Genomic DNA, 113,915 nt, shown 5'->3' with positions numbered 1-113,915 from the left:
CGCCTACCCGGCGGCCTGGGCGGCGCTCGCGGAGGAGTACTTCGCCCAGGGCCACGCCGTCACCTCCTACGCCTTCGCCCGCACCGGCTACCACCGCGGGCTCGATCATCTGCGCCGCAGCGGGTGGAAGGGGCATGGGCCGATCCCGTGGGAGCACGAGCCCAATCGCGGGTTCCTGCGCTGCCTGTACGCGCTGAGCCGGGCCGCCCAGGCGATCGGCGAGAAGGACGAGGCCGAACGGTGCCTGCAGTTCCTCAAGGACAGCAGCGAGAGCGGCTATGACGCGCTGACCAAGGGGTAGCTCTTGGGACGATAAGCCCCACTCGGGTAGTCTCTCCACGCAAGAGCCCCTGTCGCGCTTGCGCCAGGGGTTTCGTTTTGTGTTCGGGAGACTTCACCATGCCGGCTGCCGTTCTCGTGGGTGCCCAATGGGGCGATGAGGGCAAGGGCAAGGCCACCGACCTGCTCGGTGGCGACGTCGACTACGTCGTCCGTTATCAGGGTGGCAACAACGCGGGCCACACCGTGGTCATCGGCGACCAGAAATACGCGCTGCACCTGCTGCCCACGGGCATCCTGTCGCCACACGTGGTGCCGGTGATCGGCAACGGTGTCGTGATCGACCCAGGGGTGCTGCTGGGCGAGATCGACGGCCTGGCCAAGCGGGGCATCTCCGCCGAGCGGCTGCTCATCTCGGCCAACGCGCACCTGATCATGCCTCACCACAAGGCGCTCGACAAGGTGACCGAGCGTTACCTTGGCAAGGCCAAGATCGGTACGACCGGCCGCGGCATCGGCCCGGCCTACGGCGACAAGATCTACCGGGTCGGGGTGCGGGTGCAGGACCTGCTCGACCCCGGCATCCTGGCCAAGAAGATCGAGGTGGCGCTGGGCGAGAAGAACCAGGTGCTCACCAAGGTCTACAACCGGCGCGGCATCGAGGCCGACGCGGTCGTCGAGGAGTATCTCGGCTACGCCGAGCGGCTCAAGCCGCACATCGCCGACACCTCCCTGGTGCTGAGCAAGGCGCTGGACGAGGACAAGTTCGTGCTGCTGGAGGGCGGTCAGGGCACGCTCCTCGACATCGACCACGGCACCTACCCGTTCGTCACCTCCTCCTCGCCCACCTCGGGCGGCGCCTGCGCCGGCGCCGGCATCCCGCCGAACCGGCTCACGAAGGTGATCGGCATCCTCAAGGCCTACACGACCCGTGTCGGCTCCGGTCCGTTCCCGACGGAGCTGGAGGACGAGATGGGCGAGTGGCTGCGCCGCACGGGCGGCGAGTACGGCGTCACGACCGGCCGGAACCGGCGCTGCGGCTGGTTCGACGCGGTGATCGCCCGCTACGCCACCCGGATCAACGGCGTCACGGACTTCTTCCTCACCAAGCTGGACGTGCTCTCCGGCCTGGAGCGGATCCCGGTGTGCGTGGCGTACGACGTCGACGGGACGCGGCACGACGAGATCCCGATGACGCAGACGGAGTTCCACCACGCCAAGCCGATCTACGAGGAGTTGCCCGGCTGGCAGGAGGACATCACGGGCGCGAAAACGTTCGAAGACCTGCCGCCGAACGCCCAGGCGTACGTGCGCGCGCTGGAGGAGATGAGCGGCGCGCCCATCTCCGCGATCGGCGTGGGCCCCGGCCGCGACCAGACCCTGGTGATCCGTTCCCTGGTCTGACCAGCGGTCAGCCGGTGAAGACCGCCGCCGTCATGGGCGAGCGGAGCCGCCAGCCGAGGCTCTCGTAGAGCTTCCTGCCCTCCGGGGTGGCCACCAGGACACCTGTGGTGGCGCCCCGGGAGACGGCGGTGGCGGCGAGCGTCTTCATGACGACGACGCCCAGGCCGCGGCGGCGGTGGTTCTCGGCGGTCTCGACCCGGTCCACCACGGCGGCCCAGCCGGCCGTGGCCAGTTGGCCGCGGGCCGCTATCTCGCCCGCGTCGGTCAGCAGGCGGGCGACGGTGACGCCGGCCCGGGTGGTCACGGCCAGCGTGTAGCCGGGCGGCGCCGCCGCGTGCTCGCGGGCGAGCGTGCCGGTCATCAGATACTCGGGCGGGTCGATGGCCCAGCCCGGCGGCAGCCAGGGGGCGATCAGCTCGGCCGGGGCGCAGAGCTTCAGCCAGGTGCCCGGCACCGTGATCGCGGACGTCAGCCGCTGGATGAGGGCGGGCGTCGGGTGGGGGACGACGTGGCGGGCGACGTGGCCGGGCAGGCCGGTGTCCACCCGCAGCCCCCAGGGCTCGGTCACGGGCGGCGAGGTGCCGCGCGAGACCGTCCACCCGTCCACCCAGGCCCGTACGGTGTCGAGCCGGGTGGATTCGAGAGCCTTGGTCATAGTTGCTCAGCTTATTGCAATATTGTTGTATTTTTTGCCAAAAAACTGGGTGCACAGTGGGGTAACGCCTGCTTAACCTCCTCCCATAGACATCCGTCGCGTCACCCGGTCCGAGGCCGTCGAGGAGGCCGGTCACCTCTTCGACGCGGCTCCCCAGAGGTTCGCGGACGAGGGCTGCCATCTCCTCGTCGCCTACGTGGACGGGTTCCCCGCGGGGATGGTGACCGGGGTGGAGATGACGCACCCCGGCAAGGGCACCGAGATGTTCCTGTACGAGCTCTCCGTGGACGACCGCTTCCGCGGCCGCGGCATCGGCCGGTCACTGGTCACCGCGCTCGCCCGGCTGGCCCGCGAGCGGGGCTGCCAGGGGCTGTGGACGGCCACCGGCGAGGACGACAGACCGGCCGATGACGGGGACCAGGCCGTCCACTCCTGGGAATTCGGCCGGCCGTAGCTCCGGTCGGGCGTGGCACTGCCTGAACACGGCCCGCGCCAGATAGGGTCCCGGTGTGCGCGTTGAGATACATGGTCATCGGGGGGCGAGGGGCCTCTGGCCCGAGAACACGCTGCCCGGAATGAGCCGGACGATGGAGCTCGGGGTGCACGCTCTGGAGCTCGACGTCGCGCTCACCGCCGATCGCCGGCTCGTGCTGACGCACGACCTGACGGTCTCCGCCGTCACGAGCGCCGACACGCGACCGGTCACGCCGGACGACCCGGCTTTCCCGTACGTCGGGAAACCGATCAACTCGCTCACCCTCGCGCAGCTCCGCACGCTCGACGTGGGGGTGCGCTTCCCGCGCCATCCGCAGGACCCGTTCGCGCTGACCCAGGTGGCGATGCCCGAGACCCGCATGCCCACGCTCGGGGCCGTGCTCGGGCTGGTCAACGCCTACCAGGCGGCGGGCGTACGGCTGCACATCGAGCTGAAGTCCGACCCGACGCGGCCCGCGCTGTCGGCCGCCCCCGAGGAGTTCGCCGAGCTGGTGCTCGACGAGCTCGACCGGCACGGCAGGCTGCACAACGCGGCGATCCTGAGCTTCGACTGGCGGATCATCTCGCGGGTGGCCGAGCTGGCGCCCGACGTCCGGCGCTTCGCGCTGGTCGAGCTCGACACCCTCGGCTGGAACGGCCCGCTCGGCGACGACGTCCCCGCCGCCGCCCGCGCCGCCGGCGCCACCACGCTCTCGCCCGAGCACGTGATGGTCGACGAGCGGCTCATGGCCCAGGCCGCCGCGGCGGGGCTGGACGTCGCCGTCTGGACCGTCAACGACACCGCGCTCGGCGCCCGCATGCTCGACCTCGGCGTCTCCGGGATCGTCACCGACTATCCCGACCGGATGCGCGAGCTGTGGCGGGAGCGCGGGCTCGAGCTGCCCGAGCCGGTCGGGCCGCTCAAGCCGGTCGGCGTCTGACTAGAGCCAGCCGTTGCGGCGGAAGCCGCGGTGCAGCAGCACGCACACCGTGACCATCACGGCCAGCACCGCGGGATAGCCCCACACCTGGCGGGTCTCGGGCATGAAGTCGAAGTTCATGCCGTAGATCCCGGCGATCATCGTCGGCACCGCCAGGATGGCCACCCAGGACGAGATCTTGCGCATGTCCTCGTTGGCCAGCGCGTTCGAGCGGGCCAGCGCGGCCTGCAGGATCGAGCTGCACAGCTCGTTGGACGACTCCACCTGCTCGCACACCCGTGCCAGGTGGTCGCCGACGTCGCGGAAGTATTCGCGCATGTCGGAGGGGATCACCCGGCGCTGCGGCAGCGCGGCCAGCGGCGCCTGCAGCGGGGTGACCGCCCGCTTCAGGTCGAGCATCTCGCGCTTGAGCTGGTAGATCCGGTTGATGTCGCGGGAGCTGACGTCGGCGAACACCGTGGCCTCGACGTCCTCCAGCTCCAGCTGCATGAGGTCGGCGACCTGGAGGTAGCGGTCGACGACGTGGTCGGCGATCGCGTGCAGCACCCCGGCGGGGCCGCGGGCCAGCAGGTCGGGACCGTCCTCGATGCGCTCGCGCACCTCCGTCAGCGGGCAGTGCTCGCCGTGGCGCACGGTGACCACGAAGTCGGGGCCCAGGAAGATCATGATCTCGCCGGTGGCGATGATCTCACCGGCGGGCTCGGCGCTGTCGAGGTACGCGATCGTCTTCAGCACCATGAACATCGAGTCGCCGTAGCGCTCGACCTTGGGGCGCTGGTGCGCCTTGACGGCGTCCTCGACGGCGAGCGGATGCAGCCCGAAGACCTCGGCCAGCCACTCGACCTCCGGCGCCGCCGGCTCGTGCAGGCCCACCCAGACGAACGCCTTGGCGCCCTCGGTGATCCTGTTGTGCCGGCGGACCAGCTCCAATGACTCGACGATGCCCGCGGCCCGGGTCTTCTCGCCCTCGATGTACGCGGCGTACTCCACGATGGAGTCGACAGGTGGCACGCACGCCTCGGTCACGGTCTGGAGGCGCTGACGCGGCTGGTGCCGCTGAACGGGGTGACGGTTGATGCGACGGAAAAGCGTGGACGAGCGCATGGCAGTCCCTTTCCGCCCGACCTGGCACGCTCCACGCGCGTGATGCGACATCACCTCTTAAAAACGGGAATGCGTGGAGGCACGATCAGGCTGCCGGATTGGAGTGGTCGGGGGTATTCGAGATGTACGTGAACGAGCACGTACTGCTGGGATCACCAGGATTCATCCCGGACCACCTCCAATCACACGAGAAGCCATAAAGCCGCCCCAATTTACCACGGGGCGGGGAACGCACCTGACTGTACTAGCCTGACGGCCGCCGGATCCGGTAGAAGCTGCCGAAGAAGCCGGGACCCTTCTGGCATGTCCCGGCAGCTTGCTTCTGCCCCCGCCGCAGTCTTCCAATCCAGCCCCCGCGGGGCTGAGGGGGGCGCGGGGCGCCGGGGCTGCGAGAATGGGCGGGTGCGCGTACTCGTTATTGGTTCCGGAGGGCGGGAGCACGCCCTCTGCCGTTCGCTCAGGCTGGATCCGCAGGTCACCGAGGTGCACTGCGCGCCCGGCAACCCGGGCATCGGGCAGGTCGCCGAGCTGCACGCCGTCGATCCCGTCGACCCGGAGGCGGTCGCCGGGCTGGCGAAGCGGCTGGGCGTGGATCTGGTGGTCGTGGGCCCGGAGGCGCCGCTGGTCGCCGGGGTCGCCGACGCCGTGCGGGAGGCCGGCATCGCCTGCTTCGGCCCGTCCAGGCAGGCGGCGATGATCGAGGGCTCCAAGGCCTTCGCCAAGGAGGTCATGCTGGCCGCCGGGGTGCCGACGGCCGAGGCGCGGGTGTGCGACAGCCCCGACGAGGCCGCGGCGGCGTGCGCCGAGTTCGGCGCCCCGTACGTGGTCAAGGACGACGGCCTGGCCGCCGGCAAGGGGGTCGTGGTCACCGGCGACCTGGAGGAGGCGCTGCGCCACGGGCGGGCGTGCGGGCGGGTGGTGATCGAGGAGTTCCTCGACGGGCCCGAGGTGTCGCTCTTCGCGCTCTGCGACGGGAGCACGGCGGTGCCGTTCCAGCCGGCTCAGGACTTCAAGCGCGCCTACGACGGCGACGCGGGCCCCAACACGGGCGGCATGGGCGCCTACACGCCGCTGCCGTGGCTTCCCGAAGGGCTGACCGAGCAGGTGATGCGCGAGGTCGTGCACCCGACGATCGCGGAGCTGGGCCGGCGCGGGCTGCCCTACCAGGGGGTGCTCTACGTGGGGCTGGCGCTGACCGCCAAGGGCCCGAAGGTGGTGGAGTTCAACGCCCGGTTCGGCGACCCGGAGACGCAGGTCCTGCTCGACCGGCTGGAGACGCCGCTGGGCGGGCTGCTGATGGCGTGCGCGACCGGCGAGCTGGGGCTCGACCCGGTGTTCAGGCCGGGCGCGGCGGTGACCGTGGTGCTCGCGGCCGAGGGCTATCCGGCCGCCCCGGTCAAGGGCGACGCGATCACCGGGCTGGAGCCGACGGACGACGCGTACGTGATCCACGCCGGCACGGCGCTGAAGGACGGCGAGCTGGTCTCGGCGGGCGGCCGGGTGCTCAACGTCGTCGGCACGGGCCCCGACCAGGAGACCGCCCGCCGCAACGCCTACGAGCTGGTCGAGCGGATCCGCATGCGCGGCGCCCACTACCGGACGGACATCGCCGGATGAGACACCTCCACTCCGGCAAGGTCCGCGACCTCTACGAGACCGGCGAGGGGACGCTGCTGATGGTGGCCTCCGACCGGATCTCGGCCTTCGACCATGTGCTGGAGTCCGAGATCCCCGGCAAGGGCGCCATCCTCACCCAGCTGTCGCTGTGGTGGTTCGACCAGTTGCGTGACGTGGTGCCCAACCATGTGGTGTCCGCGGGGCCCGACACGCGCAGCGTGCTGGTGAAGCCGCTCAAGATGGTGCAGATCGAGTGCGTGGCCAGGGGCTACCTGACGGGTGGCGGGTTGGGCGAATACCGCGCCACCGGCGCGGTGTCGGGCATCCCGCTGCCGCCGGGCCTCGAAGACGGGTCGCGGCTGCCCGAGCCGATCTTCACGCCGTCCACGAAGGCGCCCGCGGGTCAGCACGACGAGCCGATCCCGTACGAGCGGGTGGTCGCGGAGGTGGGCGAGGAGACCGCGGCGGAGCTGCGCCGCATCACGCTCGCGGTCTACGCGCGGGGGGCGGAGATCGCCCGCGAGCGCGGCATCATCGTCGCCGACACCAAGATCGAGCTGGGCTACGACGCCGACGGCGTGCTGACGCTGGGCGACGAGGTGCTGACGCCCGACTCGTCGCGGTTCTGGCCGGCCGACCAGTGGAAGCCGGGCCGGTCGCAACCGTCCTATGACAAGCAATATGTCCGTGATTGGCTTACTTCGCCGGAATCGGGATGGGACAAAGATTCCGGAACTCCACCACCGCGGCTGCCCGATGTCGTGGTCGAACGCACCCGCGATCGATACCGAGAAGCGTATGAGCGCATCACCGGGGTTGCCTTTACAGGATGATTCGGCCGGGTCAAGTGGTGTTACCGGCTACTGTTGGCCGGGCCTAGCCTCACGCTGAACTCTCAAGGAGCCGCCCGAATGGTCCGTTACCGCGTGCGCGGTGGCAACCCCCTGCGTGGAACCGCTTTCATCCAGGGCGCCAAGAACGCCGTGCTGCCGATGATCGGTGCGGCTCTGCTCACGGCCGAAGGCCGCACCGTCCTGCGCAACGTACCGATCATCGAGGACGTGCGCCGCGCCGTCGAGCTGGCCGAGGCCGTGGGCGCGTACGTCGAGCTGCACGAGTCCGAGCGCACGCTCGTCATCGACGCCTCCCGGCTGACCAGCCCGGTGCTGCCCGCCGAGATCGCCCGCCGGTTCCGCGGCTCGGTGCTCTTCACCCCCGCCCTGCTCCACCGGCTGGGCGAGGCGATCGTGGAAGGCGTCGGCGGCTGCAACCTCGGCAGCCGCAACCTCGACTTCCATTACCTGGGCTACAAGCGCCTGGGCGCGGTGGTCGACGAGGGCGAGACGGTGATCCACGTCAAGGCGTCCGGGCTGACCGGCGCCACGCTCTACCTCGACACCCCCTCCCACACCGGCACCGAGAACCTCATCATGGCCGCCGCCCTGGCCAAGGGCACCACGGTCATCGAGAACGCGGCGCTGGAGCCCGAGGTCCTCGACGTGATCGACATGCTCACCAAGATGGGCGCGCGGATCAGCGGCGGCGGCACCGGCTTCATCACCGTCGAGGGCGTCGAGGAGCTGCACGCCGTCGAGCACACGGTGATGCCCGACCGGCTCGACGCGGGCGTGTTCGCCATGGCCGCGGCCATCACGCAGGGCGAGGTGAGCCTCGTCGGCACCGGCCTCGACCTGGGGGTGGTGCGCTACAAGCTGGAGCAGATGGGCGTCGACTTCGCCCGCCAGGGCGCGGTGCTGCAGGTGCGGTGCGACGGGCCGCTGCGGCCGATCAACATCATCACCGACACCTATCCCGGCTTCGCCACCGATCTCCAGTCGCCGATGATGACGGTGGCCGCGCTGGCCGGCGGCACCAGCTACATCCACGAGCGCATCTTCGACGGCCGCTTCGCGCTGGCGGGCGAGCTCAACAAGATGGGCGCCAACGTGGAGGTCGACGGCAGCCGGGCGATCGTGCGCGGCGCGACCCCGCTCACCGGAGCCGGCGTAACCGCTCACGATCTGCGTTCGGGTATAGCGCTGGTGCTCGCCGGACTGGCCGCCAATGGCGAGACCGTCATCGACTCCGGATACCTCATCGATCGCGGTCACGCACATCTCGCGCCCCGAATGCGAGCTCTCGGCGCGGACATTACACGAGAGATTTCTGAGCGTTGATAACGGCTGGAAAAACCCCGTTGAGCTGCTGATACATCTTCTCGGGCGGTCAACCAGAACGTCTTTCCGGAAAAGTCGGGCGTGACATTACGGCCCCCGCGAGCGATCGTTCCAAAAGAGAGCACTGCAACGGATCGCAGGATGGGACGAACATTGGTCGAGAGGGCGGAAGAAACTTCCCGAGTGTCACGCCCGGGCGCTATGACACCGGATCTCACCATTGGCGTGGTCGGACCTCATGACCTGGTGGAGCGGGTCATGTTGATGGGTCACGCCGCAGCGCCGCTTCCCTGCCGCCTGGTGGCCGCCGCCTATCGCGACGAGCAGGAAGCGCCCGACAAGGTGACACGGCTCGGTCCCGGCGTCGACGCCTGTCTGTTCGCCAGCCCGGTGCCCTACGACCTGGCAAGGCGTTCCGGCGTGCTGACGATGCCCGCCACGTACGTGCAGGTCGGCGGGGCGGCGTTGATCGCGGCACTGGCGAAGGCGGCACTGGACACGCGGGTGGACCCGCAGCGGGTGAGCGTCGACGTGGTCAGCCGGGCCGATGTCGAGGAGGCGTACACCGACCTCGGCATCCCGGCGGCGGACGTGCACAGCCGCGACGAGCCGGGCGCCACCGGCACGATCGCCGCCTTCCACGAGCGGCTGTCCCGCCAGGGCACGACCACGGGGGCGCTGACGTGCCTACCCGCCGTGGCCGAACGCCTGCAGGCGGCGGGGGTGCCGGTCATCAGGATCAGGCCGACGTCGGCGGCCATCCGCACGGCGCTGCACACCGCGGCGCTGCTCGGCGCGCACCACCGGCTGGAGGAGTCACAGCTCACGGTCGTGCTGGTGGAGGTGCCGACGCTGCGCGAGCCGGTGCGCCGGGCGGCGCCCCGCCACTGGCGCGACGAGCTGCGGCTGTCGCTGCACCGGCTGCTGGTCCAGGAGGCCAACCGGATCAACGCCACCGTCTGGCCGATCGACGACCACAGCTATCTGGTGACCGCCACCAGAGGATCGGTCGCGACGGCCACCGACGGGTTCAGGGTGCTGCCGTTCGCCGCCAGGATCCGCGACGAGCTGGGGCTGGCGGTCGAGGTGGGTGTGGGCATGGGTCGCACCACCCACGACGCCGAGTCGCACGCACGGGCCGCGCTGGCGCGCACGCAGGCGGGCAAGCAGGCGCAGGGGTTCGCGGTCGACCGGGAGGGCCGGGCGCTCATCCCGGCCCCGCGGATGCCGCCGACCGGCGCGGCCGCGCTCAAGCCCAAGGGCGTGGAGGTGCTGTCGCGGCTGGCCGCCAAGCTGGAGGGCGGCGACACCGTGGTGGACGCGGAGGGCGCGGGCAAGATGCTGGGGGTGACGCCGCGTACGGCGCGGCGGCTGCTGCGCACGCTGGTTGACGAGGGACTCGCGTGGCCGTTGCCGCCCAACCGCACGCCGCAGCCGGGCCGGCCGCGCCAGCTCTACCGCCTCATCGTGGAGAAGCTGGGGCCCCGCTGACGTCCATGGGCCGGGCCCGCCGCCCTTCCTTCCCCCCTCCGGCGGCGGACCGGTTCATGGACTGTCTACTTCTGGTTGATTCGCGGTTGGGGCGTGGAGAGACGGGTATGAATTTCGTCGCCCCCGATCGATGGGATTCGGACGGGGGCGCCAACCGTTCTGGGGGCGCCCCGCCGACCATCACCCGTCCGGGCCGAAGCCCGGGGGTTCCCACATCTCAACGTCTGATACCCGCATGCGCTCTGTCGGCGGCGAGGACTATCGTCATGAGTCATGACAGCTGACACACCTGACCGGCGGGTCTCGCTCGCCGTGTGGACGGCGCTGGGCATCGTCTACGTGGTCTGGGGTTCCACCTACCTCGGCATCGCCATCGTCATCGAGACGATGCCGCCCATGTTCAGCGGCGCCATCCGCTTCCTCTCCGCGGCGCTGCTGCTGGGCGCGTTCCTGGCGATCAGGAAGGGCCCCGCCGTCTTCCGGATGACGCGCCGCCAGTTCGGCAGCGCGGCGCTGGTCGGGCTCCTGCTGCTGACGGGCGGCAACGGCATGGTGGCCGTCGCCGAGCAGCACATCTCCAGCGGCCTCGCCGCGCTGCTCGTGGCGTCCGTGCCGCTCTGGCTGGTCGTGTTCAGGATCGCGGTACGCGACAGGCCGATGGTGCTCACGCTGGCCGGGGTGCTGGTCGGGTTCGCCGGGGTGGCGGCCGTGTCGCTCAGCGGCGGCGGGGCGAGCGGCAGCGCCACCGGGATCGCGGTCATCCTGCTCGCCTCCGCGTCCTGGTCCGTCGGCTCGTTCCTGTCGGGACGGATCGCGATGCCGGCCAACACGTTCGCGGCCAGCACCGTCGAGATGGTCGCCGGAGGCCTCGGCATGGTCGCCGTCGGCGCCGTGGCGGGCGAGCGGCTCGACCCCGCGCTCGTCTCCGGCCGCTCCTGGGCCGCGCTCGCGTATCTGATCGTGATCGGCTCGCTGGTCGGGTTCACCGCCTACACGTGGCTGCTGGGCAACGCGCCGATCTCGCTGGTGTCGACGTACGCGTACGTGAACCCGATCGTGGCCGTGATCCTCGGCGTGCTGGTGCTGCAGGAGCAGGTGACCGTGCAGATCCTGCTGGGCGGGCTGGTGATCCTGGTGGGCGTCGCCCTGGTCGTGTCGACGGAGCGGCGACGCCCCAAGAAGGCCCCCGAGCCGGCCGCGGCGGTGTCTACGCCTTCATGAAGGCGGCGGCGGCGGTCAGGAAGGCGTCGTTGGCCTCCGGGTCGCCGATGGAGACCCGGGCGCCCTCCCCCGCGAACGGCCGCACCGCGACGCCCTCGGCGGCGCAGGCCGCGGCGAAGTCCATGGTGCGCTCGCCCAGCCGCAGCCAGACGAAGTTGGCCTCCGTCGGCGGCACCTCCCAGCCCTGGGCGATGAGCGCCTCGCGGACCCGGGTGCGCTCCTTGACCACCCGCTCCACCCGCTCGAGCAGCTCGTCCTCCGCCGCCAGCGACGCGATGGCCGCCACCTGGGCGAGCTGGTTGACCGCGAACGGGATGATCGTCTTGCGTACGGCGGCCGCGACCGGCTCCTGCCCGACCACGTAGCCGACGCGCAGCCCCGCGAGCCCGTACGCCTTGGAGAACGTGCGCAGCACGCAGACGTTCGGCCGGTCGCGGTAGAGAGTGAGGCCGTCGGGCACCGACTCGTCGCGGACGTACTCACGGTAGGCCTCGTCGAGCACCACCAGCACCTGCTCCGGCACCCGGTCCAGGAACGCCACCAGCTCACGCTCGCGGATCGAGGTGCCGGTCGGGTTGTTGGGGTTGCACACGAACACCATGCGCGTCCGGTCGTTGATCGCCTCGGCCATGGCGTCCAGGTCGTGGTCCTCCCCGGCCAGCGGCACCCGTACGGACGTCACCCCGGCCAGGTCGGCGAGGAGCGGATAGGCCTCGAACGACCGCCACGCGTAGACCACCTCGGCGCCCGGGTCGCCGACGCTCTCGAACAACTGCTGCGCCACCGTCACGGACCCCGCGCCCAGCGCGATGTGCTCCGCCGGCACCCCGAACCGCTCCGCGATCGCCTCGGTCAGCTTGACCGCCCCCGGATCGGGATAGCGGTGGATCAGCCGCGCCCCCTCGGCGATGGCCTCCACGACGGACGGCAACGGCTCGTAGGGCGACTCGTTGGACGACAGCTTGTAGGACCGGCCGTCGGGCGTCATGACGGCCTTGCCCGGCTTGTAGGCCGGCATGGTGTCGAGGATCGGGCGGAAACGAGGCATGTCCATACGATAGGCCAGCCCCCGCCAGGGCATCACCGGCCCTGGTCATTCCTTGAGCGAGCGGAGCATCGGGGGGTGCAGGAGCTCGGCGGGGCCGCGGCGGTAGAGCTTGGCGGGGCGGCCGCCGTCGCGGGTCGTGGTGGCGCCCGTCTCCACGAGGAAGCCCTCCGCCTTGGTGACCTTGCGGTGGAAGTTGCGCGGGTCGAGCGTGCGGCCCCAGACGATCTCGTACACCCTCCGCAGGTCGGCCACCGTGAACTCCGGCGGGCAGAAGGCGGCGCCCAGCGAGGTGTATTCGAGCTTGGCCCTGGCCCGCTCGACCCCGTCGAGCATGATGCGGCGGTGGTCGAAGGCCATGACGGCGAGGGATTCGACGGGCTGCCAGCTCATGTGGGCCTTCTCCGAGGCCGGCAGGTCGGGGGCGATGCCGAGGTAGGCGACGCTGAGCACGCGCTGGCGGGGGTCGCGGTCGGGGTAGCCGTAGGTCTGGAGCTGCTCCAGGTGGACGGGGGCGCCGGGGAGGCCGGCGCGCTCCGACAGGATGCGCTGGGCGGCCGCGGGAAGGTCCTCGTCGAGCTGGATGAACCCGCCGGAGAGCGACCAGCGGCGCAGGAAGGGCGGGTTGTCGCGACGCCAGGTGAGCGCGCTGAGCGCGTGGTTACGGACCGTGAGCACGACCAGGTCGACGCTGACCGGAATGCGCGGGACCATGCAGGCACGTTACACGCTGCCGCACGACCTGGTGACCGTCAGGTGTCGATGCGGACGTGCAAGGGCTCGCTGGTCGACTGCCCGGAAGGGATCTTGACCTTGATGCGGACCCACTCCCCGGACGGCACCCGGCTCCAGTCGAAGGGCACCCAGGCCGTCTGCATGTGCTCGGGCAGCTCGTCCAGAGGGTCCTCGTCCAGCCAGCCCACCTCGGAGACGACCAGGTCGGCCGTGCCGCCCGACCACTCGACGGTGACGGTGCCGTCCTTCAGGTTGTAGCCGCGCACCTCCACCCCGTCCTCGGGGGCGCGGGCGCGGCGGATGGCGTCGACCGCGATCGGCCGCTGCCAGTCGCGCATGATCTCCGACTCCACCGACGGCGACCCGCAGGTCATGAAGTCGCTCCACATGTACGAGACGATCTTCTGGACGTAGCGGCCCGCCATGGCCACGGCCTGGTCGAGTCGCTTCTTGTCGGTCTTGCCGCGGGTGCCGTGGGCCGCGCAGGGCTCGTCGCCCGACGGCTCGAAGGCTTCGACGTTGGCCCAGAGCTGCACGTCGTGGCCGCCCTCGATCATCTCCTCGCGGGCCGCCGCCATCTCGCGGTAGTAGTCGCGGGTGGAGCCGTGGTAGGCGGTCTTGTAGGTGGTCTCGCCGACGACGGGGCGCAGCCGCTCGTCCACCTCGTCGCCGCGCTCGTCGGGCCAGTAGAGGCCGACCTTGCCGGTGCCGCGGCTGTCCTGCGGGGCGATGATGCCGACGCCGGTCCGCGCCAGCGCCTTGAAGCCCTCGGCGACCTGCGCGGGGGTCTGGCCGAAGGCGACGCGCTTGCGGGCGTCGAGATAGGGGCTGATCAGGATGGGCTTGCCCGGCAGCTCCTGGCGGACGATGCGGTGCTGGTCGGCGTACACCTCAAGGGTGGGGTTGTCGGCCAGCGTGTCGGCCATCTGCACCTCGAACGGCTGATAGACGCCGCCGAGCGACTGCCGCTCGGCGAAGCGCGCGCCGTAGTCCTGGAGGATGCGGCGGGTGACCGTGGTGAGGGTGCCGATGTGCTTGCGGTTGGCCCTGATCGGGCTGGCGGGGTCGCGCGGCGCCAGCGGCAGCGCGGGGAAGACCTGCACGCCGAACTGGTCGCCGAGGTCGAGCAGCTTGGTCAGGCTGTCTTCCGGCGAGCCGGCGATGAGGATCAGATCGTACGTGGAGCCCTTGGAGAAGTCGCAGGTCGGGTCGTCGGAGCCGTCCGGCGGGGCGATGAGGCGGAAGTAGGTGCGCTTGCCGCCGTCGATCGAGCGTTCCATGGGCTGACACCTGAACAGGCCGTCGCCGAACGACTCGTCAGTGCGGTAGACGTACACGCGCCCGATGCGGTTGTCGGGGTGCGCCTCCTTGAGGTCCCGCTCGGCGGACTCGTAGCAGCTGACCCCGTCCTCCTCGCACGCCTTGTAGAGGGAGTCGACCTCGCCGTCGCGGGTCTTGACGCGCCCCTTGCGGTCGACGGTGCGGAACTGCAGGCCGTAGCCGATCCTGATGACCGTGTCGCCGCCGACGCGGTGGATCTCCTGGAGCTGGCTGCGCCAGGTGCACGGGTTGGACGTGGGGGTGATCCAGTAGCCGGTGACGGCGTAGGGCGCCTTCTCCTGGGTCTCGAACGTTCCACAGGGGTCGGTGAACTCGCTGACCATCGGCGTCGGCTGGACGCGCGTCGGCGAGGCCTCGGCCTGCGGGGTGGCGGACTGGAGGGGTTCGTCGTCGCCGACGGGCAGGACGACGACCACCGCCGCGATCGCGGCCAGGATCGCTGCCCCCAGGAGGACGAAGAGCCAGCGCACGTTGGGAACCCTACCGCCGCTTCACCCCGGCCCAAGCTTCGAGCTGGGCGACGAATCGCTTGGCCGAGTTGGGCCAGTGGTGGTTGGCGCGGGCGGCGGCGTAGCCGCGCGCGCCCTGGGCACGGCGCTCGCGCACGTCGTCCCTGAGGGTTAGCACGGCCTGGGCCACCGCCTTCGGGTCCTCCCAGGGCACCACGACGCCGCTCTCGTAGCGGTCGACCAGCTCGACGGCGCGGGGTGAGGGGGTGGTGATGACGGGGATGCCGTGCGCCATGTACTCGATGATCTTGGTGGGCATGGAGTGGCGGTAGTTCGGCTCGTCGTGCAGCAGCGACAGACCGGCCAGCGCGCCGTCGAGCCGCTTGAGCGCCTCGTCGTTCGGCATGAAGTCGCGCCACTCCAGCACGCCGTCGTGCACGGCCTTGTTGAGCACCAGGCGGCTCTGCGGGTCGGCGTAGCCGATCAGCTCGACGGCCACCCGGTACGGCTGGAGCAGCCGGGCCACCTCGATCGCCTCGAACACGCCGCGGGCCCTGGACAGCCAGCCCAGGTAGACGATCCGGTCGTCGCCCGGCGGGGTGACCGAGTCGGGCACCCAGGTCTCGTTGGGCACGATCAGGTGGGCGTGCTTGAACCGGCCCGCGTACGCGGTCTCGGCCAGCAGCAGGTGCAGGTTGCGCTCGGCGATGCTCTCCAGCATCCGGGCGAGGAACCGTACGGGCGGGCGCAGCAGCGACGGCAGCCACGGCTTGAGCGAGAGCGTGGCCGGGGTGTCCTCGTGCACGTCCCACACGACCGGCGGGCGGTTGCGCATCCCCCAGACGGCGAACAGCAGCTCGGGGTCGTGGATGAGGGCCAGGTCGACCTTGTCGCGCATGCGCTTGAACAGCCTGCGCGCGGCCCACATGGCGGAGATCCGCTTACGCTGCACCGCTCTGGGCAGATCGACGCCGGTCACCCAGGGACGGGGGACGACTCCGTGGGCGGTGTAGGAGGCGGCGTACGTGACCTCATGACCGGCATCCACCAGGGCGCGGATCTGCCGGTGCAGGATCCTCGCGTCCTCGGGGTTATGCACCACCGTCATGACGAGCACGTGCACGCGCGTTGCCTCCGGTCGCTACAGCCGCTCGACGCGTTCACCCTCGGTGAGCACACCGCGGGTGTCGAGCACGAGCCTGGCCTTCGCCTCGACCATCCCCAGGTCGAACGCGGCGTGCTGTTGCAGCAGCACCGTCACGTCGGCATCGGCGACGGCCTCGGCCAGATCTTCCTCACGCCGCACGGGCGTGCCGTCCACTGACCACTCCTTGACGTGCGGGTCGGCGAACGTGAGATCGGCGCCCAGCTCCAGCAGCGCACGCGCCACGGGCAGGGCCGGAGTCTCGCGTTCGTCGGCGATGTCCGGCTTGTAGGTGACGCCGAGCATAACGACTCTGGCGCCGTTCACCGCCTTTTTGTGTCTGTTGAGCAGACGTTGCACACGGGCCACCACGTAGGACGGCATCCGCTCGTTGATCTCCTGGGCCAGTTCGACGAACCTGAACGGGTAGCCGAGCTTGCGGACCGTGTAGGAGAGGTACGAGGGATCGACCGGTATGCAGTGGCCGCCGACGCCGGGGCCGGGCAGGAACTTGTGGAACCCGAACGGCTTGGTGGCGGCCGCCTCGATGGCCTCCCAGAGGTCCACGCCGAGCTCGTCGCAGAAGATCGCCATCTCGTTGACGAGAGCGATGTTGACGTGCCGGTAGGTGTTCTCCAGCAGCTTGGCCATCTCCGCCTCGCGGGTGCTGCTGACCGGCACGACCTGCTCGACGAAGCGTCCGTAGAAGGCGGTGGCCCGGTCGCGGCAGGCGGGCGTGTAGCCGCCGACGACCTTGGGGGTGTTGCGCAGGCCGTACTTGGGGTTGCCCGGGTCGATGCGCTCCGGCGAGAAGGCCAGGTGGAAGTCGACGCCGGCGGTCAGCCCCGAGGACTCGAGCAGCGGGCGGACCAGCTCGTCGGTGGTGCCCGGCCAGGTCGTCGACTCGAGCACGACGAGCGTGTCCTTGCCCATGTTGCGTGCCACGGTCTTGCTGGCGCCCTCGACCGCGGACAGGTCGGGCCTGTGGTCCTCGTCCAGCGGCGTGGGCACGCAGATGACGATCGTGCTGCACTCGGCCAGGACCGTCTCGTCCAGCGTGGCGGTGAACCCGTTGGCCAGCATGTGGTCGAGATCGGCGTCGGTCAGGTCATCGATGTAGGACTGCCCGGCCTTCAGAGCGTCGACCTTGCGGGGGTCGACGTCGAGGCCGACGACCTTCAGCCCGGCGGCCACCGCCTCTTTGGCGAGGGGCATGCCGACGTAGCCGAGGCCGATGACAGCCAAGTCGATTTCTGTCACAGCTGTGCCTTAGAGAGCCGGATACAACACTTCATGGTCGCAAAGGTTATCTCAAGTCCACCTAGCTCACGCCTAATGCGACGGAACCGATCAGAACAGACAGCCCAAGAGAAGGTCATCTTTCCGCAAGGCTCCTGTACAGGGCTTGATAAGTCTCGGCAACGCGGCTCCACGTGCGCTTCGCGGCCACTTCCGCACGGCCCGCCTCGCCCATCTCGGCCCGCTTGGCGGGATCGTCGGCGAGCGCGCCCAGCGCCTTGGCGAACTCGCCCGGGTCGCCGGCGGGCACGAGCATGCCCGCGCCGTCGCTGCCGACCAGCTCCGACAGAGCCGGCAGGTCGCTCAGCACGACCGGCTTGCCCAGCGCCATCGCCTCGACCGGCTTGAGCGGCGTGACGAGCCTGGTCACCCGCAGGTCCTCGCGCGGGCAGACGAAGATGTCGATGGCGTCCTGCGCCTGCAGGGCCTCCTCCGGCCCCACCCGGCCGGGCAGGATCGCGTCCGACAGCCCCAGCTCGGTCACGAGCTCCAGCAGGTTCTCGCGCTCGGCGCCGTCGCCGACGATGAGCACCCGCACCGGGTTGCCCTGGTCACGCAGGAGCGCCGCGGCCCGCAGCAGGGTGGCGAAGCCCTCGTACGCCACGATGCTGGAGACCGAGCCGACCACGATCTCGCGATCCTCGATGCCCATCTCGCGGCGGAACGAGGCCCCGTCGTACTGGGCGGTGAGCAGCGAGTCGTCGACCGCGTTGGGCGCCAGGTGGATCCTCTCGCGGGGGACGCCGCGCTCGACGATCTCCGTGGCCATGGTCTCGGCCAGCGTGACGACCGCGTCGGCCTCCCGCATCAGGAACGCCTCGCGCTCGCGCTGGAGCACGTGGCGCTGGCTGCCCACCCGTTTGGGGTCGCGCGAGGCCCAGGTCTCCTCCAGGAACCCGCGTACCTCGTACACGAACGGGGTGCCCGTGCGGTCGCGCACGGCGTGCGCGACCGAGCCGTTGCGGTGGTCGGTGGCGGCGTGCAGCACCTGCGGGCGGAGCTGGGTGACGAGCTTGGTGACCGCGTCGGCGCCCTTGATCATGCGGCCGCGCATCTCGAACGGCACCTCGCCGCGCCCGTCGGGCAGCATCCGGTAGTAGGGGACGCCGTCCAGCTCCTCGTACGGCGCCGCGTCCGCGTGGCCCTGGAGCATGGGGAAGCCCCAGCTGGTGACCACGTGCGGGTCGAGCCCCGCGGCCTTCTGGGAGGTGACGATGCGGTGGGTCCTGACCGTGTAGCCGGCCTGGGTGTACGGGAGCGAGTTCGTGATCAGGTGGACCACGCGCCCGGCGACCCGCTCCAGGATGGCCACCTTGGGGCCCGGCGGGATCGGGTCGGGGCTGATCGCCTCCAGCTCGCCGCGGTAGTAGGCGGCCCTGCGCTTGACGAACGGGTATTTGGTGAAGGGTTCGAGCACCTCGGCGGCCATGCTGACGCGCCCGGAGTCCCAGTGTTCCTTGGCTTCGTCCCACGGCGCCCTGATCATGCGCATGCCCAGCTTGCGGACGACGCGGCGGGCGCGGCGCGCGGCGGGCCAGGCCACCTTGCCGATGACGGGCCGCAGGCGCGGCGGCATCGCGTCGGCGGCCGCCTGGGCGGCCCGGACGGGGTCGGCCCTGACCTTGGTCACGACCACGCGGGAGACGATGATCGGATGCTGGATGAAGCCCTTCAGAAGCCCACCGACGCCGGCACGGGCGGACTTCGCGGACACCCCAGCGGAAGTTTTCGAGGAGTCTTGAGGACTGGCGTCGGATGCCACGCGGTGACCGTACCATAGGCAGCGTTTTTTCCCTTCCGCTATGAAAGGCGAGGTCATGGGGGACAACGTCCTGGTGCTGCACGTTCTGGGAGCCCGGCCCAACTTCGTGAAGGCGGCCCCGGTGGTGCGCGCGCTCGGCGAACTCGGCGTGCGGCAGGGCATCATCCACACCGGCCAGCACTACGACGCGCTGATGTCGGACGTGTTCTTCGCGGACCTCGGCCTGCCCGACCCGGTGGCGAACCTGGGGGTGGGCTCCGGCAGCCACGCCAGGCAGACGGCGGCCCTGCTCGTCGGCCTGGAGGACACCTTCCAGGAGCACGACCCGGACCTGGTGGTCGTCTACGGCGACGTGAACTCGACGCTGGCCGCGATCCTCGTCTGCGCCAAGCTCGGCATCAAGACCGCGCACGTCGAGGCCGGGCTGCGCTCGTTCGACCGGTCCATGCCGGAGGAGGTCAACCGGGTCGTCACCGACTCGCTGTCCGACCTGCTCTTCGCCACCTCGCCCGACGCGCTCTCCCACCTGGCGGCCGAGGGCGTGCCCGCCTCCAAGGTGCACCTGGTGGGCAACCCGATGATCGACAGCCTGTTCTCCGCGCTGCCGTCGCTCGACCCGGCCCCGGTGGTGGAGCGGCTGGGCCTGCCTGAGCGGTACGCGGTCGCGACGCTGCACCGCCCGGCCAACGTGGACACCCCGGAGGCGGCGCGCGAGCTGGTCTCGGCGGTGCTCGACGTGGCCCGCCAGATCCCGCTCGTGGTGCCGATCCACCCGCGTGGCCGCACCCGCCTGGCCGAGGCCGGGCTGGTCGACGGCCCTTCGGTGCGCGTGGTCGACCCGCTGGGCTATGTGGACTTCCTCTCACTCGTCCGGGGCGCCGCGCTGGTCGTCACCGACTCCGGGGGCGTGCAGGAGGAGACCACCATGCTGGGCGTGCCCTGCCTGACCGTGCGGCCCAACACCGAGCGCCCGGTCACGATCACCCACGGCACGAACCGGCTGGTCACGCCCGCCCTGCTGCCCGCGGCGGCGGAGAAGGCGCTGGCCGACGGGGCGGTCACGCCCTCCGGTGAGCTGCCCCCGCTGTGGGACGGCGCCGCCGGGCCGCGCATCGCCCGGGTGATCTCCGCGTGGCTGAAGGGGGACAACCTCTCCCCCGCCGCTCAGGGGGCGCGTTCCGAGTAACCCCACTTTTCGTACGGATCTCGCCGTACTATGACATACCCCGCACCAGCGTTAGGCGATGCCCCATGGCCGAAACCCCTGAAGAGCCCACGTTCCAGCGCCTCGGACCGGTGAACTGGCTGCCCGAGGAGCGCAAGGTCGTCGAGCGCCACGAGGCGGAGATCAGGGAGCTGCGCCGCCGGCTGGAGATCGCGGAGGCCAAGGCCGCCTACGCCGCCTGGAAGCTGGAGGCCACCCAGGCCAAGCGGACCTTCAAGCTGGGCGAGGCCATCGGGTCCAGGAGCCCCGGCAAGATGCTGGAGGCCGTCAGGTCCAGGGACCGCGCGCCGAAGGCGCCGATGCCGGTCAACGAGGCCATCGAGCTCGCGAACCACAGGGCGCCCGAGGTCAAGGTGCCGGCGGTCAAGTGGCCGGCGGGGCCGGTGAACCGTCCCGACCTGAAGGTGGCGGTCATCCTGGACGACTTCTCCAGGATGGCCTTCCGCTACGAGTGGGACCAGATCGAGTTCGGGCTCAAGGACTGGCCGGAGATCTTCGCGGAGAAGCGGCCCGACCTGCTGTTCTGCGAGTCGGCCTGGCACGGCAACCAGGGCCGCTGGCGCTACCAGATGACCGGCACCAACGCGCCCAAGGAGCCGCTGCGCGACCTGGTCTCCTGGTGCAGGGCGGCGGGCATCCCGACGGTCTTCTGGAACAAGGAGGACCCGCCGAACTTCGACTTCTTCATCGACACGGCCAAGCTGTTCGACTACGTGTTCACCTGCGACGGTGACATGTTGCCGAAATATCGCGAAATTCTGGGCCACGACCGGGTGGACGTGCTCCAGTTCGCCGCCCAGCCGCGCGTGCACAACCCGGTCCAGCAGCGGGAGGGCCGGCTGCACGACGTGGTCTTCGCCGGCATGTACTTCCGCGACAAGCACCCCGAGCGCCGCGAGCAGATGGAGACCGTGCTGGACCCGGTGCGCGAGCTGGGCCTGCACATCTTCGCCCGCAACGGCGAGGTGGACGAGAAGTACGCCTGGCCGGAGAAGTACCGCCCGCACATCGTGGGCGAGCTGCCGTACGACCAGATGCTCGCCGCGTACCGGATGTACAAGGTCTTCCTGAACGTCAACTCGGTGCTCGACTCGCCGACCATGTGCGCCCGCCGCGTGTTCGAGCTGTCGGCCTGCGCCACCCCGGTGGTGTCGGGCTGGTCGCGGGCCGTCGAGGAGACGTTCGGTGACCTGATCCCGATCGCCCGCGAGCCGATCGAGTCGTACAACCAGGTGCTGCACCTCATCAACAGCCCCGAGCTGCGCGCCCGGCAGGGGCATCTGGCGATGCGCGAGGTGTTCGACAAGCACCTGTTCACCCACCGCGTGGACCAGATACTCCAGTTGCTCGGCCGCCCGGCGACGCCGCGGTCACGGTCGATCTCGGTGGTGCTGCCGACCAACCGCGCCGCCCAGATCGAGCACGCGATCTCGTCGGTGGCCAAGCAGATCCACCGGCCGGTGCAGTTGATCATGGTGCTGCACGGCCTGGACATCGACCCGGTCGTGGTGGCCGACAAGGCTCGCATGGCGGGCATCACGGACGTGACCGTGCTCCCGGCCGACCCAGGGCTGTCGCTGGGCGCCTGCATGAACCTGGGCATCGACGCCGCCGAGGGCGAGCTGATCGCCAAGATGGACGACGACAACCTCTACGGCGAGCACTACCTGTCGGACCTGCAGCGCGCCTTCGACTACACCGAGGCGGAGCTGGTCGGCAAGGGCGCCCACTACTCCTTCTTCGAGGGCTCCAACACCACCATGCTGCGCCTGCCGGGCCTGGAGCACCGCTACTCGTTCCTGGTGCAGGGCGGGACGTTCCTCGGCAAGGCGGACATGTTCCGCACCTACCGCTTCCCCGACCTGACCCGGGGCGAGGACACCCACCTGGTCCGCCGCCTCAAGGAGGACGGGGTCAAGATCTACTCGGCGGACCGGTTCAACTTCGTCTACTGGCGCAGCGCCGACTCGGCGATGCACACCTGGCAGGCCGACCACATCAAGCTGACCAGGAACGCCCAGTTCTCCTTCGTCGGCCGTCCCGACGACCACGTGCTGATCTGACGGCGTGTTGCGGGCGCCGTGCCGTGCACCCGGCGGGGAGCCGTGCCTATGGTGGCGCGATGAGGGACGATTGCGGCCTGGTGACGATCAGCGGTCACGAGGCGTTCGACAAGACGGTCGACGACGTGTGCGCGGCGGTGACCGCGGCCGGCTACCACGTGTTCGCGCGGGTGGACCACACGGAGAACGCGGTGCGGGCCGGCAGGGAGCTGCCTCCGACCACGCTGGTGCTCTTCGGCGAGCCCATCGTCGGCACCGACCTGATCGCGGAACGCCGCACCGCGGCCATCGACCTGCCGTCCAAGATCCTCGTGTGGCAGGACGGGGACGCCGTGCGGCTGACGTACAACACCGCCGACTGGCTGGTGCGCCGCCACGGCGTCGAGCGGGAGGGCGCCGCCGCCGCGCGGACCCTGGAGGAGGCGACCGAGCAGATCTGCCGGCGGACGGCGGCCTCCGCGCGCGCGTAGGCGGCGGCTGGGTCTCCGCGGCTCAGACGGCGGCCCGCGAGAGGTTCTGGTCGGCGAGCTTGCCGAGCTCCATCAGGCCGGCTCGTTTCACCTCGCGGCCGACGACCATGAGGCTCATGACGAGGGTGCCGCGCCTGATCGTGACCGTGCCGATCTGGGCCTGCCGGTCGCCGCCCGACGCGGTGGTGAGGTAGGCGCGCGACTCGTCGCCCTGCTTCGGCATCTTCAGGTCGCGGGTGCGGTAGACCACGTCGATGCCGCGCACGTGGGCGTGGTACGCGCCGCACTCGCTGGGCAGCGGACCGGGGAACACCCCGGCGGGCAGCGAGACCACGGCCTGGGTGATCGACCCCTTCGGCGAGGCGAACCCGACGACGGCGGCCGGGGCCTTGGCGACCTCCGGCTGGGCCACGTCGAGCAGGGCCGCGCCCGCGCACTCGGGGTGGTCCAGCTTGGCCTGGCGGACCGACTCCAGGCCCTGTCTGGTGGACCGGAGCGTGCTGTAGGTGCCGACCTCCGGGCCGTACGCGACCTGCATGCCCTTGGGCGCCGGCAGCAGCGCGGCGCGGAGCTTGGCCGCCTCGGCGGGCTTCGGGGCGGACGCGGGCGGCGGGGTGGACGCGGCGGGCGCCGCGGCCTTCTCCGAAGAGCAGCCCGCTATGACCGTCATGCTTAGAAATGCGGCGGAAAATGCCTTAAGCATGAGTTCTCCATTTCACTTCAACGGCATCGGGTAGACGTTAAAGGAAACGCGCGCCGCGCGAACCAGCAACGGCGCTATCCACCGGATTCGACGCATTCGACAAGACCGCCCAACCCACCTTCTAGCAGCGACTACGGCCCGCGATCGGCGAATCGGACGGCATTTACCCAACGGCATTCACCGTCACAAGTAGCGCAAAGACTCAGCCACCCGCAGCGCGGCGCCATTGGCCTTTTCCGACGAGTCCCGATGATCGGCCCCATGGGGGACATCGGCCGTTCGGCGGCGGGACGCGAACTGGGCATGGGGCGCGCCATCTCGCGCCGCGACTTCTTCGACGGGGTGGCCGTGACGGCGGGCGCCGCGGCCCTGGGCGGCTCGGGAGGAGCCGGAACGGCCTATGCCGCCTCGTCGGCCCCGGCGGCGCCGGCGTTCCGCGGCAACACCTCCCAGGCGCTCGGCGTGCTCCACGCGCTGCGCGACGGCCGGTTCTGGCAGCAGGCGGACCCGCCCGTGCCGACGGGGGAAGCCTACGACCTGGTGGTGGTGGGGGCCGGGCTGAGCGGGGTGAGCGCCGCCCACGAGTGGCTGCGCCGCCATCCCGGGGCGCGCGTGCTGATCCTGGACAACCACGACACGATCGGCGGCCACGCCCAGCGTCCCGGCTCGGGTTCGGTGGCGGCGCCCGTGACCTGGACGCCGGAGTTCCGCGAGCTGCTCGACCGGCTGGGCGTCGTGGCCGCACCGTGCCAGGAGTGCGGCGCCGACGACAGCGTGATGTGCGACCGCGAGACGTTCCCCGTCGAGACGCTGGTGTCCACCGGCGCGAGCGCCGCGGGGTGGATCGGCCGGCTGCCCGTCGCCGACGCCGCCAGGCAGGACCTGATCCGCCTGCACACCGACCCGCCCGACCCGTTCCCCGGGCTCGGGCCGGAGGCCAAGCAGGAGCGCCTGGCCGACCTCACCTACTCCCGCTACCTGCTGGACTCCTTGCGGGTGCACCCGGACGCCGAGCGGTTCCACCGGACCCTGCCCAGCGCCTCCTGGGGGTACGACACGCGTGTCCTGGGCGCGGTGGACGCCTGGGGGCTCGGCTACCCGGGGTTCGGCGGGCTCGGGCTGGACGAGGGCAAGCCGTCGCGGTTCAGCGCGCCCACGATCGCCAAGGAGTGGGGAGTGACCGGCCGGGTGGCGCATCTGCCCGGCGGGGTGCACGGGCTCGTCCGGGCGATGCTGGACGCGATGGGCGGCAGGGCCAGGTTCCGGCTGTCGAGCCCCGTCGTGTCCGTGCGCAACGACGGCCCGCCCGAGACCGCGACCACCGCCACCGTCGGCTACTTCGACGGCCACGAGGTCAGGTCCGTCGGCGCCGGGGCGGTGATCCTCGCCTGCTGGCACTCCGTCGTCCCGTACCTCGTCCCCGACCTGCCGGGCGCGCAGCGCACGGCGCTCCGCACGGCGGTGAAGACGCCGCTGGTGGAGGCCGTGGTGCGGCTGCGCAGCGCGGACGCCTGGCGGCGGCTGGGCGTCTCACGCACCCGCTGGACCGGCGCGTACTGGTGCATGAGCGAGCTGACCCACCACTCCGGCGACGGCGTCACGGCGCGGCTGGTGGCCGCGCCCTCCCGTTCGGAGCTGGGGCCCGCCGAGGGGGCGGCCGCCGGGCGGCAGGCGCTGCTGCGCACCCCGTACGCGATGCTGGAGTTCGGGGCGCGCGACCAGCTCGCGCGGCTGCTCGGCGCCGGCGGGTTCGATCCGGGCAGGGACGTCGAGGCGGTGGCGGTCTACCGGTGGGGTCATGGGTACTCGCCCGAATACTGCCGTCCGTGGCACGGGTTCCATCCCGACGGGCCGTCGCCGGCCGAGGCGGCGCGCAGGCGGTTCGGCCGGATCGGGCTGGCCGGATCGGACGCGGCTCCCTCTGCCAGGGCGGACGCCGCCGTCACCGCCGCCCATCGGGCCGTCGGGGAGCTCTCAGGGTGAGACGGAGAGGTAATACCCTCGTGTCCTACTCGGTACCTTCCTGGGGTCCGCTTCGGTAATCGCAGAAAACATCCCTGTTCCTCCCACTGCGGCGGATGCTTAATCGGTGCTAGTCTCCTGTGCGATCTTCCGGAGGTGTATTTACACAGAGGTTGTGGAAATGCCCTCGACTCCGAGGTTGGGACATGGGCTCGCAAAACCGGTCAATTCGGTTCAAGATCTTTATATTGCTGCTGTTACCCCTCCTGTCCTTGAGCGCGCTCTGGGGCTTCGTGCTCAACCTCACTGTGAGCGACGGATGGTCGTTGCTGCGCGGCGACTCCCTTCACCAGACGGTCGGCGTCACCTCCACTGAGCTGGGCGTCGAGCTCCAGGCCGAGCGGGAGCGCTCACTTCTCAAGCTCACGGACGGTGAGCCCAGCGCCGAGCTCGGCGAGCAGCGCGCCCGCACCGACACCGCGGTCGACGCCTTCCGCGAAGCCGTCATACGGGCCGAGGACGACCTCGCCGACGACATGCGCGCGCCGCTCAACACCGTGCAGGCCGAGCTGTCGCGGCTGCACGCCATCCGCTCGGGCATCGACGGCGGCTTCAGCACCAGGATGCTCGGACTCAACGAGTACAACCGGCTGCTCGACGCCATGTTCCGGTTCTACGACCACCTCGCCCCCGCCCCCGAGCTGACCATCTACCAGCAGGTCACCGCGCTGCAGACGATGAGCAACGCGCACGAGTTCCTGCTCAGGGAGCACGCCCTCGTCCGGGCCGCCCAGCTCGACGGCCGGCTGATCGAGCCCGAGGCGGCCGCCTTCACCGAGTACGCCTCCTCCAGGAAGTTCCTGCACGCGCGCGGCCTCGCGGGTCTCGACGTCGAGCTGCGCCAGCCGTACGAGGAGCTCTTCAAGAGCCAGACGTTCCTGACCTTCGCCACCATGGAGGCCCGGGTCATCAGGTCCGGCGCGCCGCCGCCCGACGGCGGGAGCTGGAACGACAACACCGGCAAGGTGATCAACGAGCTGGAGAGGATCAACGGCCTGGCGGCCGAGGAGCTGGGCGGCAGGGCCGCCGGCGCGGTCACCGCCACCAGGGTCCAGATCGGCGTCGCGGGCGGCGTCGGCCTGGTCGCCGTGCTGGCCTCGATCATCATCTCGGTGCGTTTCGGCCGCCGGCTCGGCGCCGAGCTGGCCGGGCTGCGCTCGGCCGCCGTCGAGCTGTCCGAGCAGCGCCTGCCCGACCTGGTCAGGCGGCTCAGCAGGGGCGAGGAGGTCGACGTCGCCCAGGCGGCCAGACCGATCCAGGTCAGCGGCTCGGCCGAGATCAGCGACGTGGCCGGCGCGTTCGGCGCGGTGCAGGCCACCGCGGTGCGCGCCGCCGTCGGCCAGGCCGCGCTGCGCCGCGGGCTCGGCCAGGTCTTCCTCAACCTGGCCCGGCGCAAGCAGGGCCTGCTGCACCGCCAGCTTTCGGTGCTCGACGGCATGCAGCGGCGCACCCACGACCCGGACCAGCTGGAAGAGCTCTTCCGGCTGGACCACCTGACCACCCGCATGCGGCGGCACGCGGAGAGCCTGATCATCCTCTCGGGCTCCGCCCCCGGACGGGCCTGGCGCAAGCCGGTGCCGGTGATCGACGTCGTCCGGGCGGCCATCGCCGAGGTGGAGGACTACACCCGGGTCGACGTGGCCGGCATGCACGGCAGCGCGGTGGACGGCTCGGCCGCGGCCGACCTCACCCACCTGATCGCCGAGCTGGTGGAGAACGCCACGATCTACTCACCGCCCGACACCACGGTCCACGTCCGCGGCGACCGGGTCAGCAACGGCTACTCGGTCGAGGTGGAGGACCGCGGGCTCGGGCTGCAGCCGGAGGAGTACGACGCCTACAACCGCGTCCTGACGGAACCTCCGGAGTTCGACCTGGCCGACAGCGACAGGCTCGGCCTGTTCGTGGTCGCCAAGCTGGCCCAGCGGCACGCCATCAAGGTGCTGCTGAGGCGATCACCGTTCGGCGGCACCACCGCCATCGTGTTCGTGCCGGACAGGCTCGTCACCGACCAGCAGGAGCTGCCCCCCGCCAAGAACGACGGGCTGCCCTCGCTGCCGGGCCGGACCAGGAAGAAGGCCCTGGCGGTGGTCAGCGGCACGCACGCGGGCTTGCCAAGGCGGGTCCGGCAGGCCACATTGTCATCCCGGCTCAAGGACGGCCAGCCGCCCGAGCCGGAGCCCGAGCGGAAGAACGAACGCTCTCCCGACGAGGTACGCGACCTGTTCTCCGCGTTCCAGCGGGGAACCCAGCGCGCCCGAGAAGAAGCTGATGAGGAGGGGGAGGCATGAGTGTGCCGACGACCAACACCGGTGAGCTGAACTGGCTCCTTGACGACCTGACGACCAGGGTGGGCGCGGTCAGGCAAGCGGTCATCCTGTCGACCGACGGCCTGGCCGTCGGTTACTCCAAGGGTCTGACCCGCGAGGACGCCGAGCATCTGTCCGCCGTGGCCGCCGGTTTCCAGAGCCTGGCCCGGGGCACCGGCCGCCATTTCGGCGGCGGTGACGTACGCCAGACCATCGTGGAGATGGAGTCCGCGTTCCTGTTCGTGACGGCGGCGGGCCAGGGCACGTGCCTCGCGGTGCTCGCCGACGCCAACGTCGACGTGGGCCACATCGCCTACGAGATGGCGATGCTGGTCAAGCGGGTGGGCCAGCACATCACGACCAACCCGCGAGCCATGCCATGAGCGATACCCCGCAGTGGTTGGACGAGGACGCGGGGCCGATCGTGCGGCCCTACGCCCTCATCCGAGGTCGTACGAGGTCGTCGGGGGACAATCTCGACCTCGTCGCGACCGTCCGCGCCGTGGGGGAAGCTCCGGGCAGCCTCTCCCCCGAGCAGTCGCTCATTCTCCGGGCGGCTCGCAACCCGATCTCGGTGGCCGACGTGGCCGTCGAGCTCGATCTGCCTGTCGGCGTCGTCCGGGTGCTGCTGGGCGACCTGCGTGACCAAGGCCTCATCTCGGTGTCGGCCCCCTCAGCGGCGGGATCGCGCCCGAGTGAGGGCATTCTCAAGGAAGTGATCAATGGACTCCGTGCTCTCTGAGGACCCCGTCGCGCTCAAGATCCTCATTGCCGGGGGCTTCGGCGTGGGCAAGACCACCCTGGTGGGGTCGATCAGCGAGATCAGGCCGCTGCGCACGGAAGAGGTGCTGTCCGACCGCGGGGTCGGCGTCGACGACCTCGACGGCGTCGAGGCCAAGACCACCACGACCGTGGCGATGGACTTCGGCCGCATCACGATCCGCGAGGGCCTGGTCGTCTACCTGTTCGGCACCCCCGGCCAGGAGCGGTTCTGGTTCATGTGGGACGAGCTGTCCTACGGCGCGCTGGGCGCGGTCGTGATCGCCGACACCCGGCGGCTGACCGACTGCTTCCCGTCCGTCGACTACTTCGAGCAGCGCGGCACGCCGTTCGTGGTGGCCGTCAACTGCTTCGACGACGCCGAGCAGCACAGCGTGGAGGACGTGCGCATCGCGCTCGACCTGGACCCGGACGTCCCCGTGATGCTGTGCGACGTGCGGCGGCGCAACTCGGCCAAGGAAGTCATGATCACCCTTGTCGAGCACTCGCTGCGCACGCTGACCACGACCGGTTAGAGCGCGCGCAGCCCGTTGATCACTTCACGCAGGAGGCTCTCCGTAGGCGTCGCGGCCTTCGACCGCGGCGCCTTCACCACGACCAGGCCGTAGTCGATCAGGTCGCCGATCAGCACCCTGACCACCGCCACCGGCAGGTCGAGCTCCCCCGCGATCTCGGCGACCGGCCTGGCGTGCTGGACCACGCAGTTCAGCAGCCGCCGGTGCTGGGCGCCCAGCTCCGCGTTCGCCGGAGCCGGCTGCCCGGTGAGCGACACGGTGGCCAGCATGTCGAGCACGGTGGACAGCGCCTTGGCCGCGGGCCTGGTGCGTCCGCGGGTCACCGCGTACGGGCGCACGACCGGCCCGGCCTCCTCGTCGACCCACTCACGCTCGCGACTCACGATGGCGTCCCCCCGTCCTGGTCACTGTCCTGACGTCCGCGCTGCCAGCCCGACTGGAGAGACGAGAGCAGGGCCCTGGTCTCCTCGGGCGAGCGCTCCTGCGCCGGCTCCCGCGGCTCCTCCGCGACCGGCGCGCTCTGCTGCTTGAGCCGCTCCGGCAGGTTGGCCTGGCGGACCCGGCGGGGCAGCCCTGATCCCCCCGACGACTCGGCGTTGCGCTTGGCGGTACGGACCCGGCGCGGCAGCTCGCTCGGCCCCGGGCCCGCGGGAGGCCGGTTGTCCTGCGGAGCGCTCTGCGTCTCCGTGCCCTCCCTGCTCTCCCTGCCCTCTCTGCTCTCCCTGCCTACCACCGACACCGTGACGGACTCCAGCTCGGGCGGCTCCGGCGTCCGGATCGACGGCATCTGCTGGACCAGTTGCACGGGCACCAGCACGATCGCCGTGGTCCCCCCGTACGGCGAGGGCTTGAGCGTGACGCTCACCCCGTGCCGGGCCGCCAGCATGCCGACCACCGCGAAGCCGAGCTGCTCGGTCCGCGCCGGGTCGAACTCGGGCGGGCTGGCCAGCCGCCGGTTGACGGCCTCCCTGGCCTCGTCCGTCATGCCCAGCCCGCGGTCCTCGACCTCGACCGCGAAGCCCTTGCCGACCAGCTCGCCGCGGACCGACACCTCACTGCCTGGCGCGGAGAAGGTGGCCGCGTTCTCGATCAGCTCGGCGAACAGGTGCATGAGGTCGGCCACCGCCTCACCCGGGATGCCGCACTCCGGCATCGGGTAGACGCGCACCCGGGTGTACTCCTCGACCTGGCCCGCGGCCCCGTTCAGCATGTCCTCGACGCCGATGACGCCGCGCCAGCGCCGGCCGGCCGCGCCGCCGGACAGCAGCACCAGGCCCTCGGCGTGCCGGCGCATGCGGGTCGTCAGGTGGTCGAGCTTGAACAGGCTCTCCAGCGCCTCCGGCTCCTCGGTCTGGCGCTGCATCTCGTCCAGCAGCTTGAGCTGGCGCTGGACCAGCGACTGGCTGCGCCTGGCCAGGTTGCGCAGCGCCTCGGCCACGCCCTCGCGCAGCCGGGCCTGCTCCAGCGCGGCGTCGACCGCGGTGTGCCGGACGCTGTCGAACGAGGCCGCCAGGTCGGTCACCTCGCTGGTGGCGCCCGCCTCCACCTCGATCGGCGGCACCTCGGCGGCCTGGTCCACCGGCTCGCCGCGGCGCAGCTTGGCGACCACGCCGGGCAGGCGCACCTCGGCCAGCTCCTGCGCGGAGCCGCGCAGCGCCGCCAGCTCGCGGGAGAGCCGCCGGCCGACCCGTACGGAGACGACGACGGAGAAGACGACCGCGATGAGCCCGAGCGCGCCCGCGACGGCGGCGCGCACGATGATGACCATGCCGGCGGGCTCCATCCGGGCCAGCAGGATGTCACCGGCCGTGTAGAGGCCCTGGGTGTACTCCTCCAGCACCGGCTCGACCTGGCCCCGCCACACCTGCAGGTCCACCGGCTGGCCGGAGACGTACGAGTGCAGCAGCCGCTCCATGGAGCCGTAGTTCCCGGTGGCGGCCATCCTCTCCAGCGGGGCCCGCATCTCCGGGTCCAGGTTGGCCATGACCTTGGGAAAGAGGTACGTGCGCGCGCCGTCGATGCCGGCCAGCAGGTGGATCTCGGCCATCGTCCACCCGTCGCCGCCGGGGACGGCGTTGCCCGCGACGATCAGGGCGTGCTCGCGGCTGAGGAGCTCGCGCACCTGCGCGGCCATGATCAGGGCCTGCGACTGCCGGGACAGCTCGACGTCGGTGCTGACGGTGAAGGCCGCGTACAGGCGGTCGATGGCGTCCGGGATGGTGGCGTACTCGGTGATCAGGGCGTGCGGGGTCAGCGTCCGGCTGTCGACCTTGCTCCTGATCTCCGTCAGCCGGTCGACGGCCTTGAAGACGTCGGCGAGCTGCGTCTTCATGTCGTCGTCGAGCGCCGCCTGGGTGTCCTCGGACAGCGCGCCGTCGGTCAGGTTCTTCCTGACCCGGTCCACCGTGGCACGGGCGTCGGCCAGCTTCTTGGCGTTGACGGGGGCGCCGGACAGCAGCTCGGCGGAGGCCAGGCGCTCGGCCTGGAGGTTGACCACGAGGAAGTCGGCGTGATCGATGATCCCGGTCCAGAAGGTCTCGACCTTGAGGAGGTTCAGCGCCTCCCTCGACGTCGTGCTCGCGGCGAATCCCCAGAGCGCGACCAGGGAGACCAGCGGGATGACGAGCAGCGTCGAGATCTTGAATCGGATGGATCTGCCCGATGCCATGACACCTGCTCCCGGTTAGAAGATCGCGGGAGAGAATAGCACTCATCGAGGCCGAGATAAGATCAACTAGCGATAAATCTGTGATATGTCGTGATTTTGACTGTGGTACTGACCCAGACCACGCGCACCAACCATGCTGCCAGCACGGCCAGCAACGCCACCTCCGCGCCCAGCAGCGCCCGTTCCACCAATCCGATCATGACCCGCTCCCCGGGCAGCGCCACGTACGTGATCGCCAGCACCCCGAGCCCGCCCGCCAGGGCCAGCCACTCGACGACCCTGGCCACCGGCCGCCACACGGGGTCGCGGGCCAGCCTGGGCACCAGCAGCGCCCCCGCCGCCGGCAGGCTGACGAACGCCGCGATCGACACGTACTGGTGAACCTGCGCGGCGAACGTCGGGTCGGCGCCGAACGGTGTGGTCGGGACGGCCGCCGCCACCAGCAGCGCGCCCGACCACACCAGGAGCAGCCTCTCCGGCATCCCCCTCACCGGAGCCCCCACAGACCGCAACCCCGCCAGCAGCGCCAGCGAGCCCAGGGCCACCACCGCCATCGCGACCTCCGTGACGCCCCCGCGGTCGGCCACGGCGTACTCGCTCACGGTCACGTGCAGCGGGTTCAGATCGGAGTCGAGTTGCGCGAACCCGATCCCGGCCACGCCGGACACGATCGCGGCGAGCGCGACGAGCGGGTAGGCCCGGGAACCGGCGGGGAGTCCGCCCGCCGGCCGCCCCGCCACGCCCCCGCGCGCCCGGGGCCCCTCCACGTCGGCATCGGCCTCGGTGGCGGGCAGTTCCTCGGTGACTCCGGTCATGGCAGAGAGTCTTCCGGGAGGACGGCGCCGCGACATCCGGCGTCGTCCCTTACCTCACCCTGACCGATCCCTGAGTTGCCGGGCCGCGCTGTCGAGGAGCATGTCCAGGGCCGCCGGGTAGCCGCTGTCGTTCATCCTGGCCACCAGGAGGGGCGCCGTGGCGGCGATGTGGGGGTGGGTCTCGGCCGGGAGGCGGGCGTAGGTCTCGCGCCAGACCTCCTGGTCGGCCTGCCGTGCCGCCTCGGGCAGCGCCAGGGAGGCGGCGTCGAGCACGGCGAAGGCCAGGCTCTGGTCGATGAAGGCGTGATAGACCCGCACCGCGTCGGGGTCGGGGAAGCCCTCGGTGCGCAGGATGCCGAGGATCGTCTCGTCCACCGCCACCTCGTGCGGGCGGCCCGCCACCCGGCTCGCGGTGAGCACGGCCGCCTGCGGGTGCGACAGGTAGGCCCGGTAGATGCTCAGCCCCAGCGCCCGCAGGTCGGCCCGCCAGTCGCCGGTGGCGCGCCAGCTCTCCAGCGCCGCGGCGAACAGCGCGTCGGCGATGGCCAGGGTCAGGTCGTCCATGCCGCGGAAGTAGCGGTAGATCGTGCTGGCGTCGGCGCCCAGCGCCAGCCCCAGCCGCCTGGCCGTCAGGCCCGCCGCGCCGTGCTCCTTGAGCATGCGCAGGGCGGTGGCGATGATCAGCTCGTGGCTGAGCACCCGGCCCTGCCGGGTGGGCCGGCGCCGCCGTCGTGCCGCCTCGGGCACTACGCGCTTCGGCATACCTCTCCTTATGCCAACACCATTGACGTTGATGAGCGTACTCGTCTTTGCTTGAAGGGCACCCCCCGCAACCAGGAGAGATCATGCGTATTCTTCTTGTGGGCGCCGGCGGTGTGGGCACCGCCATCACCCGCATCGCCACCCGCCGCGAGTTCTTCGACCATATGGTGGTCGCCGACTACGACATTTCCCGGGCTCAGGCGGCCGTCGCCGCGCTCGGCCCCGGCGAGACCCGCTTCACCGCGGCCGCGGTCGACGCCTCCGATACCTCGGCGGTCGCCGGCCTGCTTCTCGGCCACCGGTGCGACGTCCTGCTCAACGCCACCGACCCCCGCTTCGTGATGCCGCTGTTCGAGGCGGCGCTCGCGGGCGGGGCGCACTATCTCGACATGGCGATGTCCATGTCCAGGCCGCACCCCGAGCACCCGTACGAGCAGGTCGGGGTGAAGCTCGGCGACGAGCAGTTCGCCCGCGACGGCGACTGGCGGCGGGCCGGCCGGCTGGCGCTCGTCGGCATGGGCGTCGAGCCGGGGCTGTCCGACGTGTTCGCCCGCTACGCCGCCGACGAGCTGTTCGACGAGATCGAGGAGATCGGCGTACGCGACGGCGGCAACCTCACCGTCGACGGCTACGAGTTCGCCCCGTCGTTCTCCATCTGGACCACGATCGAGGAGTGTCTCAACCCGCCGCTCGTCTACGAGCGCGACCGGGGGTGGTTCACCACCGAGCCGTTCAGCGAGCCGGAGGTGTTCGACTTCCCCGAGGGCATCGGCCCGATCGAGTGCGTGAACGTCGAGCACGAGGAGGTGCTGCTGGTGCCCCGCTGGGTGGACGCCGGGCGGGTCACCTTCAAGTACGGGCTCGGCGAGGACTTCATCTCCAGGCTCAAGACCCTGCACGAGCTGGGCCTGGACGGCACCCGGCCGGTCACCGTGCGGACCGACCGCGGCCCTGCCCGGGTCTCGCCGCGCGACGTGGTGGCCGCCGTGCTGCCCGACCCGGCCGAGCTGGGCGACCGCATGCACGGCAAGACCTGCGCCGGCACCTGGGTGAAGGGCGTCAAGGACGGCCGGCCGCGCGAGGTGTACCTCTACCACGTGGTGGACAACCAGTGGTCGATGCGCGAGTACGGCTCTCAGGCCGTGGTCTGGCAGACCGCCGTCAACCCGGTCGCCGCGCTGGAACTGGTCGCCGGCGGCACGTGGCGGGGCGAGGGCGTGCTCGGCCCCGAGGCGTTCCCGCCGCGCCCGTTCCTGGACCTGCTGGAGGAGTACGGGTCGCCGTGGGGCCTGCGCGAGCAGGAACCCGCCGGGGTGGGGTCAGAGGCCTGACGGGTCGCGGCCCACGCTGATCTCCTCGGCGATGCGCCGGATGTCGGCGCCGGTGAAGCCGGGGGCCTGGGGCAACTGCCGCAACAGCGCGTCGATCACCACGGGCACCGGCTGGCCGGCGAACCGGCCCGCGATGCCGTGAACCGTGCGGAACAGCGCCTCTTCGTCGTGCATCCCCGTCTCCTCATACGACTACCCGGGACACGGTACGACGGGGCGCCGACAGTTTCCGGCTATCGCTTCAGCGTGTCCCGTACCGTGGCGCAGATCTCATGCAGGCTGCCGGCCTGCTCGGGCGTGAGCACGTCGAACAGGACGCGGCGCACCTCCTCGACGTGACCGGGCGCGGCGGACTCCAGCGCCGCGAAGCCCGTGTCGGTGAGCACGGCGATGTTGCCGCGCCGGTCCTCGGGGCAGCGGTCGCGGCGGACCCAGCCGCGCTCCTCCAGCCGGGCCACCGCGTGCGAGAGCCGGCTCTGCGAGCTCTGCGCCTTCGCGGCCAGCTCGCTCATCCGCAGCGCGCGCCCCGGCGCCTCCGACAGCGCCACCAGGATCATGTAGTACGCGTGCGGCATCCCGGCGTCGCGCTGCAACTGCCTGTCGAGCGCCTCATGCACGAGCTGGGTCGCCGCCATGAAGCTCCGCCAGGTGCGCTGCTCTTCGTCGTCCAGCCATCGGGTCACATCTGACAATTTACTTGAACTCTCATATACTTGGGGACGAATCCGGCCAAAGGAGATCATCATGCCCGTCCAGCGGCTCAATCATGCGGTCCTCTACGTTCGGGACGTCGAGCGCAGCGTCGCCTTCTACCGCGAGGCCCTCGGCTTCGAGCCGGTCATGGAGATGCCCGGCGCCGCGTTCCTCCAGGCGGCCGGCTCGTCCAACGACCACGACCTGGGACTGTTCCAGATCGGCGCGCAGGCCGGGCCGTCGCCCGCCGGGCGCACCGCCGTCGGGCTCTACCACCTGGCGTGGGAGGTGGACACGCTCGACGAGCTGGAGCGCGTCGCCGCCAAGCTGAGCGAGCTCGGCGCGCTGGTGGGCGCCTCCGACCACGCCACCACCAAGGCCCTCTACGCGCACGACCCCGACGGGCTGGAGTTCGAGGTGTCCTGGCTGGTGCCGGCCGACATGATCGACGACGAGCTGCTCGCCGCCAGGACCCGCGTCCTGCCGCTCGACCTGGCCGCCGCCAAGGAGCGGTTCGGCGCGCGCACGCGCGGCGGCGTCGGAGTGTCGATCCCGGTCTGACGTGATCGGGCGGGTACGGGTTACCGTGGTGTTAATCCGATTCCCCTCCTGGAGAACGTCATGCCGAGGGATCCAGACCACGTGCTCGACGCCATCGACGGCGTCGTCGACGAGTGGGAGACGCTGAGCGCCGACGCCATGCGCTGGGCGCCGCCCGAGGACAAGAGCGACGACCTGCTGCGCGAGGTGAGCGAGATCTTCGGGCCGCTGGCCAACGCGCTCACCCAGGCGTTCCGCCCGCTGGGCGACGCGGTGAACCGCGTCCTGGACGACCTGCTCCCCGACGACGAGGGGCCCGCCTACGACCAGGACGACGACGAGCGCTAGCCCGTCCGGCGCCGGCGGGTCCGGCGCGGGTAGGCCTTGGCGGTCTCGGCCAGTCTCGCGGCGTGCTCGGCCTGCTTGCGCCAGTGGCCGTAGGCGTCGCCGCGCTGGGCCAGCCGATCGAGCTCACGCACCGTGGCCAGGGGGATGAACGCGGGCTCTGCGTCGCGCCACGGAGTGCCCGGCAGCGGCATGAAGGTGTGGGTGTGGATGCGCGCCCCCAGGTCGGCCAGATCGGCGGCCAGCCTGAGCGAGGCCTCCTGGTCGTCCTCCTGCTCGCCCGGCATGCCGAAGATGAAGTCGACGTTCGGCCGGAAGCCGTGCTCCACCGCGATCCGCACCGCGTCGCGTACGGGTGAGGTGTCGTGGCCGCGCCCCGAGGCCGCGAGCACGCGGTCGGAGCCCGACTGAGCGCCGATGATCAGATTGTCGTTGGCCACGTAGCGCTTGAGCAGCCGCATGGCCTCGGGCGTCACGTGCTCGGGCCGCACCTCGGAGGGGAAGCTGCCGAAGAACACCCGGCCGTGCGACGGCAGCTCCTCCTTGACCCCGGCCAGCAGCTCCTCCACGGCGTCCAGGTCGGGGCCCGGCCCCGGCGACCCGTACGAGAGCGAGGTCGGCGTGATGAACCGGACGTCGCGCAGCCCGTGTCCGGCCATCTCCCGCACGTGCTCGCGCACGCTCGCCACCGACCGGTGGCGGAACTGGCCGCCGAACATGAAGGGCGTCTGGCAGAAGCGACAGGTGTAACGGCACCCTCTGGTGATCTCGATCGGCCCGAACCGCCCGCGCCGGGCCGGGAAGGACGGGAACGCGTCCAGCGGGAGCTGCGGCGCCGGGCGGGTGCGCAGCGCGACCCCGTCGGCGTCCCTGAGCGCGAGCCCGGGGACGCCCGTGAGCGGGTCGCCGCCGCGCAACGCCTCGACGAGCGCCACGATCGTCGACTCGCCCTCGCCGACGCCGGCCAGGTCCCACCCGGCGTCGATGACCTGCTGCGGCTCGGCGGTGGCGTGCACGCCGCCCGCGATGTGCAGGACGCCGTCCCGGTCTTCCAGCGCCCGCACGGCGGCCAGCTCGGCGGCCATCGCGTCGGCGTCGGGCGAGTAGAACGACCACAGGACCAGCACCCGGTCGGCCCGGCTGGCGGCGATGTGCGCCGCCGTCTCCTCCACGGTGGTGCCGAGGCGCAGCCCGTGCTCGACCCCCGCGGTCTCCAGCGCGGCGAGCAGGGCGTGCACGCCGTAGGTCACGGCCTTGCGATATCGGACCACCACGTCAACAGCGAGCGCCACGCCGTGCAGCGTAGCCGACGACCACCCGGATGTGCGGCGCGCGCCGTTCACCCGGGATCATCGCGGGGTCCTTACCGACAGCCACCCAGGTGTGCGACGCGCCCGTTCACCCGGGATCATCGCGGGGTCTTTACCGACGGCCACCCGGGTGTGCGACGCGCCCGTTCACCCGGGATCATCGCGGGGTCTTTACCGACAGCCACCCGGTGTGTGGCGCGCCGTTCACCGGCCCTTATCGGGCGAACCGCTCGACCGCCGCCTTCAGGGCGTCGCGCATGCCCGGCTGACCGCCGCTGTGGCCCGCCTCCTCGACGATCACCAGCTCGCAGCCCGGCCACGCTCTCGACAGCTCCCACGCCGTCCGCAGCGGGCTGCTCAGGTCGATCCGGCCGTGTACCAGGACTCCGGGCACGTCGCCCAGCTTCTCCACCCCGGCCAGGATCTCGCCGTCCTCCAGCCAGGCGTGGTTGCTCCAGTAGCGGGTGACCAGCCGCGCGAACCGCATCCGGAACCGGGGGTCGGCGTAGCGCGGGTCGGGCTCCTGGTCGGCGCGCACCCGTACGTGGGAGTCCTCCCAGTCGCACCAGTCGCGGGCCGCCTTCTCCCGGACGGCCGGGTCGGGGTCGGCGAGCAGCCGGGCGTAGGCGTCGACGAGCCGCCCGCCACCCGGGGCGCCGTCGCGGAACCGCTCCCACTCCCGGGGGAAGTAGTGGCCGACGCCCTCGGTGATCCACTCAACCTCCCACCGGGTGGTGGTGGCGACGCCGGACATGACGATCTCGCTGACCCTGTCGGGGTGGCGGATCGCGTAGGCCAGGCCGAGAGTCGTCCCCCACGAGCCGCCGAACAGCATCCACCGGTCGATGCCCAGGTGCTCGCGGAGCAGCTCCATGTCGGCGATCAGGTGGTGGGTGGTGTTCACGGACAGGTCCGTGTCGTGGTCGGCCGCGTCAGGCGTGCTCCTTCCACAGCCGCGCTGGTCGAACAGCACGACCCGGTACTTCTCCAGGTCGAAGAACCGCAGCCAGCCGGGACCCGCCCCGGAGCCCGGACCGCCATGGACCACCACGGCCGGTTTCCCACCGGGCGCGCCGTGGACCTCCCAATGCACGTGGTTGCCGTCGCCCACGTCAAGCATGCCGCTCTCATTGATCATGACCCCATCCTCACCCCTTCTGAACGGAGACCGCCTCACACGCGGGGTCCAGGGGCGAACAGTCCGCTCCCTGCTCGACGGGAACGGCCTCACACACGGGGTCCGGGGGCTGGGGTCGATATCGCGCCGTCCCCTTCCTGTTCGACGGAGGCCGCCTCACACCAGGTCCAGGGGCTAACCGTCCGCTCCCGGCTTTGACGGAAACCGCCTCACACACGGGGTCCGGGGGCGGGAGCCCCTGGCAAGGGGGTGTGGGGGAGCTTGGCTCCCCCACAGAGCGCGGCCCGAGTCGGGGTCGCGCGCAGCGCGCTGCCTTGCGAGGACCTTGCTGTCGGCGCCGGCATGGAAAACCGCCTGATCTTGTCGGTGGCGGCTGCCATAGTGAGGGAGTGTTCCACACCTCCTCCCTAGTCCCCTGCCATGTCCGTCACCTGCCCGGCGGCGCCATCGAGCTGATGCCGATCGTGCTGCCGATGACCCTCACGGCCGCCCAGCGCCGCAGCCTGGCCGCCGTCCTCCTGGAGGGTCTCGACGACGACACCGCCCCCGCCGCCGCGGACCTCTGCCTGGCCTAGCCCAGCCTGGCCCGGTAGACCTGCCGCGCGCGGTCGTAGAGCGCCACGTGGTCGTCGTACTGGTCCTTGGTCGCGAAGACGCCCGACTCCCGCAGCACCTCCTCCAGCCGGTCCAGCCAGTCCAGGCACCACCGCACGTCCTCGGGCCGCGCCACACGCGTGCCCGCCACGTTCAGGTAGACCGGGCTCGTGTGCGCGTACGCGCCGCTTCCGTGGAAGCTTCGCGGGTGCGGCCCTCCGGTGGCGACCGCGACCACGTACGTGGGCTCGCCCGCGGTCAGCGTGGCCGTGAGGCGGCCGGGCGGCCCCTGGGCCACCACCCCGTCGGCGGTGCGGATCTCCAGGGTCTCGACCTCGGGCCCGACCGAGGTGACGGTGATCTCGACGTGCTCCCCGGGCGCCAGGTCCAGCGTGTCGCCGGGGCCGTGGCCGTTCACGGTGAGGTCGAGCCACGGGCCGGTGGTGGCGAACGTGCGGCCCATGAGGATCGCCTCGGCGAACGACTCGGCGGTGAGCGGGCCGTCCACCCGCGCGTACACCCGTTCCCACCCGGGCGGGCCCGACGAGGTGCCGCGGTGGCAGAACGACAGCACCGCGTCGGTGCCGGCGGTCACCGTCAGCCGGTTGCCGGCCCCGATCAGGCGCCGGTAGACGGCGGCCGTGGCGCTGATCGACGAATGGTTGAGCACGTCCAGCGTGTCGATCAGGCCGAGCGCCGCGTCGGCGACGATCTCCCTGGCCGAGCAGTTGCGCCCGCGCCGCACCGCCGCCTCCGGCGGGTCGGTGTCGGAGACCGGCAAGTGGAACGGGTGCCCGTAGCCGAGCACCGCGCCCATCTCGTGCAACTCCTCGCAGGCGACCGCGTTCGGGGGCCAGTCGGCTTCGCCGGAGAAGCCCGTGTGGAAGCGCTCGGGCAGCCCGCGCAGCCCGAAGGCGCCGACGTGGCCGACCAGGTCGTTGCGGTACTCCACGCCGATCCTGGCCAGGTGGCGCCCGTCGGACCACGGCAAATCGCGGCCCAGCCAGTGTTCGAGCGCCTCCCGGTCGTAGACCCGCGCGCTCGCCACGTTCCCGGCCACCAGGTTGAGCACGTGCAGGTCCTCGCCGTGCTGGGCGGCCGCGGCCAGCTCGGGTGCGGCCGGTTGCTCGCCCATCCAGTTGAGGTGGACGTGCATGTCGCCGCCGTACCAGCCGTGCGCCGCCGCGTCGTACAACCGCTCGGGGGTCAGCTCGACCAGCGTCTCCCCGCCCGCGGCCGGGGTCAGCGCGACCTCGGACTCGGCGTACTCCATGCCCCTGGTGACCGTCACCGTGATCGGCTCGGCGGGCACGGCCACCACCAGGTCGTCGCCGTGGAAGTACGCTCTGCCGTGCCCGTCGACCTTGGGCGGGGCGCCTTCGGGATACCAGCCCTGCCCGCCGGCCGACGTCACACTCCATCGGCACGGGAACCCGGCGCGCAGCCGCACCGCCGCCGCCTCCGCTCGCCTGGTCAGCGGCGCCAGATCGACCGGCGCCCCGTCGGCGACGACCTCCCGCCGCACGCCGACGATCTTCGCTCCGCGTGGCTGAATCTCGTACGCGTCGCCGTCCACGAGCACCGTGACCGGCTCGTCCCGGCTCGAGTCCAGCAGCAACCACGTACGGCCTGGCTCGTCACCGAGCACCACCCGCGCGCGGGCCTCCAGCGTGACCGCGCCGGGCCGCAGCCGCAGCGCGGGCAGTGAGGTGAGCGCTTCGCCGCCGAGCGCGTCGCGGACCACCCGGTCGACGTCCACCTCGCCCATCCGGTCGTCGATCTCGTCCTCGGACGCCCCGGGCAGGCGCTCGGCGAGCTGCCGCATCCCGGTGGCCCAGTAGTCGTGGCTCCGGTCGAGGAAGACGGTGGCCCATGCCTGGACCACGTACGACAGCGGCTCCTCGCCCCAGCACACGCCGTGCCGATCGCGGAGGTCCCGGTAATCGGTCAGCGCGCGGGCGACAGTCTCGGGAAGCAGCGGATCGTCACACATCGGACACTCCTCGAAGTCACCGACATCGTGTCACGAAACGCTGGACCCGTCAGGTACTTACCACCCACCGCCCGACTGCACGGCCGAGACGACCACGGCGAGCCCACTCATCCCGACCATCCCGATGATGACCATAAGGGCGACGATGCGACGGTTCACATGGCGGATGCTACCCGGCGTCCGGGGAGAAGACGGCCAGGCCAGGAGGAGGTGCGCCGGAAATAATGGGACCCGGGCACCGGTTACCTTTTGGTACCCGCTAAGGAAAGGTACGTCCCATGCCCCTGCCTCTCTCCATTCTCGATCTCGCGTACATCGGCAAGGGAGAGACCGCCGCCGACAGTTTCGCCGCCAGCGTGGAGCTGGCGCGGCGTGCCGAGCAGTGGGGATACCGGCGCATCTGGTATGCCGAGCACCACAACATGCCCTCGATCGCGTCCTCGGCCACCAGCGTGCTGATCGCGCACGTGGCCGCGCGGACGAGCACCATCCGTCTCGGCGCCGGCGGCGTCATGCTGCCCAACCACTCCCCGCTGACCATCGCCGAGCAGTACGGCACGCTCGCCACGCTGCACCCCGGCCGGATCGACCTGGGCCTCGGGCGGGCGCCCGGCAGCGACCAGAAGACCATGCGGGCGCTGCGCCGCACGCCCTCCTCGGCGGACAGCTTCCCGCAGGACGTGCTGGAGCTGCAGGGCTACCTGACCGGCGACTCCCGCATCCCGGGCGTGGACGCGACACCGGGCAAGGGCACCGACGTGCCGCTGTACATCCTCGGGTCCTCGCTGTTCGGCGCGCAGCTCGCGGCCATGCTCGGGCTGCCGTACGCGTTCGCCTCGCACTTCGCGCCCGCCGCGCTGGAGGAGGCGGTCGCGCTCTACCGGCGCGAGTTCAAGCCGTCCGCGCAGCTCGCCGAGCCGTACGTGATCGCCGGCGTGAACGTGATCACCGCCGACACCAGGGAGAAGGCGGAGGAGCAGTTCCTGGCCGCCAAGCGCAACCGGGTGAGTCTCCTGCTGGGCCGCGAGCGCGAGTTCACCGCCGAAGAGGCGGACATGATTTTGGAGTCGCCCGCCGGGCAGCAGATCCTCCAGATGACCAAGTACTCGGCCGTCGGCACGCCCGGCGAGGTCAAGGAGTATCTGGGCCGGTTCGCCGAGCATGTCGGGGCCGACGAGCTCATCACGGTGTCGGCGGCCCCCGACCGGGAGGCCTGGCTACGCTCCTTCGAGCTTCTCGCCGAGGTCCAGGGCCTCGTCCCCGCCTGACGGCTCCAGGATCACCAGCGGGATGTCCCGGTCCGTTCTGGACTGGTACGTGTCGTACGTCGGGAACACGGTGGCCATGCCCGGCCACAGCTCCTTCTTCTCCTGCTCGGTGGCGGTGCGGGCGCGGGCGGCGAACCTGTCGGCCCGCACCTGCACGGTGACGTCCGGATCAGCGATCAGGTTGAGATACCAGGCGGGATGCTGCGCGGAGCCGCCGTTGGAGGCGACGAGCAGGTAGCGGTCGCCGTCCTGCCCGTAGATCAGCGCCGTGCGGCGCAGTTGCCCCGACTTCCTGCCCCGGGTCGTGAGCAGCAGCGTGGGCAGCCCCTGGAACAGGTGCCCGCTCTCTCCGTCCGTCTCCACGTAGCGGCGGATGTGCTCGGCCACCCAGCCCGTCGGGCTGTCGATTACCTCGTCCATGCGATCAAGTGTGGGACTTCGACCGGGGTTGAGGTCAAGTCGCCCACCCCATGACATTCGTCAGGTCTGCGCCCGGAGTCCCCCGGTTAGGGTGATCGACATGAAGGGCCGGCTCTGGACCTCCGTCTACCTCGCCGTCCTGGTATGGCCTCTCCCCGGCTTCCTGTCCCGCTCGCCGTCCGCCGCCGAGGTGGCGCTCGTGGCAGCGGGGCTGGTCTGCTTCGCCGCGCTCTACCTCCGGGTCGTGTGGACGGCCCTGGACCGTCCGCACGGGAACGCGACCCCGTACGCGCTCGTCCTCCTGTACGCGGCCGCAGCCGGACTGGCGCCGGCGCTGGGCGAGCTGTGGGTGTTCGCCGCCTCCTTCTTCCTGATCACGGCGCTGGCCGCGGCCCTGCCCGAGCGGGCCATGCCGGCCGGGGCCGCGCTGACCGTCGGAGGCGTCGCGCTGGCGCTGCCGCTGCTGGGCGCGTCGCTCGCGGACAGCTGGTGGATCCCGCTGCAGGCGGCGGTGTTCGCCGGGGCGATGCGCGCCTTCCTCGCGCTGAGCGCCGCGAACCGTGCCCTGTCCCGGGCGAACGCCGAGGTGGAGCGGCTGGCCGTGGACAACGAGCGGCTGCGCTTCGCCCGCGACATGCACGACATCCTCGGCCACAGCCTGGCGGTGATGACCTTGAAGAGCCAGCTCGCGGGCAGACTGCTGACGGCCGACCCCGCGCGGGCGGCGGCGGAGATCGGCGACGTCGAGGAGCTGTCCCGGCAGGCGCTTTCTGACGTGCGCGACGCGATCGCCGGCTACCGGGAGCTGTCGCTGCCGGACGAACTCGACGGGGCCCGGCGGGCGCTCGCCGCCGCCGGCGTGCCCGTGGAGGTGTCCGCCGAGCCGGTCCCCGCGGAGGTGGAGCCGGTGCTGGCGTGGGTGGTGCGGGAGGGCGCGACGAACGTGGTCCGGCACAGCCGCGCCCGCCGGTGCCGCATCGGGCTGGGGACCGCCGGCGGCGAGGCGTACGTCGAGGTCACCGACGACGGCCGCGGCTCCGCCCCCGGCGACGGCGGCACCGGGCTGCGCGGGCTAGCCGAACGGGTCGAGCTCGCGGGCGGCACCCTGCACGGCGGACCGGCCGAGCACGGCGGCTTCCGCCTGCACGCCCGTGTCCCTCTGCCGGCCCGCCCGCACCGGGAAGACGCCGTTCCCCGGGCCCGGCCGCCTGCGAAAGGAAGCCCGTGATCCGCGTCCTGCTCGCCGACGACCAGCATCTCGTACGGGAGGCGCTCGCGGCATTGCTCGGCCTGGAGCCCGGCATCGAGGTCGCCGGCCAGGTGGGCCGCGGGGACGAGGTGGCGACGGCGGTCGCCGCGACGCGGCCCGACGTCGTCCTGCTCGACATCGAGATGCCGGGCGGCGACGGCCTCACCGTCGCGGCCGGGCTCACCGGCGTACGGGTGATCATCCTGACGACGTTCGGCCGGCCCGGTTACCTGCGGCGCGCCATGGACGCCGGCGTCGCCGGTTACGTGGTCAAGGACGCCAGGGCCGGGGAGCTGGCCGACGCGATCCGCCGGGTGCACGCCGGTGAGCGGGTGTTCGACAGGAAGCTGGCCGCCGCCAGCCTCTCCGAAGGCGCCAACCCCCTCACCGGCCGCGAACGCGACGTGCTGCGCGCCGCCACCGAGGGCGGGACGATCGCCGACATCGCCCACCGTCTGTACCTGTCGGACGGCACCGTACGCAACTACCTGTCGTCGGCCATCGGCAAGCTCGGCGCCCGCAACCGGGCCGAGGCGGCACGCGCCGCGGAGGCCAAGGGCTGGCTCTGACGAACGTCACTACCGGCCGCCCGCCGCTCTCGCGACGCTGGTGACATGTGGAAACGCGTCGCGCCCGCGCTCGGGCTCTTCTTCCTGTCGCCGCTCATCGGCGAGTTCCTGCTGGGCAACCTGCCCGTCACCATGCTGGTCGCGCTGATCACCCTGGCCCCGCTGTACGGGGGCGGCGCGCTGCTCGTCCGCGAGCTGGCCAGGCGCCGGGGCGTGGGGTGGCCGGGCATCGTGCTGCTCGCCGTCGCGTACGGCCTGATCGAGGAAGGGCTGGTCACCCGATCCCTGTTCAACCCCGGCTTCGCGGGGATGGACCTGCGGTCGTACGCCTGGATCCCCGGCGTGGAGGTGAGCGCCTGGTGGACGGTGTTCGTGCTGGGCGTCCACGTGGTGGGCAGCATCTGCGTGCCGATCGCCGTCATGGAGTCGCTGGTGCCCGCCCGCGCCTCGGAGCCGTGGCTGCGCCGGCCGGGCCTGGTGGTGGCGGGGGTGCTGCTCGTGCTGGGGGCGGCGGCCTCGGCGGTGTTCGCGACGGATCCGTACGATCCCGGGTTCGGGCGGCTCGCGGGCGTGGCCCTGCTGGCGGGCCTGCTGGTGTTCCTCGCCCTGCGCCGCCGCTCCCCCGCCGCGCCGGGCACCATCCGGTCCGGACGGGGGCCCGGAGGCTGGGCGGTGCTCGCGTTCTCGCTGGCGGCCGGCGCCGCGTTCTGGCTGCCGGTGATGAACGTGGACGCGCTCGGCGCCTGGCTGGTCACGGCCATCCACCTGGCTCTGTACACCACCGTCTGCGTGCTGGTCGTGCGCTGGTCCGGGCAGCCGGGGTGGGGTGTGTGGCAGCGGTTCGGGCTGGCGGCGGGCGGCGTGCTCACCTACGCCTGGCACGGGTTCCCGCAGCCTCCGGCCGTCCCCACCGATCCGATGGCCGACCTCATCGGGAACCTCGTCTTCGCGGTCGCGGCGGTCGCCCTGCTCGTCACAGCCGCCACGAGAATCCGCTCCCACGCCGCGGGCCGCTACGTCGAGTGGGTGGCGTAGTAGCGGCGGGACTTGTCGCGGCTGCCGCACGTCGTCATGCTGCACCAGCGGCGGCGCCGGTTCCTGCTCGTGTCCAGGAACAGCCACACGCATGACGGGCAGGCGCCGAGCCGGTCCAACGGCCCGTGGGTGAGCAGCTCGACCGCCGATTCGGCGACCTCCCACAGCAGCACGCGCACCGTACGGGGATCCTCCCACCGCAGCCGGTAGGTGTCGCCGTCCTCGTCGAGCCGGGCGTGGCCGGATCCCTCGGCGTAGGCGGCCATCAGCGCGGCGAGGTCCTCCCGGGGCGGCTGCCCGCCGTGGGCGAGCGCCCAGAACACCCGGAAGACGGCCTCCCGCAGCTCCCGCGCCTCGGGCAGAGCCTCCGCCAGCCCGGCCGGATCCTCGACGGCCAGGCCGACGGCGCCTGCCCAGGTCAGGGCCTCCTCGGGCGTCGCCAGCCAGTCCCGCTCGGCGACGGGGCGGGCGTTGACGGTGTTGGCGAAGTCCAGACAGAGCGCGTTCCCGACCAGTTCCACTGCGGTCATGCCTCCAGTATCTCACCAATCAATCCCGATTGACAGGTGAGACCAAGCAGTCTTACCGTTCAACCTACTTTGAAAGGTGAGACCTATGCGCATCCTTCCCGCGTCACTCGGCCGGTCGTTCAACGGCCTGTGGTTCGGCACCGGCGCCGCGAACCTCGGTGACGGCATGGCCCTGTTCGCGCTGCCCCTGCTGGCCCTCGCCGTCGGCGCCTCGCCCGGCGGGGTGGCGGCCGTGACGACCGCGCTCACCCTGGCCTGGCCGCTGTTCGGGCTGCACGCGGGCTGGATCGTCGACCGCGTCGACCGGCGCGCCCTCCTCACCGGGGTCAACCTGGCCCGCGCCGCCCTCCTGGCCGGCCTGACCGCCGCCCACCTCGCGGGAGTCCTCTCACTCCCGCTGATCATCGCCGCGGCCGTCCTGCTCGGCGTCGCGGAAACCCTCGTCGACACGGCGCTGACCTCGACCATCCCGCGAGTCGTGCCCCCCACCGCGCGCGGTCGCGCCAACGCCCGCGTCGAAGCCACCATCAACGTCACGAACCAGCTCGCCGGCCCGCCCCTCGCCGGCCTCCTGGCCGCGACCACCCTCGCCCTGGCCACCGGCGCCAGCGCCGTCCTCTACGTCCTGGCAGTCGCTGGCATCCTCGTCATGACGCTCTCCCCCGTACCGGCCGGCGCCGGCACGCCCCACCCCGACCGGCCCGGTGACGGCCTGGTCGCGGGCCTGCGCTACCTGTGGCGCCAGCCCGTGGTGCGCACCCTCACCCTCTACACCGCCGTGATGAACGTCGTCTGGGCCGCCGCCACCGCCCTGCTCGTCGTGTACGCGGTCGCCCCCGGCCCGCTCGGGCTCACCACCACCCAGTACGGGCTCCTGCTCACCGCCATGGCGGTCGGCGGCCTGGTCGCGTCGGCCGTGGTGGAGCCGCTGCGCCGCCGCTTCGGCGTGACCACCCTGCTCATCGCCGACGCCGCCGGCACCGTGCTCCTGGTCCTGCCCGTCGCCGTGGACGCCCCCGCCTGGGCGGTCGCCGCCGGCGCGGTGGTGGCGGGCGCCGGGTCGAGCATCTGGCGCATCCTCGTGGCCACCATCCGCCAGAACCTCTCCCCGCCCGAGCTGCTGGGCCGGGTGTACGCGGCCTCACGCGTCCTCAGCTGGGGCGTCCTTCCCCCGGGCGCGGCCCTGGCCGGAGTGATAGCGGAGCTGTGGGGGGTGCGCGCGGCGTTCGTCCTCGCCACGGTGCTCGCCCTGGTGGTGATGGCGGCCTTCATCCGCTACGCACTCCGCACCGACCTGTCGGCGGCCGTCGAAGCCCCGGACGAAACCGTCGCGGCTCACTGATGACTGCCGAACACGGGTGCGGCTCGTTAGGCGGCGCCCGGGGTGAGTCACCATATAGTCGGACGCCGATCGAGCGTGATGGGGTCGTATGGAGATCGAGGGGTCGTTCTGGCGGGCGATCGCGGTCTACCGCGTCGCCTCCCTGGTCTACGCCGCGCTGCTGCTGGCGACCGCCGGCGGCTACCAGCGTCCGCTCGCGGGCTGGCTCGTCCTCGGTGTGATGGCGGTCTGGACGGTGGTCACCACCGTCGCGTACTCGACCATGAGAAGCCGCAGGCTCCTCACGGTGGACGTCCTCGTCACCCTCGGCTGTCTGCTGGCCTCGCCCTACGTCCAGGGATCCCAGGCCGGGCAGGCGGGTCTGATGCCGGTCACGGCGACCTGGGTCGGCGCGCCCGTGCTCGCCTGGGCCGTCTACGGCGGGCGGCGGGCGGGCGCGGTCGCGGCCGTCGTCCTGTCGCTGGCCGACCTGTGGCTGCGCGGGCTGCACGAGTTCAACCTCTCCGTCCCGGTCAACGGAGCCGTCCTGCTCATCCTCGCCGGGGCCGTCGTCGGGCACGTGGCGCGGCTGACCAAGCAGGCGGAAGAGCGTCTCCAGCAGGCCGCCGAGCTGGAGGCGGCCAACCGGGAACGCGAGCGGCTGGCCCGCGGGATCCACGACTCGGTCCTCCAGGTCCTGGCGCTGATGCAGCGCCGCGGGCAGGAGATCGGCGGGGAGGCCGCCGAGCTGGGACGGCTCGCCGGAGAGCAGGAAGCGGCGGTACGGGAGCTGATCCGCAGCGGCCCGGCCCCGGCGGCACAGGACAGCGCGGGCCTCGTCGACGTGGGCGCCCGCTTACGCCGGTTCACCACACCGGCGGTCACCGTCTCGGCGCCGGCCACCCCCGTGCCGCTCCCCGCCCGTCAGGCCGACGAGGTGGTCGCCGCCGTCGGCGCGGCGCTCGACAACGTCAGGCGGCACTGCGGCGAGCACGCCAGGGCCTGGGTCTTCGCCGAGCACGACGGCGACACGGTGACCATCACCGTGCGCGACGAGGGCCCCGGCATCCCCGCCGGACGACTGGAGGAGGCCGAGACGGAGGGCAGGCTCGGCATCGCGCAGTCCATCAAGGGCCGGATCGCCGGCGTCGGCGGCACCGTCGGCTTCACGTCCGTGCCCGGTCAGGGGACCGAGGTCGAATTCGTCATCCCCGTCCACACGTGAACCCGGGTCTACAGTTACGGCATGACCAGCGCACTGCGGGTGATGGTGGTGGACGACCATCCGATGTGGCGGGACGCGGTCGCCCGCGACCTGGAGCACGCCGGATACCAGGTGGTGGCGACCACCGGCGAGGGCCACCAGGCGCTCCGCGTCGCCGGCGCCGTACGCCCCGAGGTGGTCGTCCTCGACCTGAGGCTGCCCGACCTGCCCGGCGCGGAAGTGGCCAGAGGGCTGGCCGCGTCCGAGCATCCGCCCCGCGTCCTGATGCTGTCGGCGAGCGGCGAGCACGAGGACGTGCTCGAAGCCGTCAAGGCCGGCGCCTCCGGCTACCTGGTCAAGTCGGCGAGCCGGGAGGAGTTCCTCGACGCCGTCAAGCGCACGGCCGAAGGGGAGCCGGTCTTCACCCCCGGCCTGGCCGGCCTGGTGCTCGGCGAGTATCGCCGCCTCGCCACCCAGCGACCTTCCGACGACGGCCCCCGCCTCACCGACCGCGAGACCGAGGTGCTCCGCCTGGTCGCCAAGGGCCTGTCGTACAGGCAGATAGCCGAACGGCTCGTCCTCAGCCACCGGACCGTGCAGAACCACGTGCAGAACACCTTGAACAAGCTCCAGCTCCACAACCGCGTCGAACTCGTCCGATACGCGATCGAACGCGGACTCGACGAGGCGTAGACCGGCTCAGAGATTGTCGACCTTGAACGGGTCGTGCTCGGAGAGCAGCTTGTCCAGGCGCGCCTGGTCGACCCGGCTGGCCGTGTTCGCCGCCTCCTGCCGATCGCGCACGCACTTGGCCAGGCCGAACGCCGACGTCACCGTGTAGAGCACGGCGACCGCCAAGAACGCGCGGACCCAGGGGTTGACCGGCAGGAAGACGATGCCGATCCCCACGCTGCCGAGTGCGACCGCGAAGGAGATGACGCATTGCGCGTAGTAAGCGGCGGTCATGGTGGGCTGGACTGGTTTGGTCATGCCACCCAGCGTCCGGCACGGACCGGGCGCCCGCCTGAGTACGCGTACCCAATCCGCCCTGAGTAGCAGGCACTGCCGTGACGATGACGGCCCCGTTACGATCGCCTTGGAAGCATTGCCGTAGCGAGGACATATGCCGGTGAGACGATGGACCGCCCTGGCGACCGCCGTACTGATCGCGTCCGTACCGTTCGCCACAAGTCCCGCCGCCGCCCAGGCGGGCGCGCCGGATCCGGCGCGCGCTCTCAAGCGGCAGCTCGTGAACAAGCAGGGCGTCCGGATCTCCGAGACCAGCCGCTACTTCTTCGGCGGGAAGTCGACGGTCTCCGGGAACGGGACCCGGATCAAGGGCCGCCTCCGGCTCGCCCCGTCGGGCCCGGCGGCCGCGGACTACACCTGGTGGGACCTGCCCTCGGCGAAGACGAAGAAGAAACCGGAGCTCCACCGCGTGATCCGCGTCGGTGCGGACGTGTACGTCGACGCCGGCCAGTATCCCGGGCCGACCCCGGAGGGCAAGGAGTGGATCCGATACCCCTCGAAGCACAGGGGGAGCATGGGCCGGGACATGGATCGGGACGTGAGCCTACAGCCGATCAGCGTGTACGACCCGTCCACGCTGAAGGCCGTGCTGAAGCGCTCGGCGAGCAAGCCCGTCTCCGGCGGATTCCTCTACTGGGGCGCCATGAGCTACAAGGACCTGCGCACGATCTCCAAGGGCGCCGCCATCAGCTGGACCTCCGGGCGGCCGATCAGCGGGAAGAACAAGGGGAAGATCGCCTGGCGCCTCTGGACCGGCCGTGACGGCCTCCTCAAGCGCCTGACCACCACCGACACCGCAGGGTCGGGGAAGAAGCCGCCGGTCAAGCGGACCGACACGCGCTACACCGGCTGGGGGTCCCGCGTCGTCGTCACCGCCCCGCCCGCCGATGAGGTCATCGACGAGCGTGACCTGCTGGAGTACGTCCGCGAGCAGAACGCGCACATCCCGGAGGACGAGAAGAACTCCTGAAGCGGGCGTGTCACCTGAGCGGGATGGACCGGCCCAGCTCGTCGGCCGGGCGCGAGCCGGAGATGCGCCGTTGCTCCTCGGCGATGGCCACGTCGTTGATGCTGGCCTCCCGCCGCCGCATCAGCCCTTCCGCGTCGAACTCCCAGAGTTCGTTACCGTAGCTGCGCCACCACTGTCCGTCGGCGTCGTGCCATTCGTACTGGAACCGGACAGCGATCCGATCGTCGGTGAAGGCCCAGAGCTCCTTGCGGAGCACGTAGTCGAGCTCCTTCTCCCACTTACGGGTCAGGAAGGCGATGATCTCGTCCCGGCCGGTGACGAACTCGTCGCGGTTGCGCCAGACCGAGTCGGGAGTGTAGGCGAGGGCCACGCGGCGCGGGTCGCGGGTGTTCCAGGCGTTCTCGGCCGCCTGGACCTTGGCCCGGGCGGTCTCGGCCGTGAAAGGCGGGACGGGTGGCGGGGTCATGCGTACTCCTTGGTGATCAGTGTGCGGTGGCGGAAGAAGCCTCTTTGCTTCCTTCCGGGTTGAAGCGGGAGTATTCGCCGAAAGCCCAGCGCTGCCCCATACCGCCGGAAATCTGGACCACCCGCTCGACGGAGAAGTCGACGAGCCGCTTGGCGCCGGGGACCGTCGCGGCCCTGTCAGGGTCCCAGTCGACGCGGGCGCGGCCGGTCAGGTGCAGCGTGTCCCCGTTCTCCCAGTCGAGGAACAGCAGCCCGCAGCGGGGTTCGAGTTCGAGGTTGCCCAACGTCATGTACATGGCGTTGCCCGTGTAGTCGGGCCAGGTCAGCCGCCGGTCGCCGGTCACGGTGACGAAGCCGGGGTTGCCGCCCCGATGCGACGCGTCCGCGCCCTGGCCGGGCGCGTAGGTGCCGATGAAGAACGTGTCGGCGCCGGCGATCCACCGCTGCTGCCCGGCGGTCAGCTCGCCGCCGGCGACCGCGTCCCCTCGTACCGTCTCGTTGGCGTACGTACGAGTCTGGATGTATTTGGGGCAGTTGGAATACACCTGTGCTGTACGCACCAGCAGCCGGTCGCCATCTCTGCCGGCTCGCCCGTTGACGCGCATCCGTTTGCGGCTGCCGGGCTCGATCATGAGCATGCCGATGTCCCGCTCGGCGTCGAACAGGCCCGCGAGCGGATCCCCGGCAGCGGGGAGCCGCCCGACGACGAGCGTGCGGTCGTCGGGCGCGGCGATGAACCCGGGCGGACCGGTGATCACGCCGGTCCAGGCCGCGCCGGCGTCGTCGGCGGCCGCGACCACCACCAGCCGCTGCCGGCCGGCGAAGTCCGCGGCCACCGGCGGGACGGTCGCGCCGACGCGGGCCGACCCCCATCTGTCGCGGGTCAGACCGGCGCGGCGCTGCACCGTGTGTTCACCTTGGTGGAGCATGGTCAGTTCCTTCCGCGCGGTATCAGAAGAAACCGCAGGTCGGCGCGCCCTGCGTCGGCGCGGGCGCGGTGTCGGCGCCGGTCGGCGCGTAGATCTCCAGGCGGATGCCGTCCGGGTCGGTGAAGAACACGCCGCCGGAGGAGGCGCCCTCCCCGTGCGGCACCACGCCGTCGTAGACGAGCGGCACGCCGAGGTCGCGCAAGGTGGCCTCGGCACGGCGCACCGCCTCGATGTCGGGCACCTGGAACGCCAGATGGTGCAGTCCGGGCCGGTCGGCGGCGAAGCCGCCGTCGCTCTGCTGCCACAGCGTCACCATCAGCCCGCCGTCCCGGCCGAGGAACGCGAACCTGCGATCCCCCTCGGCCTGCTCGCCGAGGACGTCGAAGCCGAAGACCTGGCGGTAGAAGGCGATGGAACGGGTTAGATCAGTCACGTTCAGGCCGACGTGCCCGGTCTTCAGGACCGGAGCGTTCATGCTGGACCTCCCTTGCAGGCGACCGATCTAACGGCCGCATCAGTCATCATCCATTAGAATGGTTGCGGAGGTTTCTTACGGTGTCAAGCGGAAGGAAGCATTAGAAAGTGGACGTGGCACAGCTCCCCGGCGGCGGTGCTCCCCTTCTCGGCGAGCCACCTCCGCTCGAACTCGCCAACACCGCCTACGCGGTCCGCGGCCGCCTCCAGGACGGCCTGCTGACCGTCGAGCACCTGACCGCGTGGCTGCGCGACCTGCGCCCGCGCCTCGCCGTCCCCGTCACGGACGCCGACCTCCAGGACGTGGGCGAAGGCGACCTCCAGCTCGCCAGGGAGCTCCGGGACGTCATCCGGGCCCTGGCGGCCGCCGCCGTAGCGGACCACGACCCCGATCCGGACACCGTCACGACCCTCAACCGTCATGCCGGCCTGGCCCCGCGATGGCGGGAGCTGCGCACCGCCCCCGAGCCGCACACGACGGTCCGCAGCACCGGCCGCCCGGTCACGGCGGCCCTCGCCGCCCTGGCCGAGGAGGCCGTCGTCCTCTTCGCCGGGCCGGCCCGGCACGAGGTGCACGCCTGCCACGGCCCCGGCTGCGTGCTCTACTTCCTCCGCGACACCCCCCGGCGCGAATGGTGCTCGGCCGGCTGCGGCAACCGGGCCCGAGCCGCCCGCCACTACGCCAAGAAGAAGACCGCCGAGTAGTACCGGTGTCACCCTGCGGCCAGGCGTTGCCGTTCCTCCCTGACGATCTGCTCGGCCAGCGTCTCCTCCGAGATGTCGATGGCGTCCGGCGTCGACTCGGCGAGATGGCTGCGCCTGGCGTAGGCGTCGAACAGCGTGGCCTTGGCGTTCATGATCTGCAGCAGCCGCTCGTCCATGCTGTCGGGCGTGAGAAGGCGGTGCACCTGCACGCGCCGCACCTGGCCCATGCGGTACGCGCGGGCCACGGCCTGGCTCTCCATGGTCGGCTTGACCTGGGGCTCGCAGATGATCACGACGGAGGCCGCCTGGAGGTTGAGCCCCACCCCGCCCGTCTGGATCTGCGCGAGCAGCACCGCGTGACCCCGGGCCGCGGTGAAGGCGTCGATCACCCCCTGGCGGCGCTCCGGTGCCAGCTCGCCGCTGAGCGGCCCGTGGACCGGAGAGCCGAGGGCCTGGCCGACGGCGGCGAGCACGTCGCGGAAGTAGGAGAACACCACGACCTTGAGCTCCGCCTCGGCCGCCTCGTCGACCAGTTCGCGCAGCCGTTCCAGCTTGGCGGACTTCTCCGGCACCGCGTAGGCCGCGCGGCGCATCGTCATGAACCTGCCCGACGCCACCGCGTCCCGGTAGGCCTCGGCGTCGGCCGTACTGAACTCCTCCCACTCGTCCATGTGCACCAGATCGGGCAGCTCCGTGACCACGTCCTGCTGGTTGCGGCGCAGATAGACGGGCGCGACGGCGCGGCGGAACGCCTGCGCGCTGTCATTCACCCCGACCGTGCCGGACAACCCCGGCTGGAGGTAGTCCACGAGCGAGCGGAACTCCTCGATCCGGTTCTCCATCGGCGTGCCGGTCATGAACAGGACCCTGCCGACCCGGTCGCACCACCCGGCCACGGCCTTGGAGCGGCGGGCCTGCCGATTCTTCACGTAGTGCGCCTCGTCGACGACGAGCACCCCCACCCGCGGCTCGATCTCCAGCGTGTGCAGCCCGGCGTACGTCGTGACCGCGACCCCGCCGCGTTCGAGCCACGCGGCGTGAGCCAGGCGGCGATCGTCGCCATGGAGCCGATAGGTCTTGAGCGAACTGCGGGTCTCGATCTCGCGCAGCCAGTTGACCAGCACGCTCGCCGGGCAGACCACCAGGGAATGCGTCGTGCCCCGCGCGTGCAGGTGCGCCATGACGGCGATCGCCTGGATCGTCTTGCCCAGCCCCATGTCGTCACCGAGGATCACCCGGCGCTGGGCGAGCGCGAACCGGGCGCCGAACGCCTGATAGCCGCGGAGCGAGACCCGCCGCAGGGTGTCGTCGAGCTCCTGCTCCCTGACCCGCTCGGCCAGATCGCCGGGCAGGAAGCCCTCGGCGGCGGTCCGGTCCGACGGCGCCAGGGCGGAGAGCTCCGCCAGCAGGTTGTAGTAGTCGGCCGCGTGGATCTCGAAGTCGATCCACGCCAGGGCCCCGTCCGGCGGCGGGCGCAGCAGGTCAGTGGTCGCCTGGGCGATGAGCAGCCTGGTCTCGGTCTCGCTGGCCAGCAGGGCGGCGATCCGCTCCACGGCCCGCTCGGCGCGGGCGCGGCGGCGGCTTCCCGACAGCAGCCTGCGCAGCCAGTTGCCGATGGGGCGAGCCTGGGGAATCAGCTCTCTCAGCCTTCCCCCGACCGCCTCGGCCGTACGACGGGCGCGGGGCAACTCGGGACCGACGGCGACCAGCCGGTGCAGCGCCAGGAGCAGCCGGGTGGTCTCGGCGTCCCGGTCGTCGACGTCGATGTGGACGGTGCGGGACCGCCTCGTGGCGAGCGCGATGCCCTCGGCCGCCTTCTGCGCCTGCTTGCGGGTCTGCGGCCCGACTCCCGGCAGCTTCTGCAGCTCGTACGGCATCGCTCGCAGAACGCTCCGTACGGTGGTGTAGCCGGCTTCCTCCAGCGCCCCGATCCGCAGCCGACCGCTGGTGACGTCCTTCAGCCGGGACACCGGCATGGCGTCGAGTTCCGCCTCGGCCTGCCGGTCGCGGAGCGGTCCGAGAGCGTCGCGGACCTCGGCGACCGCTCGTTCGTGCTCGACCACCAGGTCTCGCGCGTCGCCCAGCAGCCGCCGCGCGCGCCGTAACAGGTCTCGAACATCCCCGGCAGAGGGTGGTTCCATAGGTCAGAACGTATCTTCCCCAGTCCGAGATCGTGTCCCGCTGCTTGGGCGGGTGCCGACCGGGTAGTTTGACCAGGTTTCGACGCATCTGACCGAAGGGATGCCATCATCGGCAGCGACGCTTTCTCTCCGTGGGAGGACCGGCCGAGGCCGGCGCGCCGCCGCGTCACAGAAGCGGCGATCCTGAGCACTCGTGACCACACCCGGGCCGACGTCGCCCAGTGGACCTGCCCGCACGACCGGCACGCCGGGCACGGCTGCGTCACCTGCTACCACGCCTCGGCCGACGCCGACCCGGCCCTGCCGCTGTGGGAGGTCGCGGCCTGGTTCACCACCGAGCGGCCGATCCCGATCAGGGCACTGCAGGACGTGCACCGCCACGACCGCGCCCTCACCCTCACCCAGCCGTCGACCCCCCTCGTCTACCTCCTGACCGCGCAGGTGAGAGCCACCTTGGCCGCGGAGGCGGTGGCGGGCGTCGTGGGCTTCCTGGTGCAGAACCGGCACATCGTCGACGCGTTCACGGTGACGGAGATCCGCGCCACCCACTCCTAAAACCTTTTCAAGCCCCGGCCGCGACGAGTTCCGGCCGGGTCGCGGGTCTGTTCTCATGACCGCCATGGCGTCGTACGACGCCGCCCGTCACGAGGACCACGGAGGACACCATGACACTGCCCGGCCGCCCGCCCGTCGTCGACCTCGCCACCTGGCAGGCCGCCCGTGACAAGCTCCTGGTCCGCGAGAAGGCCCACACCCGCGAGGGCGACGCCATCGCCGCCGCCCGCCGCCGGCTGCCGATGGTGGAGTTCGACGGTACGGTCGAGGTCGTCGGAGCCGACGGCCCGGTCCCGTTCCTGGACCTGTTCCAGGGCCGCGACGAGCTCGTGGTCTACAAGCACATGTGGCACGACGGCGCGCCGCACCAGGGGCAGTGCGAAGGCTGCACCGTCACGGCCTGGCACCTGAAGGACGCCGTCTACCTCAACGCCCGCGGCGTCTCGTTCGCCATCCTGACCACGGGCGCCTGGGACGAGGTGGCCCCCTTCGTCGACTTCATGGGCTACACCCAGCCTTGGTACTCGGTGCGCGACGTGGACGAGCCGGTGGGTGGAGAGATGGGTTACTTCACCTCCTTCCTGCGCGACGGCGACCGCGTATTCCTCACCTACTCCACGACGGGTCGTGGCACCGAGTCCGCCGACGGGTCCTTCGCCCTGCTCGACATGACGCCTTACGGCCGCGGCGAGGCGTGGGAGGACAAGCCGGAGGGCTGGCCCGAGGGGCGCCACGCCTGCTGGTACTGGCGCTCGGACGCGAACGGCAACGCCACCTGGGGCCCCACCAGCCGCCCCGCACCACAGTGGACCCGCCCCGGCGCGACCCCGGTGGACACCCTCGGCCGCCAAGGCGACCACTGACCGGCTGGATGGCCTTTCCTGCCCGTACAGTGATCGAACGGCGGCCACCCCGACCTGCATTCCTTGCAGGCGAGCGACGGTCAGCGTGGAGACCGCCGGCGAGGAGCGGCACCGGACATGAGCGACACGCCTGCCACCGACGGCCGCGGGACGGTCGGCGTGTTCCTCGTCCTCGCCGCCGCGTTGACGATCGTCTGGGCGACGGGTTCATGGCTCGGCAAGATGTTCGACTGGACGCACCAGGGCTTCGCGTCGGCGTCTCTCCTCCAGCTCGCGGGCTACCTCATCGGCGGCGCGCTGCAATACTTGGCGATCTTCTCCTGGCCCGTGCTGCTCGCCCGGACGGGGCGGACGCTGTCCCGGCATCGGTACACGGTCATGAGCGGCGTCCTGCTGGGCGCCGGCCTCACCACCTTCGCCCTGACGTTATGGTCGCGTGGCGACGCCCCGGTCACGACCTGGCCACACTGGCTCCTGCTCGGCGTGACGGTGCAGGGGACGCTCGCCGGACTCGCCGGGCTCGGCCACTGCGCCTGTCTCGCCCGGAAATCACGAATGGCGGATCGACAGCCACCTGCGCGAGGAGATCGATCTGCTTGAGGCCGGCCGCAAGCAGATCACGCAACTCGCCGCCGTAGGTCGTCTGCTATCTCGATCGGCTTCGGGAGATCGGGGCGTCAGAGCGGGTGGTGGAGGCCGAGCGGGACGACTGGATCCTGGTCGCGGCCCGGTGGCCCGATCACATCCGCGTCCCGGCCGCCCCACCGCTGGAGGTGAGCGGGATCGGGAGCGCGGGTTACGCCGCGCACCCGGCACAGAAGCGGGTCACTGTCACACGAGCAGCGCCTCGAGCTCCGGAAGGCGGCCGAACATGTCGGGGAGGCCGCGCACGCCGTTGCGCACGGACTCGTGCGACAGCGCGAGGGCAGGGCCGGTGCTCGCCTCGACACCGGCGAGGCAGCGGAGGATGTTCCACCTCGTGAACCCCAGCCAGCCGCCGATCATGAACACGAACCAGCTTGGACCCGACGGCGGCAGCGCTCCGCCCCCCGCGACGTAACCGTCGAGTACCGAGCGGAAGATGGTCGGCTCGATGTCGTCGAAGCCAGATCCCTTCGCGAGGCTCAGCGCGGTCGAGCCGAGCTCACTGGCCAGGTCGAGCATCCCCGAGAGCTCCCAGTCGAGCACCACCGGTCGACCGTCTCGAGCGAGCAGGTTCCACGGTTGGATGTCCTTGTGGGTCAGCACGACGGGGCCTGGCCGTTCGCAGGTGTCGACGAAGTGGGCGATCGCGAGGAATGTCTCGACGTGGGAGGCGAGTTCATCGGCCCACGGTTGTCCGGTCGACGCCGCCCGCTCGGCGAGTTCGGGCCAGTCCCGTGACGTCGGGTCCTCGATCGACACGTGGGTCCACTCGACGTCGAGTGCGTGGATGCGTGCGAGGATCTCACCGATCTCGAACGCGTACGCCGCCGACACCGGTGCTTCGGGCACCTTCTCTCCCTCGACCCACCGGTGGACGAGCGTGTGGTGGCTGGCCGAGATCGGCTCTGGCATCGGAATGCCGGCAGCGAAGGCCGCCCGCTCGAACCTGAACACGTCCTCGACGTGGTAGGTCCAGCGGCGGTCGACGAGGTTCAACTCCTTCACCGCGAACGACCCCTGGTCGGTGTCGAGCCGGTACAGCCGGTTGGCCGACCCGCCCTGGACACGGATCATCGGCCCGATCGGCGCGCCGAGATGCGAGAGGTCGGAGGGCACGTCGTCGTCCGCGGTCACCCCACGTAATCTAGTCGCTTTGATCACCAACCCGTCCAACGCAGCCTTCACCGCAGGTCAGGTGCTCCTTCGTTTTCCTGCCGGGACCCCATCAGGTCAGGGCCGTATCCGCCCGATTCTCCGCGAGCACTCCGGGGACCCGGGCCCCGGCGAGAAGAGCCTCCATGCTGCACGACGTGCCGCCGCCGCCGGCGACCGCCCGCGCTTGGGCATGGACGGTGTGGCCACACCTGATGTCGGGGTCGAAAATGCAGGCGTTCTCGCCCGACGACCGTCCGCGGCGCTGCCGAGACTCACGGACTGGACAGCAGCTCAGCGGTAGGTCCGCGATGCCCCCAGGTGCGCGTGCTCGTTGTACGACAGCAGGCTCAGCCCTGAGGAGCCCGCCAGCACGGCTGTGATGGACGCGTTCACCATGACGCGGTTGAGTGCGACGACGCCGGTGGCCGGGACCTCCAGGAGTGAGCCTGCCGTGGCGGCGATGACGCCGGCTGAGGTCACCACGACAGCGTCCTGACCAGGCGCGAGACGATCGGGGATGGCGTGCAGCGCTTCGACCGCGGAGCCGGCGAAGGTGTCCCATCCTCCCGGGTGGCCTTGCTCGATCCACTGCTTGAGTGCCTGGTCGAGGTGGGTCTGGAACTGGCGGCTGTCGCCGGTGGTGTGCGAAGTGCCATCGTCCAGGTACCGGCGGACGAGCCCGAGGTGGTCGTACTCGTTCCAGCGCGGGTCCTCGACGGGGACGGCGGCCGGCAGTCCGAGCAGCGCGGCGGTGTCCTTCTGCCGCCGCAGCGTCCCGGAAACGAGCAGCGGCTCGCGCGCCCGGCCCAAGAGCTCCTGACCGACGAGCCGGGCCTGGTGACGGCCGAGCTCGCTCAGGGCGTCGTAGTCCGCCGCGCCGAACGACGCCTGCCCGTGCCTGACGAGATAGATCACAGCCATCGCAACTCCACCTATGACACCGACGTGCTGCGGGCACGCACCGTCCACACGCGCCACGCACCGGCCACGAGTCCCACCGCGGCCAGTATCACCATGCCAGGGAGCAGCCCGCCGGGCGGCGCCGCCTGCTCCAGCAGCACGAACGCCCCCATCACCAGCACGAACCAGCCGAAGACGCTCCGCAGCCGGGCTTCGGGGATCCGTCCGGCGAGCCAGCCGCCGAGCACGCTGCCGAGGATGGCGGCCGCGGTGACGCCGATGGCGAGGTTCCAGGCGATGGAGACGCTGGTCAGGTAGCCGGCGAGGCCGGCGAAGGACTTCATCGCGATCACGATCAGCGAGGTGCCGACCGCGGCGGCCATCGGCAGCCCGCCGAGCAGCGCGAGGGCGGGGACGACGAGGAACCCTCCCCCGGCGCCGACCAGTCCGGTCACCAGGCCGACCACCACGCCGTCGATCAGGGCGCGGACCACGGCCACGTCGCCGCGGGCGTGCGCCGGTTCGGTACGCCGGGCGCGGAGCATCGCGATGGAGGTGGCGACCATCATCAGCGCGAAGCCGATCAGCAGGAGCCGCCCGGGTACGTAACCGCCGAGTATGCCGCCGCCGAAGGCGCCGACCATCCCGCCGGCGCCGAAGAGCACACCCGTCCGCCACCGGATCCGGCCCGCGCGGGCGTGGGTGACCGCCCCGGCGACCGAGGTGGCGGCCACGACCAGCAGGGAGGTGGCGATCGCCTGCTTCGGCTCCAGCCCCGCGACGTAGACCAGGATCGGCACCGTCAGGATCGAGCCGCCACCCCCCAGAGCGCCGAGCGCGACGCCGACCAGTAATGAGAGCGCCAGCACGACGGCGAGGGTCATGCCCCTCCGCTCGTCACCGTGAGGCCGGCGCCCGCCGCCTCGCCGAAGTGGTCGTCGACCGCCACCACGTCCCGGCCCGCCGCGGCGAGCAGCGACGCCGCCACCGAGGCGCGGTAGCCGCTCTGGCAGTGGATCCACAGCTCCCCGCCGGGCAGGTCCGATGACCGCAGCTCGTGCAGCGGCGCGTTCACCGCGCCCTCGATGTGCCCGGCCTCGAACTCGTCGGTCCGCCGTACGTCCAGGACCACGACCGGCCGCTCCCGCAGCACCTCGGCGAGGCGGCGGAAGTCGGCCTGGCCGAAGGCGGCCGGCTCCCGGTCGCTCCACTGACCGGGACCTCCGGTGGCCGCGGCCACCGGACGGTCGATGCCGATCCGTACCAGCTCGCGCTGCGCCTGTGAGACGTGCTCGGGCAGTTCGCCCAGCAGGGTGATCGGGGTTCCCCAGTCGAACAACCAGCCCAGGTTGGTCGCGAACGAGCCGTCCAGCCCGAAGTTGAAGCTGCCCGGCACGTGGCCGGCCGCGAAGGCCGTCCTGTTCCGCAGGTCGACCACCCACTCGCCCGCGTCGACGCGGCGCCGGATCTCCTCCGGCGTCGCCTCGCGCGGGAACGTCAGATCGGGCCGCTCAGGACCGGCGCTGTTCAGCGACGCCATGTGGACGTAGTACGCCGGCCAGTCGCCCAGCCCTTCCAGCAGCTGCCGGACGTAGGTGTCCTCGTCGTGCAGCAGCACGGGGTTGGTGGAACGCTCCATGCCGATGGTGGACTCCGCGGCGTCGGACTGCGTGGCCGAGCAGAACGAGCCGAACCCGTGGGTCGGGTAGAGCAGCGCGTCGTCCGGCAGCAGCTCGCGCAGCCGCCGCGCCGAGCCGTGCTGCAACCGGGCCAGCCGGTCGGTGTGCTCCTCGCCCAGCAGGTCCGGCCGCCCGGTCGAGCCGTAGAGCAGCGACCCTCCGGAGAAGACCGCCAGCCCCTGCCCCGAGTGCCGGTCGTGCAGCACGTAGGAGAGGTGGTTGAAGGTGTGCCCCGGCGTGGCCACGACCTCCACCCGGATCCGGTCCCCGATCCCGAGCGACTGCCCGTCGTGGAGCGGCTCCCGGTCGAAGGCGACCTCGTCCCTGCCGTTGAGCAGGTACGCCGCGCCGGTCTCCCTGGCCAGCGCGAGCCCGCCGGTGACGTAGTCGTTGTGGACGTGGGTCTCGAACACGTGCGTCAGCGACAGGCCCTCGCGGTCCAGCACCTCCAGCACCCGGTCGATGTCGCGCTGCGGGTCCACCACGAACGCCACCGATCCGTCGTGCACCAGGTAGCTGCGGTCACCCAGGCTCGGGGTGTCGATCGGCACGATCGACAGCGTCCGTTGCGGGGTGACGCCGGTGGGGGTCATGCCCGGCCCCCTTCGTCGACGCACTTCAGCACGCGTTCGGCGAGCATCGGCAGGGTGGTGGGCCTGGCGCCCACGGCGTCCTCGACCGCGCTGGCGATCGTGGCCGCGCACGGCCCGATCGGCGGCTCCCCGATGCCCCGCGCGTTGAACGGCCCCACGCCCTCGCCGGACTCCAGGACCTTCACCTCGATCTCCGGGCAGTCGGCGGCCGTCGGGATGGCGTACTGGTAGAAGGCGCCGGTGAGGTTGACGGCCTCGTCGTACACGATCCGCTCGGACAGGGCGTATCCCAGGCCCTGCACGACCGCGCCCTCGATCTGGCCGCGCACGCTGAGCGGGTTGATCGCCCGGCCCACGTCGTGGGCGGCGACGTAGCGCAGTGGCCGCACCTCACCGGTCCGGGTGTCGACCTCGATGTACGCCGCGTGGGCCCCGAAGGTGAAGTCCGGGACGATCCGCTCGGAGTCGATCAGCTGGGTAACCGGCTTCGCGGTGGGCGCGAAGTACGTCTTCATCGCGTTGATCGCCACGCCGTTCGCCAGGCACATGGCCACGACCTCGGCCAGCGGCACCACCCCTTCAGGCGTGAGCACGCCGCCCTCGGCGAGCGTCAGGTCGTGCTCGGCACAGCCGGTCGCCTTCGCCACACCCGCCACCAGCTGGGCGCGGAGCTCGCGGGCCGCCGACAGCACCGCGTTGCCGGACATGTAGAGCTGCCGGGTCGCCGTGGTCCGTCCCGCCAGCGGAGTGCGCGCGCTGTCGCCGAAGTGGACCGTGACGTTCTCGATCGGCACGCCCAGCACCTCGGCGGCGATCTGCGCCAGCGACGACACCTGGCCGCCGCCCACGTCGGGTACGCCGCAGCGCACCACGACGCCGCCGTCGCGCTCGCAGCCCACCCATGCGGACGCGGAGTCGTTCATCCACGCCACCCGCCCGTACGGCTGCACGTTGCACGCCAGTCCCAGACCCACCCGGTGCTCGGGTGAGGACGGCTCGGGCCGGGGGCCGATCGCCTCCATCACCGCGTCGATGCACTGCGGCAGCCACACGGCGGTCTCGATGGGCTGTCCGGCGGGGATCCGGTCGCCCGTCTTGAAGGCGTTGCGCTTGCGGACCTCCACGCGGTCCCGGCCGGCCGCGTCGGCGACCTTGTCGATCTGCGCCTCGTAGCCCAGCACCGGCTGCATCCCGCCGAACCCGCGGAACGCCGAACCCGGCGTGTTGTTCGTGTAGGCCGCGCGCGAGCGCACCCGTACGTTGTCGCAGCGGTACGGCCCGGCCGCGTTCAGGGTGATGTACAGCAGCACGAAACCGCTGAGCAGCGGGTAGGCGCCCGCGTCCGAGACGATGTCGATGTCGTGGGCCAGCAGCTGGCCGTCCTCGGTCGCCGCGGTCCGGTAGCTCATCCGCACCGGGTGCCGCTTGGCCCGCGCGGTCAGCGACTCCTGCCGGCTCCAGGTCATCTTCACCGGCCGGCCGGTCCGCTGCACCGCCAGCGCGATGTACGGCTCGACGGTCATGTCCTCCTTGCCGCCGAAGCCGCCGCCGAGGTAGGGCGCCTGGACGCGCACCTTGGAGTCCGGCAGCCCCACGACGTGCGCGATGCGCCGGTAGTGCTCGATCTCCTGCGTGGAGACCTTGATGTTGATGACGCCTTCGTCGTCCAGCCACCCGATGCCGGTCTCCGGCTCCAGGTAGGCATGGTCGACGACCTGCGCCTCGTAGCGGCCCTCCACCACGATCGGCGCCTCGGCGAACACCTTGTCGACGTCGCCGCGGTCGATGTTCCACTCGCTGAGCAGGTTGCCGCCCTCGTGCACCCGCGCCGAGCCGGACTCCAGCGCGGACTCCGGGTCCGAGACCACGGGGAGCGCGTCGTACTCGATCTCCACCAGCGCCTCGGCGGCGGCCAGCGCCCGCGTGTTCTCGGCCACCACCAGCGCGACCGGTTCGCCGTGGTAGCGCACCCGCTCGGTGGCCAGCACCCAGGACGGCGGCAGCGGCCGCCCCTTGATCCCGGCGGTGTTGGTCGGGATCTCGTTGTTCGGCACGTCCTCGCCGAAGAGCACGGTGACGACCCCGGGCACCTCCAGCGCGGCGGTCGCGTCCTTGGCCACGATCCGCGCCGAGGGCAGCGGCGAACGGACCAGCCGGGCGTAGAGCTGCCCGGCGACGTCGAAGTCACCGGCGTAGCGGGTCTTGCCGAGCAGCTTCTCGCGCGAGTCCTGCCGCTTCACCTCGGTGTTGACCACGCGGGTCGTCTCCCGGGCGCGGCTCGGGACCGTCTCCGTCATCGGGTCGCCCCCTCCTCCGCCGCCTTGACCACGGCGTCCACGATCGCCTGGTAGCCGGTGCACCGGCAGAGGTTGCCGTGCAGGTGCTCGCGCACCTTGGCGGGCGTGACCTCGTCGCCGGAGCGGAGCAGCTCGACGGCCGACATCAGCATCCCCTGCGTGCAGAAGCCGCACTGGGAAGCGCCGGTCTCCCAGAACTTCGCCTGCAGCGGGCTCAGCTCCTCGCCTTCGGCCAGGGACGCGCTGGTCTCCACCCGCGCGCCGTCGACCTGGACCGCCAGGGTGGTGCAGCCGGTCGCCGACCGGCCGTCGACGAGCACCGTACAGGTCCCGCAGGTGCCCTCGTTGCAGCCCTCCTTGACCTCGTAGGCGTGGGCCTGCTCGCGCAGCCAGCGCACCAGCGTGGTGTCGGCGGGCGCGTGACCGGTGACCTCCTTGCCGTTGAGTGTCATCCGGGTCTCGACGTGGCTCATGCCTGTTCCCTCCTCGCGTCGGCGCAGGCGTCCCTGACCGCCCGCACCGCCATCGCCTCGATCAGCCGGGCCCGGTCCGCACCCTTGGTGTACGGGTCGTCGGCGACGTCGAGAGCCGCGGCCAGGCCCGACATCACCCGCTCCGCCTCCGCGGCGGTGACACCGGTGAGCCGTCGCTCGACCGCTTCCAGCCGGAGCGGCCGGTCGGCGGCGCCGGTCACGGCGACGGCCGCGCTCCTGATCCGGTCGCCGTCCAGCGCGACGCCCGCGGCGGCGGAGGCCAGGGCGAAGTCGCCGGCGCGGCGTGAGTACTCGTGGAAGCCCCACCCGTGGCGCGGGCGCAGCGGTATCCGGACCGCCGTCACCAGCTCACCCGAGCGGAGGTCGGTCTGGTAGTAGCCCAGCGAGAACTCCCGCGCCGGGCGCCACTCCTGGCGGCCCAGGCTCTCGACCCGGTAGTCGGCCTCCAGTACGTGGCAGCTCACCGGCAGCTCGGCCGCCGCGTCCCCGTGGGAGACCGAGCCGCCGATGGTGCCGCGGTTGCGGATCCGCCGGCTGCCGATGTGGGCCGCGGCCATCGCGAGCAGCGGCGCGTGCTCGGCGACCAGCGGGTCGGTGGTCAGTTCGGCGTGGGTGACCGCCGCGCCGACGACGAGGTGTCCGCCGTCGACGCCGATCGTGCGCAGCGCGGGGATGCCTGACACGTCGACCAGGAACGCGGGCGCGGCCAGGCCGAGGTTCATCATCGGCACCAGGCTCTGGCCTCCCGAGATCGGGCGGGTGTCCTCGCCTCCCTCGGCGAGCAGGGTGAGCGCCTCGGGGACGCTGCGGGCCCGCTCGTAGGCCATCGTGGTGAGTACGTCCGACATCAGCGGGTCTCCCTCCTCCCGACGCTCCGGCCGAGGAGGAAGGCGAGGACCAGCGCCACCAGGCCCGCGGCCGCGCCGGCGAGCTGTTTCTTGGGCACCAGCGAGCCGTCGAGCAGGTTGATCGGCTCGGCCTCCACAGCCGGGGCGACCGGGCTGCCGGCGGCCGGGGCGGGCTCGTCGATCCTGGAGGCGAGGCTGTCGGCGAACTGGCGCATCAGCTTCGAGCTCACGTCCTTGATCGGCCCCTGCCCGAGTTGGGCGACCCGGCCGGTGAGGCCCAGGTCGGTCGCCAGGGTCACCTGCGTACCGCCGGGGACCTCGGTCAGACCGGCCTTGATCTTGGCCTTCACCGTGCCGCCGCCGCGGCCGTCGCGGCCGCCGACCTCGATGGTGGCCACCTTGTTCACCTCGTCCTTGACGAGGAACCTGGCCTCACCCGTGTAGGTCATGTTCATCGGGCCGATACGCAGCGCCACCCGGCCGGTGAGCGCCTCGCCCTCGACGGACTCCACGGTGGCGCCGGGCACGCAGGGGGCGACCCGGCCCAGATCGGTGAGGAACTCCCACGCCCGCTCCGGGGTCGCGGGCACGATGAACTGGTTGTCGATGCGCACGGTGACTCCTCCCTTACTCGCTGTCGGGTTCGCGGGCCACGGCGATCGCCTGGACCTCCAGGCGCCACGCGGGGTTGAGGAACCCGGAGACCTCCACGACGGTGCTGGTGGGCCGGTGGTCGCCGAAGAACCGGGCGCGGACCGCCGAGACCTCGGGGCCGTCGGCGACGTCGCGCAGGTAGGTCGTGATCGACACCACGTCGGACATCGCCAGGCCCTCGTCGGCCAGGCAGCCCTCCAGGTTGGCGAAGACCTGCTCGGCCTGGGCGACCAGGTCGTCGGCGGGCAGGGTGTCGCCGTTGCGGTCGACCGGCACCTGCCCGGAGACGAAGCACAGGCCGGCCGCTGTCATGGTCTGGACGTAGGCGCCGAGCGGCGCCGGGCCCTTTCGCTGGTTCATCCGTGCCTCTGGATCGGGTTGTCGGCGTGCTGGGACCATTCGGACCACGAGCCGTCGTAGAGGGCGAGGTCGCTGAAGCCGGCGTCGCGCAGGGCGATGAGCACGGCGGCCGCGGAGACGCCGCCGCCGCAGTAGAGGACCGCGGGGCGGTCCTTGTCCACGCCGGCGTCGGCGGCCAGCCGGGCGACTTCCTCACCGCGCCTGAAGCGGCCGTCCTCCCCGATCAGGCTCGGGGAGGGGAGCCGGTTGGCGCCGGGGATCCGCCCCTCGGAGGCCGCGAAGGTCTCCTCCATCCGGCAGTCGACCAGCGTCACGTCGTCGCGGCCGAGCAGCGCGCGGACCTCGTCCATCTCCCGGCGCATCCCCTGCGGGGCGCCGGGGCGGTAGTCGCGCGGCTCCGGGCGGCCGTCGGCCTGGTCCGTGGAGACCTCGAGGCCGGCCGCCTGCCAGGCGGGGAAGCCGCCGTCGAGGATCGCGACCCGCTGGTGGCCGTGGTGCAGCAGCGCCCAGGCCAGCCGGGAGGCGGTGAACAGGGAGTTGTCGTCGTAGGCGACCACGAGGGTGTCGTTGCCGACGCCCAGGCGCGCCATGGCCTTGGCGAACTCCTCGGGCTCAGGAAGCATCCCCTCGACGCCGTCGACGGTGGTGCCCCAGTCCTCGATCCAGTCGGCGTGCACCGCGCCGGGGACGTGGCCGGCAGCCCACATGTCCCGGCCGCCGGGCCCGTCCGCGAGCGAGGCGCGGGTGTCGACGACCCGGACGTCCGGCCGGCCGAGCACCTCGGCCAGGGCCGCGGGCTCAAGGTAGATCTGGTTCATCCTCATGCTCCTAGGTAGATCGCTTGCACCCTCGACGAGCGGGCGAGGTCGGCGGCGGCGCCTTCCTCGACGATCCGCCCGGTTTCGAGGACGTAGGCGTGGTCTGCCAGTTCGAGCGCCAGGTTGGCGTTCTGCTCGGAGAGCAGGATCGTGTAGCCCTGCGCGCGCAGCGCGACCAGCGCCTCGTAGATGCGGTTGACCAGCACCGGGCTGAGCCCCATCGACGGCTCGTCGAGGACGAGCATCTCGGGCCGGGCCATCATCGCCCGCCCCATCGCGAGCATCTGCTGCTGGCCGCCGGAGAGCAGACCGGCCTTGCTGTCAGTGCGCTCCCTCAGCTCGGGGAAGAGGTCGAAGACCTCGCCGAGCTTCTCGGCGTCCCGCCAGCCGCCGGGACGCCGCACCGCGCCCATCCGGAGGTTCTCGAGCACCGTCAGGTCGGCGAAGACCCGGCGGCCCTCCGGCACGAGCGCGATGCCGTGCCGTGCGATGGCGTGGGTGGGCAGCCCGGCCAGGGACTCGCCCCGGAAGGTGACCTTCCTCGACCCGCTGGGCTGGAGCCCGAGGATGCCGCGGATGGTGGTCGTCTTGCCGGCGCCGTTGTTCCCGACCAGGCAGGTGACCTGGCCCGGCAGCGCCCGGAAGCTGACGCCGTGGACGACCTCGACGCGGCCGTAGCGGACCGTGAGGCCCTCCACGACGAGGCCCTGGGTCTGGTCGTGCTCCCCGGCCCGCTCGTGGGCGCCCGCCCGGGTGTTGGTGTCCATGCTGCTCATAGCGTGAGTTCCTCGCTCTTCGCGTGGCCGGGGCCGAGGTAGGCCTCGATCACCCTCGGGTCCTTCTGGACCTCGGCCGGCGACCCCTCGGTCAGCACCCGTCCCTGGTCGAGGACGACGACGTGCTCGGAGATGCTCATCACCAGCTTCATGTTGTGCTCGATGAGCAGCACCCCGATGCCCTCCTGGGCCATCCCGGCGATGGTCTCGGCCAGCGGCATGGCACTGGCCGGGGGCAGCCCGGCGGCGGGCTCGTCGAGGACGACCACCTCCGGCTCCATCGCCAGCACGCGGACCATCTCGACGAGCTTCGCCTCGCCGAAGGGCAGGGACTCCACCAGGGAGTCGGCCCGGTGCTCCAGCCCGAACTTGCGCAGCAGAGCCCGTGCCGACTCCTCGGCCTCCCGCTCGTTGCGCCGGGTCCGGGGTCCACGGATCAGGTCGCCCAGGTGGCTGCCCTTCTGCCGGGAGTACGCTCCCATCGCGACGTTGTGCAGCACCGTCATGCCGGTGAAGACCTCCAGGTTCTGGAAGGTCCGCCCCAGGCGGTGGCCCGCGCGGGCGACCGCCTTGCCGGCCGGCAGTTCGGCGCCGTTGACGAAGACCTGGCCGGCGTCCTGCGTGACGAAGCCGGAGATGACGTTGGCCAGCGTGCTCTTGCCGGCGCCGTTCGGCCCGATCACCGCGGTGATCGATCCCGCCGGCGCCCGCAGCGTCACGTCCTTCAGCACCTGCAGGCCGCCGTATGCCTTGGACACGCCGGTGACCCGCAGGCCCTGGCGCTCGCTCGTACTCATGCCCGCACCACCTCCTGGTCCGGCTTGGCCTGTTCGGCCGCCTCGCGCTTGGCCCGCTCGCGGCGGTCCTCGCGGCGCGCGGCCAGCTCGCCCGCGAGGCCACGGGGGAAGAGCTGGATGGCGATCAGGAAGATCACGCCCATGATCAGCGGCTCGTAGTCCGCGTAGTCGGCGGCGAACACCTCGATGCCCGTGAGCAGCAGCGCTCCGAGGATCGGGCCGATCATCCGTCCCGCCCCCGAGAGCACGAGGGCGACGACCAGGAGGACGGCCATCATGAAGTCGAAGGTGGAGGGGCTGATGAAGCGGGAGTCGAAGGCCTCCAGCGCCCCCGCGACGCCGGCGTAGAAGCCGCTCATGCCGAACGCGAGCAGGCGCAGCTTGAACGGGCTGGCGCCGGCGGCCAGGGCCGCGGGCTCCGAGGCGCCGTAGGCCCGCAACGCCCGGCCGGTACGCGACACCAGCAGGTTGTGGGCCACGATCGCGCCGATGATGGCGAGCAGCGCGACGAAGCCGTACTTCACGATCGGCTCGGTGAACTCGAAGCCGAACACCGAGAACGGCGGAATGCCGACCAGGCCGTTGGGCCCGCCGGTGAGCTCGACCATCCGCCCGAAGAGGAGGAAGAGCACGAACCCGGCGCCCAGGGTCGCCATCTTGAAGTAGATCTCCTTCAGGCGCATCGACATCATGCCCACCAGCAGCGCCGCCAGGGTCACCACCACCGGCGCGATGACCAGCGCGAGGACGGGCGGCACGTCGAAGCGGACCGCCGCGATGCCGGCGGCGTAGGCGCCGAGGCCGAAGAATCCGGCCTGGGCCAGGGAGATCATCCCGGCCATGCCGTTGATGAAGTTCAGGCCGGTCAGCAGGATCACGTAGATCGCCATCCGGGTCCAGATGTGCAGCGCGTAGTCGGTCGCCATCAGCATCGGGAGCAGGAGCAGGAGACCGATCGTGATCCACAGCTCCCAGGAGTTCGTCCTGCCCAGGGAGCGTGGCAAAGCGCTGAGACGACTGCTCATGTGCGCACCGCCCGGGCCGTGCCGAACATGCCGGTCGGCTTGAAGGTCAGGATCGCGAGCAGCACCACGAAGGCGACCACGTCCGCGTACGCCGACGTTCCGTACCCCGCCACGACCGCCTCGGCGACGCCGAGCAGCAGGCCGCCCGCCAGCGCGCCCTGCGGGTTGCCGAGACCGCCGAGCATCGCCGCGGCGAAGCCCTTGAGACCCAGCAGGGTGCCGGAGTCGAACGACATCACGGTCAGCGGGGCCAGGCCCGCGCCGGCCACGGCGCCGAGGGCCGCCGCGATGACGAACGCCCAGCGGGCCGTGGTGCGGTAGGAGACGCCGAACGTCTGCAGCGTCTCGGAGTCTCCCGCGGCGGCGCGCAGGGTGGTGCCGAGCTTGGTCCGCCGGAAGAACAGCGTCAGCGCGACCACGACCAGTACGGCGAGGACGAGGTTGAGAATCGTCTGCCGGCTGGTCGAGGCGCCCAGGATCCGCAGCGACTCCGAGCCGAGCACCGAGGGCAGCGCATAGGTGTCGCGGACCGAGATCAGCATCGCGGCGCCCTTGACGATCACCGCGATGGCGATCGTGGCGATCGTGATGGCGGCCGGCGTCCGGAGGCGGCCGAAGCCGAGCAGCCCCATCTCCGTCAGCAGCCCGAGCACGGTGGTCACCGCGATCGCGACCAGGATCGCGACGAAGATCGGGACGTCCCACGCCTCGTAGAGCATGGCGGCGCTGAGTCCGCCGACCATGACGTACTCACCCTGGACGAAGTTGATGGCTCCGGTGGCGTTGAAGATGACGCCGAAGCCCAGGGCGACGATCGCGTAGATCGCGCCCACGCTGAGCCCCGAGAGCAGGACCTGGATGAAAAGATCCATGGCTCACTCCGCCGGGACGAATCGCGAACCGTCCCACTGGACGACGGCGACGTCGTCGGCGGTCAGCCCGCTGTGGTCGTCCGGGGTGAACTTGAAGACGCCGGTCACGCCCACGTGGGACCCGAGGCCCTCGATCGCCTTGGCGACCTTCTCGCCGTCGGGGTCGCCGCCGGTCGCGCGCAGCGCCTCGACCGCCACCATCATCGCGTCGTAGGCCTGGCCCGCGTAGACGTTCGGCTGCTCCCCGGCGTACTTCTCGGCGTAGCTGGTGGCGAAGTCCTCCATCGCCGCCTTCTGCTGGTCGCTGTCCTCGGTCTTGTCCCAGATCGGCAGCTTCGGCGAGACCAGGATCGTGCCCTCGGCCGCCGCGCCGGCCTGCTGCATGTAGCGGTCGTCGACGAAGCCGAAGCCGTGCATCACCATGACGTCACGGTCGGCGAGCACGCTGCGCACGTTCTTGAGGAACGTCACGCCGGAGGGCTGGATGGTCCAGGCCAGGTAGGCCTGCGGGTCGTTGCCGGCGAGCCGCTTGACCTGGGGGGTGAGGTCGTTGGCGGCCGGGTCGAAGGCCGCGGTGAACACCTTGATGCCGGCCTCGGGGGCGAGCCGCTCGAGCTCCTCCTGGGCCGACTGCCCGAAGCTGGAGGTGTCCGGCATGAACGCGACCCTGGTCACGTCCTTCGCCTTCCAGTACTCGATCAGCTTCTCGATCATCACCGTGTCGTTGAACGTGGTCTTGAAGGTCAGCCGGTGGTCCGCCGCCGGCTCCACGATCTGACGGGCTCCCTCGGTGGCGATGAAGGTGATGCCCTTGCCGCTGGTGATGGGGTCCATCGCCAGCGCGATGCCCGACGAGCCGCCGCCGCCGACGACGAGTTCCACGCCGTCGCTGTCGAGCATGCGGTTGGTCTGCTGCACGGCGGTGGAGGTGTCGCCGGCGGGGTCGTAGAAGACCCACTTGATCTTCTTGCCGTCGATGCCGCCCTGGCTGTTGACCTGCTCCACGGCCAGCTCGGCACCCTTGCGCATCTTGTCGCCCAGCTTCGCGCCAGCCCCCGAGACGGAGAACAGGGTCCCGATCGTGATAGTGTCGTCACCGCCGCCGGCCCCGGAGCTGCCCAGACCGCAGGCAGACGAGGCGAGGAGGGCCGAACCGGCCAGCAACGCGAGGATCTTCTTCCTCATCGGATCTCCTTGATCCGGGAGCCGCTCCACGGCTCCCGATGGGTGGCTAAAGGCGGATCACTCGGGGAGGGTCCCGATGCGACCCATGTCGAACGCCTCGCTCATGTGGAGCGGCAGCACGTTGTCGCCGCCGATCTCCTTGATGCGGACCATCTGGTCGTAGGCCTCGAACAGGTCGGTGTGTCCGCCGGGGGGGATCACCTTGAAGTGCTCCGACTCCTCTTCCGAGGGGTAGAAGTTCTCCTTGAGCACGCACATCCCGGCGATGACGTAGGTGCCCTCGGAGGTCTTGACGATCGCCGACTGGCCGCCTTGGGTGTGGCCAGGGGTGAGGATGAGGTCGAAGCCCTCGGCGATCTGGTGGTCGCCGTCGAGCTTGGTCAGGCCCATGTCCTCGATGCGCTGGTAGTGCTCGGCCGGGGCGAACGACGTCGCGAACATCTCGTGAGAAGGGGTGTTGTCCCACTCGGCGCGCTGGACGAAGATCTCACTGTCGCTGAACGGATCCATGGTCATGCAGTGGTCCCAGTCCAGGTGCGTCAGGACCGTGACGTCGATGTCGGAGGCCTTCATCCCGCGCTCGCGCAGGTGGGACTCGATCGGCTTGACGTCGACGACGTCGGCGAAGACCTGGCCGACGTGGACGAGTTCCCTGTCGACCGGGCGGATGTGCTGGTTGTAGTCGTCCGCGCTGCAGCCGACGTCGATGAGGGCGGCGAAACCGGGCTTGCGGATCAGCCAGGCGACGTAGGGGACGTCGATCGCGACACCCGCGTTGTGCATGTAGGTGAAGCGACTCTTCTCTCGGTGCGGACCGTAAGCCACGACCAGCGGCTCAATGGTGAACAACTCGATCCTCCTCAGGGGGCCGTGCAGGCATCTGCTCGGGTGAGACGACCGTCGTCCTGGAACTGAACACTCAACCAGCCCGTAGTGGAACTGAACGATCAAATAGCAGCGAAAAACGTTTGGGGGGCTCGCCTCCGCGTCTGTGCGCTGGACACTAGCCGAGAAATTCCGATTGCGGTAGTACTAACTGTATGCGCAAATAGTTTTCGCCCGAAACAAGCCCGGCGACGCTCGTGAGCCTTAGGCTGGGCGGCACAAGGTCCCCCGTAACCGCCGAGGGCGCGACGGGCACCTCACGGGGAAGCACACGACCACGAGGACAGGGATGAAGACGACACGGCAGACGCCGGTGGCGGGGCCACCTGCGAAGCGTGCCCGGAAGGTCCGCGACGCCGAGCGGTCACGGATCGCGATCCTCGACGCCGCGGAGCAGCTCTTCGCCGACTTAGGCTTCCAGGGCGCCTCGCTGGCGGCGATCGCCGAACGGGCCTATGTCTCGGTCGGGCTGCCGGGCTACTTCTTCGGCTCCAAGGAGGACCTCTACCACGAGGTGCTGCAACGGGTCTTCGAACGGCGCGACGCGGCGCTCGAGTTGGTGGCGACCGAAGCCGAGCAGCTCCTGGAGGCGTCACCCGGCGACGGGGAGGCGGCGCTGCGCCGGCTGATCGGCGGCTATGTCGACTTCCTGCTCGACAACCCGACCTTCGTCTCTCTGCTCACGCGCGACGCGCTCGAACGCGTCGGCCGGCGCGAGGGGCAGCCGCGGCACTCCCAGCGATTCGCCGACCGGATGATCAGGATCATGGCCCAGGCCGGCGTGGTGGAGGCGGACGAAGCCCCCGAGCAGCTCTTCCTGAGCCTGATCGGGATGTGCTACTTCCCTCTTGAGCACGACGCGACCATCGTGGCCGGCATGGGACAGCGGGCCTGGGCGCAGGCGTTCCAGGAGAAGCGGGTGGCCCACATCGTGCGGCTGCTCCGCCCGTCCGCCTAGCTCTCTCCGGGGGGCCGGTCCCGGTACGCACCGGGCCGCCCTGTATACCTAACACCGACCGAACGATCACTCAGTCTCCATCGCAGACCGGGGAGGTAGCGGGATGAACGAGAGACGCTGGACGGCGCTCTACCCACAGGCGGTGACGGACGCCCGGCCCGTCGGCCACACCTCGCTCGCCGAGGCGTGGCGCGAGCGGGTGCGACGGGAGCCGGACGCCCGCGCGCTCGCGTACTTCGACGGCGCCATGACCGTCCGGGAGGCCGACGAGGCCAGTGACGCCCTCGCGGCCGCGTACCGCTCCCTCGGCACCCGGCACGGCGACCGGGTGGGGATCTACTTGCAGAACATCCCGCAGTTCGCCCTCTCGTTCCTCGCCCTGTGGAAGCTCGGGGCGACGGCGCTGGTGCTCAACCCGATGTACCGCGGCCAGGAGCTGCGGCGGCTGATCGACGACTCCGGCGCGGTCGGGGTCGTCTGCGCCGACGCCGACGTGCCGCAGGTCTCCGAGACCCTGTCCGGCAGCTCGGTGCGCTGGACGGTGAGCACCTCTCCCCTCGCCTTCCAGACCCGCGACGACCCTCGGGTGTTCGGTGAAACCGAACGGAAGGCGCCCGCCTCGCACGGTGACCTGGAGGAGCTGATCGAGCGGTTCCGGGGCGACGTCGTGGAGTCGCCGGAGCTGACACCGGACGACGTCGCGCTTCTGACGTACACCTCCGGCACGACCGGGCCGCCCAAGGGCGCGATGAACACGCACGGCAACGTGCTCTCCGTCGCCGCCGGCTTCGCCACGTGGGTCGGCCTCCGGCCCGGCGACGCGGTGTACGCGATGGCGCCGCTGTTCCACATCACCGGCTCGGTCATCAACGCGGTCATCGCGATGATGCATGACGCCGTGCTCGTCCTGACCGGCCGGTTCCGTCCCGAGGTGGCGATCGACGCCTTCGTCGAGCACCAGGTGACCTTCACGATCGGGTCGATCACCGCGTTCAACGCGATCTACCAACTGCCGCACGCCTCGCGGGAGCATTTCGCGTCGATGAAGTCGGTCTACAGCGGCGGCGCGCCGATCCCGCCGTCGACCATCGAGCGGTTCCGGGAGCGGTTCGGCGTCTACATCCACAACGTCTACGGGATGACCGAGACGTCCTCGGGGGTGATCGCCGTGCCGCTGGGCGCGGAGGCGCCGGTCGACGAGGCGAGCGGGACGCTCTCCATCGGCGTGCCGCTGCCCGGCCTGGACGCGCGGGTCGTGAACGCCGCCGACGAGCCGGTCGGACCGGGCGAGCAGGGCGAGCTGGCGCTGCGCGGGCCGCAGGTGGTGCCCGGCTACTGGCGCAAGCCCGAGGCGACCGCCTCGACGATGCCCGGCGGATGGCTGCACACCGGCGACGGGGCGATCATGGACGCGGCGGGCTGGGTCTACCTGGTGGACCGGCTCAAGGACCAGATCAACACCTCCGGCTACAAGGTCTGGCCGCGCGAGGTCGAGGACGCGCTCTACGCCCACCCGGCGGTGCACGAGGTGGCGGTCGTCGGACGGCCGGATGACTATCGAGGGGAGACCGTCGTGGCATACGTGTCACTCAAGGCCGGCGAGTCGGCCGAGGAGAAGGAGCTGATCGCTTTCACCCGCGGGCGGCTGGCGGCCTACAAGTGCCCGCGCGAGATCCACCTCGTATCCGACCTGCCCAAGACGCAGACGGGGAAGATCCGGCGCAACGTCCTGCGGGACGGCGACGGGCCGGGGGCCGGCCAGTGACCGGGTTGCCGCGCCTGGCGGGGCGCGTCGCGATCGTGACCGGGGCCAGCCGGGGGATCGGCCTGGCCATCGCCGAACGGCTCGTCGCCGAGGGCGCCCGGGTGTGCGTCACGGCCCGGAAGCCGGAGCCGCTGGAGGAGGCGGCGGCGTCCTTCCCGGAAGGCTCGGTGCTGACCGTGTCCGGCCGGGCCGACGACCCGGAGCACCGGTCCGAGGTGTTCTCGCGCGTGCTGGCCGAGTGGGGCCGGCTCGACGTCCTGGTCAACAACGCGGGCATCAACCCGGCGTACGGTCCGCTCACGGACCTCGACCTGGACGTCGCCCGCAAGATCATGGAGGTCAACGTCCTGGGCACCCTCGCCTGGACCCAGGAGGCCGTCCCCCACGGCGTGGGCTGTGTGGTCAACGTGACCTCGGTGACCGGGGACGTGCCGTCGGAGGGGATCGGGATGTACGGCATCTCCAAGGCCGCCGTCTCCCACCTCACCCGGACCCTCGCCGCCGAGCTCGGGCCGGACGTACGCGTCAACGCCGTCTCGCCGGCGGTGATCAAGACACGGTTCTCCCGTGCCCTGTACGAAGGCAAGGAGGCGGAGACCGTCGCGCGGTACCCGATGAAGCGGCTCGGCGCCCCCGAGGACGTCGCCGGCGCCGTCGCGTACCTGGTGTCGGACGACGCCGCCTGGGTGACCGGCCAGATCCTCACCCTCGACGGCGGTCTGCTGGTCGCCGGAGGGACCGCCTGAGCGGCGCGGCGGGGTCAGCCGGCCCGCAGCAGCGCGACCGCGTAGTCGGCGTACCGCCGGGCCACCTGCTCCGCCGACAGCGGGCCGTCGGGGCGGAACCACGACGGCAGCGAGGTGCACATGGTCGCGACGGCGCGGGTCGCGGTCCGCACGTCCGCCGGCGCCCCGCCGTCCACGGCCACCGCCCTCCGCGCCTGCTCGTCGAGGAGGTGCTGCACCTCGTCGCGGAGCGCGGTGATCCGGGCGCGCTCCGCCGGGGCGAGGCTGCGCATCTCGCTCGCGCCGAGAAAGGCCAGGTCGGCGCGGAGCGCGTGGAACAGCGCCAGCGCCTCGACCATCCGCGCGAACCGCCCGAGCTCGCCCCCTTCCCCGTCGGCCGTCTCGTCGCGCGCGGCGATCAGCCGCCACCGGATGTCGGCCATGGTCAGGTCGAGCAGCCGCACCAGCATGTCCTGCTTGCTCGTGTAGTGGTGGTAGACGCCGGCCACGCTCAGCCCGGCCTCGGCGGCCACCTCGCGCATCGTGGCCGCGTGGTATCCACGGGCGACGAAGACCCGCAGCGCCGCGGCCAGCGCCGGGTCGAGCCCCAACGCCCCGAAGGCCCGCCAGTCGTCTCCCTCGGGGCCGGCCGCGGCGGGCTCCGGCACCCGCACCGGGTCACCGCCCAGCAGCCGCGCCGCCGGAACGTCCAGGACCTGGGCCACCTCGCCCAGCCGGTCGACCGTCAGCGGGGTGCGCCCGGTCTCTAGAGCGCTCATCGTCGCCGGGCTGACGCCGACGCGCGCCGCCAGCGCACGCAGGCTCAGCCCACGCGCGAGGCGCGCGGCCCGGATGGCGGCGCCTGTAGTGTGTTCAGCCATACCGAACACACTACTCCACCACGCCCGCCGATTGCGCTGGTTAAGGGTGTTCGCTCACTGAGAGACCCCGCCTTTGGCGACTGAACGCACGTTCGGTACCATGCGCTCATGAGCAGCATCGACCCCGCCGCCCTGACCGGTCTCGACCGGCTCGCGCCAGCCCTGGCCGAGGCCACCGAGGACGACCGCTGGCGCTCCTGCACCGCAGAGCTGATCATCGGCGGGAAGAGCAATCTGACCTTCACCCTGCGCAGCGACGCCGGCGAGCTCGTGCTGCGCCGGCCGCCGACAGGACACCTGCTGCCGAGCGCCCACGACATGGCCCGGGAGGCCAGGGTCCAGCGCGGGCTCGCCGAGACGGACGTGCCGGTGCCCCGCATCGTGCTGGTCGACGAGGGCGACCTGATCGGCGTCCAGTTCTACGTGATGGAGAAGGTCCCCGGACACGTCGTCCGCGACCGGACGCCCGACGGCTGGGCGGAGACGCCCGAGGAGCGGCGGGCGATGTCGTTCGCCCTCGCCGACACGCTGGCCGCCCTGCACGCCGTCGACTACGACGCGGTCGGCCTCGGCGACTACGGCCGCCCCGAGGGTTTCATGGCGCGTCAGGTCCGCCGCTGGTCCGGCCAGTGGGACAAGAGCCACACCCACGAGGTCCCCGAGATGGAAGAGCTGGCCCGGCGCCTGGCCGCCGACGTGCCGCAGCAGCAGCGCGCCACGATCGTCCACGGCGACTTCCGCACCGACAACGTCGTGTACGACGCCGGCGACCCGGCGCGGATCAACGCCGTCCTCGACTGGGAGCTCTCGACGCTCGGCGACCCCATGAGCGACGTCGCCCTGCTGATGCTCTACTGGCGTGAAGCCGACGACGACGGCCTCAGCCTGGTCCCGGGCGTCTCGCACCTGCCGGGCTTCCCCACCCGCGCCGAGATGCTCGACCGCTACGCCACCGCGGCGGGCGTCGACCTCGCCGACCTGACGTGGTACCAGGCGTTCGCCCACTTCAAGTTCGCCGTCATCGTCCAGGGCGTCGCCGCGCGCTCCAAGGCCGGCGCGATGGGCGGCCAGGACTTCGGCGACCTCGACGACCTCGTCCTCCGGCTGGGCGCCGAAGGGCTCGACCACCTGAAGGAGCACTGACATGGACTTCGCTCTCTCTTCCAAGGCTCAGCGGACCTGCGACGAGATGTGGGACTTCATGCGGTCCCACGTGTTCCCGGCCGAGCCCGTGTGGGCGGCGTACCTCGCCGAGCACGGGCCGCACGAGCACCCGCCGGTGATGGAGGACCTCAAGGCGGAGGCGCGGCGCCGCGGCCTGTGGAACCTCTTCCTGCCCAAGCTCTCCGGGCTCTCCAACGTGGAGTACGCCGCCGTCGCCGAGATCTCCGGCTGGTCTCCGGTGCTCGCCCCCGAGGCGATCAACTGCCAGGCGCCCGACACCGGCAACATGGAGACCCTCGAACTGTTCGCCACCCCCGAACAGCGTGAGCGGTGGCTCGAACCACTCCTGGAAGGGCGGATCCGCTCGGCGTTCGCGATGACCGAGCCCGACGTCGCCAGCTCCGACGCCACCAACATCCAGACCCGGATCGTCCGCGACGGCGACGAATACGTCATCAACGGCCGCAAGTGGTTCATCACCGGCGTGGCCGACGCCCGCTGCGAGATCTTCATCGTGATGGGCAAGACCGACCCCGACGCGGAGACGTACCGCCAGCAGTCGATGGTGCTGGTCCCCCGCGACACCCCCGGCCTCACCATCGAACGGCACCTGCCGCTCTTCGGCTACCAGGACCAGCACGGCCACTCCGAGATCGTCTTCCGCGACGTCCGCGTCCCGGCGGCCAACCTGCTCTCGGGCGAGGGCGACGGCTTCATGATCTCCCAGGCCCGTCTGGGGCCGGGCCGCATCCACCACGCCATGCGCGCCATCGGCATGGCCGAGCGGGCCCTCGCCCTCATGGCCGACCGGGCCAAGAGCCGGGTCGCGTTCGGCAAGCACCTCGCCGACCACGCCAACGTGCAGGACGCCATCGCCCAGTCCCGCATCGACATCGACCAGGCCCGGCTGCTCGTCTACGACGCCGCCTGGAAGATCGACCAGCACGGCGCCAAGGGCGCCCGCAAGGAGATCGCCGCCATCAAGGTTGCCGCCCCCGCCATGGCCTGCGCCGTCATCGACCGCGCCATCGAGCTGTTCGGCGGCGCGGGCATCTCCGACGACACCCCTCTGGCGTACTTCTACGCCTGGGCCAGGGCTCTGCGCATCGTCGACGGCCCCGACGCCGTCCACCGCCGCACCATCGCCCGCATGGAGCTCAAGCGCACCCCGCCGTACGTGGGGTGAGCGGTTGCTGAAACCCGCCAGCGAGAAAATCCGCCGGATCGTTAGAATTCCGGATCTCCGCTGACGACGGGAGCTTCGCTTGAGGCTGGAGATCAGGTTGCTCGGCCCGCTGGAGGTCGAGGCCGACGGCGACACGGTCAAGATCGTCGGAGAGCGACGGATCGGCGTGCTGGTCCGGCTCGCCCTGGACGCGGGACAGGCCGTACCCGCCGAGCTGCTTCTCTCCGACGTGTGGGCGAGCAGCTCCGCCGCGACCGCCGCCAAGCAGTTGCACATCGTGGTCTCGAAGCTGCGCGAGGCGTTCGCCGCCCACGGCGGCGCGGAGGCCATCGAGACCGTTCCCGGTGGCTACCGGCTCGCGGTCGAGCGGGATCAGGTGGACGTCCACGTCTTCGCCCGCCTGTCCAGGCAGGCCCGCGCCGCCCGTGCGGAGACCGCCGACGCGTTGTTCCGCGGGGCGCTGGAGCTGTGGCGGGGGCCGGCGCTGGCCGAGGTGGACGCTCCCTGGGCGGGGATCGAGGCCGAGCGGCTGGAGGCGGAGCGGCTGACCGTGCTGGAGGACCATGCCGAGCTGCGCCTGGCCGCGGGTGACCACCGAGCCCTGGCCGGCGACCTCGCCGGGCACGTCCGGGCGCACCCACTTCGGGAGCGTCCCGCCGCCCAGCTCATGCTCGCCCTGTACCGCGACGGGCGGGCACCCGAGGCGCTCGACGTCTACCAGCGCCTGCGTCGCGTCATGGTCGGTGAGCTGGGCGTCGAGCCCGGCGCCGAAGCACGCCGGCTGCACCAGGCCATCCTCGTCAAGGATCCCGTGCTTGACCTGCCTGAGGTGCGGCAGATCACGCCGACCGCTCCGGCGGGCCTCCCTGCCGACATCCAGGAGTTCACGGCGCGGACGGCCGAAGTGGAGCGGCTGCGCGCCGACCTGGCGAGCGACGCCGCGGTCATCGTGATCGACGGGCCCGGCGGCATCGGCAAGTCGGCGCTCGCCGTACATGTCGCTCATATCGTCGCCGAGCGCTTCACCGATGGCGTCATCTACGTCGACCTGCGTGGTTCCACTGCCGGGCTCGCCCCGCTGGCCCCGATCGAAGCGCTCCGCCACCTGCTGCGCTCCCTGGGGCTGGACGGCGCCGCCGTACCCGCCGGCACCGAGGAGGCCGCCGCCCGCTACCGCTCGCTCACCGCCGCGGGCGACCTGCTGGTCATCCTCGACAACGCGCACGACGTACGCCAGGTCCGCCCGCTCATCCCGGCCGGGCGGGGCTGTCGCGTCCTGATCACCAGCCGGGATCCGCTGGCCACCCTGAACAACGCCCGGCACCTGCACCTCGGCAGACTCGACGAGCGTACTCACGTGGGGTGATTCGTAACGGCACGAGGGACGGGTATGCCGGGAGTATGTACCGCCGTGATCGTTTTTCACCACCTGCCAGGCCTGATAGAGGCCATGCCGCCGTTTCCTACTCCGCCGCCGCGCAAAGACCTACGACCCGGACCATTCTGGCCGCGGCGGCCCTGGGCGTCTCGACGGTGTGCCTTCCGCATCCGGCCACGGCGGGCTCCCCCGGCCTGAGCGCCTACGACGCGCTGGTGCTCTCGCACCGCCCGGTCGCCTACTGGCGACTGTCGCACCCCTCAGACGGTACGGAGAGCGACCGCACCGGCAACGGCCACAAGGGGACCTTCCACGGCGTCACCAGCACGGTCCGCCTGCCCAACCAGGACGGCGCCGCCGTCTTCGACGGCTCGTCAGGATATTTCGAGATTCCCACCGCCAAGCAGTTCCACATCTCCACCACGGGCGCGTTCACCATGGAGGCGTGGATCAGGCCGCACACTCTCCAGTTCGCCGACGGAAACCAGACCGGCTACGTCCACTTCATGGGCAAGGGCACGAAGTCGGGCAGCGGCGGCGATCGCGAGTGGGCGGGTCGCATGTACTCGAAGGTGAACAAGGAGAACCGGCCCAACCGCATCTCCGGCTACGCGTGGAACCTCGACGGCGGCTTCGGCGCCGGGGCGTTCATCCAGCAGCCGGTCAAGGTCAACGAGTGGATCCACTACGCCGTCACGTTCGACACCTCGGAGGGCGCGTACGGCAAGGTCCGGATCTACCGCGACGGCGTGCCGGCGGGCACGGACAACCTGGTCTACCGCCCCGGCACGGACGACGAGGTCGTCATCAGGCCCAAGCCGGGTCCGGCGCCCGTCCGGGTCGGCACCCGCGACGGGGAGTCCTCCTTCAAGGGGGCGATCGGAAAGGTCGCGCTCTACGACCGCGAACTGACGGCAGCGGAACTGCGCTCGCACTACGCCGCGATGACCGGACCGGCCACGCCGGACCTCGACTCTGACGGCGTGGGCGACGTCTTCTCGGCCGCCACCCGGACGCCGACCGTCGGGAACGGCAAGGGCGGCAACAGGTTCGGCCCCGGCCGGGCACCCTATCTCTGAGGAAAGCCGCCGGACCGTCGCGAGACATACCGGCGATATACCGCACTCTCGTACGCTCCTTCCCTGATGACACTGGAGATCGGGTTCCTCGGACCCTGGCAGATCAAAGTGGACGGGCAGCCCGTACGGCTGGCGGGCCGCCGCCGCGTCGCCGTGCTGACGCGCCTGGCGCTGGACGCCGGCCGACCCGTCACCACGCGTCAGCTCGTCGCCGACGTCTGGGGGCAGACCCCGCCCACCACGGCCGGCAAGCAACTCCACATCGTGGTGTCGAAGCTGCGTGACGTGCTCACCCCCGGCGCCATCGTGACCGTGCCCGGCGGCTACCTGCTGGACCTGCCCCGCGCGCAGATCGACGCGCACCACTTCACGCTGCTGGCCGGCCAGGCACGGATGGCCCGCGATCGGGGCGAGACGGGCACGGCCGACGGGCGGTTCCGGCAGGCGCTGGCCCTGTGGCGGGGGCGCGCCCTGGCCGAGCTGGACGACCCGTGGGCGCAGGCCGAGTCGAGGCGGCTGGAGGAGGAACGCCTGGCCGTCTTCGAGGACCACATCGATCTGCGGCTGGCCGCGGGCGACCATCACGCGGTGGTGGCCGACCTCGCTCCGCACGTGCGGGCCCACCCGCTGCGGGAGGGACCGCGCGCCCAGCTCATGCTGGCGCTCTACCGATCGGCCCGGCCGGCCGAAGCGCTCGCGGTCTACCAGGAGGGGCACACCGCCCTGGTCGAGGAGCTCGGCCTCGAACCGGGCGCGCGACTGCGCCGGCTGCAGGGCGCCATCCTCACCAGGGACCCCGCACTCGACCTCGCCGCACCGGCGCGGTCCAGCACGATCATCCCCGCCGAGCTGCCCGCCGACACCCGGTCGTTCACCGCCAGGCAGGAGGAGGTGAGGTGGCTGCGTGAGGCGCTGCTGCACGCGGACGTGGCCGTCATCGACGGGCCCGGCGGCGTGGGCAAGTCGGCCCTCGCCGTTCATGTCGCGCACACGATGTCCGGACGGTTCCGCGACGGCGTCATCTACGTCAACCTGAACGGCGCCACCCCCGGACTGCACCCCCTGCCCGTGCTCGACGGCCTCGGCCACCTGTTGCGGTCGCTGGGGCTGGACGGCTCAGCCGTACCGGCCGACGTGGAGGGGGCGGTCGCCCGCTACCGGTCGCTCACGGCGGCGGGCGAGCTGCTCGTGATCCTCGACAACGCGCTCGACGCCCACCAGGTACGGCCGCTCGTCCCGGCCGGCGCGCGCTGCCGGACCGTCATCACCAGCCGCGCCGCCCTGACCACGCTCGACGACGTCGGCGACGTTCGTCATCTGCACCTGGCCGGGCTCGCCGACCGGGATGCCGTCACGCTGCTCTCCCGGATCGCCGGTCCCGACCGCGTCCAGCGCGAGCCGGAGGCCGCCGCGGAGATCGCCGGGCTGTGCGGCGGCTTCCCCCTGGCCGTCCAGGTCGCCGCCGCCCGCTTGGCGGCTCGGCCCGACTGGCGGCTGGCCGACCTCGCCGACCGCCTGGCCGACGCCACCCGGCGCCTGGACACCCTGCAGTACGACGACCTGGCCGTACGCGCCAGCATCGCGGTCAGCCACCGGCACCTGCGCGAGGAGCCCAGCGGCCACGACGCCGCGTACGTTCTCCCGCTCCTGGGCCTGCTCGACACGCCGACCCACACCCCGGCCGCCACCGCCGCCCTGGCCGGCTGGCCCGAGCCACGGGCGGAGGCGGCACTCCGACAACTCCACGGCACCCGTCTCCTGGAAGCCGTGAGCCGCGACCGGTACCGCTTCCACGACCTCATCCGCCTGTACGCCAGAGAACAGGCCGCCGGCGAGCTGTCCGAGACGGACCGCGCGGCCGCGCTCCACCGCGGGTTCCACCACTACCTGGCCACGGTCAACACCGCCACACAGCTCGTGCACCCCCAGGTGCAGAATCCCTATTACGGGGCGGAGCAGCCCGGCGTCGCGCTCGCCGACGCGCGGGAGGCCGGCGAATGGACCGAGGCGGAGCGGGACAACCTCCTCGCCGTGACCCACCAGGCGATCGAGTCCGCCGACCCGCCCGTCGCCCTCGGACTGGCCCTGGGACTGCACATGCCGTTCAACTACCGCGGCTGGGTCACGCACCTGGCCGACGTCCACCTGCACGCGATCGAGGTGGCCGCCCGGTGCGGCGACTGGGCCGGTCAGGGGCAGGCGGGGAACTACCTGGGGTGGGTCTACCGCGACCAGGGGCGCCACCAGCAGGCGATCGAGCAGCTGGAACGGGCCGCGGTGTGCTGGGAAAAGGCCGCCCTGCCGCACCGGAGAGCCGGATCCTTCAACAACCTGGGCATCATCAACACCATGCTGGGACGGCTCGACCTCGCCCACACCCACCTGTCACGGGCCCTGGCCATCGCCGAGGAGATCGGCGACGGCTATGCGCGCGGGGCCATCCTCAACAACCGCGCCCACGTGTTCTACCGGCAGGGCCGGTTCGATGACGCCATAGCCCAGGCGAAGGAGGCGACCGCGGTGTGGACCGGCACCCTGTACGGGGAGGGCCTGTCCCGCGCGACCCTGGCCCGCGCCTACATGCACGCCGGGCGCCTGAAGGAGGCTGCCGACACCTACCGGGTGGCGCTGACGCTCCTGCGCGAAGGCGGATACCGCATCGGCTACGCCGTGGCCTCCTGGTGGTCCGGCCAGACCCTGCACACCCTGGGCCGGCCCGCCATGGCGTGGAGGGACTGGCACGGCTGCTTCACCGCACTGCTGGAGTCCCGCCTGCTGACCCGCTCGGAGGTGGACGAGCTGCTCGATCAGCCTGTTCCGGACATGCCGCGGCCGATCAGGAACATGCTGTAGGACCACTCACCCGGTTTCGCGCAGTCCCGCCACCGCCATGGCCGCGACTCGGCGGTAATCCTGGAGGGCCGGCCGTTTGAACTCCACCCACCAGTTGTCGACGTGGCCAGGGTCCGGCAGATGCCATCCGGTGCGGGGGATCGCGCGCCAGCCGGCGGTGTCGGGTCGTGACTCTGGTTCCAGATAGGCATCGCCTGTGAGCTCGGCGGCCAGCAGTTCATCGAGCTTGCAGAACTGCGCGAATCTGGGCGAGGCGGCCGGATGCTTCTCACTGATCACCAGGTACGAGGTGTCAGGCGCATCCGAGAGTTCCGTCGCCAGGCTCTCGGCGAGATCTGCGAGGGCTCACTGTGCTGTGGAATCGAGTGCGTCCAACGGGCCGGCCAGGACGCGGGAGAAAGCGAGTTCCGCCGCGCCGACCAATGAGGCGTCATAACGCAGCATCGAGGTGCGCAGCCCCACCCGTCGGGAGACGGGCAGGACACTGGCCGCCACCCTCGCGCGGACCTGGGGTGCCGCACCCTGGTAGATGTCGCCGAGTGTGCCGCCGAAGGGATTAACGATCATGTGCCCGAGTTCGGCGCCGTAACCGTCGTCCCCGCCCAGCAACCTGCCGCCCACGATGATGCCACCACCCACCCCGGCATCCCCATGCGGGTAGACCAGATTCTGGTGGCCGATGCCCGCTCCGCGTTCAAGCTCGGCCAGCGCACCCAGGTGGGCTTCGTTGCCGACAGCCACGGGCAGCCCCAGCCCCAGCCGATGGCTGAGCGCGGGCCCGAAATCCAGGTTGGTCCAGCCCACGTTGGGAGCCAGGAGCACCATCCCGTCGGCGGCCCTGACCAGACCGCAGTACGACGTGCCGACCCCGAGGCACCTCGCGCTCCGGGGCGCCGCGTCCACGAGCTCGCGGCCGAACCCGGCCAGCACACCGACCACCTCGTCGAGATCGGCATGCCTGCGCCGCCGGGGCGCCTCCCTGCGCTCCAGCACCAGACCGCCGAGCCCGACCCTGGCGGCGACCAGCCGATCCACCGCCACATCGAAGGCCAGCACATACCACCGGCCGCTCTCAGGCCGCACCACCAGCGACGGCCGACCCACCCGGCCCGTCGTACCCGAAGCCTCCTCGCGCACCAGACCCGCAGCCGTGAGCTGTGTGGCCAGCGCCAGGATCGTGCTGCGGTTCAGCCCCAGCCGGTTCGCCAGCGCCGCACGCGAGATCGCCCCTGCCAGATGCACCTGCCGCAGCACCGCCCCAAGATGGTGTCTGCGAATTTCCTCCTGCGGAGTGTCGCCCCTCACGACACTGATAGTGCCATATACCAAGAACGCGCACGAGGCACCGGGAATCGGTTGTCGGCGTATCCTTTTTTCTAGTAGAGGCGAGCTCGCGCAAACCTATCTACGACCTGCCTGCGCGATACTGGAGAAAACAATTCCGCAAAAATTCAAGCGTCGGATGCGATGGGTCTTGCACGTGATTTCAAGTTGTACGACTTGCCTTAGCGCTCACGACAGGCCCGATCGGCTGCGGGTTTGCTTTTCAGGAGGAGCTCTTACCTCGTGAGCTTCACGGCGAACACAGGGAACGAGTACTCGACCTGCTCATCCGGGCCGGCCACCTCCTCAGCGGAGACTTCCCGCAGATCAGCCCACGGCACCACACCCGGATGTACATCAGCAGCCATCAGGGCAAGCACAGGAGCGGGATCGTCCACGCAGCGGAACCGCCCTCCGAACGGCAGGTCATCCGGCTCGACCGAAGCCACCGAACACCGCAACTGACCGGGCTGCTCGTCATACCAGGCATAAAACGTCACCGGCCCGACAGCATCGACGAACCATGCGCCGAGCCGCTCACCAACCGCGACAAGAGCCCGCTCAACGGGCCGCACGTCGAAACCCGCCGCGTCGACGGCGAACGCCACCAGATTGCTGCGCGCCGCCGCATTCACATTCCCTCGGTTGAGGATCAACTCCTCGTCCACGAAGGACAACACGGACTGCGCGAGACCGTCCGACACTCACTATCTCCGCTCACCGACACGTTGTTGGACGAGTGCGACTATCCCACGGGTCAGACCACCGGGGCCATCCGTCGCTCTTCCCGATCCTCATCAAGCGACGTTCGGTCAACGACCAGGATTGTGCCTGGACACGCGCGAGGAAGGTTCCCAGCGTAAAATGAATCCAGCCAGGCCACCCCGTATTGGGGAGACGGCTATGCAATCAGCTTCGCCGGCGAATAACGGGTTAATCGGATGGGTGGGTTGCCGTGGGTTATCGGCGCAGGCCTGCAGGCCGTTGGGTGCTCCTGCTCCTCATTGCCGCAATCGTCACACTTCTGCTATGGGTGGGCCTGACCGTCTTCAACAACGGAATGGATGCGGGCAACCATGTCGCGGGAATCGCTTCCGCGATCTTCGCAGCGACGGCCTTGTACCTCCAGGTTCGATCGTCGCAGTCGCAGTCCCAGACACGTCCGGACGCGACCGACACGGATATACGGGTCGAGTCCACGGCCCGTGTTCTGGCCCTGCGCGTGCAGGAAATCAGCCAACAAGAGGAACGCAACTGGCGCATCGGCGATCCATGGGCGCTGCGGGTGCGATGGCGCACCGCCTCTGATGACGTGGTCGACCACTGGGAGAAGATCCAAGCCTTCACGGCCGACGGCGGTGACAGACCTCTGCCGCTGACTGGCGATCTCCCCGGCGTTCACAGCCTCTACCAGAGTGTCCCCACCGGCCGCCTGGTCATCATCGGCCGGGCCGGGGCGGGGAAGACCGTACTCGCCCACCGGCTGATCCTGGAGTGTTTCAACCACCCTGGCGATTCGCTCCGCGTACCGGTGTTGTTCAGCCTCGGCAGCTGGGACCCGAGCCGCACCGGCCTGCACGACTGGCTGGCCGACCGGCTCATCGGCGACTACGCCTTTCTGGAAGGTGTCGACTCCACCGGGACCCCGTTGGCCAGAGTGCTGCTGGAAAGCGGACGGATCCTGCCGGTGCTGGACGGCTTCGACGAGATCCAGCAGCATCACCACGGTGCGGCCATCAGCGAACTCAGCCGTTTCGACGGGCCGTTGATCCTCACCACCCGGCCTGACGAATACGCGGCCGCGGCCAGTGCCACCAGAGCGCTCAGCAGAGCTGCCGCCATCGAACTCGAAGACCTCGCCCTCGACGATGTCCAGCGCTACCTGCAGGCCGTCAGCGGCAAGACCCGCACCGCCCAATGGGAGTCGGTCTTTTCGCACGTACGCACCCGTCCCGACGACGTCGTCAGCCGGAATCTCGCCGCGGCCCTGAGCACACCGCTTCTGGTCATGCTCACCCGTACCATCTACAACGAAACACCACACCAAAACCCCACGGACCTACTCGACGGCGGCCGGTTTCCCACCCAGGACGCGCTCGAAGAACACCTCTTCAGCGCTTACCTCACCGCCCTCTACGACCCACGCCGCACCGTCCGGTCCGGCGCCGGAAGGGCGACCTGGACCGACCACCAGGCCCGGCACTGGCTCGGCCACCTCGCCGACCACCTCGCTCGGCTCAACACACAGGACCTCACCTGGTGGCGACTCGACGCCACCCTCCGCCGCCGGACTCGCGTCCTCGTCACCGGCCTCGTGGCCATGCTGGTGGGCGGGATCGTGGGCGTTCTGAGCTACGTCGTCGCCAATCAACTGTCTGGGGCGCCGGTCGGAGGGGCCCAGTTCCGTGAAGGACTGCTGGAAATGGGAACCGGCCTCGTCGCGGGCCTCGCCGCCGGACTCCTGAACGAGACCAGGACCAGGCGCGGAGGCACTGGCCGGAACCCCGAACGGTTGCGCCTGGGTCCTTCCCGGCAACCCCTTCCCGCACGATCGCGGGTTCTGCGCGGGATCGGCGTCGAACTCGTCATCGGGCTCTCGGCCGCTCTCCTGTTCTCGCTCGCCTCCTGGCTTATCTGGGGCGTCGCGGACGACGACCCCTCGAACTCTTCCGCCAGAAATTTCGTGTGGGCCTTCGCGCCGTGGCTTCACATCACAGGCACAGCCATTTACGTGGCGGCCGGTCTCATCCTCGGCTTCCTGGTCGGAATCTCGTACGCGTTCGTGAACGCGGTCGTGTACGTGTTCAGCGGGCCGAACGACCGGAATTCCGCGGTGAGTCCCTGGGACTTACTGTCCATGGACCGTGGGGTGACGCTTTTCCGCGTCGGCATGGTCGGATTCGCGGTCTTGCTGATGAACTTCGTCCTGGTGGGCAATCAGTACGGCGACTTCCCGAGCGCAGCGTTCCTGAGGCAGGGCCTCCTCTACGGCCTGCTGTACGGATCCTTCGCCGCGCTGACCCGGCTCGTCCTCTCGGCGTGGGGAGGCTGGCTGCTCTTCGCACGCTTGTGGCTCCCGCTCTGCGGCCGGCTGCCATGGCGGCCGAAGCTCTTCCTCGATGACGCTTACGACCGAGGCGTACTGCGGCAGTCCGGCGCCGTGTACCAGTTCCGCCACGTCAGGCTCCGCGACCATCTTGCCGACCAGCACCGCACCGAAGGCCGCGGCGTCCCGGAAGAGCCGGCGGCCCCACGTACGGCAAACGACCACGTGGCTGAGCAGGAAGCGCCGGAACAGGTCTGACGTGCGAAACGCATGGGTTGTCGAACAGTGCGATATGAATCACGGACGCTCACCGGCGATCGGTCGTCGCTCACCGAGTAACGAGATCTTCGAAACCCAGCTTCAGCCAGCTCTGCCCCACGACGACATGAAGCTCACTGCCTCTACCCAGCACAGTCGCCGTCCTGGGCACCGGTCGCCCGTTGGGCATCACCAGCCATGCGGGACGATCCACCGAAAAGGCTTCTCCTCGAATGCTCCCAGCGACCAGCCGGCACCGGTTCCCGCCATAGCCGCCGACGAAAACGACTCGATCATCGGCGACCACAAGAGCCTGAGCGCCGCGCACCTCCGTGAACCAGCCGGCGATCGCCGCAGCTCGGATTCGCACGATGGGGAAATTGGTGTAGTAGTAGGCCCAGGCATCCTCCCCCGCCACATTCAACGCGTAGCAGTCGAAGATCCCACCGAACTCTCGGTCGTACGGAAAACGCCACGCGATGTCCAGGTCAGACCGAAAGCGAATCAGTCCAGCGGAGCCGATAGGTGCAGGGCTGTCCGCCTCTCCCCATCCGCGGCTGCCGCACACCCCTTCGTCGAAGTAGCTCACCCATATCTCACCGGAAGGCGTCGTCTGCACGTCTTCAATTCCGTCTCCCAGCACACCCTCTCGCCGGCGCTGCCCGTCGGCATCGTAGATGGCGGCGTTGCACTCGGCAGCCCCGTTACGCCAGCGGCACCGCGCACCCACCAAGAGCACGCCCCCGTCCGGCAGCGGCTGGGCAATGAGGTGCGCGAGTGACTGCCCGGCGATGGGCACCATCGTCGCCCGGTGAGAACCGTACGTGGCGACATGCACCGAGACGGGCGCGGCCGTACGTGAATCGGGGAAAGACGCCCCACTTGGTTCGACAGTCCGAGCGGTCAGCGCTTCGGCGTTCTCCCGCGACGCCCACACGACAACAAGTTCTCCCTCGGGACCCGCCGCCGCACTCACCAGCTCCGCACCCTGGAATGGTGCGACCAAGTCCGCATGGTGCCGCAGCCTCGCAACGCCCGCCTTCCGGCTTCTCCCGCTTCGGCTTGGGAGGACAACTACGACACCGCCGTTCCAAGGGGCTTCGCCCTGGCGGCGAAGGTCACGGGGGTGCCGTTCAGGCCGGACATGCTCGACCGCCCGATGCTCGTGGGGCCTATTTTGGAAAAATGATCGTTTGTGCCGTCCAGCAGCACTCTCGCTCGGGTTACCACCTGACCGACCTGGCGGTGCCAAGGGCTTGCGTCCACGGAGGTGTGGGAGGCGGTCAGGGGCGGGGTCCAACCGCCGACCTTCCGCTCTACAGGCGGAGCAATCACCCTGCTCGGGTGATGGAGGCCATGTCACCTCTGCCATGGTCACCCGGTGCCGGGGTCCGACGAAGAGACCTCGGCGTCGGTCGCCTCTGACCGCGGTGCGAGCGATCGAAGGGAAGCCGGCCGCAGAAGGTTAGTCGTCGGGATCCCCGAACGATTTCCTGATCTTGGCTGCGCCGTACTGGCCGGTCGGGTTACAGATCGGGCATGCGCATGGCGGCCTCCCGTGCGCGTCCGGCATGTAGCGCCACCCGGTGGCCTGGTTCACGCTGCGGATGCGGTGGATCTCCGCGGCGGCAACGGGGCGCGAAAGGAAGAACTGGTACCCGCGCGCGTCCACCTGTGCCGCGATCAGCGCGGTGGCTTCGGCACTGGTCATCTGGCGAGGGACGTGAGCATAATGGCCGACCTCCACCGGTTCGTCATCGGGCACCCGGAAGTAGACGGCGACGAGCGTACGCTGACCACCCCGCCGCAGCTCTCGGACCCACTGATGGGTGATCTGGTACGACGGGAGCACCGGCAGGCAATAGACGCCGGATGGCCCACTACGCGCGCTACTCACGGCGCGGATGCCGGCACGCCGCACCGACCGCGTGTTCTTGGCCGCGGTGATGTGAACGAGCATGGCCATCGAGACGGTCTCCCCACAAGCGGACGAACGATCAGCCAATAACGACCAGGAGCCCGGTGTTGGCAGCCCCCGCTAGCAAGATCCCGGGATTGTCCTGACAAACAAGAGGGCCCGCTCCAGAATGTGCCTGGTAGCGGGCCTTTCGCATGTGCGCGGCCGAGAGGACTCGAACCCCTAACCTTCTGATCCGTAGGGGAAGACTCACGGGCAGATCACCAGGTGATTTACCAGCGGCGATGCATGCTAGAGAGGCGTGGCATTCCTATCGTGGGAATGCATTGGGAAATGATCATTGCTGAGTGGCCCTATACCGTCGTCATGGGCAAGCAAGCATTAAGTGTCGGCCGAGCCGAGAACGCCCAGCAGCGGGGCAGTACAGCGCTGCCGTGGGCGGAAGGGTTGTCCGGCTCTACACGCCATCCAAGCCTGCGGATCTCTGTTCGGGAGGGTTCGTAGGGGCCGTTACCAGGCGTTGAGACCATCAACGAACTCGCCCGAACGTGCCCGGTTGGAGGTGAACTGAGACCCGAAACGAGACCCTATCGACCACCAACCGGGCGACTACCTGCAGCCGTGAGAAGCGTCAGGTGTGCCTACCTCGCGACATTGGGGCTCACGAACGAGGGCGGAACAACCTGAAGATGCGGTCCATCACCCTGTAAGCCGCCGAGCGGCGCGTGGGCTTACGGGACCACACCGCAGGCAAGATCACCCCCACAAAAAGCGCGAGGCACAGGATCCCGCCGAAGGAGAGAACCAGGGGGTTGCCCAGGGCCTCGACAGCGGGCTGCGGGGGCGGAGTGGACTCCACGCCGCGAAGCGTGACATCCCACCTACCGGCATGACTAGCCTCCGTGCCTTGGCGTACACTGTAGTGCACGTGTGACCTCCTTCTAGGTCATTCGTTTGTGGAAATGACGGCCCTCCCGTTGCAGCGGGGGGGCCGTTTCCGTTTGCCGGATCGGGCCCCGGGCCATCTGTTGCGATCGTATAGGACCGCGACGGATTCAGAATACCGCTTCCAGGGCCCTCAGATCACGGCTGAGGCGAGATCTCGGGCGGAGTCATCCTAGAGCTCTAGCTAGCCTCATATCGCCTCAGGATTGACCACAGGGCTTCATGGAGGTATTCGCGCGTACGCGCGCCACGCGGGTGCCCGCGCGGCGCGCGTGGTTATAGCACATCCGAGGGATGCTGCAGGGGCGGTAGGGCGGGTCATCTGAAATTGTGTCGGCCTACTCAAAGAGCGGTTGATCGTGAAACGACCCGCGGCTTCCATCGGCCCGTCCTCGAATTGACGTGAGGAACGCTCGCGATCGCGCCGCCTATTGATGCACACGCGAGCCGAGATCGCTTTCTGATTACCAGCTATTGCATCCGGGACTTTTAGTGGCCAGTGCGCATGATTGTGCGCACCAAGAAACGGCTTGCTGTTGTGGGATATGTTGCGATCCCTACATGACATAGCGGGCTAGTTCAGGAATGGCCAAGCGGGGCCGCTGCGCACCTTGTAGACCCGAATAGTACAGGCTGATTAGTTCAGGATGCGGCGAACTTTATACTCAGTCTATTGCTCAGTCTATTAAGGTATTAGGTGAGAATTAATCAGGATACGTCCCTCAATCTCCGGTCCTACTCTCATGGACGCTCACCACGCCGGTCCCGACCTTGGTGAGGCGGCTTGCGGCCTAGGGGGTTGCATGGTATTCGCGCGGGCGCGCGCGGTAGTAAGGAGGTGTGACTCGGGCGGGAGGCTGGTGCTTGTCGAGTGCGAGCCCGCTCTGACCAGCGAATGGGTGTCGGCTGCCTGTCTAGGCTCCCGCGTAGGACAGGGCGCTTCTATGCCTGTTCGTCAGTCTCGGAACCGTGCGTAACGATCCGGAGAGCACTAGTAGGGAGATCCTCGTGGTCCAACAAGGTAGCGTCGAACCCCTGGCAGAGAGTTGGCCGGCCGCACCTGAGGCGTTCACTCCGGAGATCAGCCGTCGCACGATGGAGCGCGCGTGCGCTCACGTCGGGTTGAGTGCCGAGGGCGCCGGCGCTGGAGGGCGCGTGTTCCGTGGCGTTCACGGTGGCGTGCTGGCCACGGGCACCATTCAACGCGTGTGAGGGAAGGCTCGGAAGGACGCTCTGACGCCAGAGGAGTACGCCTCACCGCTGGCCAAACGCCCCTACGATCTGCGGCACGCCTGCCTCTCCACGTGACTCAACGCGGGTGTCTCGCCGAAGCAAGTCGCCGAGTGGGCCGGCAACAGCGTGGAGGTCCTGCACCGGACCTACGAGAAGTGCCTCGTGGGCCATGACGAGATCGCCATGCGCCGTATCGCCGAGGTCCTGCGGTCCTTCACTCGTCCCGGCCGCCAGTGAAGGATCACCCAGCGAGGGCTGGTTGGAGCAGGACGCAGCCGGACGGTGAGCAGCTGGCCGAAACCGGCGATCTCGGGGTAATTCGGCGAAACCAAGCGATCTACCTCTCGTTCTCCGAGTCCCGCACCCTCATGCGCCCTTCTCGATGCGGGGGATGTGAGACGACGACCACTCAAGCCCATCGTCAACGTGTCCGGGGCGGCGGGGCATCCCATGGGTCAGTCCGATCAGCAGACCCTTTGGGACCGCACGTCTCGCTACTGACGCAAAGCCCATACGGCCTTCGGCGGAGATCGCTATGCGCCGGATTGCCAGGTCCTACGCCCTTCTCCGCGCGGGAAGACATTGGGAAGGACCAGTCGGAGACGCCCGCTCAGAGCCGGACACGGCCGGACACCTACACATGATTCAAGCCACAGAAAAGCCCTGGTCATCGCCGGGATGACCAGGGCTTCCGTCAAGCGCGGCCGAGAGGATTCGAACCCCTAACCTTCTGATCCGTAGCAAGATCGGCGATGTCCACTGGCGTCCGCATTCGACACGAGCACCTGTTCAGAAGGGGTGTCCGGGCTTAGCGATCCCAAACTCGTCCACGGTCGTCCAGGGCTGTCGTTAGCAACGCCGTTAGCAAGATCACTCGTCGGGATACTCCTCAGGGCGAGGGGGACGGACATAGGGAAGGTCTTGTCGACGACTCGCACCGGACTCGGCGAAGTTCCGCCGCCCCTGCGTAAGGCTCAGCTCGTAGTTCGGGCCTCCATGGACTTCGTCGGCGTCATGGTCGTCCTGTCCATCGTCTTCCCAGAAACAAACTGGACAGATCTCGTACCCACCTCGCACGTTAAGAGTGAGGAAACCGCAGCAAGGGCATGGATAGGGCTTGTCTTTCTTGGGACAATGAACGCTCACGAACTCCACCCGGACACCGTAACGTCCGTACTCGCCGTTCTGAAGGCACCCACAACGACCATCTCATTACGAGTGAAGCGGAGGGCCGTGGTCGAGAGCCGGCGCTGCTGCTCAACCGTATGACGCCGTACGGGACGATCAGGCTGCGTGAGGCGGCGTTGCTGTACTTCCCTGCTGTACAGCAGACCACAGCAACCCGCGTATCCGGTGGCAAGCCGACCCGGAGCGCAGGGCCGCCAGGCCCGAGCACCGGAGGCGGAACGGCAGCTTCAGAGAACCCGCACTGGAAGACTAGGGATGGTGGGAACAGTCACACCACATCTCGATTTGAGGACGCACGCCAACGATCTCAGACATACCAAGTACCCGATGGCCGCATGTCGGCCATAATTGGGTGGTGGGAGCGCGAAAGGTCAACGATATCAGGATTGCCCAAGCGACGATAGCTGCCGTACCGCTTGCCAGTTCAGCATGGGCCCTCTGGCGCCGAATGCCGTTCGGTATCGGCGTGAAATTCCAAAAAGGGACGCTGAACGAAACGCTCGTGCATATAAAAGCTCTACGCTATTCGTGCGGGGCGCGAGATTCAGTAAATCTAATGCCGGAAGAGATGGACAGGAAAGAGATAATGAAGCCGGAGCACGTCAACGCAGCCGACAGTCGAAAGGTCGCCAATTCCGACATGGCCGCTCTCGCAATTCAGCGAAACAAGTGGATGCTGCAGGTGTCATCTGTGCCAAACCTGCTGTGCGGGAAAGACGAAATGTTCCCGCTAACTCTTGAACTCGTTCGAATGATTGGCAATGGTGAAGCTGTTGATCTCGACGCGCACCCGATGCTCTCGAGCGTAGAGTCGTCAAGGTCCTGGCGGCAATACTCATATGTGCTGCGCCAGATGGGATTGGTCCAAAATCGAAAGGGCGTCCTCCGACTGGCCCCGGATGGCTCCGAACTACTCGTGGACGAATCGCGCTCGCGTCTTGCCTCTTTGATGGCTGACCGAATTCGACTATTCGCAGAGGTGCTTGGACTCCTCACGCGTGAGCCGCTGACGGTTGAAGAGGCTAACGCTGAATTGGTCGAGTCATATAATCTCGACTGGAAATCTGTAAATAACACACGCCTTCGGATGACTTGGCTTGAAGTCTTGGGGATGGTCGAATGGCTCGGAGGACGGAAGCAAAGTGCGACTCCTGCTGGAAGGGAACTTTTTGCCACCTGGGAAATTGTGACACCTTCGGCTCTGGCCATACACGACTCGGCTGAATTGGTTGAGATCCCTGAAGCTCCAGAGGAAATTGCCACCCTTCTCGAACAGCTAGGCACAACTCCAGGCGCCCAAGAGGCTAGAAAGACTTACAATATTTGGGTCCCAAGCCCAAAGGAAGACCCCAACAAAATTGAAAACTTGCGAACGTGCATTGAGGCGGCAGCGGATCAAATTGAAAAGGATACGCTACTGAGATTCATTGCGGAACGGTTCGGTCTGAAGCGTAGCAGCGTTGATTCTATGCTGCCATTCATGCGGGCTGCTGGACTGCTACAAGAAGTTCGTCGCGGAGTATTCTCCGCAACGCCAGCAGCCAGGGCATGGCTCGAGTCCGGTTCAGATATTGATTTTATTCGAATCCTTCACGCCAATATGAAATTCGTCGGCGAACTCGTTCGTGCGGCGAAGATTACTGTCCCACGGAATGATGTGTATCAGGAAGGCATCAGGTATGGTTTAAACAAGGACAAGGTGCGTTGGCTCACGGCTTTCATGATTGAGTCGGGCCTGCTCGTCGAGACATCTTGGTCGTCGGTACAGGCCACAGCTACTGGGCTACGCCTTATTGAGACGCTCCCCCTAGATGAGCCAAATATGCCGGAGATCCCTACAGAGCTTGATTCTGCGCCCGCATTGACACCACAGGTGCCAAGTGAACCTGACGAAGTGTCTTTCATCGTGGAATCGCTGCTGCGCACGTCTGTCGACCCGGCCGCCAATGGAGGAGCGCCAGGTACGGCGTTTGAAGGAAGCATCGAGAAAGCATTTAAGCATATGGGTTTCCGTGCACAGCGAATTAGTGGCTCTGCTGACACTGACATTCTGGTGCAGTGGTATGACAGCAACGGATCATTGCGGACCGCAATCGTGGACGGGAAATCGACATCATCTGGCCGAGTCTCACACAACAGTGTGAGCGACATTGCGATTGACACACATAAGGAAAAGCGTTCCGCAGAATACGTTGCAATCATTGGTCCCGCCTTCAGCGGCGACACAATTAAAAATATGGCCCAGAAGAAGCAGTGGGCGCTCATTACCGCTGACGAGTTGAGCCAAGTCGTAATCTCATCTGAGGCGCTTGGCCTGAGGCCGGCGGATGTCGGAATTCTGTTCGAGGCGCCGGACGGATTGTCGAGACTAGCTGACCTTATCGACGCGCGGCAGCGGGAACTTGATATCTTGGCTCTCGTGATTTCCCGACTAAGAATTGAGTCAGAAACGGAGGAGGCAGTTTCAGCTCGTGACATTTCACTAATTGAGCGCGGATCGCAATTGGCACCAAATATCGATGAGCTACTTGAGACGTTCAAGCTGTTTGATCGCCTTGAATCGGACATTGTCCGGAGTATCGAGGACGTACCAGATCCGCGTTACGCAACCTATCGGATTGGCGATGCGCGATCGGCAGTAAAGCGCCTTCGCGCTCTTGCGGCTGCAATTGAGAGGGGGCTTTGACGAGCCTTCCGGAGGCTTGATCTGACTGCACCGGCTGCGGTCGTTCGGCTGATGCTGAGCCGCACCCGTGACGACCTTTATCTAGCTGGTGGTCGCTGAGGTGGTTGGGCGCGTGGGCGGTGCTGGCCGCGACCGGCCGGAGAGCTGCAGCGCGGCCAGCGACCGCCCGACGCGCGGCAGGCCGCCGGAGACGGGCTGCCCTTGATACCGGAAGAGAAGTTGCTTTCTCGACTGCCCGTAGTTGCATGTCCGGTCTCATGACGTGCGTGACACTTCGCTTTGTGCCGCGGAGTTGAGCGTGGTCGAGCAGCGGTATCAAGCCGCGCTCAAGTGCTGTCCGGCGTGAGTGCCACGAAGGTCCCCCCGCTTCGAAGTGTCCCGTCAGGCAGTGCATAGATGGCCTGGCCGGGCTGTCGGGCCGCTCCTTGCACCGGCGTGCTGCCCGAAACATCGCGCGTCTCATAGGACTAGACATCTGCCCGAAAGTACGTGTCTGAGCCAAGGTCCGAAGCAGGCGGCGCATATCCCCTGAGCGTTTCGTGACCTTCAGCGGTCGTCGGCCGCACTCACCGCATCGCCGGCGTTGTTGTCGGGGTGGCCGACAAAGGTGCCCTTGCCGAGGACTGTGTAGAGGGTGCCGTCGGCGATGAGGGCGTTCAGCGCTCTCCGGGCTGTTCCCTTGGACACGCCGAGTTCGACAGCCAGGCGGGGCTCTCCGGGGACCGGCATGCCGGGCCGGTATTCGCCGACTTCGATCCTGCGCCTGATCTCGTTGACGACCGCCTGCCAGCGCAGTTCATCGGGCTTGAAGTCCATAGTGTTACGTTAGGAACCCAGGGGTTCCCATTTATTCCCGGGGGTACCTGGAGGTACCCCTAGGCAGCACTAGGAAGGTTGCCGTAGCCTGCGGACATGCAGCAAACATCCGGCCACGACCTCAGTACGCTTCGCGCTTCGTTCCCCGGCTGGTCCTTCTTCAGGAGCGACACGGGCGCCTTCTACGCGACGCGACGCGGCGTCCAACTCAACGACGCCGAACTCGACGCGGGCCTCCAGCAGACCGTGAGCGCCGACGACGCGGACACCTTTGTGGCACTGCTGCACGAGCAACACCTGAGGGGATGGGGCCGTGGCCGCGCCAACACCTGATCCAAAGCCGTGCGGCAACCAGCATGCGGCCGCGCCACTGCCCAGGGCGAGGCCGATCGAGTGGGCACCCAGCCATTCCCGCGTGAACCGGGTACGAGTCCGCGCGCACACGTGCCCATGCGTGTCACCAAACTTCGAACTGTGCACAGCAGGCGGACTCTGGTTCATCCGGCGTTTCACCACGGCAAATCCGGCCGTCGAGAGTCCTTGGCTGTCGGCCCGTGCCGCCGAAGACCTGTGGACACAGATCCTGACCGGTCAGGCCCAATGACCGAACCCGCCACCCGTTGGCCGACGAAACCGTACAGCGCGGCGCGCGATCTTCCCAGGCGCGAGTTCATCCACAGAGAGGCGGCGGGAGTCACGCCGTTAGCAGAGGTGCTAGCAAGATCCCGAGATTGTCCTGACAAACAAGAAGGCCCGCTCCAGGATGTCCCTGGTAGCGGGCCTTTCGCATGTGCGCGGCCGAGAGGACTCGAACCCCTAACCTTCTGATCCGTAGGGAAGGGCGGACACCTCATCTGCGTCCTCCCGCCCTGGTGAAGCGGTGGATATGGGTCGGTGAGATGCGATCGCGTAAGGCGGTGTTGCTGTATGGCTCTGCTGTACAGCACCAGTAGTTGACGAACTGGAAGTCCCCGGGGAGTGACCTGTGCCGATGCCCTGATCATGTCTCTGAGCTAGCGACTCGCTTTCGTCGTCAGTCGTTTCGGGCTCCTTCTCAACGTGGTGTGCCCTCGTTGTGCCCTGAGTCTTGCGCAGCGATGCCCAACTCGAAGACACAGAGGGCGGCTGCGCGTGGTCCACTGACCATGTGGAAAGTGTGATAACGAGTCTCGTAGCGATCGCAGGAACGCTACTGGGAGCCACTGCGACGTATGTCTTCCAGTTACGGACCGCTAGGCAGGCGCGCCAGTCCGCCCGGGAAGAACGCTTGTGGCAGGAACGTCTCGCCGCCTACAGCGCTTTCGCTGGCGCGCTAACGGACTTCCGGAAGAGCCAGAACGACCGATGGCACAGGGAGCAGGAAGATCCTCAGAGTGCCGCGTACTTGACGGCACGTGATGACTCCTACCGTCAGCGCGCCAACGCAACAGCCGCCCTTTTCAGGCTGCGACTCGTCACGACGAACCGGGAACTTGAGGAGCTAGCGTCGCTGGCGTTGAGATCGACCGAGGAAATCCACGAAGCCGCCGACGAGCAGGATCGAACTGACCGAGGTCGGAAAGCACGCCGCGCCCTTCTCGACTTCACCCAGGCAGCGGCAGCTAACGTGCAGAGGATCGATGCGTGATGATCCTTCTGGAAGCAACTGCTCGATTGCCTGATCTTCGCTTTTCAGGTGTAGCTATCACCGCGCTTCCCATCTGCTACACAGGTTGAATTCGTAGAGTCAGTCATGGCTTTGCCGGGGTATTGAGGGTGAGCCCGGCCTGGGTCAGACAGCCGGTGAGCAGGTGAGGCCGGTATTGGATCTTCTTCAGCTTGCGATGACGATCCGGACCAGCCCTGGCAGGTCGGTGACGGCGAAGTTGGCCAGGGCCCGGCGGAGTAGCGCCCACACACCCTCGGCGGGGTTGAGTTCGGGAGCGTAGGCGGGAAGCTGGACGATGCGTAACCAGCCGGCGTTCTCGGCGGCGAAGTCGGCGAGCTGGCCGGCCAGGTGCACGTTCAAGTTGTCCCAGCACCACACCAGTGGCGCACCCAAGTGCTGGTGGGTGGCCACGATCAGGTCCCGGTAGTCCATCCAGGAGAAGGTCTTGGGCTCGCCCTTGCGGCCGTGGTAGACGTGCAGGCGGTAGAACAGGTGCGGCCGTTCACCGTCCCGGAAGGCCAGGACGCCGGCCATGTTGACCCGGCCCGAGCCTCTGCCCCGTACCGTCACCACCGGCCGGGCGCCGACCGGCGCCCAGGTACGTCCTTTCGGCGGCCTCAGTCCTTGCCCGGCTTCGTCTTCGAAGCACAGGTAGGCACCCAGGCCCGCCGCGGTTCTTTTACCGCGGGCCACACCTCGGCCCTCCACAACGTGACGGCCTCCTCGTCCCGCTCGATCGCGCGCCGGGCCGGGACCTGCACCGACCGGCCATGACGACGGAGCAGTTTGCCCACGCCCTCGATGGTGTAGCCGATATGGAACAGCCGCCCGATCAGTGTCTTGACCCGGCCCAGCGTCCAGCACTGGTCCTCGGCGTACCCCACCCCAGGCCTGCGGGCCCCGCCGTAACTCGGCATCCAGCCGTGCCCACTGAGCGGCCGACAGCTTCTCCCTCAACACCGGCCCCTTGGGCAGCAGCGCCGCCCTGCCGCCCTCCCGCCATGCCTTCCGCCAGCGACTCACCGACCGCTCCTGCACCCGTAACCGCGCCGCGACCGTCCTGGTCGACTCCCCGGCCTCGAACCACTCGGCCGCCTGCAGCCGTACACGCTCCCGCCGCTCCTGCTCCGCTGGCGTGTATCCACCCCTTTGCCCGTACCGCTTGCTCCGGTCGTACCGCACCGAACGCGATCCGTCACGAGGCTAGGACTCTACGCTTTCGACCGGTGTAGCTAGCGATAGCACCGCTCCCACAAAGCAATGACAGACAGGAGAACGCAGTGATACAGTGCCCAGACCAATCTTCAGGTATGCAGGTCTCACATAAAACACGGAAGAATAGGCGACATTGACTTCAAAGAGACGACCTGAATCGGGCTGGCTCTCAGAGCACCCCATCAGCGTCGAATTCGATCAAGAAGCTAACGCACACTTAGCACCTGATCAGATCGCCCAGCAGAGCAGCAAGAAGGTCTGGTGGCGCTGTTCCGTTAACTCCGCACACCGTTGGCAGGCTACTCCGAACAACCGGATAGGCAAGGGATCGGGCTGTCCGGACTGCAGCGGGACCCGGGTCAGCGATGCCAACAGGTTGTCGATGAACTGTCCGGACGAGGCACTGCTGAGGCAGTGGGACTATGCGAAAAACGCACCACTTACCCCCAATGACGTCTCCGTCAGTAGCAGCCGAAAGGTCTGGTGGGCTTGCGAGAAGGCAGAGGACCATCAGTGGGCCGCCAGCGTGGGGAAACGAACCGCTGGGCGGGGCTGTCCTTACTGCTCGGGCACTCGCGTGTCTTCGAGCAACCGTCTCTCCACGAAACGTCCCGACATCGCTGGACAACTTAACGCTGACCTCTCAGGGATCTCGGCTGACGACCTCAGTGTCGGGAGCAACAGGGCGGTGTGGTGGAACTGCCCTATTGATCCACGGCACGAGCCGTGGACAGCCCCTGTGATCCGGCGCACGGGTGGCCATAAGCGCAAAGGAGCCGGGTGCCCGAGTTGCCAGCTTGTGCACACCTCCGCCCAAGAGCTACGGCTGAAGGCCGAACTAAGTACGGTCCTGCCCATCGACCCAGACCGCATCTGCGTCCGGAGTGCTACAGGCCGCCTGGAGAAGGTCGACATGGTCGCTGAGGACCCAACGCGGGATCTGCGCCTCGTCCTTGAATTTGACGGTGTCTGGTGGCACGACAGCCAGACGAGGCGTCAGCGAGACATGGACAAGGCTCGTCGCCTACGAGAAGCCGGCTGGACCGTAGTACGGATTCGTGAGCATCACCTCGAGAAGCTCGACGCGAAGTTCGACGTCATAGTCGGGTTCAATGCTGATGAGGATGATGCCACCCTGACGGTGCTCGACCACCTCGTTAGCCTGGGAATTGTCACTGCTGCCGAGGTTGATAACTATCGTGCGGCTGGAGGGCCCAGGGCAAGCGGCCAAGCCGAGGAGTGGATCCGGGACAAACTTGGTGAGCGGGCACTGGGCGAGGACCGTCGCAGTCACGCAGAGGCGTGGTCGCGCATGCATGCCGCGCTCCTGGCTTTTGAGGCGGAATCCGGACACTGCCGCGTCCCTGCCGACGTTCGGATCGAGGGCGTTGACCTTGCCCGATGGGTACATAAACAGCGAACCACCTATCGCAAAGGAAAGATGGCTCCTGAGCGGGTGAAAAAACTGCTGGAGATTCGCTCGTGGTCCTTCGAGTCCCCGCATGAAGCCGAATTCTGGGACGGGTACCGCCGATACGTGGCCTGGATAGAACGTCGCGAGCATACTGCCGAAACCGCAAGCGAGCAGCTCGACTCCCGCGCAGCGACCATCTGGGCCAGCAATCTGAGGAAGCGCCGACAGAGGCTCCAAGGCCGAAGAGAAGATCTTCCGCCTGACCAGCTAAAAGCGATGGCTAATGTTCCCGGCTGGAGATGGGACCCATTCGAGGACGAATTTCAAGAAAAGTTCACAATTCTGCAGGAGTTCGTAGCCGAGACCGGTTGTACCACCGCAGACATCAAGCAACGAGATCGCTGGAGGGGCCATCGTATCGGATCGTGGATTAATACGTGGCGTACTCGCCGTGACCAACTTCCCCCAGAGCGTCAACTGCTCCTCGAAATGCTGCCCGGTTGGACGTGGGCTAAGCATGAGGATGCGTGGGAAAGCAAGTTTGCCGAACTCGAAAAGTTTGCTGCCGTACACGGACATACCAAGCCTTCCCTTACTGCTGCGAGCGAAGACGAGCGAGCCCTAGCCCGCTGGAAGCGGAATAATAAGAACCGTCTTCAAGGAAAGGATGATGAAAAGGCGCAGCGGTTGCGCCGGTTACTCGCCAGGTATAATGAGCAGTTGCCCTGACGTGTAAGCGTCGATAACTGGCGCTCAATGCTAGTGCTGTGGGGAGCAGCTGCGCATGCATACCGGGGAGGTATTTGCTAATGCTGCTGTAGCACAACTACAGATGGCCAGGCATCTGAGGGGCTCGCAAAAGTCCGTAAGCCGCGGCATCGGAACTGCAGATCGGCGACTGGCAGCGTTGCACTCGAAGGAAGCCAGTAGGCCGTCCAGCCGGTTGTACCAGCAGAAACCCTTGGAACTCGGGAGGCACTCTTTGAGTTGCGTGCCGACGGGGAATCGAACCCCTGATCTTCTGTTTACAAGGGGAGGGCAGGTACCTCGTCAGTGGCCTCCTCCCCTGCTGAAGCGGTAGTTACGGACCGATACCAGGCGATCGCGTAAGACGGTGTTGCTGTATGCCGCTGCTGTACAGCATTCCTCGTGAGCTGCAGTCGAGGACGAGGTGCTCGGAGTGCTCGACGACGAGCGCGAGACCTCTGCTGCCTGCCGCAGAAGGCGACGGCGGGGAACAAGGTGCCCTGTTCCAGCGACGAGAAATGCTGAAAACCAGAGGGCGACCCGGGGCAGCGGCGATGACTTGCCTGCCTCGGGTCGCCCAGTGGCACTGATGAACCGGGTGCCGGCCCACCAGCTCGGCCTCCTTGGCCTGCGCCTCGGCAAGCAGGCCCTACCAGCCTCGTCCACACCGCCAGGGTGCGCCCACCGTCTCGGCCGCGTCCAGCCGCCCCTTCTAGATCGCGCGCACGCAGGTCGCGGGCACGTAGGCGGTCCGGCCCGCAGGGGTGGTGACCCGGTGCCAGTCGTACCCGACCCGCCCGCACTTCGTGTATCCGGAACCGTTGGGGTGCTCGATGCCGCAGCTCGTGAGCGTGGTGCCGCGCGGTACCACCCTCAGGACCTGGGCGTTGGTGAACGCGAACTCGCGGAGCGCAACCCTGGATCCGGTCACCTTGACCTTGTTGCACACCACCGCGGTGCCCTGCTGAGCGCTGTCCGCCGTAGCCGGACCGGCCGCCGCTGGCGGGACGGCCCCAAACGGGACCAAGAGGGTGGAGGCGACTATCAGGGTGAACTGCTTGATCATAGAGGCACTCCTTTAGCTAGACACACAAAGTGACTGACACATTACACACCGTCGCCGAATGTGCGCCAGCGCTAACGCCTGTTTGTCTGCTCCTCCCAGGGCGGGCCTGTTCTGCCACAGCGGGGCCACATCGTGAGCAGTCATGAGCCTCATCAATCGGATGCCCCGATGACCCCCGCGTCCTTCCAGACGGCATGGGACTACCCCCTTTCAACAAGAGCATCGGGTGATGCCTGGGCCAGCATCGCCAGAGAGCGCCTGATTTATGATCCGGTCATCTCGTAACTTGGTGGACCTGCATAGCGCTCTGCCCTCGTAGATCTGCATGATCTCGGATGCACCATGCAGCCATCAGCGGAAACCTATCGATCAGGAGCATGACCAGGAGTTACTGGTGCGACTGGCTCTCGTCGTTTCTCGCTGTTCTCGGCCATCCCACGGAACAGTGACGGAACAGGGCAGGGGTGGCTCACGGCGATACCGAAGAAGGGTTCGCGACTCATCACCGTCGATGCACCGTATTCTGTTGGTACGCACGTCGCAAGCCCACGTACTGCCAGGAGAACAGTCCATGTCCAGAAAACCTGGACATGGACAGCTATGCTGGTGTCATGGCAACTGCGGGAGAGACGCTTCAGGCGACTCTCAGTGAGAGTGAGTACGGCGCCCTAAAGGTGCTAGCCAAGAGCACCACCCCACTCTCAGGCCGTAAGGTGGCGGCTGCCCTGGGCGTTTCCCCAACCACAGCAAACAACGCGCTGGCCACCTTGTCAGAAGCTGGGTTCGTCACCTGGAAGAAGTCGGGGAAGGCGGTCCTGTGGCAGCTCGCGGTCTCGAACCCTTCGATCAGCGTCTGGCTGGAGGAGATGATGCCCGATAGCGCAGCGTCTTCGAGCGGATCGAGCCCGTACTCTACGGGTGGCGGCGGTGTTCGTTTGGAGCACTCTTATGCGGCATGTTTAATTGCTGGATTCCTCGCGGGCGACTCCCTGCCGGAGCTTGGTGACGCCGTGTCGGTCGACACCATTCGACTCCAGGCGAGCGATTCGAGCGACGTCGATGACATTCTCATCGAGGGTCGCGACGCTCACGGCGAGATACATCGCTCATCGATTGCCGTCCGCAGGAATCCTGCCCTTACGTCGAGCGACAGCACTTCAGTTCCCCTGATCCGAGACTTCTTGGCGGTCGTCACGGACCACTGGTCCGAGGCGTCTTCGGGGCGGTGGCGGATCGTCCTCGCGGTGTCCACGAACGCCAACGCGATCACGCAGCTCGCTGAACTCGCGGAGCTTGCTCGATCCCTTCCGGGCGCGGCTGCTCTGGCGAATCGCTTGACGCAGACGGGACGAACGAATGCAGATATTCGTAAGCGCTACGACGCCATCGAAGCTCTGGTCAGGCAAGCGTCGGCCGGGCTCGTTTCAACCAACGGATTGGGTGCGGAGGAGCTGACCTGGCGGCTCCTCTCGAGTCTCAGAACACGAAGCCTGCGCTTGGAAAGGACGGACCGGGCAGACCGAACTACAGCAGTCACCGCACTGCAGCGCGTGATTCGCGACGGCACGCCTGCCACGGCAGACGCACTCTTCTCGCGGATCGAAGAGCTGGTGGGGGAATGGGCGCCGCAAGCGGCAGTACTGACGCAGTCCGTGATCCGCCGGAGCCTGAGTAACTACCCGCTATCGAGATCCTCCAGGTTCGCCAGCGCGTGGACTACATTCGACCGACTCGGCGTTCGTCTGCGCGAGTCGATTCATCCGGCCTTGCGGTCGACCTCACAGTCGCTGGAGTTGGAGCGCGCCGAGGAAAGATCGAGTCTCCTTCAGGCCATGCGGTCGGTGGGCGTATCCACTAGCGCTCTTGTGGTCACCGGCGACCCAGATGTCGGGAAGTCCGCCTTGTCTCTACGCGTGGTCGAGGCCCTCGAAGAGGAGGGCGCGGCTGTCTCCAGCCTCAGCTTGCGTGATCTCCCCTCTACGCCGGCGGAGCTTGAGACCCAGTTGGGCGGATCCGCCATCGACGACGTCATGGCAGCTGGGGAAGTGCGTCCCATCCGCCTCCTTTTGGTCGATGGCGCGGAGTCTGTTCTCGAAGGCAAGGGCCAGATCTTCCGGACAGTCGCTACAGCTGCTCTCAGGGCTGGTTTCGGCGTCGTGGCCGTCACGCGAAGCGACGGCTCGCGTCAAGTTCGTGACGAGCTGGCACGAGCCAAAGAGCTGGCTGGATCAGGTGGCGCTCCGACCGAACACGTCGTAGGGCCGCTGTCTCACGACGAGCGCCAAGCACTTTCGGCGACCTTCTCTGCACTCGCGCGCCTGGGTAGCGACCCGCGCGCGAGTTGGCTCCTCGGCCGACCAGGCCTTGTTGACGTGCTGCTCCGAACCGGCGCGACTCTCGACCCAGCCGACCTGCTATGCGAAGCGGATGTGTTTTCTGCAGTGTGGCGGAGCCTCATCCGTCGAGATGAGATTCAGGCCCCCGGCGCCGCCTCACCAGATGATCGCGAACAAGCCGCCCTGAGCGTGGCCAAACGAACCCTCGGCATCGCCGCCACCGCACCCCATGGAACCGGCTCCGCTGAGCTGCGCTCGGACGGCGTCCTCCGAGTCCCCAACAACCCCGCCCTATCGCCTGGCGACGAATTCGCAACCGATCTGTTCCGCGACTTCGCACTCTGCCGGCTCTTCATCACGCACGGATGGGAACCCCTTGCTTCAGCCGGAGCCCCGCGCTGGTCGATCCGAGCGGCTCGCCTCGGATGCCAGACCGCACTGCTCCACCGGGGCGACTCAAGTGGCTGGGCGAACTTGTTGACGACCTTCAGTGAGATCGCTAATGCTCAGGGCGACAGATGGTTGGAAGTACCGTACGAAGCCCTTCTGACACTCGGGGATGCCGAGTCAGCCATCCGAGAGTTGTGGGGGACTCTGACGGAAAAGAACTGTGCTGCCCTCATGACACTGCTGCGCCTCGCCGAGACTCGATATGTAACTGGCACGATCGGTGATGTTCACGCACTCGCACCTCTTGTGAAGGTTGCCTTCTGCGAGCGACCCAAGATCGAGCGCGGACCGCGGCTCGGCAGTCGGGCAATTCATGAAGTCATCCAGAACCTTGTCCTGGCTTGGTTGCGCGGTATGGCGGGTACTCGCCCACAGCCAGATCCTCTCCGTCAAGACATCCGCGACGTCATCCTCGACAGTGACCCGCCGTTCTACAGCGACTTCGCAGTCGAGGCGCTCGCTTCTATGGGGGCAGACCTCGACGATCGAGCGGAGGCGTGGCTCCGGGAAGTCGCCGAAAATAGGCCAGGAGATCTCGACTCCGCTGTGGAGTCGGTGACTGTCGCTCTCAGCATGTCGCAGGCCCGACCGAAGCTGCTGCTGGATCTCGCCGAAGCCTACTACATCGAGGTGCCTGATCCACGTGATCACTGGGGCGGTGGTCATTCCCTCGACGATGGCATTCGGGATTTCAAGCACGGACTCACCCCTGGTTTCGGCGTGCCGCACGCCGCTTGGTACTACGGCCCCTTCTTCCGCCTGCTCAACACGATCCCAGTAGACACGATTGGCTTCATCAACCGGATGCTTGATCACGCGGCCAAGTTCCGAGTTGACAAGCTAGCAAGTCTCGACGACCACTCTGGCGGCTCCGAAGATCTAGAAGGCGTGCATCTCGATCTGCCTGGGATTGGTCATCGGCTTTATGTCGGCGACAGTCATGTCTGGGCGTGGTATCGCGGCACGAGTGTCGGACCGTACCCGTGTATGAGCGCGCTCCTTGCGCTGGAGCGCTTCATCGACCACCTTCTGGAGAAGCTGAAGCTTCCAGCCCAAACGATCGTCGAACTTCTCCTTCGCGACTGCCACAACCTTGCAGTGCCTGGACTGGTGGTGGGCTTCTTGACTCGACACCCTGACGCAACAGGCGTCCTCCTCGATCCATTCCTGGCATCCCCGGCCATCTGGCATCTTGAGGCCGCTCGCGTTACCGGCGACTACGGGTTTCGCGCACGCGATGCGGATGCTGACAAGTTGACTGGGGCAGACCAGCGTAAGCGCACCTTCCATGAGACCGTTGGCGCGATGGTAGTCAAGGCTCGGCTCGCTGGTGACGATGATCGACTCGCTAAACTCCAGGCGGTCGGCAACAAACTCATGGAGACTGCCCGAGCCGAACTCACGGACGCTGAGACTGACCACGACGACTACCTGGCAGTGATTGAGAGTTGGGCGGAAGAGTTTCGCATCGAGAACTATCGAGCCAGTCGGAATGGAGACCAGATCGTCATCCAATTTGAGCGACCCGAACGAATCGAGAGGGTCCTCGAGCCCCGCAATGCGGAATTCAAGACGACGAACGCTCTGTATGGCCTCCAGAACCGCTATGGGCGCTACAACGATGATCCCGAAAGCTGGCCCGTCGAAAGCCTCGATGAGGACCTTGCGGCGGCCCGCAGCCTCGTCGAGAACGACCAAGTTCCGGAAGACATGCTTTGGCCGGAGAACGGCCTCGTAGCCGTTGCCGCAGCGGCCGTACGAGCCCACGCCACGGGCCGCGCGACGTTGGATGCGTCCAATCTGACGTGGGCGGCTGACGCTGTGATGTGGGCTGCCGAGAATCCACGGATTGACGGGATGAGTTACAGCGGATCGTGGTTCTCGATGGGTGCCGACCGCGCCGCGGCCGCAGCCGCACCGCTGCTTCTTCTCGCACCATTCGACGACCTAGATCTGAACCGGCCGCGAGTGGAAAACTGCCTGCGATCCCTCGCGACCAGTCTCTTTGACGAGGTGCGTGCGATCTACGTCAAAGGCTGCGAGCCAGTTTGGGCCGCCCCATGCGACATCGACGAAGGTACACACGCATGTCGTCGGCACCGGCCGGCGTGGGTCGCCGCAACAGCGGGCCTGATTGACTGCAGGCTGGGGCCGTGGAGCCAAGAAACGCAGCAGCGGGAGCCAGATCCGCTGCCAGCGCCATTCCATGAGTCACTCCCGGCCGTTTCCGACGACCAGCTCATGGTTAATCGACTGCGGATGCCGTTGGCATGCATGGTTGACGCCCGCGGAGTCCCGTGTCTTCAGAGTGCAGTGGGCGATCTCTGGATGCCGCTCTGGGATGCCCATCGCAGAGGCCTCGCCCACTGGTGGAAGAAGAGATACGACCACCACGCACATATCACCCACGAGCCGATCGCTCAGCGAATGATCAAGATCGCGTTGGACGGCGACCGAGAACCCGTCAGGGCTCACATCGAGCATTTCGCCGCCGACTCAAACGCCCTGCACATGCTCTTCGACGGATTCGGGACCGTCTTCACCTATGACGAGGAGCTTCGACGATCCATGGCCGACTTCTGGCCATGGGCCCTGGAAGTCGCCCTTGACGCCGTCGGTGACGGCACCGGGCTGCGCTCACAGCACCACCGCTGGTTCGACTACATGACCGCGGCCCTGCTCCCCACCCCGAACGCAAGGATGTCGGACCCAGACATCGACAGCACTTTCGCTAGATGCCGCGAGGACTGGCTGCAACCCGACGCGCTCGGCCACCTTGCGGGCCGTTGGCTACGCCTCGCCCGCTGGGAGCCTAAAGCCGTCGATGCCGTGATCAAGTTCGCGAAGAGTGCGCCCCCGCAGTGGCAGACGACAACCGCGCTGACCTGGATTGAGTTGATCGTCGACGGGCGTTACGACCTCTTTGCCAACCGTCTCTGGTTTCTGGAGGAGTGGCTGGCGGAACTCCGCAACAGTGGCGCGGTCGTCGGAGACATAAAGAGCCGTTACCACCGAATTGTCGACGGCCTAGCAGTCGCTGGCGATCGAGCTGCCGTGAGGCTTCAGCAACTGGACGAGTAGTAATTTCAAGGACGAGTCCGGGCTCGAGCAACCGCAGGGCCGCCAGGCCCGAGGAACGGAAGCCGCGCGGCAGGATGACCTTCCGCTTTTCAGGTGTAGCAATCACCGTGGTCCCCCGTCCCCACCAGGAGATAGTCAGTCGTTCGCGGTGCTCTTCGTGTGCGCATGGTGGCCGACGTTGCCGTCAGCGTTGCCGTCACAGTTACCGCCATGCCCAGTGCCAAGGCCCGACGGAGGAGGGCCTTGGCGGCGATCGCCCCAGCCCGTGAGATGGGCACCGAAGTCCGCGATCGTCACGGCCTCAGCCCAGTTGCAACGGGGTTGTCGAACTTACTGCGCCGCGTCGGTCCGACATGATTCTGTCACTTTCTGTCAATATTTCTTCTACGGATGGTGACTAAGGAGGGCGCATGCATCATGGCGGCGACCGCCCCAATCCCTCAGACGGAGATCCCACCTCACGGCGTCGACCGCCGTACGGCATGTCGATGCGGAGACGGGTGCGCCCAGCCGGGGGATCGGACAGCTTCACCCGTCGGCGGTACGCGACGCCAACACCGCCGACAGGGTCGACCCTGCGAGCCTCCGGTTACCTGACCGGACTCGTTCTCGTCGTGGGTTTCCTCGCCTGCGCGGCCTTGGGCATCTGGTCGAGCAGTTGGGATGTGGATGGTTCCTCGCAACGGCAAGCCGCCATGAGGCCGTCATCCTCCCCTGTCACCGCACGCACCTCGCCGTCGTCGAAGCCCACGCCCAGCGCTGCGTCCTCGACCGCGCTCAGTTCAGACCGCGATGGGACGAAGAGCAGGAGGCCCAGGCAAGTGAAGAGAGCAGGCACACCGCGCCAGCAGGTCGAGGAGGTCCCCGGCGAAGTGCGAAGGCAGCCGGCTCGTGCGGCTGAGGGGAGAGCGGCCAGGAGCAAGGCGGCTTTCAGGGGCAGCAACAACAGGGGTGCAACACGGGGACTTGTCGCGAGATGCGACGACCTGTTTCCGCGGTCCCGTCGAGAGTTCCGCCTACGCAATCATGCTTGCCGTCTGCTCCTTGGAGGTTAGCCGGAAGGATTCCAATAGGTTTCGGCGATTGCAGCGACCATCTTGCGGATGTTTTCGGGATCATGCCCCGGTGGTTGGCCGAGCCGGGCTTTGAGCTTGTCAGCCAATTCGGTGGAGAGCTCCCCTAGCGGCTCATCAGCGAGGAGTCGGGCGAGCGTCTGCAGCAGTTGCACAACCGCGTCGCCTTCAAACCAGTTCAGCAAGGGCGCCTCTAGCGGCGGCTGCCGCCGGGCACCGTCGACCTGCATGGCCAGGAGGTCGGCTAGCTCCATGCGCTCGTAGCGCATCGGCAGACTGTCTGTAATCGCCACGACACTGACGGTATCGGTTGTTCGTTGGGTCGCGCTGCCGAATCCACGATAAGCAAGGCCCTGCAGCTTGCTCCCGTAGATCTCAAGAGGAATGAGCAGTCGCGGCGTCGGTGCCCCCAAGGCGAACCGAGGGCACCGACAATTAGGCTCGATCAGCCTCCAAAGAACAGCGGATCAGGCATGTATGGCGTTACATCGGACATTAGGAGCATCAGCGCGGTCAGCATGGAATCACCTCCTGCACATGTGAAGATACGGACCGTAACCATGCAGTAGGCGCGCCTCTCTCGCAACTGATTCGCTCGTACTCTTGTGTGCCGCCCCGCCAAGTCCTTGGCCTAGGACGATCCCGCTCCATGACAGAACAAGTGTCGGGAAGCTGCGCCGGGCAGGCTCGCCGGGGCAGCGGGCCACAGCTGATCCATGCAGCGGAGCGCCCCCGTCAAGTCGGCGGACGAGGCGGGGGCTCTCGCTTCAAAGGGGTCAGGCGCGCTTCCACCGCCATGTCGTCTTCGTGTATTGCGAGCACTTGTAACGCTTCTTCGTCGCCTTCGCGTACCCGATCTTGTTCCGGGCCGCCTTCGGGCAGTACGCGCCCGGCGTCACGCACCGCCAGACGTTGCCGTCCCGCTTGTACTTGCAGGCAGCAGCGCTCGACTGGGCAGTCGCCACGGGGGCGTAGACGGCGGCATGGGCAGCGGCCGGAGCGAGAGCGGACAGGGCAGCCACCGCCATGGCGGCGGCGATGAGACGAAGACGCATACTGAGCCCTTCGGTCGATGAGAGAAGAGACACCCCTGAGACGGCCGAGAAGCAGCTTCGGTTGTCGCCGAGCCCGGTTCTGTTGGCGCTCCAGGCCGCTTCGACAATGAGAAGGCCAGCCAGTTCCAGGACGAGGACGTGGTCGAGCGCAGAAGGCCGAGAGGGCGCGAATCCTCAACCTTCTGATCCGTGGCCAGTTGGAGATCGTCCATGAGCGGCTATCCAGATCACAATCGCCTGCTCAACGCCCCCTACGGCTTGATCAGTTTCCACGGGTACACCGGCGTATGGGGACGTTGTTAGCGAGATCCACCGCCATCTCGATAGGCGTGTTCCAGTAGAACGCGTTGAAAGCCGATCTCGGCCCGGCGCCCTCGTAGATTTGGGTGATCTTCGTCCCTTAAACCGCCTACCAGGGGCGATGCGGCGATCATGGCCACGAGCAGCGAAAAAGCTTGGGGTGCCCTGCATTGCTCTGCAGCACCTTTCACCCTCTCACGGAACGGCGACGGAACAGAAGTCGCTCCCGACGCTCCGCTTATGGACAGCAGATGATTACGTAGCGTGATGAGGAGTGCCGCCAGACCGCGCTACCCCATCGAGCGACGAGTCGGCACGGTCAGGTGACAGTCAGGGCCCGTCACCGGCGCAGCTCTAGGCACCGAGGGTGTTCCACAAGGCCAGGAGCGGCAGCGACGACGGACAATCGCCGAGGACCGCCCGGATATCAACGTGAGCGCACCCCATGACGAACACAGACTGTCGATCTACTCTGAACTAGACGTCACAGTAGGCGGCAGGCCTTCTCCGACGGCACGGCCTGCGACTGCCAGTCCCCGACACGGACGGAGGCTTGATCAGGTGGCGGGTGGTCGTAGCGAGTGGGAGCGGCAGCAGGCAGCTCATCGCCGCGAAGCCGAACGGCGGGCGCGCGAGGCGGCGAGGATCGCCAAGGAGCAGGAGCGCGAACGCCAGCGCAGACGCCTGAAACAACAGCAGGCCAAGGCAGACCGGAAGAGCGCCGAGATGGCTCAACGCATCGAAGAACTCGACCGGGTTCTGCTCGTGGCACTTCCGGTACGCCCCTTGTCCTTCGATCAACTGCAGGTCAGCAGCTCGGTGCGCCTCTTCGAGCCTCCGGGTCACCTGGCCGCCGCCGCGCCGGCTCCCGACTGGACCGCTTATGAACCGGCTCCACCATCCAGCTTCGGGAAGCTTTTCGGCGGCAACGCCCGCTATCAGCGAGAACTGGCCGATGCCCGCGGACGCTTCGACAACGCCAGGGCTGCCCACCAGAAGCGCGA

100 protein-coding genes, 1 tRNA gene and 4 pseudogenes (2 of these 105 only partly in view) are annotated in these 113,915 nt (G+C 69.2%); 49 read left to right on the top strand and 56 right to left on the bottom strand.

Annotated elements, in window-relative coordinates; translation table 11 throughout:
* Together FR742_RS38870 and FR742_RS38865 are read left to right on the top strand one after the other, a co-directional pair.
* Positions 1-301: the 3' portion of a DUF3151 domain-containing protein gene (locus FR742_RS38870; RefSeq protein ID WP_148036229.1), read on the top strand. 110 nt of this gene lie to the left of the window's left edge; 301 of the gene's 411 nt are visible here — the last part of the coding sequence; its start codon lies off the left edge, out of view; it ends in the stop codon at positions 299-301.
* A 98-nt stretch (positions 302-399) separates the two neighbouring features.
* The gene (locus FR742_RS38865) at positions 400-1,683 is read left to right on the top strand and encodes an adenylosuccinate synthase (RefSeq protein WP_148036228.1); all 1,284 of its coding nucleotides are present in this window, start codon (positions 400-402) and stop codon (positions 1,681-1,683) included.
* Positions 1,684-1,690: 7 nt separating this feature from the next.
* On the opposite strand, the gene FR742_RS38860 is transcribed toward FR742_RS38865, so the two are convergent.
* Complete coding sequence (locus FR742_RS38860; protein ID WP_187281581.1) at positions 1,691-2,338, bottom strand: GNAT family N-acetyltransferase; 648 nt, start codon at positions 2,336-2,338, stop codon at positions 1,691-1,693.
* Between the two features lie 85 nt (positions 2,339-2,423).
* Here FR742_RS38860 and FR742_RS38855 point away from each other — a divergent pair, with 85 nt between their 5' ends.
* Both FR742_RS38855 and FR742_RS38850 read left to right on the top strand, forming a co-directional pair.
* Entirely contained in the window at positions 2,424-2,792 is a 369-nt protein-coding gene (locus FR742_RS38855; RefSeq protein WP_148036227.1) for a GNAT family N-acetyltransferase, read from the top strand.
* 55 nt (positions 2,793-2,847) lie between these two features.
* On the top strand, positions 2,848-3,753 hold the full coding sequence (locus FR742_RS38850) for a glycerophosphodiester phosphodiesterase family protein (protein WP_148036226.1): 906 nt from the start codon (positions 2,848-2,850) through the stop codon (positions 3,751-3,753).
* Here the strand turns inward: FR742_RS38850 and corA are convergent, their stop codons facing one another.
* Positions 3,754-4,764 carry a magnesium/cobalt transporter CorA gene (gene corA / locus FR742_RS38845; protein ID WP_261809017.1) on the bottom strand — a complete coding sequence of 337 codons (1,011 nt, stop codon included), beginning with the start codon at positions 4,762-4,764 and terminating at the stop codon, positions 3,754-3,756.
* 495 nt (positions 4,765-5,259) lie between these two features.
* On the opposite strand from corA, the gene purD reads away from it, so the two are divergent.
* From purD to FR742_RS38820, 5 genes are all read left to right on the top strand, one after another.
* Complete coding sequence (gene purD, locus FR742_RS38840) at positions 5,260-6,474, top strand: phosphoribosylamine--glycine ligase (RefSeq protein ID WP_148036224.1); 1,215 nt, start codon at positions 5,260-5,262, stop codon at positions 6,472-6,474.
* Complete coding sequence (locus tag FR742_RS38835) at positions 6,471-7,307, top strand: phosphoribosylaminoimidazolesuccinocarboxamide synthase (protein WP_148036223.1); 837 nt, start codon at positions 6,471-6,473, stop codon at positions 7,305-7,307. Before purD ends, FR742_RS38835 begins: the two co-directional genes overlap by 4 nt.
* 78 nt (positions 7,308-7,385) lie before the next feature.
* Entirely contained in the window at positions 7,386-8,651 is a 1,266-nt protein-coding gene (murA, locus tag FR742_RS38830; RefSeq protein WP_148036222.1) for a UDP-N-acetylglucosamine 1-carboxyvinyltransferase, read from the top strand.
* A gap of 201 nt (positions 8,652-8,852) precedes the next feature.
* The gene (locus FR742_RS38825) at positions 8,853-10,142 is read left to right on the top strand and encodes a GTP cyclohydrolase IIa (protein ID WP_148036221.1); all 1,290 of its coding nucleotides are present in this window, start codon (positions 8,853-8,855) and stop codon (positions 10,140-10,142) included.
* 273 nt (positions 10,143-10,415) lie between these two features.
* The gene (locus FR742_RS38820) at positions 10,416-11,363 is read left to right on the top strand and encodes an EamA family transporter (RefSeq protein ID WP_148036220.1); all 948 of its coding nucleotides are present in this window, start codon (positions 10,416-10,418) and stop codon (positions 11,361-11,363) included.
* Here FR742_RS38820 and hisC read toward each other — a convergent pair.
* The 6 genes from hisC to FR742_RS38790 form a co-directional block, all read right to left on the bottom strand.
* Complete coding sequence (gene hisC / locus FR742_RS38815; protein WP_148036219.1) at positions 11,350-12,411, bottom strand: histidinol-phosphate transaminase; 1,062 nt, start codon at positions 12,409-12,411, stop codon at positions 11,350-11,352. The genes FR742_RS38820 and hisC overlap by 14 nt on opposite strands.
* Before the next feature lie 45 nt (positions 12,412-12,456).
* A complete protein-coding gene (locus tag FR742_RS38810) occupies positions 12,457-13,122 on the bottom strand; it encodes an NrtR DNA-binding winged helix domain-containing protein (protein ID WP_148036218.1) in 666 nt (221 codons plus the stop codon).
* A 38-nt stretch (positions 13,123-13,160) separates the two neighbouring features.
* Positions 13,161-14,954: a DUF4434 domain-containing protein gene (locus FR742_RS38805; RefSeq protein WP_148036217.1), complete on the bottom strand. Its 1,794-nt coding sequence runs from the start codon at positions 14,952-14,954 to the stop codon at positions 13,161-13,163.
* Positions 14,955-14,964: 10 nt separating this feature from the next.
* Positions 14,965-16,056, bottom strand: coding sequence for a glycosyltransferase (locus tag FR742_RS38800; RefSeq protein ID WP_148036216.1), 1,092 nt, complete (start codon positions 16,054-16,056; stop codon positions 14,965-14,967).
* An 18-nt stretch (positions 16,057-16,074) separates the two neighbouring features.
* Positions 16,075-17,337, bottom strand: a complete 1,263-nt coding sequence (locus FR742_RS38795; protein ID WP_148036215.1) for a nucleotide sugar dehydrogenase — start codon at positions 17,335-17,337, stop codon at positions 16,075-16,077.
* Between the two features lie 115 nt (positions 17,338-17,452).
* Entirely contained in the window at positions 17,453-19,090 is a 1,638-nt protein-coding gene (locus tag FR742_RS38790) for a glycosyltransferase family 4 protein (RefSeq protein ID WP_261809016.1), read from the bottom strand.
* A 103-nt stretch (positions 19,091-19,193) separates the two neighbouring features.
* Here FR742_RS38790 and wecB point away from each other — a divergent pair, with 103 nt between their 5' ends.
* The 3 genes from wecB (at position 19,194) to FR742_RS38775 (ending at position 22,896) form a co-directional block, all read left to right on the top strand.
* Positions 19,194-20,324 (top strand): non-hydrolyzing UDP-N-acetylglucosamine 2-epimerase, encoded by a 1,131-nt coding sequence (wecB, locus tag FR742_RS38785; protein WP_148036213.1) that lies wholly within the window; start codon positions 19,194-19,196, stop codon positions 20,322-20,324.
* 65 nt (positions 20,325-20,389) lie between these two features.
* Positions 20,390-22,426, top strand: coding sequence for a glycosyltransferase (locus FR742_RS38780; protein ID WP_148036212.1), 2,037 nt, complete (start codon positions 20,390-20,392; stop codon positions 22,424-22,426).
* A 59-nt stretch (positions 22,427-22,485) separates the two neighbouring features.
* The gene (locus FR742_RS38775) at positions 22,486-22,896 is read left to right on the top strand and encodes a DUF302 domain-containing protein (protein WP_148036211.1); all 411 of its coding nucleotides are present in this window, start codon (positions 22,486-22,488) and stop codon (positions 22,894-22,896) included.
* A 22-nt stretch (positions 22,897-22,918) separates the two neighbouring features.
* Here the strand turns inward: FR742_RS38775 and FR742_RS38770 are convergent, their stop codons facing one another.
* A complete protein-coding gene (locus tag FR742_RS38770; protein ID WP_148036210.1) occupies positions 22,919-23,566 on the bottom strand; it encodes a hypothetical protein in 648 nt (215 codons plus the stop codon).
* Between the two features lie 294 nt (positions 23,567-23,860).
* On the opposite strand from FR742_RS38770, the gene FR742_RS38765 reads away from it, so the two are divergent.
* The 5 genes from FR742_RS38765 to FR742_RS38745 all read left to right on the top strand — a co-directional run bounded on the left by FR742_RS38765 (position 23,861) and on the right by FR742_RS38745 (position 29,225).
* The gene (locus FR742_RS38765; RefSeq protein ID WP_261809015.1) at positions 23,861-25,582 is read left to right on the top strand and encodes an FAD-dependent oxidoreductase; all 1,722 of its coding nucleotides are present in this window, start codon (positions 23,861-23,863) and stop codon (positions 25,580-25,582) included.
* Between the two features lie 227 nt (positions 25,583-25,809).
* A complete protein-coding gene (locus FR742_RS38760) occupies positions 25,810-27,912 on the top strand; it encodes a nitrate- and nitrite sensing domain-containing protein (RefSeq protein WP_187281579.1) in 2,103 nt (700 codons plus the stop codon).
* Positions 27,909-28,313, top strand: a complete 405-nt coding sequence (locus FR742_RS38755) for a roadblock/LC7 domain-containing protein (protein WP_148036208.1) — start codon at positions 27,909-27,911, stop codon at positions 28,311-28,313. The genes FR742_RS38760 and FR742_RS38755 overlap by 4 nt, the downstream gene beginning before the upstream one ends.
* The gene (locus tag FR742_RS38750; RefSeq protein ID WP_148036207.1) at positions 28,310-28,672 is read left to right on the top strand and encodes a DUF742 domain-containing protein; all 363 of its coding nucleotides are present in this window, start codon (positions 28,310-28,312) and stop codon (positions 28,670-28,672) included. The genes FR742_RS38755 and FR742_RS38750 overlap by 4 nt, the downstream gene beginning before the upstream one ends.
* Positions 28,653-29,225 carry an ATP/GTP-binding protein gene (locus tag FR742_RS38745; protein WP_148036206.1) on the top strand — a complete coding sequence of 191 codons (573 nt, stop codon included), beginning with the start codon at positions 28,653-28,655 and terminating at the stop codon, positions 29,223-29,225. The genes FR742_RS38750 and FR742_RS38745 overlap by 20 nt, the downstream gene beginning before the upstream one ends.
* Here the strand turns inward: FR742_RS38745 and FR742_RS38740 are convergent.
* The 4 genes from FR742_RS38740 to FR742_RS38725 form a co-directional block, all read right to left on the bottom strand.
* Positions 29,222-29,608, bottom strand: a complete 387-nt coding sequence (locus FR742_RS38740) for a DUF742 domain-containing protein (protein WP_148036205.1) — start codon at positions 29,606-29,608, stop codon at positions 29,222-29,224. The two genes, FR742_RS38745 and FR742_RS38740, sit on opposite strands and share 4 nt — an antisense overlap.
* Complete coding sequence (locus FR742_RS38735) at positions 29,605-31,893, bottom strand: nitrate- and nitrite sensing domain-containing protein (protein WP_148036204.1); 2,289 nt, start codon at positions 31,891-31,893, stop codon at positions 29,605-29,607. Before FR742_RS38735 ends, FR742_RS38740 begins: the two co-directional genes overlap by 4 nt.
* Before the next feature lie 62 nt (positions 31,894-31,955).
* Positions 31,956-32,708 carry a DUF998 domain-containing protein gene (locus FR742_RS38730; RefSeq protein WP_148036203.1) on the bottom strand — a complete coding sequence of 251 codons (753 nt, stop codon included), beginning with the start codon at positions 32,706-32,708 and terminating at the stop codon, positions 31,956-31,958.
* Positions 32,709-32,762: 54 nt separating this feature from the next.
* Positions 32,763-33,470: a TetR/AcrR family transcriptional regulator gene (locus tag FR742_RS38725; RefSeq protein WP_148036202.1), complete on the bottom strand. Its 708-nt coding sequence runs from the start codon at positions 33,468-33,470 to the stop codon at positions 32,763-32,765.
* 83 nt (positions 33,471-33,553) lie between these two features.
* Here FR742_RS38725 and FR742_RS38720 point away from each other — a divergent pair, with 83 nt between their 5' ends.
* On the top strand, positions 33,554-34,801 hold the full coding sequence (locus tag FR742_RS38720) for a saccharopine dehydrogenase family protein (RefSeq protein ID WP_148036201.1): 1,248 nt from the start codon (positions 33,554-33,556) through the stop codon (positions 34,799-34,801).
* Here the strand turns inward: FR742_RS38720 and FR742_RS38715 are convergent.
* Positions 34,790-34,975, bottom strand: coding sequence for a hypothetical protein (locus FR742_RS38715; protein WP_148036200.1), 186 nt, complete (start codon positions 34,973-34,975; stop codon positions 34,790-34,792). The two genes, FR742_RS38720 and FR742_RS38715, sit on opposite strands and share 12 nt — an antisense overlap.
* Before the next feature lie 59 nt (positions 34,976-35,034).
* Positions 35,035-35,484 carry a MarR family winged helix-turn-helix transcriptional regulator gene (locus FR742_RS38710; protein WP_261809014.1) on the bottom strand — a complete coding sequence of 150 codons (450 nt, stop codon included), beginning with the start codon at positions 35,482-35,484 and terminating at the stop codon, positions 35,035-35,037.
* A gap of 61 nt (positions 35,485-35,545) precedes the next feature.
* Between FR742_RS38710 and FR742_RS38705 the strand changes: the two genes are divergently transcribed.
* Complete coding sequence (locus FR742_RS38705) at positions 35,546-36,055, top strand: VOC family protein (RefSeq protein WP_148036199.1); 510 nt, start codon at positions 35,546-35,548, stop codon at positions 36,053-36,055.
* A 60-nt stretch (positions 36,056-36,115) separates the two neighbouring features.
* Positions 36,116-36,382, top strand: a complete 267-nt coding sequence (locus FR742_RS38700) for a hypothetical protein (RefSeq protein ID WP_148036198.1) — start codon at positions 36,116-36,118, stop codon at positions 36,380-36,382.
* On the opposite strand, the gene FR742_RS38695 is transcribed toward FR742_RS38700, so the two are convergent.
* Positions 36,379-37,671: a TIGR04013 family B12-binding domain/radical SAM domain-containing protein gene (locus FR742_RS38695; protein ID WP_261809013.1), complete on the bottom strand. Its 1,293-nt coding sequence runs from the start codon at positions 37,669-37,671 to the stop codon at positions 36,379-36,381. The genes FR742_RS38700 and FR742_RS38695 overlap by 4 nt on opposite strands.
* A gap of 232 nt (positions 37,672-37,903) precedes the next feature.
* The gene (gene pip / locus FR742_RS38690; protein ID WP_148036197.1) at positions 37,904-38,827 is read right to left on the bottom strand and encodes a prolyl aminopeptidase; all 924 of its coding nucleotides are present in this window, start codon (positions 38,825-38,827) and stop codon (positions 37,904-37,906) included.
* 389 nt (positions 38,828-39,216) lie between these two features.
* Between pip and FR742_RS38685 the strand changes: the two genes are divergently transcribed.
* Complete coding sequence (locus FR742_RS38685) at positions 39,217-39,402, top strand: hypothetical protein (protein WP_148036196.1); 186 nt, start codon at positions 39,217-39,219, stop codon at positions 39,400-39,402.
* Here the strand turns inward: FR742_RS38685 and FR742_RS38680 are convergent.
* Complete coding sequence (locus FR742_RS38680; protein ID WP_187281578.1) at positions 39,399-41,414, bottom strand: CehA/McbA family metallohydrolase; 2,016 nt, start codon at positions 41,412-41,414, stop codon at positions 39,399-39,401. The genes FR742_RS38685 and FR742_RS38680 overlap by 4 nt on opposite strands.
* Positions 41,415-41,692: 278 nt before the next feature.
* Between FR742_RS38680 and FR742_RS38675 the strand changes: the two genes are divergently transcribed.
* On the top strand, positions 41,693-42,682 hold the full coding sequence (locus tag FR742_RS38675; protein WP_148036195.1) for an LLM class flavin-dependent oxidoreductase: 990 nt from the start codon (positions 41,693-41,695) through the stop codon (positions 42,680-42,682).
* Here FR742_RS38675 and FR742_RS38670 read toward each other — a convergent pair.
* Complete coding sequence (locus FR742_RS38670; protein ID WP_187281577.1) at positions 42,632-43,102, bottom strand: nitroreductase family deazaflavin-dependent oxidoreductase; 471 nt, start codon at positions 43,100-43,102, stop codon at positions 42,632-42,634. The two genes, FR742_RS38675 and FR742_RS38670, sit on opposite strands and share 51 nt — an antisense overlap.
* A 100-nt stretch (positions 43,103-43,202) precedes the next feature.
* Between FR742_RS38670 and FR742_RS38665 the strand changes: the two genes are divergently transcribed.
* Genes FR742_RS38665 through FR742_RS38655 form a run of 3 tightly spaced genes read left to right on the top strand, consistent with a single transcriptional unit; the run spans position 43,203 to position 45,955 of the window.
* Complete coding sequence (locus FR742_RS38665) at positions 43,203-44,330, top strand: sensor histidine kinase (protein WP_187281576.1); 1,128 nt, start codon at positions 43,203-43,205, stop codon at positions 44,328-44,330.
* Positions 44,327-44,920 carry a response regulator transcription factor gene (locus tag FR742_RS38660; RefSeq protein WP_148036192.1) on the top strand — a complete coding sequence of 198 codons (594 nt, stop codon included), beginning with the start codon at positions 44,327-44,329 and terminating at the stop codon, positions 44,918-44,920. Before FR742_RS38665 ends, FR742_RS38660 begins: the two co-directional genes overlap by 4 nt.
* Positions 44,921-44,965: 45 nt before the next feature.
* A complete protein-coding gene (locus FR742_RS38655; RefSeq protein WP_148036191.1) occupies positions 44,966-45,955 on the top strand; it encodes a hypothetical protein in 990 nt (329 codons plus the stop codon).
* Here FR742_RS38655 and FR742_RS46205 read toward each other — a convergent pair.
* Positions 45,934-46,485 carry an ABATE domain-containing protein gene (locus FR742_RS46205; RefSeq protein ID WP_148036190.1) on the bottom strand — a complete coding sequence of 184 codons (552 nt, stop codon included), beginning with the start codon at positions 46,483-46,485 and terminating at the stop codon, positions 45,934-45,936. The genes FR742_RS38655 and FR742_RS46205 overlap by 22 nt on opposite strands.
* Before the next feature lie 85 nt (positions 46,486-46,570).
* Here FR742_RS46205 and FR742_RS38645 point away from each other — a divergent pair, with 85 nt between their 5' ends.
* The 3 genes from FR742_RS38645 to FR742_RS38635 all read left to right on the top strand — a co-directional run bounded on the left by FR742_RS38645 (position 46,571) and on the right by FR742_RS38635 (position 49,703).
* On the top strand, positions 46,571-47,827 hold the full coding sequence (locus FR742_RS38645; RefSeq protein WP_148036189.1) for an MFS transporter: 1,257 nt from the start codon (positions 46,571-46,573) through the stop codon (positions 47,825-47,827).
* A gap of 88 nt (positions 47,828-47,915) precedes the next feature.
* On the top strand, positions 47,916-49,031 hold the full coding sequence (gene macS / locus FR742_RS38640; RefSeq protein WP_148036188.1) for a MacS family sensor histidine kinase: 1,116 nt from the start codon (positions 47,916-47,918) through the stop codon (positions 49,029-49,031).
* A 21-nt stretch (positions 49,032-49,052) separates the two neighbouring features.
* Complete coding sequence (locus tag FR742_RS38635; protein WP_148036187.1) at positions 49,053-49,703, top strand: response regulator transcription factor; 651 nt, start codon at positions 49,053-49,055, stop codon at positions 49,701-49,703.
* A 6-nt stretch (positions 49,704-49,709) separates the two neighbouring features.
* On the opposite strand, the gene FR742_RS38630 is transcribed toward FR742_RS38635, so the two are convergent.
* On the bottom strand, positions 49,710-50,000 hold the full coding sequence (locus tag FR742_RS38630) for a YiaA/YiaB family inner membrane protein (protein WP_148036186.1): 291 nt from the start codon (positions 49,998-50,000) through the stop codon (positions 49,710-49,712).
* A 133-nt stretch (positions 50,001-50,133) separates the two neighbouring features.
* Here FR742_RS38630 and FR742_RS38625 point away from each other — a divergent pair, with 133 nt between their 5' ends.
* Positions 50,134-51,009 carry a hypothetical protein gene (locus FR742_RS38625; protein WP_148036185.1) on the top strand — a complete coding sequence of 292 codons (876 nt, stop codon included), beginning with the start codon at positions 50,134-50,136 and terminating at the stop codon, positions 51,007-51,009.
* A gap of 10 nt (positions 51,010-51,019) precedes the next feature.
* Here FR742_RS38625 and FR742_RS38620 read toward each other — a convergent pair whose 3' ends face one another.
* Genes FR742_RS38620 through FR742_RS38610 form a run of 3 tightly spaced genes read right to left on the bottom strand, consistent with a single transcriptional unit; the run spans position 51,020 to position 52,878 of the window.
* Complete coding sequence (locus tag FR742_RS38620; protein ID WP_148036184.1) at positions 51,020-51,475, bottom strand: nuclear transport factor 2 family protein; 456 nt, start codon at positions 51,473-51,475, stop codon at positions 51,020-51,022.
* Positions 51,476-51,491: 16 nt separating this feature from the next.
* Positions 51,492-52,403, bottom strand: coding sequence for a pyridoxamine 5'-phosphate oxidase family protein (locus FR742_RS38615; protein WP_148036183.1), 912 nt, complete (start codon positions 52,401-52,403; stop codon positions 51,492-51,494).
* Between the two features lie 22 nt (positions 52,404-52,425).
* On the bottom strand, positions 52,426-52,878 hold the full coding sequence (locus tag FR742_RS38610) for a VOC family protein (protein ID WP_148036182.1): 453 nt from the start codon (positions 52,876-52,878) through the stop codon (positions 52,426-52,428).
* Between the two features lie 113 nt (positions 52,879-52,991).
* Between FR742_RS38610 and FR742_RS38605 the strand changes: the two genes are divergently transcribed.
* The gene (locus FR742_RS38605; protein WP_148036181.1) at positions 52,992-53,582 is read left to right on the top strand and encodes an ABATE domain-containing protein; all 591 of its coding nucleotides are present in this window, start codon (positions 52,992-52,994) and stop codon (positions 53,580-53,582) included.
* Between the two features lie 8 nt (positions 53,583-53,590).
* Here the strand turns inward: FR742_RS38605 and FR742_RS38600 are convergent, their stop codons facing one another.
* Positions 53,591-55,723: a DEAD/DEAH box helicase gene (locus FR742_RS38600; protein WP_148036180.1), complete on the bottom strand. Its 2,133-nt coding sequence runs from the start codon at positions 55,721-55,723 to the stop codon at positions 53,591-53,593.
* A gap of 369 nt (positions 55,724-56,092) precedes the next feature.
* Between FR742_RS38600 and FR742_RS38595 the strand changes: the two genes are divergently transcribed.
* From FR742_RS38595 to FR742_RS38585, 3 genes are all read left to right on the top strand, one after another.
* On the top strand, positions 56,093-56,278 hold the full coding sequence (locus tag FR742_RS38595) for a hypothetical protein (RefSeq protein ID WP_148036179.1): 186 nt from the start codon (positions 56,093-56,095) through the stop codon (positions 56,276-56,278).
* Between the two features lie 110 nt (positions 56,279-56,388).
* Positions 56,389-57,141, top strand: coding sequence for a DUF899 family protein (locus tag FR742_RS38590; RefSeq protein ID WP_148036178.1), 753 nt, complete (start codon positions 56,389-56,391; stop codon positions 57,139-57,141).
* 117 nt (positions 57,142-57,258) lie between these two features.
* Positions 57,259-57,741, top strand: coding sequence for a hypothetical protein (locus tag FR742_RS38585; RefSeq protein WP_148036177.1), 483 nt, complete (start codon positions 57,259-57,261; stop codon positions 57,739-57,741).
* 231 nt (positions 57,742-57,972) lie between these two features.
* Here the strand turns inward: FR742_RS38585 and FR742_RS38575 are convergent, their stop codons facing one another.
* The 16 genes from FR742_RS38575 to FR742_RS38495 all read right to left on the bottom strand — a co-directional run bounded on the left by FR742_RS38575 (position 57,973) and on the right by FR742_RS38495 (position 73,088).
* Positions 57,973-58,920 (bottom strand): phosphotransferase family protein, encoded by a 948-nt coding sequence (locus tag FR742_RS38575; RefSeq protein ID WP_222709261.1) that lies wholly within the window; start codon positions 58,918-58,920, stop codon positions 57,973-57,975.
* A gap of 312 nt (positions 58,921-59,232) precedes the next feature.
* Positions 59,233-59,862 carry a histidine phosphatase family protein gene (locus FR742_RS38565; RefSeq protein WP_148036175.1) on the bottom strand — a complete coding sequence of 210 codons (630 nt, stop codon included), beginning with the start codon at positions 59,860-59,862 and terminating at the stop codon, positions 59,233-59,235.
* 11 nt (positions 59,863-59,873) lie between these two features.
* On the bottom strand, positions 59,874-60,725 hold the full coding sequence (locus tag FR742_RS38560; RefSeq protein WP_148036174.1) for a sulfite exporter TauE/SafE family protein: 852 nt from the start codon (positions 60,723-60,725) through the stop codon (positions 59,874-59,876).
* The gene (locus tag FR742_RS38555) at positions 60,722-62,113 is read right to left on the bottom strand and encodes a rhodanese-like domain-containing protein (RefSeq protein WP_148036173.1); all 1,392 of its coding nucleotides are present in this window, start codon (positions 62,111-62,113) and stop codon (positions 60,722-60,724) included. The genes FR742_RS38560 and FR742_RS38555 overlap by 4 nt, the downstream gene beginning before the upstream one ends.
* The gene (locus FR742_RS38550; RefSeq protein WP_148036172.1) at positions 62,110-64,410 is read right to left on the bottom strand and encodes a xanthine dehydrogenase family protein molybdopterin-binding subunit; all 2,301 of its coding nucleotides are present in this window, start codon (positions 64,408-64,410) and stop codon (positions 62,110-62,112) included. Before FR742_RS38550 ends, FR742_RS38555 begins: the two co-directional genes overlap by 4 nt.
* Complete coding sequence (locus FR742_RS38545; protein WP_148036171.1) at positions 64,407-64,883, bottom strand: (2Fe-2S)-binding protein; 477 nt, start codon at positions 64,881-64,883, stop codon at positions 64,407-64,409. The genes FR742_RS38550 and FR742_RS38545 overlap by 4 nt, the downstream gene beginning before the upstream one ends.
* Complete coding sequence (locus FR742_RS38540; RefSeq protein ID WP_148036170.1) at positions 64,880-65,752, bottom strand: xanthine dehydrogenase family protein subunit M; 873 nt, start codon at positions 65,750-65,752, stop codon at positions 64,880-64,882. The genes FR742_RS38545 and FR742_RS38540 overlap by 4 nt, the downstream gene beginning before the upstream one ends.
* Entirely contained in the window at positions 65,752-66,366 is a 615-nt protein-coding gene (locus tag FR742_RS38535) for an SRPBCC family protein (RefSeq protein ID WP_148036169.1), read from the bottom strand. The genes FR742_RS38540 and FR742_RS38535 overlap by 1 nt, the downstream gene beginning before the upstream one ends.
* Before the next feature lie 13 nt (positions 66,367-66,379).
* The gene (locus tag FR742_RS38530) at positions 66,380-66,766 is read right to left on the bottom strand and encodes a RidA family protein (RefSeq protein WP_187281575.1); all 387 of its coding nucleotides are present in this window, start codon (positions 66,764-66,766) and stop codon (positions 66,380-66,382) included.
* Entirely contained in the window at positions 66,763-67,584 is an 822-nt protein-coding gene (locus tag FR742_RS38525; RefSeq protein WP_187281574.1) for a sulfurtransferase, read from the bottom strand. Before FR742_RS38525 ends, FR742_RS38530 begins: the two co-directional genes overlap by 4 nt.
* A 2-nt stretch (positions 67,585-67,586) precedes the next feature.
* Positions 67,587-68,360 (bottom strand): ABC transporter ATP-binding protein, encoded by a 774-nt coding sequence (locus FR742_RS38520; RefSeq protein WP_261809012.1) that lies wholly within the window; start codon positions 68,358-68,360, stop codon positions 67,587-67,589.
* Entirely contained in the window at positions 68,357-69,157 is an 801-nt protein-coding gene (locus FR742_RS38515; RefSeq protein ID WP_148036166.1) for an ABC transporter ATP-binding protein, read from the bottom strand. Before FR742_RS38515 ends, FR742_RS38520 begins: the two co-directional genes overlap by 4 nt.
* Positions 69,154-70,182, bottom strand: coding sequence for a branched-chain amino acid ABC transporter permease (locus FR742_RS38510; RefSeq protein ID WP_148036165.1), 1,029 nt, complete (start codon positions 70,180-70,182; stop codon positions 69,154-69,156). Before FR742_RS38510 ends, FR742_RS38515 begins: the two co-directional genes overlap by 4 nt.
* Positions 70,179-71,054 carry a branched-chain amino acid ABC transporter permease gene (locus FR742_RS38505; protein WP_148036164.1) on the bottom strand — a complete coding sequence of 292 codons (876 nt, stop codon included), beginning with the start codon at positions 71,052-71,054 and terminating at the stop codon, positions 70,179-70,181. The genes FR742_RS38510 and FR742_RS38505 overlap by 4 nt, the downstream gene beginning before the upstream one ends.
* A gap of 3 nt (positions 71,055-71,057) precedes the next feature.
* Positions 71,058-72,239, bottom strand: coding sequence for an ABC transporter substrate-binding protein (locus tag FR742_RS38500; RefSeq protein WP_148036163.1), 1,182 nt, complete (start codon positions 72,237-72,239; stop codon positions 71,058-71,060).
* 57 nt (positions 72,240-72,296) lie between these two features.
* Positions 72,297-73,088: an MBL fold metallo-hydrolase gene (locus FR742_RS38495; protein WP_148036162.1), complete on the bottom strand. Its 792-nt coding sequence runs from the start codon at positions 73,086-73,088 to the stop codon at positions 72,297-72,299.
* A gap of 325 nt (positions 73,089-73,413) precedes the next feature.
* Between FR742_RS38495 and FR742_RS38490 the strand changes: the two genes are divergently transcribed.
* From FR742_RS38490 to FR742_RS38480, 3 genes are all read left to right on the top strand, one after another.
* Positions 73,414-74,082, top strand: a complete 669-nt coding sequence (locus FR742_RS38490) for a TetR/AcrR family transcriptional regulator (protein WP_148036161.1) — start codon at positions 73,414-73,416, stop codon at positions 74,080-74,082.
* Positions 74,083-74,185: 103 nt separating this feature from the next.
* Complete coding sequence (locus FR742_RS38485; protein WP_148036160.1) at positions 74,186-75,847, top strand: class I adenylate-forming enzyme family protein; 1,662 nt, start codon at positions 74,186-74,188, stop codon at positions 75,845-75,847.
* Positions 75,848-75,852: 5 nt separating this feature from the next.
* A complete protein-coding gene (locus FR742_RS38480; protein WP_148037220.1) occupies positions 75,853-76,593 on the top strand; it encodes an SDR family oxidoreductase in 741 nt (246 codons plus the stop codon).
* 14 nt (positions 76,594-76,607) lie between these two features.
* On the opposite strand, the gene FR742_RS38475 is transcribed toward FR742_RS38480, so the two are convergent.
* Positions 76,608-77,453: a TetR family transcriptional regulator gene (locus FR742_RS38475; protein WP_148036159.1), complete on the bottom strand. Its 846-nt coding sequence runs from the start codon at positions 77,451-77,453 to the stop codon at positions 76,608-76,610.
* Between the two features lie 108 nt (positions 77,454-77,561).
* Here FR742_RS38475 and FR742_RS38470 point away from each other — a divergent pair, with 108 nt between their 5' ends.
* The 5 genes from FR742_RS38470 (at position 77,562) to FR742_RS38450 (ending at position 85,113) form a co-directional block, all read left to right on the top strand.
* Positions 77,562-78,596, top strand: coding sequence for a phosphotransferase family protein (locus FR742_RS38470; RefSeq protein ID WP_148036158.1), 1,035 nt, complete (start codon positions 77,562-77,564; stop codon positions 78,594-78,596).
* A gap of 1 nt (position 78,597) precedes the next feature.
* Positions 78,598-79,803, top strand: a complete 1,206-nt coding sequence (locus FR742_RS38465) for an acyl-CoA dehydrogenase family protein (protein ID WP_148036157.1) — start codon at positions 78,598-78,600, stop codon at positions 79,801-79,803.
* Between the two features lie 79 nt (positions 79,804-79,882).
* A complete protein-coding gene (locus FR742_RS38460) occupies positions 79,883-81,169 on the top strand; it encodes an AfsR/SARP family transcriptional regulator (RefSeq protein ID WP_148036156.1) in 1,287 nt (428 codons plus the stop codon).
* 167 nt (positions 81,170-81,336) lie between these two features.
* Positions 81,337-82,260, top strand: a complete 924-nt coding sequence (locus FR742_RS38455) for a LamG domain-containing protein (RefSeq protein ID WP_187281573.1) — start codon at positions 81,337-81,339, stop codon at positions 82,258-82,260.
* Positions 82,261-82,326: 66 nt separating this feature from the next.
* A complete protein-coding gene (locus tag FR742_RS38450) occupies positions 82,327-85,113 on the top strand; it encodes a BTAD domain-containing putative transcriptional regulator (protein WP_148036154.1) in 2,787 nt (928 codons plus the stop codon).
* A 6-nt stretch (positions 85,114-85,119) separates the two neighbouring features.
* Here FR742_RS38450 and FR742_RS38445 read toward each other — a convergent pair.
* The 3 genes and pseudogenes from FR742_RS38445 to FR742_RS38435 form a co-directional block, all read right to left on the bottom strand.
* Positions 85,120-85,437 (bottom strand): annotated as a pseudogene (locus FR742_RS38445) (TY-Chap domain-containing protein); the annotation flags it as partial.
* 21 nt (positions 85,438-85,458) lie between these two features.
* Complete coding sequence (locus FR742_RS38440; protein ID WP_261809011.1) at positions 85,459-86,367, bottom strand: ROK family transcriptional regulator; 909 nt, start codon at positions 86,365-86,367, stop codon at positions 85,459-85,461.
* Between the two features lie 305 nt (positions 86,368-86,672).
* Positions 86,673-87,140 (bottom strand): hypothetical protein, encoded by a 468-nt coding sequence (locus tag FR742_RS38435; protein WP_148036152.1) that lies wholly within the window; start codon positions 87,138-87,140, stop codon positions 86,673-86,675.
* Positions 87,141-87,424: 284 nt separating this feature from the next.
* On the opposite strand from FR742_RS38435, the gene FR742_RS38430 reads away from it, so the two are divergent.
* Positions 87,425-89,740, top strand: coding sequence for an NACHT domain-containing NTPase (locus tag FR742_RS38430; protein WP_148036151.1), 2,316 nt, complete (start codon positions 87,425-87,427; stop codon positions 89,738-89,740).
* Between the two features lie 70 nt (positions 89,741-89,810).
* Here FR742_RS38430 and FR742_RS38425 read toward each other — a convergent pair whose 3' ends face one another.
* The 4 genes from FR742_RS38425 to FR742_RS46690 all read right to left on the bottom strand — a co-directional run bounded on the left by FR742_RS38425 (position 89,811) and on the right by FR742_RS46690 (position 94,982).
* Positions 89,811-90,746 (bottom strand): hypothetical protein, encoded by a 936-nt coding sequence (locus tag FR742_RS38425; protein ID WP_148036150.1) that lies wholly within the window; start codon positions 90,744-90,746, stop codon positions 89,811-89,813.
* A gap of 459 nt (positions 90,747-91,205) precedes the next feature.
* Positions 91,206-91,706 (bottom strand): hypothetical protein, encoded by a 501-nt coding sequence (locus FR742_RS38420; protein WP_148036149.1) that lies wholly within the window; start codon positions 91,704-91,706, stop codon positions 91,206-91,208.
* A 2,829-nt stretch (positions 91,707-94,535) separates the two neighbouring features.
* Positions 94,536-94,606 (bottom strand) — tRNA-Arg (locus tag FR742_RS38405).
* Between the two features lie 100 nt (positions 94,607-94,706).
* Complete coding sequence (locus FR742_RS46690; RefSeq protein WP_187281651.1) at positions 94,707-94,982, bottom strand: CPCC family cysteine-rich protein; 276 nt, start codon at positions 94,980-94,982, stop codon at positions 94,707-94,709.
* 397 nt (positions 94,983-95,379) lie between these two features.
* Here FR742_RS46690 and FR742_RS38395 point away from each other — a divergent pair, with 397 nt between their 5' ends.
* A complete protein-coding gene (locus tag FR742_RS38395; protein ID WP_148036146.1) occupies positions 95,380-97,710 on the top strand; it encodes a restriction endonuclease in 2,331 nt (776 codons plus the stop codon).
* A 546-nt stretch (positions 97,711-98,256) separates the two neighbouring features.
* Here the strand turns inward: FR742_RS38395 and FR742_RS38390 are convergent.
* Positions 98,257-98,526, bottom strand: a complete 270-nt coding sequence (locus tag FR742_RS38390; RefSeq protein WP_148036145.1) for a winged helix-turn-helix domain-containing protein — start codon at positions 98,524-98,526, stop codon at positions 98,257-98,259.
* 96 nt (positions 98,527-98,622) lie between these two features.
* On the opposite strand from FR742_RS38390, the gene FR742_RS38385 reads away from it, so the two are divergent.
* Together FR742_RS38385 and FR742_RS38380 are read left to right on the top strand one after the other, a co-directional pair.
* Positions 98,623-98,859: a hypothetical protein gene (locus FR742_RS38385; protein ID WP_148036144.1), complete on the top strand. Its 237-nt coding sequence runs from the start codon at positions 98,623-98,625 to the stop codon at positions 98,857-98,859.
* 814 nt (positions 98,860-99,673) lie between these two features.
* On the top strand, positions 99,674-100,153 hold the full coding sequence (locus FR742_RS38380; protein WP_148036143.1) for a hypothetical protein: 480 nt from the start codon (positions 99,674-99,676) through the stop codon (positions 100,151-100,153).
* Between the two features lie 186 nt (positions 100,154-100,339).
* On the opposite strand, the pseudogene FR742_RS38375 reads toward FR742_RS38380, so the two are convergent.
* The 3 genes and pseudogenes from FR742_RS38375 to FR742_RS46195 form a co-directional block, all read right to left on the bottom strand.
* Positions 100,340-100,765: pseudogene (locus FR742_RS38375) on the bottom strand (transposase); the annotation flags it as partial.
* A 26-nt stretch (positions 100,766-100,791) separates the two neighbouring features.
* A complete protein-coding gene (locus tag FR742_RS46200) occupies positions 100,792-101,091 on the bottom strand; it encodes a winged helix-turn-helix domain-containing protein (protein ID WP_261809109.1) in 300 nt (99 codons plus the stop codon).
* Between the two features lie 25 nt (positions 101,092-101,116).
* Positions 101,117-101,356, bottom strand: a pseudogene (locus FR742_RS46195) (helix-turn-helix domain-containing protein); the annotation flags it as partial.
* A gap of 166 nt (positions 101,357-101,522) precedes the next feature.
* On the opposite strand from FR742_RS46195, the pseudogene FR742_RS46685 reads away from it, so the two are divergent.
* Positions 101,523-102,170: pseudogene (locus tag FR742_RS46685) on the top strand (zinc-ribbon domain-containing protein); the annotation flags it as partial.
* A gap of 132 nt (positions 102,171-102,302) precedes the next feature.
* On the top strand, positions 102,303-103,532 hold the full coding sequence (locus FR742_RS46190; protein WP_261809010.1) for a Helicase associated domain protein: 1,230 nt from the start codon (positions 102,303-102,305) through the stop codon (positions 103,530-103,532).
* A gap of 730 nt (positions 103,533-104,262) precedes the next feature.
* Here FR742_RS46190 and FR742_RS38355 read toward each other — a convergent pair.
* Positions 104,263-104,616: an SH3 domain-containing protein gene (locus FR742_RS38355; RefSeq protein WP_148036140.1), complete on the bottom strand. Its 354-nt coding sequence runs from the start codon at positions 104,614-104,616 to the stop codon at positions 104,263-104,265.
* A gap of 464 nt (positions 104,617-105,080) precedes the next feature.
* On the opposite strand from FR742_RS38355, the gene FR742_RS38350 reads away from it, so the two are divergent.
* Entirely contained in the window at positions 105,081-110,483 is a 5,403-nt protein-coding gene (locus FR742_RS38350; protein ID WP_148036139.1) for a hypothetical protein, read from the top strand.
* Between the two features lie 1,051 nt (positions 110,484-111,534).
* Here FR742_RS38350 and FR742_RS38345 read toward each other — a convergent pair.
* Positions 111,535-111,849, bottom strand: coding sequence for a hypothetical protein (locus FR742_RS38345; RefSeq protein ID WP_148036138.1), 315 nt, complete (start codon positions 111,847-111,849; stop codon positions 111,535-111,537).
* Between the two features lie 483 nt (positions 111,850-112,332).
* A complete protein-coding gene (locus FR742_RS38340) occupies positions 112,333-112,611 on the bottom strand; it encodes a hypothetical protein (protein WP_148036137.1) in 279 nt (92 codons plus the stop codon).
* Between the two features lie 861 nt (positions 112,612-113,472).
* On the opposite strand from FR742_RS38340, the gene FR742_RS45470 reads away from it, so the two are divergent.
* Positions 113,473-113,915 carry the beginning of a restriction endonuclease gene (locus tag FR742_RS45470; protein WP_222709259.1) on the top strand. The gene runs 1,156 nt beyond the window's last position, so the window shows 443 of its 1,599 coding nt (coding positions 1-443); its start codon is at positions 113,473-113,475; the stop codon falls past the right edge of the window.

The sequence above is a fragment of the Nonomuraea sp. C10 genome (genome assembly GCF_008017515.1).
Lineage (GTDB): Bacteria > Actinomycetota > Actinomycetes > Streptosporangiales > Streptosporangiaceae > Nonomuraea > Nonomuraea ferruginea.
The sequence above is the reverse complement of the archived record's forward strand: the minus strand, read 5'-3'. Positions and strand labels throughout refer to the sequence as shown.

Excerpts from the sequence above, each read along its gene's own strand:
- FR742_RS38865 (WP_148036228.1), top strand. The coding sequence starts at position 400 with ATGCCGGCTGCCGTTCTCGTGGGTGCCCAATGGGGCGATGAGGGCAAG.
- FR742_RS38860 (WP_187281581.1), bottom strand. The coding sequence starts at position 2,338 with ATGACCAAGGCTCTCGAATCCACCCGGCTCGACACCGTACGGGCCTGG.
- FR742_RS38835 (WP_148036223.1), top strand. The coding sequence starts at position 6,471 with ATGAGACACCTCCACTCCGGCAAGGTCCGCGACCTCTACGAGACCGGC.
- murA (WP_148036222.1), top strand. The coding sequence starts at position 7,386 with ATGGTCCGTTACCGCGTGCGCGGTGGCAACCCCCTGCGTGGAACCGCT.
- FR742_RS38825 (WP_148036221.1), top strand. The coding sequence starts at position 8,853 with ATGACACCGGATCTCACCATTGGCGTGGTCGGACCTCATGACCTGGTG.
- FR742_RS38820 (WP_148036220.1), top strand. The coding sequence starts at position 10,416 with ATGACAGCTGACACACCTGACCGGCGGGTCTCGCTCGCCGTGTGGACG.
- hisC (WP_148036219.1), bottom strand. The coding sequence starts at position 12,411 with ATGCCTCGTTTCCGCCCGATCCTCGACACCATGCCGGCCTACAAGCCG.
- FR742_RS38810 (WP_148036218.1), bottom strand. The coding sequence starts at position 13,122 with ATGGTCCCGCGCATTCCGGTCAGCGTCGACCTGGTCGTGCTCACGGTC.
- wecB (WP_148036213.1), top strand. The coding sequence starts at position 19,194 with ATGGGGGACAACGTCCTGGTGCTGCACGTTCTGGGAGCCCGGCCCAAC.
- FR742_RS38780 (WP_148036212.1), top strand. The coding sequence starts at position 20,390 with ATGGCCGAAACCCCTGAAGAGCCCACGTTCCAGCGCCTCGGACCGGTG.
- FR742_RS38775 (WP_148036211.1), top strand. The coding sequence starts at position 22,486 with ATGAGGGACGATTGCGGCCTGGTGACGATCAGCGGTCACGAGGCGTTC.
- FR742_RS38770 (WP_148036210.1), bottom strand. The coding sequence starts at position 23,566 with ATGACGGTCATAGCGGGCTGCTCTTCGGAGAAGGCCGCGGCGCCCGCC.
- FR742_RS38765 (WP_261809015.1), top strand. The coding sequence starts at position 23,861 with ATGGGGGACATCGGCCGTTCGGCGGCGGGACGCGAACTGGGCATGGGG.
- FR742_RS38755 (WP_148036208.1), top strand. The coding sequence starts at position 27,909 with ATGAGTGTGCCGACGACCAACACCGGTGAGCTGAACTGGCTCCTTGAC.
- FR742_RS38750 (WP_148036207.1), top strand. The coding sequence starts at position 28,310 with ATGAGCGATACCCCGCAGTGGTTGGACGAGGACGCGGGGCCGATCGTG.
- FR742_RS38745 (WP_148036206.1), top strand. The coding sequence starts at position 28,653 with ATGGACTCCGTGCTCTCTGAGGACCCCGTCGCGCTCAAGATCCTCATT.
- FR742_RS38735 (WP_148036204.1), bottom strand. The coding sequence starts at position 31,893 with ATGGCATCGGGCAGATCCATCCGATTCAAGATCTCGACGCTGCTCGTC.
- FR742_RS38730 (WP_148036203.1), bottom strand. The coding sequence starts at position 32,708 with ATGACCGGAGTCACCGAGGAACTGCCCGCCACCGAGGCCGATGCCGAC.
- FR742_RS38725 (WP_148036202.1), bottom strand. The coding sequence starts at position 33,470 with ATGCCGAAGCGCGTAGTGCCCGAGGCGGCACGACGGCGGCGCCGGCCC.
- FR742_RS38720 (WP_148036201.1), top strand. The coding sequence starts at position 33,554 with ATGCGTATTCTTCTTGTGGGCGCCGGCGGTGTGGGCACCGCCATCACC.
- FR742_RS38715 (WP_148036200.1), bottom strand. The coding sequence starts at position 34,975 with ATGCACGACGAAGAGGCGCTGTTCCGCACGGTTCACGGCATCGCGGGC.
- FR742_RS38705 (WP_148036199.1), top strand. The coding sequence starts at position 35,546 with ATGCCCGTCCAGCGGCTCAATCATGCGGTCCTCTACGTTCGGGACGTC.
- FR742_RS38700 (WP_148036198.1), top strand. The coding sequence starts at position 36,116 with ATGCCGAGGGATCCAGACCACGTGCTCGACGCCATCGACGGCGTCGTC.
- pip (WP_148036197.1), bottom strand. The coding sequence starts at position 38,827 with ATGATCAATGAGAGCGGCATGCTTGACGTGGGCGACGGCAACCACGTG.
- FR742_RS38680 (WP_187281578.1), bottom strand. The coding sequence starts at position 41,414 with ATGTGTGACGATCCGCTGCTTCCCGAGACTGTCGCCCGCGCGCTGACC.
- FR742_RS38675 (WP_148036195.1), top strand. The coding sequence starts at position 41,693 with ATGCCCCTGCCTCTCTCCATTCTCGATCTCGCGTACATCGGCAAGGGA.
- FR742_RS38670 (WP_187281577.1), bottom strand. The coding sequence starts at position 43,102 with ATGGACGAGGTAATCGACAGCCCGACGGGCTGGGTGGCCGAGCACATC.
- FR742_RS38665 (WP_187281576.1), top strand. The coding sequence starts at position 43,203 with ATGAAGGGCCGGCTCTGGACCTCCGTCTACCTCGCCGTCCTGGTATGG.
- FR742_RS38655 (WP_148036191.1), top strand. The coding sequence starts at position 44,966 with ATGTGGAAACGCGTCGCGCCCGCGCTCGGGCTCTTCTTCCTGTCGCCG.
- FR742_RS46205 (WP_148036190.1), bottom strand. The coding sequence starts at position 46,485 with ATGACCGCAGTGGAACTGGTCGGGAACGCGCTCTGTCTGGACTTCGCC.
- FR742_RS38645 (WP_148036189.1), top strand. The coding sequence starts at position 46,571 with ATGCGCATCCTTCCCGCGTCACTCGGCCGGTCGTTCAACGGCCTGTGG.
- macS (WP_148036188.1), top strand. The coding sequence starts at position 47,916 with ATGGAGATCGAGGGGTCGTTCTGGCGGGCGATCGCGGTCTACCGCGTC.
- FR742_RS38635 (WP_148036187.1), top strand. The coding sequence starts at position 49,053 with ATGACCAGCGCACTGCGGGTGATGGTGGTGGACGACCATCCGATGTGG.
- FR742_RS38630 (WP_148036186.1), bottom strand. The coding sequence starts at position 50,000 with ATGACCAAACCAGTCCAGCCCACCATGACCGCCGCTTACTACGCGCAA.
- FR742_RS38625 (WP_148036185.1), top strand. The coding sequence starts at position 50,134 with ATGCCGGTGAGACGATGGACCGCCCTGGCGACCGCCGTACTGATCGCG.
- FR742_RS38620 (WP_148036184.1), bottom strand. The coding sequence starts at position 51,475 with ATGACCCCGCCACCCGTCCCGCCTTTCACGGCCGAGACCGCCCGGGCC.
- FR742_RS38615 (WP_148036183.1), bottom strand. The coding sequence starts at position 52,403 with ATGCTCCACCAAGGTGAACACACGGTGCAGCGCCGCGCCGGTCTGACC.
- FR742_RS38610 (WP_148036182.1), bottom strand. The coding sequence starts at position 52,878 with ATGAACGCTCCGGTCCTGAAGACCGGGCACGTCGGCCTGAACGTGACT.
- FR742_RS38600 (WP_148036180.1), bottom strand. The coding sequence starts at position 55,723 with ATGGAACCACCCTCTGCCGGGGATGTTCGAGACCTGTTACGGCGCGCG.
- FR742_RS38590 (WP_148036178.1), top strand. The coding sequence starts at position 56,389 with ATGACACTGCCCGGCCGCCCGCCCGTCGTCGACCTCGCCACCTGGCAG.
- FR742_RS38585 (WP_148036177.1), top strand. The coding sequence starts at position 57,259 with ATGAGCGACACGCCTGCCACCGACGGCCGCGGGACGGTCGGCGTGTTC.
- FR742_RS38565 (WP_148036175.1), bottom strand. The coding sequence starts at position 59,862 with ATGGCTGTGATCTATCTCGTCAGGCACGGGCAGGCGTCGTTCGGCGCG.
- FR742_RS38560 (WP_148036174.1), bottom strand. The coding sequence starts at position 60,725 with ATGACCCTCGCCGTCGTGCTGGCGCTCTCATTACTGGTCGGCGTCGCG.
- FR742_RS38555 (WP_148036173.1), bottom strand. The coding sequence starts at position 62,113 with ATGACCCCCACCGGCGTCACCCCGCAACGGACGCTGTCGATCGTGCCG.
- FR742_RS38550 (WP_148036172.1), bottom strand. The coding sequence starts at position 64,410 with ATGACGGAGACGGTCCCGAGCCGCGCCCGGGAGACGACCCGCGTGGTC.
- FR742_RS38545 (WP_148036171.1), bottom strand. The coding sequence starts at position 64,883 with ATGAGCCACGTCGAGACCCGGATGACACTCAACGGCAAGGAGGTCACC.
- FR742_RS38540 (WP_148036170.1), bottom strand. The coding sequence starts at position 65,752 with ATGTCGGACGTACTCACCACGATGGCCTACGAGCGGGCCCGCAGCGTC.
- FR742_RS38530 (WP_187281575.1), bottom strand. The coding sequence starts at position 66,766 with ATGAACCAGCGAAAGGGCCCGGCGCCGCTCGGCGCCTACGTCCAGACC.
- FR742_RS38525 (WP_187281574.1), bottom strand. The coding sequence starts at position 67,584 with ATGAACCAGATCTACCTTGAGCCCGCGGCCCTGGCCGAGGTGCTCGGC.
- FR742_RS38520 (WP_261809012.1), bottom strand. The coding sequence starts at position 68,360 with ATGAGCAGCATGGACACCAACACCCGGGCGGGCGCCCACGAGCGGGCC.
- FR742_RS38515 (WP_148036166.1), bottom strand. The coding sequence starts at position 69,157 with ATGAGTACGAGCGAGCGCCAGGGCCTGCGGGTCACCGGCGTGTCCAAG.
- FR742_RS38510 (WP_148036165.1), bottom strand. The coding sequence starts at position 70,182 with ATGAGCAGTCGTCTCAGCGCTTTGCCACGCTCCCTGGGCAGGACGAAC.
- FR742_RS38505 (WP_148036164.1), bottom strand. The coding sequence starts at position 71,054 with ATGGATCTTTTCATCCAGGTCCTGCTCTCGGGGCTCAGCGTGGGCGCG.
- FR742_RS38500 (WP_148036163.1), bottom strand. The coding sequence starts at position 72,239 with ATGAGGAAGAAGATCCTCGCGTTGCTGGCCGGTTCGGCCCTCCTCGCC.
- FR742_RS38490 (WP_148036161.1), top strand. The coding sequence starts at position 73,414 with ATGAAGACGACACGGCAGACGCCGGTGGCGGGGCCACCTGCGAAGCGT.
- FR742_RS38485 (WP_148036160.1), top strand. The coding sequence starts at position 74,186 with ATGAACGAGAGACGCTGGACGGCGCTCTACCCACAGGCGGTGACGGAC.
- FR742_RS38475 (WP_148036159.1), bottom strand. The coding sequence starts at position 77,453 with ATGGCTGAACACACTACAGGCGCCGCCATCCGGGCCGCGCGCCTCGCG.
- FR742_RS38470 (WP_148036158.1), top strand. The coding sequence starts at position 77,562 with ATGAGCAGCATCGACCCCGCCGCCCTGACCGGTCTCGACCGGCTCGCG.
- FR742_RS38465 (WP_148036157.1), top strand. The coding sequence starts at position 78,598 with ATGGACTTCGCTCTCTCTTCCAAGGCTCAGCGGACCTGCGACGAGATG.
- FR742_RS38450 (WP_148036154.1), top strand. The coding sequence starts at position 82,327 with ATGACACTGGAGATCGGGTTCCTCGGACCCTGGCAGATCAAAGTGGAC.
- FR742_RS38420 (WP_148036149.1), bottom strand. The coding sequence starts at position 91,706 with ATGGCCATGCTCGTTCACATCACCGCGGCCAAGAACACGCGGTCGGTG.
- FR742_RS38390 (WP_148036145.1), bottom strand. The coding sequence starts at position 98,526 with ATGGACTTCAAGCCCGATGAACTGCGCTGGCAGGCGGTCGTCAACGAG.
- FR742_RS38385 (WP_148036144.1), top strand. The coding sequence starts at position 98,623 with ATGCAGCAAACATCCGGCCACGACCTCAGTACGCTTCGCGCTTCGTTC.
- FR742_RS46200 (WP_261809109.1), bottom strand. The coding sequence starts at position 101,091 with ATGCCGAGTTACGGCGGGGCCCGCAGGCCTGGGGTGGGGTACGCCGAG.
- FR742_RS46190 (WP_261809010.1), top strand. The coding sequence starts at position 102,303 with ATGGTCGCTGAGGACCCAACGCGGGATCTGCGCCTCGTCCTTGAATTT.
- FR742_RS38355 (WP_148036140.1), bottom strand. The coding sequence starts at position 104,616 with ATGATCAAGCAGTTCACCCTGATAGTCGCCTCCACCCTCTTGGTCCCG.
- FR742_RS38340 (WP_148036137.1), bottom strand. The coding sequence starts at position 112,611 with ATGCGTCTTCGTCTCATCGCCGCCGCCATGGCGGTGGCTGCCCTGTCC.